The following is a 115,343-nucleotide window of genomic DNA, read 5'->3' as shown; positions in this document are numbered from 1 at the left end:
GTATAAGCGTGTTTTTCATATAAAAAGAACGCATTTGCATATTAGGGAATATAAAAAGCATTGCATTGCTGTCTTTCATAGATTCACGATTCATTAAACCTGTTTGTGTTTCGTAATCGTTATCGGCAATTTCGATATCAAAAGAAGCAATTAAAGAGTCATTTACAGCTTTATATAAGCTTAACTCACCTTCTTTTTTGAATGTGATTTTGGTTGGTGTTATAATTTTTTTTTCTTCTTTACAAGAGCTTATTATTAGTAACAAAGAACTTATAGCCAAAAGGATTAATGATTTTGTAAAGTTATTGAGTTTCATAACTATTCAGATTTTGGCTTATAGAGAAACATGAAATATAAACCAATGATTATAAAAGGAATACTTAGTAATTGGCCATTGTTTAATACGTTACCAAAAAATGCAGCTAAATCTTCACCGCTTTGAGGTTCTTTAAAATATTCAACAATGAATCGAACAGTCCAAAGCATTACTAAAAACAACCCAAAAAGAAATCCTGTTTGTTCACGCTTCTTGGACTTCCAATAAGTTAACCAAAGAATTAAAAACACAAATACATACCCAAAGGCTTCATATAGTTGTCCAGGATGTCTTGCAAAATCTTCATTTAGCGCTTTAAATACAACACCAAAACTACTATCTGTTTTATAACCAACCATTTCAGAATTAAAGAAGTTTCCTATCCTTACGAAGATAGCACCAAGTGCTACAGGAACAACTACACGATCTAAAATCCAAATAACTGATTTTTTTAGTATTTTTTTATTGTACAAATACATAGATATAATCATACCAATAGCTGCGCCATGACTAGCTAAACCGCGAAAGCCTGTAAATTCAAATCCGCCAGCAAATTTAAATGGTAAAAAGATACTTAAAGGATCGTCTAGAATAAGCTCAGATTGATAAAAAACCACATGACCAACACGAGCACCAATCATGATTCCTAATACGGAATAAATAAATAAGGAATCTAATTTATCTTCGGTTTGATTTTCGTGTTTGTAGATTTTTTTCATGATATACCAACCTAAAATAAAGGCTGCCATCCACATCATGCTATAGTAATGAATCTTAAAATCACCAAAAATTGGAATACCTTCAGATTGCGGATCCCAAACGATTTGTAAAAAGTGCATATATAATCAAAGTTTGATACGTAAATATAATTAAATGAAATGGATTATTGAATCCTTTTATAAGTGTAGATATTATTTTTTATCAACCTTTTCTGGAACAGGGTCGTAACCACTTCCTCCCCAAGGCGACGAAGCGAAAAAGAAAATGTACGGTGTACATTTTTAGCGAACGTGCGAGCTGGCGCAAGGGCAATTTTTAGTTGTCATCCTTTTCTGGAACAGGGTCGTAACCACTTCCTCCCCAAGGATGACAACTAAAAATACGTTTTATTGCCAATTTACCGCCAAAAAGTAATCCATGTTTCTTTAGGGCTTCAACGGTGTAATGCGAGCAAGTTGGCTGATATCTACATGTGGCTGGTGTTAATGGAGATATTATCGTTTGATAAATTCTAACCAAAAAAATAAAAGGCGCAATAATAATTTTTTTAAGCATGATTAGTTAGTCGAAAACGTTGTTCCGTCTTTACCATCTTTAAGTTGAATTCCAATATCTGCTAATTCATCTCTAATTTTATCAGATAAAGCAAAATCTTTGTTTACTCTAGCTTCAGCTCTCATATTAATAAGTAACTCAACTGTGTCAGATAATTTGTCTGAACCATTTGTATTATTTTCTGAAACGTTTAGTAATCCAAGGATATCAAAAATAAATACATTTAAAGTTGATTTTAAGATGTCAAAATCTTTTTGAGAAATTGTTGCCTTTCCGTCTTTAACTTGATTAATAAATTTAACAGCACTAAATAATTCAGCAATTAAAATAGGTGTGTTAAAATCATCATTCATAGCATTATAGCAATTCTGCTTCCATGAAGAAATATCAAAATTGGTAGTGGTGTTAGATGCTTCTAATTTTGATAATGTATTTACAGCATCCATCAACTTATTAAATCCTTTTTCTGAGGCTTCTAGCGCTGCACTACTAAAATCTAGAATACTTCTATAGTGCGCCTGCATCATGAAAAACCTAGTAACACTTGGTGAAAAAGGTTTATTTAGTTTATCGTTTTCTCCAGTAAAAATTTCATTAGGTAAAATGTTATTTCCGGTAGATTTTGCCATTTTTTGACTGTTTAAAGTCAGCATATTTGCATGCATCCAAATGTTTACAGGACTCTTGTCATTACAAGCTTCAGCTTGAGCAATTTCACATTCGTGATGAGGGAATTTTAAATCCATACCGCCACCATGAATATCAAATTGTTCACCCAAATATTTTGTGCTCATTGCCGTACACTCTAAGTGCCAACCAGGGAAACCATCACTCCAAGGGGAGGGCCAACGCATAATGTGTTGAGGTTCGGCTTTTTTCCAAAGAGCAAAATCTTGTGGATTTTTCTTGTCAGATTGACCATCCAACGCTCTACTATTATGGATTAAATCTTCTAGATTACGACCACTTAATTTTCCGTAATTATGGGTTTCGTTAAATTTATGTACATCAAAATAAACCGAGCCATTAACTTCATAGGCTAAGCCTTTGTCAAGAATTTCTTTAATGATTTCAATTTGTTCAATGATGTGTCCAGTAGCTGTAGGTTCTATACTAGGAGGTAAAAAGTTGAATTTATTAAGCGTGTTATGAAAATCGACCGTGTACATTTGCACAACTTCCATAGGTTCTATTTGCTCTAAACGTGCTTTTTTTGCTATTCTGTCTTCTCCTTCGTCTGCATCGTTTTCTAAATGACCAGCATCAGTAATATTTCTAACGTAACGAACTTTATATCCTAAATGCTTGAAGTAACGAAAAATCATGTCAAACGACATAAACGTTCGTACATTACCCAAATGGACATTACTATAAACTGTTGGACCACAAACATACATACCTACATAGCCTTCATTTATAGATTTAAAAATTTCTTTTTTACTGGTTAATGAATTATATATTTTTAATTCTTGATTTTTATAAAGTTGCATGCTAATTAAATAGATTTTGGTTGATTTTGAGCACTTTTAAAACTGTGTATCTAATTTAATATAATCTAAGAATTCTCTTCTAGTTTTTTTGCTTTTAAATTTGCCTCCAAATTCACTAGTTACTGTACTGCTTTCTGTATCTCTAATTCCTCTAGAATTTACGCATAAATGTTTTGCGTCTATAACACAAGCTACATCTTTAGTGTTTAAAACTTTTTGGAGTTCTTCAACTATTTGTATGGTTAAACGCTCTTGCACTTGTGGCCTTTTCGAAAAATAATCTACAATACGATTCATTTTAGATAGACCTACAACTGTACCATTAGAAATATAGGCAACATGTGCTTTTCCAACTATTGGTAATAAATGGTGTTCGCAAGTTGAATACACAGTAATGTTCTTTTCAACAAGCATTTCGCCATATTTATATTTGTTATCAAAAGTAGAAGCATTGGGTTTATTCTTTGGGTCTAAACCACCAAATATTTCTTTAACGAACATTTTAGCGACACGATTTGGTGTTCCTTGTAAACTATCATCTGTTAGGTCCAGACCAAGGGTTTCCATAATGTGCCTAACATCATCTTTTATGATATCAATTTTTTCTTCTCTAGTCAATTTAAAAGCGTCTGCTCTTAATGGTGTATCTGAAGAGGTTCCAACATGATTATCTCCTAAAGAATCAAAATCTTCAATTTCTCTTTCTATTTTCATATATAATGCTATTTAAAAACAAATAAACAGGGCACAAAGGTAAGCATTTCCTGAATTTTAACAGTTGAATTAACAAAGTATTAATTTTGAACGATATATGTAATAATTTCAACGAACAGAACGTTTTATTTATCAAATATTGCTTACTTTTTCACCGCTATTACAATTGACGAGAAAATGCTTAAAACATTACTTTTTCTTAATACTTTATTTTTATTCTGTATCGCTGGGATAGCTAATGCACAATCTGTTTCTAATTATTCTGGTTCAAAAACGGTTATTTTTGACTCTAATGTTGATACTCCTTTAAATAGCATGGAAAAAGAAATGCTTACAGATATTTATGGTGAAACGCTCCAGAAAAATGTATTAGATAATCCACAACGCTTAAAAAGCATTAAGAATATTCTTAGAAATAGAGTTGAAATACTTAATTTGCCTAATTACCCAAAAGATTATAAATTACTATCTCAAGTACCTTTGTTTGATAAGTATAATACATCTTTAAAAAGAGAAAAATTTAAAAAAGCCAAATTTAATCCATTAAAATATAATTTCGATTTTTACGCAAAACAAGCACAAGTTTTTAGAGTAGACAACACCGATTATTATATTATAATTAAGTCCCAACATCAAAATTAACCTCCCTCATGATTAAAAAGTTACTTTTTCTATTTTTTGTTTTTTGTTCGTTATCAATGTTTGCACAAATGATATACATGACAGATGGAACTAGAAGTAATACATGTGCTGGAACATTTTATGATTCGGGAGGTGTTGGTAATTATAGAAATAACGAAACAATCACACATACTTTATGTCCAAATATTCTAGGAAGTCAAATTCAATTAGATTTTACTTCTTTTGACTTAGAGGCGAACGCTGATTTTATTACTATTTATAATGGACCAGACACAACCTATGATGTTATAGGTACTTTTAGCGCGACGAGTCCAGGATTGGTTACCGCTGCTTTAGCATCGGCACAACCTAATCCACTTGGATGCCTCACAATTGCTCAAAGTACTGATAGTGTTAATACATTTTCAGGCTGGGAAGCAACTATATCTTGTTTTCAGCCTTGCCAAAATATTGTAGCAAGTTTAGACTCTACGCTTCCAGCTGCTGACCCAGATGGTATTGTAAGGATATGTCAAGGGGATAACATAACATTTAATGGGAGTGGTGCGTTTTCGGTTAGTGGTGTAGGAGCATCTTATGAATTATTTATGGGAGATGGTGTTTCTCTTACAGGCCCTTTAATAGGTGATGCTTTTAGTACTAATTACACATTTAATGATGAGGGAATCTATGAAGTAAGTCTTGTTGTTACTGATGCAAGCCCTCAAGGGTGTACTAGTACAAATAAAGAATCTATTTTTGTATATGTGTCTTCGACACCGGATTTTACAGGTACACAAGCTGCCAATGATACTTTTTGTTTAGGGGAGTCCACAACTATTGAAGGTGTGGTAACTCCAGTTACTCAAATTGCGAATTGTGCTAATGGAGGAGAAGAAACAGCTCTTGGAGATATTCAAGGCGTTACCTTTACTTCAACTTTAGATTTAGATTGTTTTCAATCGCAAAACTTGACCAACATCGCGCAATTAGAAAGTATATGTATAGTTATGGAGCATACTTATATTGGCGACTTAGAGATAACTGCTATAAGTCCAAATGGACAAAGGGTAACTTTACATAATAGAACAGGAACATCATTACAACTTGGAAACCCTATTGTAACAGATGGTACAGGACCAGGACAAGGTTGGGAGTATTGTTTTTCAATGTCAGCTACTAACTTATTACCTGATGGCAACTTAGTTCAATCTGGAACACCAACAACTAGCCTTACAGTTGAGGCAGGAACTTATTTGCCTGTAGGAGATTTTAACGATTTTGTTGGAACACCAATAGATGGTCAATGGTCCTTAGAAATTATTGATTATCTAGCACAAGATGATGGTACTATTTTTAGTTGGGCATTAAATTTCGATGAGTCATTATTTGCTTCAAATTATACATTTACACCAAGTTATCCTACTCAGGGCTGGGATGCCGATTTATCAATTACAAATACTGTTGGGAATACTATAACAGTGCAACCTACAACATCTGGAACACATTGTTACACTTATAGGGTTATTGATGATTTTGGTTGCGAATATACTGAGCAGGTGTGTGTTGAAGTACTACCAGAAGTAATCCCATTATTGCCAACTCCAATAGATTTATGTGATGACAACATTAATGACGGGTTTACAGTTTTTGATTTAACTATAAAAGACTCAGAAATTACAGGGGGAAATCCCAATTGGTCTGTACAGTATTTTGAAACTAATGCTGATGCAATAAGTAACACTAGTCCAATAAATCCAGCAACATCTTACACAAATACGGTAGTTAATTCGCAAACAATTTATGTGCGTGTTACTGATAGTGCTACAAGTTGTTTTGGCTTTACAACACTAGACTTAAATGTATTGCCAAATCCAGATTCATTAGACGATGCACCAGATATAGAACTGTGTGATGATAATAACACAGGAGATAATCAAGAAATATTTGACTTAACTCTTAACGAAGCTTACATTTTAAATGGAGAAGTTGGGGTCACAGCAACTTATTACCAAAATGATACAGATGCCCAAAATGCCGTAAACGCAATTGGAACGCCGACAACATATACAAACACCTCTTCGCCACAAACTATTTATGTGAGAGTCACCAACGATGTCACGTCATGCTTTGTCGTCGTTGATTTTGATATTCTTGTTAATGAATTGCCAGATGCTACCACAGTTACCGATTATTTTATTTGTGAAGTTAATGCAGATGGTGTGGCTCAGTTTAATTTAGAATCTAAAACGACTGAAATTTTAAACGGTCAAAATCCAACAGATTTTGCAGTTACATATCATATTTCTCAAACTGATGCTAACACAGGAGCAAACCCATTAGCAAGTCCATATACCAATATATCTAATCCTCAAACCATTTATGCAAACATTAGAAATATAAACACAAATTGTTATGATGCGTCAATGAGCTTTAATATTGAAGAACTTAATACACCTTCAGCAAATGCAGATTTAGTTCCTATTGAATATACATTATGTGATGATTTTAATGCCAATGATGGATTTGCTCAATTTGATTTAACTACCCAAGATGCTTTTGTGTTGGATGGACAAGACCCATTAGTTAATGTAGTTAGCTATTATGCGTCGCAAACAGATGCTGATGCTGGAGTTAATGCATTAGGATCACCTTATGAAAACACTTCTAATCCACAAATTATTTATGCGCGAGTTGATGATACTTCTGCGATAAATGCCGTGTGTTATGCTACTACTGAGTTGACTTTAAATGTGAATTTATTGCCTGAATTCGCTTTAGATAATAACTATGTAATTTGTGTGAATACCAATGGTACAGAAATTATTGGGCCTCCATTAATAGATACAGGATTATCTGTTTTTGATTATACGTTTGAATGGCGTTTAAATAATGTTGTTATCTTAGGAGCTACAGATTCAAGTTATCTAGCTACACAATCTGGCGACTATAGTGTCACAGTAACTAATAATATAACTAGCTGTCAACTAGTAGAGAATACTACAGTTAGTGAAAGTACTCCTCCTCTTGTGACTGCAACAGTAACATCTTCAGCTTTTGCAAATAATCATATTATTGAAGTTGAAGCTTTAGGAGGAGGAGACTATGAATATAGCTTAGATAATGGGCCTTGGCAAGATAGTAATATCTTCGAAAATGTATCTTTAGGAGAGCATATAGTAATGGTTAGAGATAAAAATGGTTGTGGTTTTGCCAGCACATCAGTTACAGTTATTGATTATCCTAAGTTTTTTACACCAAATGGAGATGGCTATAACGACACTTGGAATATTTCTGGCATAAATTCACAGCCAAATGCACAAATATTCATTTTTGACAGATATGGCAAATTGTTAAAGCAAATAAGTCCAACAGGTGATGGTTGGAATGGTACATTTAATGGATATAATCTTCCATCGGCAGATTATTGGTTCACAGTAAAGTATATTGAGCCAAATAGTGGTGATAAGAAAGAATATAGTGCTCATTTTGCTTTAAAACGATAAAAAGAACTTTTACTTAAAAAATTTCTTATTTTCGAGACTTCAATTTTTTATTGAGTGTTCATGAGTAGGATAAAACATTTTACATTTCTTATTTTTTTAATAAGTGTTTTCGGAGTTTTTGCACAAGAACCTAACGATTGTGGTAACGCAACTGTAATTTGTGGCAGTATTAACTTTACCTATACACCAACTGGTCCAGGAAATGATGATTTTGCAACAAACCCGAATCCTCCTTGTTTACCAACTGGAAATGTTGAGAGTCAAAGTGTGTGGTTGGAAATAACTATAGATAATCCAGGGCTTTTAGAATTTGTAATAAAACCTAACAACGGTTTTGATGATTACGATTGGGCTATTTATGGACCAAATGCAACTTGTAATACTTTAGTTAATCCAGTACGTTGTTCTTCAACTCAGTTTATAGGAGATGGCTCAACTGGTTTGGGAAATGGAACAACCGACACATCTGAAGGCCCAGGTACTGGCGATGGATTTTTAGCACCATTACCAGTTAATAATGGTGAGCGTTATTTACTTTTTATTAATAATTGGTCTAGTACCTCATCAGGTTTTGATTTAGAGTTTGGTGGTACAGCCACATTTAATGAACCACCAACAATAGATGCGCCAACTGGAACAGCATTAGATATTGAACAATGTGATACCGATGGTGTGGATGATGGTATTTCAGAGTTTGATTTAACGGTGAATACGCCAATTATTGTTGGTACGCAAACTGGAGTAGATGTAAAATATTATATCACAGATAGTGATGCTCAAATAGATAATAATGCTATCTTAAATCCAGCCAATTATAATAATATTACAAGCCCACAAACTATACATGCTAGAATTACCAATATAGCTTCTGGGTGTTTTGAAACTACTGAGTTTGATATTGTAGTACTCCCAACTTTAAATATAGGTGTGCCAAATAATCTATATATATGTGACGATAATAATGATGGTTTTACGCAATTTGATTTAATGCAAAATGAAGCTTTAATCCGAAATGGAGAGCTAAATGCAAATGTAACATATCACTCAACCGAGAATGATGCCAATTTAGGGATTAATGATTTGTCTAATCTTTATACAAATGTTATAGCTTACACACAAGAAACAATTTGGACAAGATTAGAAAATACGATTACTGGTTGTTACAGTATTGCTTCTTTTACTATAGATGTTTTTGATACGCCAATATTAAATGCAATTCCTAATCAATTAATCTGTGATGATGATAATGATGGTCTTTGGGTTTTTAATTTTTCAACGTTAAACTCAACAGTTTTAGGAAGTCAATTGCCTACGGTTTTTTCTGTAAGTTATCATACGTCGCAAGTAGATGCTGACGCTAATTCTAACCCAATTACAAGTCCTTATACAAATCAAATTGCTTATCAAGACGAAACTATTTATGCTAGAATAGAAAACAATTTAAATACTAATTGCTATGAGACTGGGAATTTTATTATTGATGTATTCAATAGCCCTACGGCAACAGCTACTAATTTTGAATTGTGCGATAATCTTGATGATGGAAATGATACTAATGGTATTGTAACGTTTGATTTATCATTGAAAGAAGCTGAGATTTACGGAACTCAATCTGCTGCCGAATTTGAAATAAAATTTTATTACAGTCAAGCAGCAGCAGATACAGCAATTGCTGGAACAGAAATCACTAACCCAATTCAAAATACTAGCAATCCGCAAACAATTTTTGCAAGAATAGAAAATAGAGGCAACACAAATTGCTATGAAACGACAAGTTTTGATTTGATAGTTAACCCATTGCCTGTAGTTTCTCCAGTAGTTATTTTAACACAGTGTGATGATGATGCTGATGGATATACACCATTCAATTTAACAGAAGCAAATGTTTTAATATCTAATGATTCAGCTAACGAAGTATTTACGTATTATCTAACACAAGCAGAAGCTGATAATGATTTGCTTGCTGATCAAATTCCAAATTTTATCAATTACACGAACCCAACTGCTTTAAATAGTTCGGTTTATGCAAGAGTTGAAACAGTTAATGGTTGTTATAGAACTGCTAGAATTGATTTAGTGGTTGGAGCCACACAAATTCCGCCAGCATTTAATCTTACCTATTTTGTATGTGATGATAAATTAGTAGATAATGATAATACTAATGGAATAGCATCTTTCGATTTTGGTGATGCAACAGCACAAATAGAAGCGTTATTTCCAATTGGTCAAAACTTAACAATCACCTATTACACTAACGAAGCTGATGCTTTAGCTGAAACGAATCCAATTATAGATATTAGTAACCATAGAAATGAAACATTAGCATTCACTCAACAAATTTATGTTCGTGTCGATAATGATAATATCAATGCTTGTTTAGGGTTAGGGCAACATATTACTTTAAATGTAGACCCAGTACCAGATAATAATATTATCACTAATTATGAATTGTGTAGCGATAATGACCAAGCAGTTTTTGATTTAACTACAAAAGATTCTGAAGTCATTGGAACACAAACAACACCTGTTTTAATTAGTTATCACTTAAGCGAACAAGATGCTATTAATAATATTGCAATTGCTAATGCAGCTAATTATACTAATATCACAAACCCTCAAACAATTTATGTAAGAGCCCAATTTGATGATAACGCGAACGGTGTTGGTGATCCAGGAGAGTGTTATAGCACTACAGATATGAATTTTCAGTTAGTTGTAAATCATAATCCAACTATCTTCTTACCAGATAGTATAAGAATTTGTAGTAACCAAGTAGTGACTGATTACGATTTAACCGTTAGAGAAAGCCAAATTACGGATGGTGATAACTCTATTAGCTTAACGTATTACGAAACACAATTAGATTTAGATAATAACAACCCTATTGCAAATCCTACAGCCTATGCCAATACTTTCTTAAACAGAAATATTTTGGTGTTGGCCACAGGTGCAAATTTGTGTACATCTACTACAGTTTTATCGTTGCAAACGATAATTTATGATAATATAAATCAGAACCCAACTCCTATTGAAGAATGCGAAACAGATAATAATGGGTTTGACTATTTTGATATTACAAGAAGAGAAGTAGAAATTTTAAATGGGCTAAATGCAATAGATTTTAGTTTTACTTATTATGAGTTGGAAGCAGATGCAATTGCTGGAAATAACAATAATATTACAAATCTTGTAAACTTTGAAAATACAGTAGCTGTCACACAAATAATTTACGTGAGAGTGCAGCCAATAGCCAATGAATGTTTTATAGTTGTGCCTTTAACACTTATTGTAAACCCTGTTCCTGAAATTGGTATATATGATAAATATGTAATTTGTTTAGATAATACTGATGCGGTTATAAATCCAACATTAACCACATTTTTTCCAAACCCACCAATAGATACACAATTGAATCCACTTGAATATACATTTCAATGGTATAATGGTACTGAAGCGGAGGTGAATAGTAATCCAAATAGCGTTATTATAAATGGAGAAACTGGGCCAATGTATGTTCCAACCACAATTGGTTTTTATACAGTTGTAGCAACTAATATAGTTACTGGATGCAGAATTCCAGCAACGACTGAAGTTGTAGGCTCATATCCACCAGAACAAATAACCGTGAATTTAGTATCTGAAACTTTTTCTGTAAACAATATTATAGAAGTTGAAGTTATCGGAAATGGAGAATATCATTATAGATTAGATTTTGGACCATGGCAAAGTGAGCCAAGATTTGAAAACGTTACAGGAGGAGAACATACAATTTATGTGAGGGATTTATATAATTGTAACGAAATATCTCAAATACAAATCGTAATAGATTATCCACGGTATTTTACACCTAATGATGACGGTTATCATGATACATGGAATATAAAAGGCATGTCTTCTCAAGAAAATTCAACCATACATATATTTGACCGTTATGGTAAATTATTAAAGCAACTCAATCCTCTAGGTAATGGTTGGGATGGGACTTTTAATGGTGAAAAATTACCATCTAGTGATTATTGGTTTATTGTGGAGTTTCAAGAGCCCAATGATGGGGTGGTAAAGCAATTTAGAGCACATTTTACGCTAAAGAGGTAATAAAAAAAAGCGCAATGAAATATTTCATTGCGCTTTTGTATGTTAAAATAATTGTACTATAAATTCATGCTTAATGATAATGTAAAGTTTGAGTTTTCTCTATTGATTCTCGCTGCATTCGTTAACCCAACATTGTATAATTGGTAGTTAATATCTCTTTTAGAATTTTCGTAAGCTAAGTCTAGCTTTGTGCCTCCAAAATTGTAGCCTATTCCTAATGAATAGCCTTTTAAGTCACCGTAAAAAGAAGTGTCATTGTATGGACTTTGTTCCAATCGATAACCTCCTCTAAAGCTAAAATTGTCTTGTCTCAATTCACCTCCAATTCTATAAGTATTGGCTATTTTTAAATTGTTTGAAATATCAGTATTCTGAGATGCAAAATATGTGTCAGATTCTGGTTTAAATTTCGTGCTTCCATAATCCTTTCTAGAATAATCAAAGCTAATAAGTCCTTGTTGGTTAAATACTAAAGCAATACTTCCTGTTATTTTTGCTGGTGTTTGTAATTTGTAATCTGGATATATGTTTATAACTTTCGGATCTACAATAGCTGTAGTTGGTCCACCATCGTCTCTAACAGAAGCTACATATTGACTTGTTTCTTCACTTATGGTATACCAAGTTGGAGAATCATAAGTTAAACCAACTCTTACGTCATTTGAAAGTTTTGCAATACCACCTAATTGGAAAGAAAATCCATTACCAATAGTAGAAAGATTGTTTTCAAAATCCACTTCAGTAACTAAGGATCCAGTATTCGAATTTTCTTCAAATAAAAATGTAGAACGATCGTAATTAATAAAATGAGAATTTAGGTTTATGCCTAAATATAGATTGTCTTCATATTGTGCAGCAAGGTTAATTCCAAATTTTCCATTGTAACCAGTTGCAGCGTATGAATATTGTTGATTAAAAGATCCTGGAGCGATGTTCGAAAAATATAACGTATTATCGTCATCATCTGTATCTGGTTCTAAAATGTATGCTTCATAGCCCAAAAAAGCTTGCTGATTTCTAAAACCAAAAGAAGCCCCTAATTCACTATAGGCATCGTCAATAGATTCTCCTGGTAAAGCAATTATTTCATCCAAACGTAAACCTTGAGCATTTGCTAAAAAATAACTATCAATAGATGTTGTACTTGTTCCTGATGCAAAAAAATCATCATCAAAATTTTGAGTTTGATCATAGGCAAAGCCTAAAACAAACTTTCTCCAAGGGGAATTATTTCGACTGTTAAATACAAAAGCAGCTCCAGCTTGATTAAAAGCAAAATCGGAATTTGAGTTTGTATTTACACCATTAAAATAGTTTGTCTCATTATCAGAATTATAGCTTGAAATTGATAGAGACGTATGGCTATAACTAAAAATAGCTGAACCAGCAGGGTTAATACTCATAGCAGAAATATCTCCTCCTAAGGCGCCAAATGCACCACTCATAGCTTTAAATCTTGCTGTTCCTTCAACATTATCTGATGAGTATCTAACAGCATCAGTAATATCTTGAGCGTACATAGTAGACATAGATAGCATACCTATGAATAGTAATATTAACTTTTTCATACTTTTAATTTTTCTTTTTCAACCTTGTTTAATTGTTTCTTCTAGATGAATTACTTCTACTACTACTTCTAGTTGAACTATTGTTAGAAGACGACCTAGTGCTAGAACTAACATTATTAGATCTTCTAGAACTATTGTTATTAGATCTAGTTGAAGTGTTATTAGATCTAGTTGAAGACGATCTAGTTGTTGTTGATCTACTTGATCTAGTAGTATTCGATCTGGTTCCTACACGAGAACTTCTTGTTGGCCTTGATTGAGAATTCACACGCGAATTACTAGATCTAGTTGCATTAACTCTAGAGTTACTACTTCTAGTAGCATTGTTTCTTAAGTTAGTAGTTCTACTATTTATTGAGCTACGTCTGTTAGAACTAGTTATTCCATTACGTCTATTTGTGATTCCACTTACACCATTATTTGCGTAAACAGATCCTCTTCTGCTTGCGCTATATGCTAAAGTTCTTCTGTTATATATGTTTCCGTAATAGTAATTGTTGTAGCCATAATATGGGTAACCATAATAATAAGGATAACCGTAACCATACCAAGGTCTGCTCCACCCAACATAAAAAGGAGAATACCAATAGTCAGAATAACCATAATAGCCAAAGTTCCAATTGTTGTACCATCCATATCGCGGATACCAAAACGAATCATAAAGAGGAGTTCTATTATAGATATTAACGGTTATATTATCACTATAACCCCAACCAGCATAATTTTCTTGATTTAAAGAATCGTTTTCTACATTATAAGAGCCCTGATAAGAATCTATATCAGTAAAAATAACGCCTTCTGCATTCATGTTATCAAGTTCGTCTGCTTTTTCTTTAAAGTAGTTTTTATAATAGTTTGAGTTTTCAGAGACGTTAGATGTTTCAACATAATTAACTTCTTTGTCAACAATCACTTCAGGTTCTCCATAAATACCATCATTATCATAACTGGCATATTGGTAAGATCCACAGGAAGTTAGTCCTATTGTTAGGATTAACGCTCCAATTATGGATATTTTGGAATTTAAGTAGTTATATAATTTCATATCTCTTTAAATTAAATTGTTGAACATAACAAAAATAGTTAGTTTTGTCCAACTATTTTTTTATTTAACATAGTCACAATTTTTGTGCCAAATTAAAATATATGAGTAAAAATCTCACTAGTAGGAGCGAAGACTATTCAAAATGGTATAACGAACTGGTTGTTAAGGCTGATATGGCTGAAAACTCGGCAGTTAGAGGTTGTATGGTAATAAAACCTTATGGTTATGCTATTTGGGAGAAGATGCAAGCTGAATTGGATAGAATGTTTAAAGAAACTGGACATCAAAATGCATATTTTCCATTATTTGTGCCTAAAAGTTTGTTTGAAGCCGAAGAGAAAAATGCCGAAGGCTTTGCCAAAGAGTGTGCTATTGTAACTCATTACAGATTGCAAAACGATCCTGATAATGAAGGAAAACTAAGAGTTGATCCTGAAGCGAAACTTGAAGAAGAACTGATTGTAAGACCTACAAGTGAAGCAATTATTTGGAATACCTATAAAGGCTGGATTCAATCGTACAGAGATTTACCATTATTAATAAACCAATGGGCAAATGTTGTACGTTGGGAAATGCGTACACGTTTGTTTTTGCGTACTGCGGAGTTTTTATGGCAAGAAGGGCATACAGCTCATGCAACCAAAGAAGAAGCTTGGGAAGAAACAAAGCTAATAAATAATGTTTATGCCGACTTTGCTGAAAACTTTATGGCGATTCCTGTTATTCAAGGATTAAAAACTGAGAGCGAACGTTTTGCAGGAGCCGAGGAAACCATGTGTATAGAAGCACTAATGCAGGATGGAAAGGCGTTGCAAGCTGGAACATCACATTTTTTAGGTCAGAATTTTGCTAAAGCTTTTGATGTGAAATTCACAAATAAAGAAGGGAAACAAGACTATGTTTGGGCAACGTCCTGGGGAGTATCTACACGATTAATGGGAGCTTTAATTATGACTCATAGTGATGATAAAGGCTTGGTTTTACCTCCAAATTTAGCGCCAAATCAAGTAGTCATTGTACCTATTTATAGAAGTGATGAGCAATTAGATGAGGTATCTAAAGTAGCCAATAAAATAATAGCAGACTTAAGAGTAAAAGGTGTTTCTGTGAAATTTGATAACAGAACTACTTTTAGACCAGGAGCAAAATTTGCACAACACGAATTGCAAGGTGTGCCGTTACGTATAGCTATTGGTCCAAAAGATTTAGAAAATGGAACAGTAGAGTTGGCTAGAAGAGATACATTAACTAAAGAAGTAGTTTCTTTGGATGCACTTACTGAAACTGTTGAGAGTTTAATGAAAGAAATTCAAGATGCATTATTTAACAAGGCACTTAATTTTAGAAACTCTCATATTACTGAAGTAGATACGTTTGATGAGTTTAAAGAAGTTTTAGAGAATAAAACAGGGTTTATTTCTGCGCATTGGGATGGTACATCAGAAACTGAAAATAAAATTAAAGAACTAACAAAAGCGACTATTAGGTGTATTCCTATCGATAATGAAGTTGAAGCAGGTAAATGTGTGTACTCAGGAAACGCTTCTAAACAGCGAGTTTTATTTGCAAAAGCTTATTAATAATAAATTTTGCGAAAAAAATCATTAAGAAGTTGCAACATTTAAAAATAGTTGTATTTTTGCATCCGCAATGGAAACATTGTAAGTTATTTGAAAACAATTAGGAGTTTAAAAATTTAGAATTAAATTTGCAAACTCAAAATAAAATGGCCCGTTCGTCTATCGGCTAGGACGCCAGGTTTTCATCCTGGTAAGAGGGGTTCGATTCCCCTACGGGCTACAACGATTTAAAAAAAACAAAATGGCAAATCATAAGTCAGCGTTAAAAAGAATTAGAAGTAACGAAGCAAAACGCTTAAGAAATAAGTATCAGCATAAAACCACACGTAATGCTATTAAAAAATTACGTGATATGGAAAAGAAAAAAGATGCTGAAAAATTATTTCCTTCAGTTATTTCAATGATTGATAAATTAGCTAAGAAAAATATTATCCATGATAATAAAGCAGCTAATTTAAAGTCTGGACTTGCTAAGCACATTGCTGCTTTATAGTAAGTACGTTACAACTTTTATAAAATAAAAAAAGCTTCTCTTAAAGAGAGGCTTTTTTATTTGGCAATAAGCAAAGCCTTAGTTTTTAACTAAGGCTTTGCTTATTTATTATTGTTTGAAGCTTTTGAACTAACTATTCATTGAAATTAAAAACTCTTCATTATTTTTAGTTTGTTTGAAGCGATCGTTAATAAATTCCATAGCTTCTACAGGGTTCATATCTGCTAAGTATTTACGCATTACCCACATTCTTTGTATTGTAGCTTCGTCTAACAAAATATCATCACGACGCGTACTTGAAGATGTTAAATCAATAGCAGGGAAAATTCTTCTATTAGATATTTTTCTATCTAACTGTAATTCCATGTTGCCAGTTCCTTTAAATTCTTCAAAAATTACTTCGTCCATTTTAGATCCAGTTTCAGTTAATGCAGTAGCAATAATTGTTAAGGATCCTCCATTTTCTATATTACGAGCAGCACCAAAGAAACGTTTTGGCTTATGCAAAGCATTGGCGTCAACACCACCACTTAATATTTTACCAGAAGCAGGTTGAACGGTGTTATACGCTCTTGCTAAACGTGTAATAGAATCTAAAAGTATTACAACATCATAACCACATTCTACAAGTCTCTTAGCTTTTTCTAGTACGATGTTTGCAATTTTCACATGTTCGTTTGCTTCCTTATCAAATGTTGAAGCAATTACTTCGCCTCTAACATTACGTTGCATATCTGTTACCTCTTCTGGTCGTTCATCAATTAATAATATCATTTGATAAACTTCAGGATGATTTGCAGCAATTGCATTTGCTACATCTTTTAGTAGCATTGTTTTACCTGTTTTTGGTTGCGATACAATCATACCACGTTGTCCTTTTCCAATAGGTGAAAACAAATCCATAATTCTAGTAGAAATAGTACTTTGTTTTTCAGCTATATTGAATTTTTCCTGTGGGAAAAGCGGTGTAAGATGCTCAAAAGATACACGGTCTCTTACTACTTGGGGATCGAGTCCATTAATTTTTGTTACTTTAATTAGAGGGAAATATTTTTCGCCCTCTTTAGGTGGTCTTACATTTCCTAAAACGGTATCTCCCTTTTTTAAACCAAATAATCTTATTTGAGATTGCGATACATAAATATCATCTGGAGATGATAAGTAATTGTAATCTGATGAGCGTAAGAAACCATAACCATCTTGCATAACGTCTAGAACGCCTTCGCTTTCTATGATAGCGTCAAATTCAAAATCTGGTTCACGATAACGGTTACGATTGTCCTTGTTTCCGTTATTGCCTTGGTTACCTTTGTTTTGGTTGCCTTTATTTTGATTTCTATTTTGATTTCTATCTTTATCTTTTTGAGGACGATTTTGAGGCTCTCTTTTTTGTAAGTCGTTGTTTGTAGATTCTGGCTGTTTAGGTTCTCTTTTTTGAGAATCTTTATTTGAAGGCTCAGGTTTTTGAGGGATTACTTCCTTTTTTTGTTGATCTTTAGCAATATCTGGATTGTTTTCAGATTTTTCTTTAAAATCAATTGTTTTTTGAGAAGGCGCGTCATTATTTCTTTGTACACGCTCTCTCTTTTGTCGTTGAGGTCTCGGACGTTCTTTATCAGCTTTTTGAGGAGCTGGAGCCGAAGTTGGATTTGCAGCTTGATAATCTAAGATCTGATAAACCAAATCAAGTTTTTTTAATGAACGATACTTAGAGATGTTCAGGTTTTTAGCTATTTCCTGTAATTCAGGAAGCTTTTTTTCTTTTAATTGTGAAATTTCAAACATTGTTGAATTAATATAAATGGGTTTTTAAGAAATTAAATTGTTCCTATTTTCCTTTGGGAAATTGAGAGAATAATTTATATGTTTTTTTTGAAGATTTAAAGTCGTGCGGTACAGTATGTTGCACAATACTACTGCAATTATACAACTTTATTTTTAATAAATAGTATATGTTTTAAAAAGAACTATTATTTTTGTCTTTCAAATTTTATAAAGAATGCTTCAAAGAATTCAAACAATTTATCTTTTAGTTGCTGCTGGGATTTCGGCAGGATTAATTTTTGTGTTTGATTTGTGGACAACAAACGAAGGTATTTCTTTTTTTGCAAAAAATGAAATGTTGTACTTGGGTCTATTTTGTGGCTCAGCATTGTTATCTTTGAGTGCAATATTTATGTTTAAAAACAGGAAGTCTCAGTTTGTTATGGGGCGACTTAACATCATATTAAACTTTATTTTACTAGGATTATTTGTGTATCGATCACTAAATTTATCTGGAGAAACTACGGTTTCTGAGAAAGGTATTGGGATTCTTCTACCTATTTTTTCTATCGTATTTTTGGTTTTAGCCAATAAAGCCATAAAAAAGGATGAAGAACTTGTAAAATCTGTAGACCGATTAAGATAAACCTATCATCTTAGTAGTATTAGTGCGTGAAAGCTCAAAGTGAAAACTTTGGGCTTTCTTTTTATCGCTTAAATTCAATCACTTCTAAGTTTTGAATTTTTTTGTTATCAATTTCAAAACGTAGCATTGTTCTTACAGTATGAAATCCATGTTTGCCAATGGCACCTGGATTCATGTGTAAAAGATTTAATTTTTTATCAGGCATCACTTTTAGAATATGTGAGTGACCACATATAAATACATCTGGTGGATTAGATATTATCTCATTCTTTATTCTTGGGCTATATCTTTTTGGATAACCTCCAATATGTGTAATCCAAATATTTACGCTTTCACAAGTAAATCTATTGTTTTCAGGGAATTCAGCTCTAACCTCATGGCTGTCAATATTACCATAAACTGCTCGTAAAGGTTTTATTTTTTTTATTGTATCAGTAACTTGTATATCGCCAATATCTCCTGCGTGCCAAACTTCGTCAGCTTTTTTAACGTGTTTAATTATATCGTCTCCAATATAGCTGTGAGTGTCTGAGAGCAAAAGTATTTTCTTCATATATAAGTAATGACTATTAGCTTATTTAATTATAAAATGTTAATCATAAATCTAAAGTCGTAAATCTATTTATCTTTGTTTACTATTAACAAAAGTATCAAAATAGATTGAGGTATTTTATTGAACTTTCCTATAATGGAAAAGCTTACCATGGATGGCAAAATCAACCTAATGAAATTTCGGTTCAAGAAGTATTAGAGAAAGCGTTGTCTACTTTGCTAAGAGAGACTATTGCTATTGTTGGAGCTGGACGGACAGATGCAGGTGTACATGCTAAACAGATGTTTGCGCATTTTGATACCAATGTAGAGTTTTTAGCAGAAGATTTGATTTATAAATTGAATTCTTTTTTACCAAAGGATATAGCTATACATTCTGTTTTTCAGGTTTCTAGTGATGCACACGCACGGTTTAATGCCTTAAGTAGAAGTTATGTTTATAAAATTTCATTAACTAAAAATGTGTTTGATTATAATTATTCTTATAATTTTAATCTTCCGTTAGATGTTGATGTAATGAATAAGGCGTGTAAGGTGTTATTTGATTATGAAAACTTTAAATGTTTTTCAAAAAGTAATACTGATGTTAAAACATATAATTGCAACATTATGAATGCTGAATGGGTAAAAGAAAATGAAACGCTTATTTTTTCGATTACTGCAAATCGTTTTTTGCGAAATATGGTAAGAGCTATAGTTGGAACAATGATGGAAGTTGGCTTAGGAAAAATTAGTATTGAGCAATTTCACAATATTATAACATCGCAAGATAGATCAAAAGCTGGAGCGTCGGTTCCTGGACATGGTTTATATTTAACCAAAATTGATTACCCAAATCATATTTTAAAAGTAAATGACTAAAAAGAAAGAAAACGTTTTTGATACCAAGCTCTTCAAGAGGTTGTTGTTTTATATAAAGCCTTATCGCTGGGTATTTGTGGTCTCTTTAGTGACTGTTATAGGGTTAGCTGTGTTTGGTGCATTACGACCTAAAGTTTTGCAATTAGCAATTGATGAGAATATTACTAGTCAACAATTTGAAGGTTTTTTGCCTTATATAATTGCTATGTTGGTGCTTTTAATTTTAGAAGTTTCTAGTAATTTGTTATTTATTTATTATGCTGGTTGGCTTGGGCAATCGGTTGTTAGGGATATTAGGGTGAAGCTTTTTAAACACATTCTAGGGTTTAAAATGAAATATTATAACAATTCATCAGTAGGTGTTTTAATTACCAGAGCAGTGACGGATATGGAGCGTATCGCTGATATTTTTGGTCAAGGGCTTTTCATGATTTTTAGTGATATTCTAAAAATGCTATTCGTAGGTATTATGATGTCCTTAATGAATTGGCGTTTAAGTATTATAGTGTTTTGCACATTACCATTTGTTTTAATAGCAACAAAGATTTTTCAGAAATACATGAAAAAAGCCTTTGAAGAAGTTCGTAACGAAGTATCTAACCTAAATTCGTTTGTACAAGAACGTGTTACAGGAATGAAAATTTTACAACTGTTTGCACGTGAAGATATTGAATATAAAAATTTTAAAGCAATTAACGAACGCCATAAAAAAGGCTGGTTAAAAACGGTTTGGTATAACTCTATTTTCTTTCCAATAGCAGAATTATTGTCATCGCTTACTCTTGGATTGGTGGTTTGGTTTGGAGGTTTAAATGTGGTTTTAGAGCAAACAACGTCATTGGGAGATTTAACAGCATTTATAATGATGATTCCTATGATGTTTCGTCCATTAAACCAGATAGCCAATAAGTTTAATACACTTCAAATGGGAATGGTCGCTGCCGATCGAGTATTCAAGGTGTTGGATACCACTTCTAATATTGATGATTCAGGAGAAGTAATTGCATCACATTTTAAAGGAGATATTTCATTTAATAATGTTCATTTTTCTTATGTTGAAGACGAAGAAGTACTCAAAGGTATTTCGTTTGATGTGAAAGCTGGAGATATGGTTGCCATAGTTGGTGCTACTGGAGCTGGAAAGTCGACCATTATTAATTTATTGAATCGTTTTTATAAAATTGATTCAGGAGATATTTTAATAGATGATACCAATATCAAAGAAGTGACATTAAACTCACTTAGAAGACAAGTTGCTGTAGTACTACAAGATGTGTTTTTGTTTGCAGACACTATTTTGAACAATATAACTTTAAGAGACCCTAACATTACAGAAAAGCAAGTTCAAAAGGCTGCAAAGCAAATAGGCATTCACGATTTTATAATGAGCTTACCAAATGGCTATTATTATAATGTAAAAGAGCGTGGTGTGATGCTATCGTCTGGACAGCGTCAATTAATTTCTTTCTTAAGAGCGTATGTAACCAATCCGAGTATTTTAATATTAGATGAGGCCACGTCATCAGTAGATTCTTATTCTGAACAATTAATACAAGATGCTACTGATAAAATTACTGAAGGTAGAACCTCTATTGTTATTGCACACAGATTAGCAACAGTAAAAAAAGCTAACAATATTATAGTATTGGATGCAGGTGAAATTGTGGAACAAGGGACACATGCTGAGCTTTTAGAAAAGCAAGATGGTTATTATCGTAATTTATACGAAGTGCAGTTTTTGCAAGAGGAGATAGCTTAGGGAGCTTACTTTTGTTTTTTTGACGAAAAGTTAAGTCAAGTCTTCCTTAATTTTTTCAACAAGTTCTTCAGTGTTTTTATACATAATAAATTCGCCATTTTTAATATAAGAAATTTGTCCTGTTTCTTCGGAAACTACAATGGCAAGTGCGTCTGTTTTTTCAGTAATTCCTATGGCAGCACGATGTCTTAAGCCAAATCGTTCTGGGATGTTTTTTTCATTGTTAACTGGAAGAATAACGCGTGTTGCTTTAATAACATTCTCTGCTATAATTATAGCACCGTCATGTAAAGGACTGTTCTTAAAAAAAATACTTTCCAAAATGGGTTGGGTAACCTTAATATTCATTTCGTCTCCAGTAGCTAATAAAAAGTCAAGGTTATTGTTGCGTTCTAATACAATTAAAGCGCCTGTTTTTGAACTTCCCATTTTTACACAAGCAGCTACAACTGTTTCAGCTTCTGTATCATGGATAGCTTGGGTTCTTAAAAAATTTAGGCGTTTAGTTATACCACTTTTAGAACCAATGTTAGTGGAGCCAATCATTAATAGAAATTTTCTAATTTCTGGTTGAAACACTACAATTAAGGCAATAATACCTACACTCATAAACCCACCAAGAATCTTAGTAAGCATTTTCATTTGTAAAGCATCAACTAGTAAAAAAATAAGATATGTAATAACAATACCTACAAAAATATTGATAGCAACAGTTCCTTTAATTAGCTTGTAAACGTAGTATAGTAGTAGAGCTACTAAAATAATATCTATAACATCTAGAACAGTAAATTTTAATAAGTCGTCAAATATTTCCAAGCCTAGGTTGTATTTTAAATTTTAATAAATATAGTTAATTATAGATTATTTCTTGATTTAAAACTTCTAAGCCATTTGATTTAACTGAAAGCAACTTACTTTTAATACTAATATAATCTTGAAACGATAATTTAGAATTGAATGACAGTTTAATTGTAAGTTTTCCAGACTCCACTAATGTATCTATCAGCTTAAAAAAGCTGTTAAAATCATATTCTTCAATTTCTATATGATTTTCAAATTCACTTTTAATTTCAATTTGCCCTAGAGAGTTAAATTTTACTTCACCTAAATAATTTTCTGAAGAAAATTCAGGTTCAAGTTTATTAGTATGATTGATTTGAAAGTCAATATCAGTAAACTCAATAAAAGACAGGTTTTTTAACTCTATATTATTACAGGTAAAGTAGTTGTGAAAACTATGCTTTTCATCGCCTTGTCGCTTTTCTTGTAAGTACTGTAAGTGAGGCAAAATTTGTTTAAGTGTTAAGCGTTTATCGATATTTACAAGCCAATTGGTAGCACTAATCATATTTCTACGGTTAAATTCTATACTATCATTTTCTTCATCATAGAACATATAGACTGGTGACACATCTACAACTTCAGTAATATCTTTATTAGTAGTTTCTGGTAATTGTACTACACGCTTATTACATGAGCTTAATAAACAAAATGTAAAAAAGAGAGTTATTATTTTTTTCATTTATTTAATATTTGGTATGGGTCTTTGCTTGTCAAATGCCCATTATGGGCCTTCATTAATTAAGTTGATTTGTAAGTTTTACGCATTCCATGGCTTCTTTAACATCATGAACACGTAATATGTTTGCGCCTTTTAACAAAGCAATAGTATTTAACGATGTGGTGCCATTTAAAACTTCGTTTGGATTAGTGTCTAATATTTTATAAATCATAGATTTTCTACTCACACCAACAAGCATTGGTAATTCTACCATATTTAGTAATTCCAGATGATTTAAAAGAGAATAATTGTGTTCAAGTGTTTTAGAAAACCCAAAGCCAGGATCTATAATAATATCGTTTATTCTATGAGATCTCGCTTCGGCTACTCTTTCAGAAAAGTAATAAATAATCTCTTTAATCAAATCATTATAATCTGTGTATTGTTGCATGGTTTGTGGCGTTCCTTTCATATGCATCATCACATAAGGGACTCCCAGTTTACCGACGGTCTCTAGCATTTTTTTATCTAACTTTCCACCAGAAATATCATTTATAATAGCAGCACCTGTATTTATACACTCCTTTGCAATATTACTTCTAAAGGTGTCAATAGATAAATTAATACTTGGAAATTGTTTAATAAGTAATTCAACAATTGGAATGATTCGTTTCAATTCTTCAGCTTCACTTACATGATTAGCTTCTGGGCGTGAACTATAAGCTCCAACATCAATAAACGTAGCACCTTCGCTTAACATATTTTCAACTTGATTTAAAATGGAAGCATCATTTTTGTAGCGTCCTCCATCGTAAAAAGAATCAGGAGTTATATTTAAAATTCCCATGACCTTTGGTGTAGATAAATCAATAAGTGTTCCTTTACAATTAATGGTCATTCGTCGAGTATTCTGGTTTGTGAATTTGCTGTTTTAAAATAAACTTTGAATAGTTCTAAATTTAAGCGAAATTTACGCAAAATTCAATTGACTTTATGCAAAATACTTCAAAACAATATGACGAGGTGATATCTACTTGTAGAGAGCTGTTTGTGAACAAAATGAGCGATTATGGAAGTGCCTGGAGAATACTAAGATTACCTTCTTTAACTGACCAGATTTTTATAAAAGCGCAGCGCATAAGAGGATTGCAACAAAATGATGTACAAAAAGTAGATGAAGGAGAAGTAAGCGAGTTTATAGGAATAATTAATTATTGTATTATGGCTTTAATACAATTAGAAAAAGGTGTGGTTGAGCAACCAGACTTATCGGTAGATGAAGCTACTAAGCTATATGATGAGCAAGTAGCAATAACAAAACAGCTTATGCAAGATAAAAACCATGATTATGGTGAAGCTTGGAGAGATATGCGTGTGAGTTCGTTAACCGATTTAATTTTACAAAAACTATTGCGTGTAAAACAAATAGAAGATAACTCAGGAAAAACCATTGTAAGTGAAGGTATTGATGCTAATTATCAAGATATGATTAATTATGCCATTTTTGCTTTAATCCATATTAGAGAACAAGAATAATTTACAGACGAAAACCAAATAACTTATGAAAATTTTAGTTGCAATTTCAAGAATACTAGTTGGTGTTTTATTTATTATTTCAGGATTAATAAAACTAAATGACCCTTTAGGGTTTTCATATAAATTGCAAGAATATTTCAGTACAGATGTTTTAAATATCCCTTTTTTAGAGCCTTATGCTTTAGGTATTTCTGTAATTGTTGTAGTGTTTGAAGTCGTTCTTGGTGTGTTTTTGTTAATTGGCTATAAACCTAAATTTACTGTTTGGAGCTTGTTAGGAATGATTGTTTTCTTCACGTTCCTTACGTTCTATTCGGCATATTTTGATAAGGTTAAAGATTGTGGTTGTTTTGGAGATGCTTTAAAATTGACACCTTGGGAAAGTTTTACTAAAGATGTTATTTTACTGGTTTTTATTCTAGTACTGTTCTATGGCATGAAACATATAAAACCTATTTTCACAAAATTGCCAACAACCATTATTGCATTAGTGAGTTTTATTTGGTGTTTATGGTTTGGATATCATGTATTAATGCATTTGCCTACAGTAGATTTTAGAGCATACAAAATAGGTGATAACCTCATAGAAAATATGAGTACACCAGAAGATGCTCCAAAGGCTATTCAAGAATTTACATGGACGTTTAAAGTAAATGGAGAAGAAAAAGAATTTGTGACCAACGGTTCATATCCAACAGTAGATGGCGAATACGTAGGTGTAGAAACTAAAGTTATAAAAGAAGGTTATCAACCATCAATTTTAGATTTTTCTATTGAAACTGACGAAGGCGATATGACCCAAGAAATTTTAGCAGAAGAGAAGCTAGTAATAATAGTATCATATAGTTTGGATAGCGCTGAAAAAGATGGGCTAGCAGCGTTTATGGCTAAAGCTAAAGAAGCAGCAGATAAAGGTTACAAGGTTATAGGATTAACAGCTTCTGGAGCTGAAGCTAAAGAGCGCATAAAGGCAGATTATAATTTCGATTTCGAATTTTATTCATGTGATGAAAAAGCCTTAAAAACAGTAGTTCGCGCTAATCCAGGTATTTTAGAACTAAGCAAGGGAACTGTAAAACAAAAAGTACATTGGAACGATATTGATGATCTTAAACTTTAATATTTGATTAACTACTTTCTAAATAAAGCATTTTACGCATTACTTACATTATTTGGAGTTGTTACAGTTATTTTCTTTTTGTTTAATGTGCTTCCTGGTGACCCTGCTCAAATGATGTTGGGTCAAAATGAAGATAGTGAGCAACTAGCCATTGTAAAAGCAAAATATGGTTTTGATAAGCCAGTTGGAACACAATATTTATATTATTTAAATGATTTGTCGCCAATATCATTTCATTCAAATTCTGAAGACGATTACACATATTTAAGAGACAACAAATACTCAGCTAGTAAATTATTTACCATTGGAAATACTACCACAGTTTTAAAATTTCCGTATTTAAGAGAATCTTTTACTAAGCAAGGAAAAAAAGTAAGTCAAGTATTGGGTGAAACACTACCAAACACATTTGTTTTGGCAGTTTCGGCCATTATAATTGCGATGGTATTAGGATTAGTTTTAGGCGTTGTATCTGCACGTTTTAAAGATACTTGGTTAGATAAATTGATCCAAATTGTAAGTACGTTAGGTATGAGTGTGCCTTCATTTTTTAGTGCGATATTATTTGCATGGTTTTTTGGTTTCTTATTACATGAATATACCAATTTAGAAATGACAGGAAGTTTATATGAACTAGATGATTTTGGAGAAAAAAATACCATACAATGGAAAAATTTAATTCTTCCAGCCATTGTTTTGGGGATTCGTCCCTTGGCAGTGGTTATTCAATTAATGAGAAACTCTTTGCTTGAAGTATTAAATCAAGATTATATTCGTACAGCAAGATCAAAAGGATTGAGCGAATTACAAGTTATTAAAAACCATGCAATAAAAAATGCATTAAATCCTGTTGTGACCGCTATTTCAGGATGGTTTGCATCAATGCTAGCAGGTGCAGTATTTGTGGAGTATATTTTTGGTTGGAATGGTTTAGGAAAAGAAATAGTAAACTCTTTAAATACTTTAGATTTACCAGTAATAATGGGATCGGTGTTAATCATTGCTCTCATGTTTATTATCATAAATATTTTTGTAGATATTATATACACCTGGTTAGATCCAAAAGTTAAATTACAGTAATAGAAACATAAGAAAATGAGAAAGCAAATTGTAGCAGGAAACTGGAAAATGAATAATGACTTATCAGAAACGGAATTGCTCATTACTAACTTAAAAAAACAAAATAAAACATCTACAGCTGAGGTCATGATTGCACCATCTTTTGTGAATCTATATCATGCTTTTGAAGCTTTAAGAATCCATGATATTGAGGTGGTTGCTCAAAACATGCATTTTGCCGAAAGCGGTGCTTTTACAGGCGAAGTAAGTGCAAGTATGCTTAAAAGTGTTGGTGTAAAAACAGTCATTTTAGGTCATAGTGAACGTCGTGCATATTTTAACGAAACAGACGAGGATTTAGCTAAAAAGGTAGATGCTGCTTTAAGTAATAATATGAATGTAATTTTTTGTTTTGGAGAAGAATTAACCGATAGAAAATCTGGTAATCACGAAGCTGTTGTTGAAAACCAAATTAAAAATGCTTTGTTTCATTTATCAAATGATACTTGGAGCAATATAGTTTTAGCGTACGAGCCTGTTTGGGCTATTGGCACAGGTGAAACTGCTAGCCCAGAGCAAGCACAAGATATGCATGCTTTTATTAGAAAAACAGTATCAAATAAATACGGTGATTCAATTGCGAATGATGTTCCTATTCTTTACGGAGGAAGTGTAAAGCCTAACAATGCCAAAGAGATTTTTTCTAAGCAAGATGTTGATGGAGGTTTAATAGGTGGTGCATCACTTAATGCCGAAGATTTCTACAACATTGTAAACGCTTTTTAGAAATATGTCAAACACAATTTATATTGGTTATTATTTTATTGTAGAGCCTTTAGTTCCAGCGGTAGAAATTCTTATTGCAGAACTTGGATATGCAGGATTTGAAAGTTTCGTAGAAACAGAAAATGGCGTCACAGCCTATATTCAAAAAGAAGAATGGAGTAGTGATATTTTGGATGATGTCCAAATTCTAAAGTCCGACGAATTTAAAATCAGTTACACATTTGATCAGATAGAACAAACCAATTGGAATGAAGAGTGGGAAAAGAATTTTCAACCAATAGTTGTTGATGATGTTTGTACAGTGAGAGCACCTTTTCATAATGTGTCTAAGACGAAACACGACATTATAATCGAGCCAAAAATGAGTTTTGGCACAGGACATCATGAAACTACACATATGATGATTCAACATATTTTAAATAATGATTTCACAAACAAATCGGTGTTAGATATGGGTTGTGGTACAGGGGTTTTAGCAATTTTGGCCGAAATAAAAGGTGCTACAAGAATAGATGCAATAGATATTGATAATTGGTGTTATTTAAATAGTTTAGAGAATATCGAGCGAAATAATTGCAAACATATTTCGGTATATGAAGGTGATGCAAGTCTTTTAAAAGAAAAAGAGTATGATGTTATTATAGCAAACATTAACAGAAATATTTTATTAGCAGATATGTCAAAATATGTTACTTGTCTTAAAAAAGAAGGACTGTTATTTTTAAGCGGATTTTACAAAGATGATATCCCAATAATTAATAAGGAATCCTCTAAATATGGATTGAAACTTAAAGAAAAGTTAGAAAGAAATAACTGGGTTTCACTAAAATTTATAAATTAGTAAAAAATTACCCCATGAGTACAAAGGAAAAATTATTAGAAAAAGTTTCTATAAAGGAGGAAATTGTTAAACAAAACGAGATTGTTTTATTTAATGACGATGTTAATACTTTTGATCATGTAATAGATACACTTGTAGATGTTTGTGATCACTCAGCAGAACAAGCTGAACAATGTGCACTTATAGTACATTATAAAGGTAAATGTACAGTAAAAACAGGCGAGTATGACTATTTAGAACCGCGTTGTACTATGTTGCTAAAAGCAGGTTTAAGTGCTGAAATAGTTTAATTATTCATTCTACCAACTGCGCAACTTACAAAAGATTTTGCTTTTTTAGTTAGCGGATTATTTTCGCCAACAATTGGATATCCAAGTTTAGATAGGAGTACTTTGGCTTCGGTTAAATGAGTAGCTTCTTCATAATCAAAGCTAACAGTGTTATCATCATTATTAACTACAACATTGTTAATATGATCAATCGCACTCAGTCTCGTGGTAATAGTATTTGCACAACCACCGCATTTCAAGTTTTGTATTTCTAAGGTAGTTTTCATAATGTATATAGCTTTTGGTATCTACATACCAAGATACTGCCTGTAGTTATACTTTTATAAGAATTTTATAAAATAAATAAAACAACTAGATTTAAGTATTTTTTATGACTTTTTGTAAAATGATAAAAATAGTGATTGTATGTAATTGTCTTGTTAAATAAGACTTTTCAAAAGAATTGAAGCCTGTAATGAATATTTTCCAGTTTTATAGTTTTTTTTCTTTTCAAAATGGAGATTGATGATTTCACCATATTTTGTGTTTTGTTCAATTTTATGAATGAGGTTAATTATGTCATTATAATTTCCTTCTAATTGAAATTGATAAGTTTTTTCTGTATGATTATTATTGTTATATATGTGAGGTTCTAAAAACTCTATAATCTTTAGTTTATGGCTTTTTGAGTAGGAATTAATAGTTTGGAGTAGATTGTTTTGTATTGACTTCCCATTTAGTTTGTGCTTATTTAATATAGAATCATAGTGTCGTTTTTTTTGTGATAAAAGAGATAGTTGTTTTGGAGCAGTCTTTGTTAATTCATTTTGTATTTTTAAAGACTCGAGTTCTTTTTTCAATGTTAGGGTGTTAGAAATCGCCAATTTGTAGCATAAAATCAATGCAATTAAAACTCCAAAAACTAATATTCTATTTTTAGTTTTATAATTCATTTTTCATTTTAATAATAACTTTAAAGTTTGCCTTAGAATTTGTTATATCATTATAATCGCTGACGGTTATTGTGTTTATCCATTTTTTTCTTTCTAAGTCATTAATCCATTTTGTAAAATTATCACTGTGAATAGATTCTCCAGTTAAAAAAATAGATTCAGAATCAACTTCTATTAGTTTATTTTTTTGAATTTTTTTAGAAAGTGGGTGATAGTCAAGATTTGAAAATAATATAGTTTCTGGTATGCTTTTAATAATATCATTTATGAAGTATGAACTTTTAGAATTGCTAATGGCAAGTAAATCTTCAGTTATTTTTTGTATTTCATCTACCTCATTTGTTAGAGTTATAATTTTTTGTTGTAAAGTTTGATTACTATTACTAATTAAACTTAAACTATTCACTTTAGTATAATAGTTATTGTAAAATAGAAAGTTAATTAGAAGTACTACAAGGAAAAAAGCGATGGCACTACTAGAAAACAATTTAAAAAAGCGGATTTCTTTAAATCGATTAATTTGAAATTCTTTTAGTATGTTTAAATTGGAAGAGGTAATTTTTTGATTAACAATTGTTTGTAATGCTCCTGCAAGAGAAAGCAACTCTCTACTACTACTTTTTATACCATTAACATTGTATGTAATAGTTTTTTCTTCAGTAATTTTTTGTACGTTTTCTATTTTTGAATTTCTAGTAGAAATTATAGCGTTAGAGGTTAATATTTTATCACTTTCTATATGTTTTAAAATCGAAGAAATTATTGAGTTTCCAAGAAAAATATTTATAATATTTATGCTTAAAATAGCATATTCTTGGACTAAACCTTCAACATAACTCTTTCTACAAATTGAAATATATGAAACAGATTGCTGCCTCAAAATTTCATAATAAATATCATCAATTTTAATATTTGGAAAAGCTGAGTAAATTAACTTTATATCATCAAGATCATTATTAGCTATGCTTTTTGTTAGAACTTGGTCATTATTAATAATAAGCGAAACATGTTGCCCATTCTTTAGCTTTTTGGAAATAGCATCTACATTTTTTTCTTCAATATTTGAATGAATGTCAATTTCATTTTTATTCTTCTTGAGAATAAGACCATAGATAACATCGTTTCCATTTTGTGAACTATGTTCTAAGCTACAAAATAAATGTCCATAAAGGAAATGAGATACTACTTTTTTAATAGGTAACAATTGGTTTTATTAGAATGGTTAATTTTGATTTAGATGTTGAGCGTTTGCGTTTACTAAACAAGTATTTTATTAAAGGAATTTTTGCCAAAAATGGTACTCCAGAACCAGAATTACTTTTCATTTGCTCTTCTAACCCACCAAGAATTGCTATATCTTGGTCTTGCATACGTATAATTGAACTGAAATTACGGGATATAACATCTGGTGGCGCATCATCAGCAATTCTAGAGCCAAAACTAGATTGAACTACCGAAATGTCTAATATAACTTGACCGTCACCCGAGACAGATGGCTTAATGGTTAAGCCTAATTCTGCATCTATGGGTAGATAATTTGTGATTTCCGATGTTTGAGGGTTGTCAGATCCGTAAATGTTTCTTCGTGTCACAGCATAAAAGGACGTTTGTCCATTAGAAAAAGTAGCTCGGTGGCTATTAAGTGTTGATAATTTTGGAGTTGATCTAATTTTTAAATCACCGTTAGATTCCATCGCTTTTATAGTTGCGAAAAAATTTGGGCCTACTTTTCCTAAGTTAAAACCTGCAAAATTGTTAAAACTTCCAAGTAATTTATTTACTGTTGCTGCGCCTAGAGTTGCGTCTGTTTCAGGAAAAAGGGCTCCTTTAGTTGTAGAAGGTTCATTGCCAATTCCCCAACTTACTCCAGTTTCTATATCAGCAGTTTTCTTTGCTTCTATAATCCATACTTCAATTAAAATATTTGGTACGCGTTTATCTAGTTTTGAAATAAACTTCTTGAATCGCTCTACTGATGATGCAACTCCAGTTACATAAAAACTATTAAGTTCATAATCTACTTTTATGTCTAAATCTTTGGTTAACTCTTCAGGTATCACACTAAGTAGAGATTCATTATTATTAATGCCATGCCCAGCTCTAGTACTTAGGCTATTATTAGATTGTGTATTTCTATTATTACTATTATTGTTTCTCGAAGTATTTCCATTAAAGTTTTGTCCATAATCATCATTTATACCATTCAAATTATTTAACACTTTAGAAGAAATATTATTGGCTCCGTTCGAATTTGAAGGGTCTGCTAGTAATTCAACTGAACGATATTGAAGATGAATAACTTCTACAGTTCTGATACTTAATTGATCTTCGGTTCCGAAAAAATACAAATCACCTTCTTTTTTAAAATTAAAAAGAGGATTGCTCTTACTTTCAACTGGGTTGCTGTTTCTATTGGAATTTGTATTTGATTGATTTGTTCCAGTTATATTTTGTGATTCAAACATTTTCACCAATAATTCATCAAAAGAAATCTCTTTAGACTTAAGAGTCACAATTCCAGCTTTTTCTAAAGGAGTTGCTGTAAAAATATCAATATTTAAGTCACTACTTATTTCATGGATGACATTAGCAATTGGTTTTTTATTAAAGTCAACTTCTAGAAGTTTCTCCTCATAATTTAAAATTTTATATGAATTATCAATGCTTCTATCTTTAAAAGTGCCTTTTTTTTCAGCACTATCTTGAGTTAGATGATTTTCAAATCTCCAAAAACCATCTTTCGTTTTTTCTGTATATAAATTATTAGCAAGTGCCAATTTATACATGGCTACATCAAATTCAACATCTTTTATATAAGACGTTAAAGGTGTGTTTTCTAGTCCAGGAGCAAATACTAAGTTCTTTCCAGAAACATCTATAATACGTTTAAAAAGATCGTAAACTTTATCTTCTTTTGCGTCAATGGTAATAGTATTATTGTTTTGATTATAAGTTACAGGAATAATACGTTTTTCTATAGGTTTTTCAGGAATAGAAAATGGTTTTATTGCAATAATACTCCCAGTAAACTCCATAGTAAGATTATACTCTTTACATAAAAATAGTAAAAGATCAAAAACAGTTACTTCAGGAAAATTATTAATAACCATTAAGTTATTTAAATCTGAAGAAACATTAATATTGATTTTGTGAATTTCTGATACTGCCTTTAATAAATTTGGCAAAGTAATACTTGATACTTGAATCTTGGTTTTGTAGTTTTCAGTAAGTCCAGTATTTTCAATAGATAATAATTCTAATTTGTACCTCAAGTCTGAAATTCTCTTGTCATTATCTTGCGAATAAACAATGTTGAAAGTTAAAAAAAGCACCAAATAAAATAGTTTCTTCATAATTGTTTTTATTAGAATTGTAAAGTCAATCGACCAGTAATGAGTATACCTCTTCAACAGATGTTATGCCTTTTTGTATTAAATCGATAGCATTATCTTTTAAAGTCTTGATATTGTGTTCTCTTAAATAATTATCTATTTCTAGATCATTATTTTTAACATGAAATATGAGCGATTTTGTAATGGGTATAATTTCATAAATAGCTTTTCTTCCTTTATATCCAGTATGATGGCATTTATTGCAGCCTTGTGCGATAGTATGTCTTTTTAAATTAATAGGAGCATTAAAATTTTCAGGAAAAATTTCTTTATAAACTTTAGCTTCCTTTTTACAGTTTGTGCATAGAACTCTTACTAGCCTTTGAGCAACACTTGCATTTAAAGTGCTTGCTATTAAAAACGAAGGAATATTCATGTCTATTAGTCTAGAAACAGTAGCCCATGCTGAATTTGTATGTATAGTCGATAAAACTAAATGACCAGTTAATGCAGCTCTTATGGCCATATTGGCTGTTTTAACATCACGAATTTCACCAACCATTATTATATCTGGATCTTGTCTTAAAAAGGTTCTTAAAGTATTTGGAAAATCAAGTCCAATATTTTCTTTTAGCTGTACTTGATTTATACCATCTAGGGTATACTCAATAGGATCTTCAATAGTTAAAATGTTAGTTTTATTATCGTTAAGTAGTTTTAAAGTGGCATATAATGTTGTGGTTTTTCCAGAACCTGTTGGGCCAGATATAAGTACAATTCCATTAGGAGTTTTTATAGTTTCTTTATAGATTCGGAGCTCTTCGGTTGTAAATCCTAAATCTTCTAATGAAATATGGCTAGCATCCTTGCTTAAAATACGTAATACAATTTTTTCTCCATATAAAGTGGGTAAACTAGACACTCGTATATCAAATTCATCAAGGTTCATTTTAATAGTTATACGTCCATCTTGTGGTAGTCGTTTTTCTGAAATATCTAGACCAGCTTTAATTTTAAGTTTATTAACAATTATTGGATATTCATCAATTGATATAAGATAATATTCTTTTAATTTGCCGTCTAATCTAAACCTAACACGGCATCTGTTTTCATAAGGTTCAAAATGGATATCACTACTGCCAATATGTTTTGCAGTTAATAATAGATTCTGTAAAAAGTCAGAGCTGTAGTGTAAGTTTTTATTGGTGATCCCAGTGTTTTTTCTAAAATTCTTTGCTAGATAACTTTGGATATTTTCTACACTTTCAGGAAGTAATTTAATTTCTTTTCCAAGAACAATTTGTAATTCCTTTCTTAAATCTTCCGATGTATTGTGAGATTTAAAAACTAAAGTGCCATTATCATTTTTTGATGGAACAATGTTGTAGTGGTATGCCTGATCACTACTAATTAATTGCAAAAGAGATGTGGGTATGTCAAAAGAATGATCCATAATTAAATAAGGTATAAGGAATTGATAATTCCTACCCAGTCTGCCAAATAGGTAAGTCCAAAAAACAAACTCATGTACCCAGCCAATGGCACTGTGGACTCTTTTTTATTAATAACAATGTGAAGAATGAGTGAAAAAATAAGAGCACTAATAAAAATAATGATAAAAGAAACTGAAGCAAAGGTAAAAGACAATCCTAAAAATAATAATATGTCTCCAAGCCCAATAACCTTATGAAAAGGCAAGCTTAATTTATATTTGGCATACAAAAAAATAATAGTTAATAAGCAAGAAATAAAACAAAGGTTTATTATTACGGAAGTATAAAATACTACCTGTATGGATTTAGTATAATATATAATACCAAACAATAAAGTACAAACTGGAAATAGAAACCAATATACTTTACGTTCTTTAATATCTTGATAAAGAATCGTTAATAGACATAGTATTAATAAAATTTTAATTAGAATCATTAATCTTTTACAATTTGTTTTGGAGTTCCTATTTCATCAATTTCCCAAACATTATATATCCCATCACCATCAAAATCAGATACTGCTATGGCTCTCGCTTTAAAGTTGCTATTTGTAGCACTAATAATTTCATATGTATAATTGCTAGTGCCATTTTCTTTAACTGTTTTTGGTGCTTCAAAATCTAATTCATTTAATTCTATGGCATATTTAGAGTACATATATCTATAGGTAGTTTGCGAATTATAAATATATTTTAGTTGTGTTTGCGCTTCCATACTTTTAGTCTTGCTAATTAATGGCATTAAATTAGGTAAGGCTAATAATATTAAAATGCCAATTATTGCCAAGACTAATAATACTTCTTGTAAATTATATGCTGGCACTTTTAAATAGTGTGAGTTCAATTTCATTCTAATTATTTTTAAATAAAACCTTTTTCTATTGCTATTTCTAAAAGAACTTTATCTTCTTTATTTTCTATTTGAAAAATTTCTTTTAGGTTTCGTTTTCGCCTCTCAACTCCACTTTTAGAGAGTCTAATATAGTCTGGGATATCTTTTGTTTTAGTTCCTTTTGAAAGCAAGTATAATAACTGTCTGTCAATTTTATCAAGTACAACTTCATTAGACACATGTCGTCTTATCAATTTCAATACTCTATCACTATAATAAGGAGGGTTAGTTAATACTTTAGAAATTGCTTTCATTATGTCGTTAAAGCCAACTTCATTTTTAATTATAAATCCATCTGGATCTAAATTTTGTAAAATGTTGTTTAACCTATAGTTATCTTGATGAGATGTAAAAACAATTATTTTAACATCTGGGAAAGTGTTTTTTAACTCTATCCCTAAATCCTCACCAGATAAGAGTTCTTTACATTTTGAAGCAGGAATATTTATATCAAGTAATACTAAATCAAGAGGCGTACCTTTTACAGCCTTATTTATTTCTAATAATGCCGAATCACAATCCCTAGAGGATTGTATTTTAAAATCCAACTTTGAACTAATGTTACTTAAATGCCCAAAAATGTGTTCTAACGAGTTTATTATTAGTGGTTCGTCTTCCACTATCAATACATTAACTTTACTCATGTCAATTGTCAATTTTATGTTCTAGTTCTTAAGGAGGATCATAAAATTATTTTAGACCAAGGTAATGGTATCTTATTACATTTCGATAAGGTTTTAGCTTATAAATAATAAGGTTTTTGCTTAGTTATAAATATTTTTTTTGAATTAAAGCATACTAAGCTAAGGAATTAGCTCACTTTTAGTAAGGTAAATTTTCTTTTTTTCTAAGGTTTTAGCTCATCCGAGAATCATGATAATGTTCTAAGTTTATTAACTGAAAAGATGTTAAAATTTTAAGCACATTATCATGAAAGTATTATATAATCTAATTACTTGTTTTTGTCTTCTATTTGCTTTTTCTATATCAGGTCAAACTAATACGTTTCCAACAACTGGTAATGTTGGAATTGGAACCATAAATCCTAATCGAAAATTGGAAATCTTCAGTGGATTAGGAAGTTTAAATGAAGTGCAACTTAGACTAGGAACATCTTCTCAATATTTTTGGGACATAGGTAGAGATATGTCGAATGGGAATTTTAAAATAGTTGACTATTCGGGGAATGTTCATTTTAATATAAACCAAAGCAATGGAAATATAGGTATAGGGTCATTGACTCCAAGTCGAAAGTTAGAAGTCTTCAGTGGGTTAGGAAGCTTAAATGAAGTTCAGCTTAGGCTAGGAACGTCTTCTCAATATTTTTGGGACATAGGTAGAGATATGTCGAATGGGAATTTTAAAATAGTTGACTATTCAGGAAATGCTCATTTCAACATAAATCAAAACGATGGTAATGTAGGTATAGGCACAACTACTCCAACAGAAAAATTAGAAGTTAATGGTAACGGAGCCTCAATAAAATTAAGTACGCTTTCTAGTCCAAATAATTATTTTTTAAAGCTTACTTCTAATTATGATGCGAGTAATAGATTTACTTTTCAAGACGGTAATCAAGTTTTTCTTCAAAACAAAACTATAGCTGGCGTTGGAGAAGTAGATAATTCACATTTATTTTTAAGTAATTATTATGGAATTGGATTTGCTACTCATACAAGTGACCCTACGTCCAGTTCCTCTGTTAAATTATTTATTAGTGGTGCTTCTGGAAATAGTGGAAATGTTGGTATTGGAACTACAACACCTACAGATAAATTGGATGTTGTGGGAGATCTCAAGCTTAGAGGTTACAATGCAACTGATGATGGCCCCTTAAGCGCTTTAAAGTTTTTTAATAGATATTCATCTTCTAATAGTGTTTTAGCGCAAATTCAGGCAAGAAGAGGAGGTGGTAGTCACCAAAAGGGAGATTTAGCTTTTTATGTTAAAGATGGTACTAATTTAATTGAATCATTTAGAGCTATTTCTAATGGTAATGTTGGTATAGGAATAACTAACCCATTGGCATTAGTTGACATATCAAAAACTGTTGCTTCTAGTCAACCGATACTAAATTTAAATTATCCTTGGGATAAAAGCGATCTTGTTAAAATAAATAGAGGAAGTTCCAAAATGGTAACAATTGGTAATGGAGGAGGTACTTATACACATGGAACGATGGAAATGTTTGCCACTAATCAATCCAACATAAAAATATCAGCTTCACCTATTGTACCATCTTATTTTAACGCAGGTAAAGTTGGTATTGGTACAACAACACCAGACTCCAAACTAACTGTTAAAGGAAATATACACGCAGAAGAAGTAAAAGTGGATTTATCGGTTCCTGGACCTGATTATGTATTTGCAAATGATTATGAATTAACCTCGCTCGAACAACTACAACAATATATAAATACGAATAAGCATCTGCCTAATATTCCTTCAGCAAAAGAAATGGAAGCTAATGGTATTGAGTTAGGAGTGATGAATATGAAGTTATTGGAGAAAATTGAGGAGCTCACCCTTTATACATTAGAGCAGCAAAAACAATTAGAAGACAAAGATTCAAAAATAAGAATTTTAGATAAAAAACTGAATGCTCAAGAAGAGCGTCTAAAAAAAATAGAAGAATTTATTAAAAAACAATAAAGATGAAAAAGCAAATTTTACTGCTAGTAGCATTATGCTTATCAATGTATTCATTTTCACAAGTAATAAGTAATGAGGCTTTTAGTCTTTCAAATTCTTTTGGAGACTTACAAATGAGAAGGTATGTTGATGGAGATTTAGTTTTTAAACGCGCTCTAGTACCTAGTGCTACACTACTTAATATTAATTACGCTGGCGATTTTACATCAGGAGTAAAGATACATGGTTTAAAATTAGTTGTTGATGGTAATGTTGGTATTGGAACGGCTAACCCTGGAGCTTTATTTGATATTCACAGTACAAAAACCTATGATCACTGGCTGTCAAGAATGAACACTAATGGTAATAATTGGTCTGGGTTTTGGGAAACTAGCGATAATATTAGATTACTATTGCGTGATACTGATGGGAATATTGATGTCGATTTAAGACCAAATGGGTCATCATTTATAAATGGAGGAAATTTAGGTATTGGAATAACAAGTCCAACGGCTAAATTAGAGATTAATGATGATGCAGCAACTGGTAATGGATTAGTTATTGCAGGTGGAGGTTCTGGTGGTACACTTGCAGAATTTAAAAGAGACATTGGTGCCACAGGTTCTAGCCTTAAAATTCATGCCAGTAGTAATGATCCAACCCTAACCTTTACAAATAATACTACTAACATCTTTTCTATTGGAGTTGATGGAGGTAGCTATAAAATATCCGACAACGCAACTTTAGGAACAAATGATAGATTTGTTGTCAATTCTAATGGAAACATAGGTATAGGTGTCGAAACAGCCTCCTCAATATTAGATGTCAAAACCATAAATTATGGAAGTAATCAAGAAGGAGGTATTAACCTTTCTAGTTATTATAATAATATTAACCGTTGGACCACTCAAGTAGGTTTAAAGTCAACATCGGGAGGCTCACCGCGTTTTGCTATTACAACAAAACAAAGAGATGCTTCTAATGTAGAGTATGCTAATACGGAGGCTATTTCGATTCCTTTAAATTCTGGTAATGTTGGTATTGGTACCACTACTCCAGATTCTAAACTAACTGTTAAAGGAAATATACATGCAGAAGAGGTGAAAGTAGATTTGTCGGTTCCTGGACCTGATTATGTATTTAATGCAGATTATGATTTAACTTCTTTGGAAACTCTTCAAAATTATATAACGAAAAACAAGCATTTACCAAATATTCCATCAGCAAAAGAAATGGAAGCTAATGGTATTGAGTTAGGAGTTATGAATATGAAGTTACTGGAGAAAATTGAGGAACTCACTCTTTATACACTAGAGCAAGAAGAAAAATTAAAAAATCAAATGCAAATCAACAGTTCACTTAATAAGCGCTTAATAAGATTGGAGCAGCTGCTTTTAAACAAAGCAGAAACAACCAAAAAAGATTAAATCATATCAACGAATAAATAAGTATACAAATGAAAAAATTGACACTTCCATTATCGATTATAGCTTTAATAGTAAGCATTTTCACCATTTTAAAAACGCAATCATCCTCAGATTTGGTTTATGTAGATGTTAATAAGCTGCTCGATGGCTATAGCCGTACAAAAGTTGTAAAAGCCGCTTTCGAGGAAAAAGCAAAAACGCTTAATGCTAATGTTGATAGTTTAATGAACGATTGGCAAAAAGAAATAAAAACTTACGAAAAAGAACGCTCTAAAATGACAAAGAAAGAGCTGCAGCTTAAGCAAGAATTACTGGGCAATAAGCAACAGCAAATAAATAATTACCAACAGGCTATACAAAAGCAAATACAAGAGGAAGACAAAAAATCCACCCAAACGGTGATTAACGATATTAACGATTATATAAAAACTTACGGTAAAAAACATAAGTATAAAATAATTTTTGGTGCCAGTGGCGCTGGGAATATTATGTATGCCGAGGACGCTACAGATTTAACACAAAAAGTATTAGAAGGACTAAATGCAGAATTTGAAGGAAAATAATGTAAATAAATATGTCCGTTCGATTGACCTGCCTTGAGCACAGTCGAAAGATCGAGAACCAATATTAATAAAACATAAAATTTGAAAATACTAAATAACATATTACATGTCATTCCGACAGAGCGACGCAAGGAACGACGAGGAATCTCACTATTTATAGTTACGTTACTTCTTTTTAGCTGCAACAACAAAACATTTAATAGTAAAACAGAGCTCTTAGCACATCTTAATGAAGAAACCAATGGCTATACTCAGCACAAAACTGTAAACGGGGTAGACTACACCTTAATGTATCGCCCTACAGATTTGTTAGTACAACAAGAATTAGGAGATAGTCAAGATGCCGAACGCATAAAACAGTTACGAGACAAGTACAGCAAGTACCTCTATTTTAATTTAAGCATGAGTAAAAGCAACCAAGAATTATTAAGTGTAGCTCCCAAAAACAGAAATGAGTTTGGAGCTATGGTCAACCAATTGGCTTTTGGTATGGATACTAAAGTACACTTGTTTACCGAGACAAAAGACACCTTAGAGATGGTAGATTTTATTTACCCACGTATGTACGGGATGAGTAAAGCTACCACCATCATGTTTGTTTACCCCCGAGACGAAAAAACATTAAAACAAGAGTATATAAATTTTTCTATAGAAGATTTAGGGCTGTATACCGGAGAAGTAAAATTTAAAATCCCAACTGAGGTTTTAAAATATGAACCAACAATATCATTTAAATAACATAAAAATGAAGAAAACAAAATTTTCACATAAAGTTATTGCAGTGTTCTTGACACTTAATTTCTTAACAACAATTATTCCAATAAATCAGTTGTTTGCGAATAATAATGGACCAGGATCTCCAGAAGCTGCAGGTTTTGAGCCTGTAGATGCTACAGATATGGTGAATTTAACAACGGGAGATTTATCCTATGTGCTACCATTAATGTCTGTTGAGGGGTTTCCTGTAAACTTATCTTACCACGCGGGAATGACTATGGATATGGATGCTTCATGGGCTGGTTTAGGATGGTATTTGAATCCAGGAGCAATTAATAGATCTGTGACTAATACTCCTGATGATTGGAAAGCTGGTACAGGAATTAATTTTAATTCATTTTATAATGAAACTGATTATTATGGTGTTACTGTTGAAGTTGGGCTTCCAGGAGCTGCTTCGGTAGGTGTTGGATTAAATTGGGGAGGTGGTCAAGGATTGTCCGGTTCTGTCAATGCTAATTTAGGACTTGGAGCTGCAACAGGGGGAATGATAAAAGGAGGTGTTTCTGCGAGCGTAAGCACTACTGGGGATGCTTCATTAGGATATGGCTATGGCGTACAAATTGGTTCTTTTGGTGTAGGAGCTAGTGTTTCATATTCTTTAAAAAATCAATGGAGTTTATCTGGAAGTGCTGGTGTAAATGTTGGTGAAAATGGATTTGTTGGGAGCTCTTTGTCTTCAAATGGAAGTTTTTCTGTAGGAGGAGGAACAAAAGGGACTAAAGGAGATTCAGGAGGAGCTGGTATGAGTAGTGATAGCTTTTCACAAGGCGATGCTAGTATTGACACACAATCAACAGGTATTGCGGTTCCACTAATTGTTTTACCTATTACTATTGGTTTTAGAAAAACCAAGGTAAAAATCAATGTTAGAAAAGGATTTTTAAATCAAGAATGGGGTGCGTTATATGCAAATGATTATGATTATAGTCTTAACAATAATAGTGCATTAATTTATGATGTATATAATTATAACGAATTGTTTAAGGATTACGCAACACGCACAAATTCTATAGACACATATTCAACAAGACTGCCTCAGCCTGAAGAAGATTTTATAGGAGATTATTCAAAAGCTATTGAGAACATCAACTTTACCTTTATGGGTTATGATAGTTATAATGTAGCCGCTCAAGGCTTAATGGGGAATATGACGCCTCATGTTTTTCAAAATGCTACAATTTTTGGTAAGGGACAGCGTACTAAAAATGAGGGAGGAGATGATATTCACGTGTTTTGGCATCATGGTTTAAGTGGAAATGAGGTTAAGCGCCAATTAGGTAGATTGGACGAAACAAGTACTGCGTATAATAACAATGACTTCTATTTTAATTTTGACGGACAATTTACAAGTATTGAAAAAAATGATGCTAATGGTATTGTTTCAAATATTGATCTTTCAGATGATATCAATGATTTAATTTACGAAGGAAATCATTCTGGTACTTCAAACAGTTATAATAACTCATATTACGGGAGAGCCAAATCCCCTAATTATGTAGAAGTATTTACAAACGCGCAAATTGCCAACGGTCATGCAGCATTAAGGGGTTTAATTACACCTTCAACTATTCCAGATTTAGATAGAGTAAATACAGCAAAGTTTGATCCAGATGGTATTGGAGCTTATATGATAACATCACCTGATGGTAAAACCTACCATTTTTCTTTACCTGTATATCATTTTGAGCAAGTGCAGAGAGGACAAATAAACAAACAAGAAAACAGTTCTTTTAATATTCAAAATGTTACGGAAAAGAGACAGTATTCTCGATATGCTACACATTGGTTATTAACAGCAGTAACAGGATCAGATTATGTAGATAGACCAGACCCAGACACCAATAATTCACTAAAGTCATTTAATAAGGAAGACTATGGATATTGGGTAGAGTTAGAGTATGGAAAATGGAGCGATGGTTATGTATGGAGAACGCCTTATCAAGATCGTGTATATCAATATAATACAAATATTAAAGGTGATATTGAAAAGGGAGATAAAGGAGGTTACTCTTTTGGAAGAAAACAACTGTACTATTTAGATAAAATAAATACTAAAAACAAAACAGCTCTTTTTGTTAAAGATATACGATTTGATGCTATTGGGAAAAATTTAAAATTTCAATACAACAATGCAACAAATATGATTAATAATGTTTTTACTAACGGTTCTTTAACAACTACTAATAATGATAAGTACTTAGGTAACACAGGGCATGGTTCTAATCAAAATAGTCTTAAATATACAAATCCATATATTGATGTTAGAGAGTATAAACTAAGAAGTGATGGTAGAAGAGGTGTAGAATATGATAGAGAATATTCCTTAAAACTATCTAAAATTGTATTGGTAGATGGAGATGTGGGTAAAAACCTTTCTAAAAACACAGTAGGAAGCCTTGGAACACTATTATCCCCTGTAGGTTATGTGCCTAATGATACTTGCATTCCTAATTGGGAATCTGATGACTTTGTTGTTTTATATGGTAGTAATTACACTTATCCAATACACAATGAACAGGATGTGCTAGATGTTAATGACGTATCTCAATCTTTTATAGATAACAATGCTTTAAAAGTTGTAGAGTTAAAACATTCTTATGAATTGGCAAAAAGCTCTCCTTCATCTATGGATATAAACATAGCTAACAATCCTAATAGTAATTATGGAAGGTTGACTTTAGAATCTGTACAAATAAAAGGAAAAGGAGGTACAGAGTATATGCCAGCAACATCATTTAATTATTATTTAGAAGATATGCCTAATATATCATTAGAAGAGAATTTTATTAGCGATTCACCAGACGAAGATGACATTAGAGATTACGTAAACGTTAAAAAAAATTCTGTCGATAGTTGGGGTTATTTACAAGGCGAAGCAATTGAAAATGGTATAACGCATAATAAAATAAAAGCTTGGAGTTTAAAAGAAATTACCATGCCTACAGGTGCTAAAATAGAAATTGACTATGAAGAAGATGAGTATTGGATGGAAGCGTTTGCAAGAAGATATTGGTATAATGAGTTTTTAAGTTTTAAATTATATGAAAACTCAGGTCAAAGTACTTATGGAATTGAAATAGGTAAAGATCCTGATATGGATTTGACTGATGATTTTAATTTCAATGATTATTTTCATCTTGGTCAGAAGACCTCTTTGGATTTATGGATTTCTAGAATTGATGCCGATTTTTCAGGAATTCTTAATTGTATTAGAAGAAGAGGGCATATAGATATTTTACCTGAGAATGCATTGGATGTCAATGTAACTAATGTAAGTAATGATGTGTTATTCTTATCAATTCCTAAAAATCAAGCAATACTCACAGGTAGTCACACAAGTAAAGTCTTCAATAAAATGTTTACAAGATGTAATCATGTTGTTTGCCAGAACGATAAAGTTAGAGGAGAACAGGCAGATGGAGGTGGTTTAAATTGTGAGTACGACCATCATGTATTGCAATATAGACTATTAGCTAACAAAATTCCCGAAAATGAAAATGGTGGAGGTTTAAGAGTAAGTGAGTTAAGAACCAAAGATATAGGTAATACATATAAAGTTACTTATGATTATAATCATCCAACAGAAAACAGAAGTTCAGGTATAACATCTTATGCTCCAGTAGACGGATTGAAATACGTGCCATATCAGTCTGAGATTCCAGCTCCTGGAGTGATGTATGAGTATGTAACCATGAAAGAAACTTCTAATACAGGAGATTATTATTCTAAAACACGATATAGACATCATGTATTAAAACCAGTATTTAACATTTTTAACCCTAATATAGAAATGGAGGCTTTAGATGCTAATGCTCCTGGAGAAGATAATATTTTTTGGGCCAATGTTCAAGAGGATTATGGAGGGTTAAATGGTGTTAATTCGAGAGATGTTGAGGCTAAAAAAATTGACATTAACATTAATTCCGCACTAATAGGGCAATTAAAATCTATTGAGAATTTAAACAGTGAAGGACATGTCATGTTTAAAACAGAAAACGAATACATCAATGGCACAAGGTTAGTAAGTCAAGAACCAAATAAAGGTTATGTTAAAGAAACTTTTAACTCTATGAAAACGGTGTTTAAAACAAACAATGATGGAACAGTTATAAATGATGAAAAAAGGCTTTTGAGTATTTCTTCAAAAACAGAGTATAACAACATGCTTAAAAAAACTATCACTACCGGTGGAGGTCAAAAATCTTCAATAGAATATTCAGATGTAGATCCTTGGTTAAGTAGTTTTAGAAAGAGTGAGACTACAATGGCAGATGGTACTAAAATGCAAGATATTAGAATTCCCGCATATACCGAATACGCCGACATGGGATCAAAAGTAACTAACCCTAGTAACAAAAACATGCTTACCCAAGAAGCTATGAATATTTCAAGTGTATTGGTTGGCGGGCAATGGAAAACTACCAATGCATATATAAGCACATGGAATGATACTTGGAATCATGTAACCAATAACGGGCAAACAAATACTATTGGAGGTCTATGGCGTAAACACCAAAGCTTTGTTTGGAAAGATGCAGTAGATACTGATGGGACTTATGGACAATTAGTGGATGCTAATGATTTTAATTGGGGTATTGGAGCAACACAAACCAATACAGAGTGGCAAAAAGTATCAGAAATTACTAAATATAATTTATGGTCTTCACCAGTAGAGAGTGTGGATATTAATGGAAATTTTGCTGCATCCAAAATGGCAGATAATTTTAGTAAAGTCACTGCTAGCGGTAATGCTCGATATACCGAAATGTATTATAGCGGTGCAGAGTATGTAGATAATGGTAATATGTTTGAAGGCGAAGTGCTAGGAGCAAATTATCGTACATCAGAATATGCGCATACGGGTAATTGGAGTGTTAAAAATATTAGTACATCAGATAAGGTTTTTGAAATCAACAAACCTGTAAGCACAAGTACAACAACTAATACGTTAAGACCAGGAAAATACAAAGTTTCTTTTTGGGTAAAAAATAGAGTAACAGGAAGTCCTGGGGTTCAGTTAACAGTTAATGGAAGTACTGTCGAAGCAACAGAAGGCATGTTAGGTGTAGATACAAATGCGGGCAATTGGCAGCAATACATTTATTACATTACTATACCTACATCTGCTACTAATTTAAACTTAGATGTAAAAGCAACGAATAGCACAGGAAATTATTTTGATGATTTTAGAATGCATCCTATTGCATCAAGTATGAATAGTTATGTCTATAATCAAGAAACAGATGAGTTGATTGCGGTTTTAGGTGCCAATAATCTGGCTACTGTTTATTGTTATGATTTGGCTGGCAGATTATGCACAGTGTATACTGAAATTGTAGGAAAGGATAACGGTGGGTTTAAAAAAATTAGTAAAAACATCTATAATTATAAAGGAATGACTTCTAACGATAGTTGTGATTGCTTAAACCTTGAAACACCAATCAATCCATATTAACAGATAAGATAAACCACATTATAATGAAACATATATATATATACATTTTGTTTTTGGTAAGTTTAAGCGTTCTAAACGCTCAGGAAAACCCACCAACAACTGTTGATGATATGAACTGGATTAGTAATATTAGTTATGATTTTAACGGTAACACGGTTGCAAAAGGGATTAGCTTTTTTAATACTTTAGGAAAATCAACACAAAGCCAGTCATGGGATATAATAACCGATTCCATTTGGGCCTCACAAACACTTTATGATTACCAGGGGAGACCTGCTTTTCAATCCCTAAGCGCTCCTACGGGATCGGTATTTGGTTACTTAAGTAGCTTTATTAATAACACTAGTGGCTCGCCCTATACTAGAGCAGATTTTGATGATTCAGGAACATTATTAGCACCAAACGCTGTGGGTAGTCAGCCAAATACCTTGGGGTGGTATTATAGTAATAGTAATACTAGCGAACCTTATCAAGACATTACATCTCATCCATTTTCGCGTACGGTTTATAGTAAGTTAAATCCTGGAGCAGTTTTAAAAACTTTAGGAGGTAATAAAGTAAATATTGGCGGTGTAAATCAGTGGGCTAATGGATATACTTTTAGTATGCCAGCAGCACAGGAAATGTATTATGCTTTTGGGAAAGATTATTTTCCCGATGGAGAAACAATTTTATATCCAACGAGTGCTTCGGTTAATGCAGCAGCAGGAGTTTATGAATGCTCAGTTAAATCTTGTAGCACAAATGTAATTTCTAATAATATTATTGTTGATGTCCCAGAAGGCTTTAATTTAATACAAGGTAAAGTATATCAATTTCATATAAACGGAGTAACAAGTTATTATACATTAATGAGTGCAATGGAAACGGTTGACCCTTATAATGAAGAAGGCGAAAACCCGATGGCACCACCTCCACCACCTAACAGTATTATACTTGCCCCAGCATATGATACCTGTCCTGTTGGACCAATATATAATCTAAAAGTTACCAAATCGGTTTCTAGAGATGTACATGGTGTTGAAACTGTAGTTTTTGTAGATAGCGATGGTAATACTTTAGCAGCTGCGCGTAGTGGTAATGAAGATAATCCGACACAAAAAAAGTATAACGTTATGTCTCCAATTGGAGAGCAAGGCTTTGTAGATATTCATATCCCTGTGGGCTGCGGTGGAGCAATTACATTTAAGGGGAATACTAGTGCTACTTTTAATGTTTTTGATTTAATTACAGAAGCAAAACTAAATACATCACCAATTACTTCAAGTAACTATACTTTAAATCCTGGAATGTATCGCGTAGCAGAAGTTACATCATATCACAAAAACCCCTTACCTTTTGTAATCATAAACGGTTCCACAATAGATTTAATAGATAATACTAATCAAGTAGGTGTTAGTTATGATGTAAATTATTACGATTACAGCTTAAACTTTTACGACAAAGCAGGAAGGCTTACACAAAGTGTACAGCCTCAAGGTTTTGATGATGCTTTAACATTAAGTACTTCTGTACGAAACCATGATATGTCAAGTACATTTGCTTATAATACACTTGGGCAATTATTAAGCACAACAAGCCCAGATGAAGGGGCTGCCAATTTTAAATACCGTAAAGATGGACAAATACGTTTTTCGCAAAATGTATTACAAGCAACAAATAACGAATTTTCATATACTAATTATGACGATTTAGGACGCCCTATAGAAAGTGGCGTATTGTCTAGCAATAGTTTTGCTACGGCAGACCCAGATAGTGCAGTTTTACCTGCTGGAACAAAAAAAGAACAGCATTTTACTATATATGACAGTCATGATATTCCAGCAGGGGTAACACCACCCTCAAAAACACTCGATCAGGCACTAACCGATATGGGCTTAACTACATTAGAAAAGCAACAATATATTGCTAAGTTTTTAGCGAGTAATGTTGCAATAACCTATACCAAATCACCAGAAACAACAACTACTTGGTATAGTTACGATATATATGGACGCGTAAAATGGATAGTACAGTACATTAATGGTTTAGGTACAAAAACTATAGATTATGAGTACGACTTCGCCAAAGGGCATGTTACCAAGGTGATATATCAAAAATATAATGCTAATGAATTATTTATTCATAGATACAATTATAATTCTGCAGGACAATTAACAAGTGTTGCTACCTCAACAGATAACACAGCGTTTATTTTACAAGAAAGTTATACTTATTATGAAAACGGAGCACTTAAGCGTAAAGAGCTCTTAAAAGATGCAATACAAGGTACCGATTATGTGTATAACTTAAATGGCCAGTTAAAAGCCATTAACCACCCTAGTTTAAGCCCAACTCAAGACCCAGGAGGAGATACCGATGATGCCTTTGGGATGCTTATAGACTACCATCAAAACGATTATGCACGTACACAAAGAAGCAATATTACTACCACTCCTTTTGGTACAGACCAATTTAATGGTAATATTAAAACGACACGATGGAATACACATAGTAATGCATTAACAGCACCTAGCGAAAATGCATACAATTACGAGTACAATAAAAATAATTGGTTACAAGCAGCCGACTATGGCGAAAATATTATTGGTAATACTACAAATACTAATTTGCAAGCCAATATAAGCTCCACCGCAGTAACTGCAAGTGGCAATATTCTTGCTCTTGAAGCCACTAATAGCATAACATTATCTCCTGGGTTTCATGCCCAAACAGGAAGTGGTGTCACGGCCAAAATATATACCCTTAGTAGTTTTGATACTCAAAATACGGGCGATTACGATGTTACTTCTATTACTTACGATGCTAATGGGAATATAAAAACCCTAAACCGTAATAAAAATACTGAAAGTGGCAGTAACGCTATGGATGAGTTTACCTATGATTACATAACAGGTAAAAACCAACTAGATTATGTCCAAGACGCCGTAACAGGGACTACCAATGCTGATGATTTAAAAACACAAGCCACAGGTAATTATGTGTATAATAGCATTGGGCAACTTATTGAAGATCATGAAGAAGCTGTTGCTGACCCTACAAACATTGTTAGGTATATCTATAACACGAGCGGCTTGGTAACCGAAGTATCTAAAAAAAATGTACCTTTGGTAAAGTTCTTTTATAACGATAAAGGACACCGTGTAAAAAAGGAAATTTACACTGCAGGTTCATTGACAAATACAGATTATTACGTACGTGATGCCGCAGGAAGTGTGATGGCTATTTATAATGGCAACACGCTTAAAGAACAACCTATTTATGGAAGTAGTCGTATAGGGGTGTATAATAGACAAGACAGTAGTACGGCTTATCAACTTACTGACCATTTAGGCAATGTCAGGGCGGTAATTAGTAAAGATAGTAATAACAATATGCTTATGTTGAGTTATACCGATTATTACCCCGGCGGGATGGCGATGCCCGGTAGGAATGTTGTCGGAGATTATAGATATGACTATCAAGGACAAGAAAAAGATAGAGAGACTGGAAAGAATGCGTTTACACTTCGCTTATACGATGCTCGTATTAATAGATGGATAGCACCTGACCCTTACGGAGAGTTTTTTAGCCCATATCTTGCAATGGGTAACAATTGGTTAAATAGAATAGACCCTACGGGAGGAATGACCGATTGCCCTGACTGTCCAGACCCACCAATAGCTACAATACTTTTAGATGAAGTTGTTATTACAGCATCAAGAGGTGATACTTGGATTAAAGGAGCTGCACCTGTTGCCGTAGGGTTAGAACACGCTTCTTGGGTAAGAAACAACTTTTACGTACCTAATGATAGATTTTATTTTGAAGGATTTAAGCGTGGTGAACTGTCTCAAATGGAATATGCTTTAAAGCGTTATGATTTACAAGGGGAAGCAAGAAGCAGAATGACAAGGTCTGGTCAAGCAGTTTCAGAGCTTGCTAAATCGAGACGAGCTCAAATGCAAACCGCACACGATTTTGCTACAGGAAAGAAAGAAATCAGAGTTGAAGGGAAAGGCAATACTAATACAAGGAACTTTGGGGTTAAAGGAACACTACTGAAGGGAGCTTCAAGAGCGACTATTGTTTATGGTGTTTATTCAACAGTTGAACATATTCACAGTGCTGAAGATAAAGGTTTGGCAATAAGTCAAGAAGCAGGTGGATGGGCAGGTGCTTGGGGAGGAGCTAAAGCAGGTGCGTTAATAGGGTCAGCTTTTGGACCAGTTGGTACACTTGTTGGCGGTCTTATAGGTGGAGCTGTAGGTTATGCGGCTGGCTATTCAGCAGGTGGCGCCATTTACAGAGAATTTGATTAGTTAAATTATGAGTGTAGTATTGGAATTAAATAAAGACAAATGGTTTAAAAAATTGCATCATTTTGTTTCAAACGAAGCAAAGAATATAGCAATAAAAAAAGCCTATTATTTAAAGTCTGTTAACGAAAAAGGTGATACTTTTTCAAAACTTAAAAGAATAATAGAAGATAAATCTTATTTAAAGTTAGCTTTATTAAAAGAAGATAGTCCGTATGATTTTAGAAGGCTTGATGATGAAGGAGTTGTCGAAGCAGTTCAATCATTTTATGAATTATATTTTTTTATAAGTAAGACAAACAATTATTATTTTGCTGTCATTGAGGAAAATAATTTTTTTAGAGATAAACCTATAAATGAGTTGAAATATTTAATCAAAGTAGAAAGTTTTAACTACAAATTATTTTTGTTCAACCGTAAAAGAATAGATGAATAAAATATGAAATACATAACAATTTTATTTTTAATGATGAGCCTTACTGGTTGCTCACAAGAGAAATTACAGGAATATAAGAGTGAGAAAGGAGGATTTGCATTTTCCTATAATGACTTATGGGAAAAACAGCTTATGAATGGTCATACAGTTTTTTTAACCAAAGGAGATAAGGAAGATAAAACTAACTTTAGAAACAATTTGAATGTAATTGTTCAAGACTTATCACAGAACCCTATGAGTTTAGAAGATTATCACAATCTTACATTACAGCAAATGCAACAGGCTCTTGGGAAAAATACAGTTACAAGTGACAAAGGTGTTACAATAGGAGGTGTTAACGCTAAAGAGCTTTTTTACACAATCCCAAAAGACATAAGTAAAGGGAATTTTTTAGACCTTAAATTGAAACAGGCTTATTTAATTAAAAACAATAAGGCTTATTTAATCACTTATACAGCAAAGACCAAAGACTTCGAGAAGTATTTACAATCAGCTAATACCTTTTTTGAAACTTTTAAGTTACTGAATTAAGCATACGCTTTTTTAGCATTAAAATCACGAATAAGAGCATCTATAGTAATATATATATGCTCTTTTTCTTTTGGTGTAAGTTTAGAGACCCAGCTCTTCGAAGTCTATGACTTCGGAGCATAGTAATAAGAAGAAGTAAAAGCAATAATTAATAAGAAGCTACATTTTATAAGGTGTAGCTTTTGCTTTTATTATGTTTATATGCGAAGTTTTAAACCCAGCTCTTCGAAGTCTATGACTTCGGAGCATAGTAATAAGAAGAAGTAAAAGCAATAGTTAATAAGAAGCTACATTTTTATATTAGGTGTAGCTTTTGCTTTTATTATGTTTATATGCGAAGTTTAAAACTTCGTAAAGCAATAAAAGTAGCACAGCATTTTTTTTATATATTTAAAAGCTATGGAAACAGATGGCTATAAAATACGAGATCAATCTAAAGTACACTACGTAACATTTACTGTAGTAGATTGGATAGACATTTTTACAAGAAAAGTTTATAAAGACATTATTATAGAAAACTTAAACTACTGTATTAAGGAAAAAGGGATGGTTGTTTTTGGATATGTAATAATGAGTAATCATGTGCATTTAATAATTCAAAGTAGGGATAACGATTTATCAGGTTTGATAAGAGACTTTAAAAAATTTACAGCAAAAGCGATTATAAATCAAATTAAAACAGGAAAAGAAAGCAGACGCGAATGGATGTTAGCACAGTTTTCAAAAGCAACCGAAACACATAACAGAAATAAAACATATCAATTTTGGAGATACGGTAATCATCCAGAAGAAATTTATAGTACTAAGTTTTTATGGTCTAAGTTAGATTATATTCATTTAAATCCAGTAAGAGCAGGACTTGTAGAGAAAGCATCACATTATGTATATTCTAGTGCTGCAAATTATGTTTTAGGGCATGGTGTGTTAGATGTAACAATCGTTGACAATCCTGTTATAAATGTGCATGTAGATAATGCTTTTTGGAAAAGCATTGTTTGGTAGTTTTATGATGCGAAGTTATAAACTTCGCATAGCTTGGCTTGTAATATTCACGGTAGTGCATTTTTATTACTGAATGTCAGTTCGAGTGATTTTCAATAGAAAATTGTATCGAGAACAGGTTTTAGATCTAAAATTTGATTCTTGATAGTGCGAAGTTGCAAACTTCGTATAGCTTATTAAATTCAATAATGAGCATTCATAAAGTTACATTTAAAATTAATGTAAAATGCTCTGCGAAGTCTATGACTTCGTAGTATTTAATATTAAGTAATAAAACAAGCAAAAACCTTACTTTTTCTAAGCTAAAACCTTAGCAATTTCTAAGCAAATAGCAATACATTTATTCTTTATAATAGTTTGGAATAAATGAGTAAGCATATTTTTAAATGGTTGGTAGTTTTAAGTTGCATTACAGGTTGTAAAACCATAAGTGTGCAACAAGAATTTCAAAAAACCACACAAGTACAGCAAACACTAGGAAGTATTGGTAATACTAACGGTACCATAATAAGCAGCGCTTTTGCTGGTACGGCAGTTCCCGTTTATAAAAAGCCAATAAAGGTAATAGCGACTTCTATTCCTTTTACAAAACACGCCTATAAAGCCTTTTTAAAGGCAAAGATTTATCAATCAGCAAATATTAAAATTACATATGTTGATTCCCTAACGGTAAAACCAACATTTGTGCAATTACAATTAGCAGATAAAGTAGCTCTAATAGAAGCATTAAATAGCAAAGACAATATAGGAGTAAAGGATTATTTAGGGCATCATGAGGCTGCTGCTTTAGTAACCAATATTTCTATAGCGTTAAACAAGCAAGAACAGGAACTACTAACCAAGGCAAATACAGTGCAGTTGATACAAGATGCCTTGGGAAATTATGTGTTGCAATGTTACCTAGATGATAAACAAAGCACCTTGCAATTTAATCAAGGAGTCGTGTTTGCTTATAAGGCGGTTAACAGTTGTTGGCAAGAGAATAGCAAACAGCAACTAACCATAGTCGATCTAATAACACAAGGACGCGATTGCCCTAGAAAAACCTATAAGTCTAGACATAATGCAAAAAAACGGGTAGATTATTTTAAACTATAACTAATGAAAAAGACAGTAATATTAATAATGATGCTCGTTGGGTTTATAGCCTGTGATGATATATTAGAGGTAGAAAATATCTCCAGTGCTGCCGTAGTAATTTTAGCCCCAGCTAATGATGTAGTAATAGATACTACGGCAGTTACTTTTACATGGGAAGCTTTGGAAGGAGCAGAGCGTTATCAATTACAAATTGCTAAGCCAACTTTTGAAGACGCACAACAAATAGTAAAAGATACCACGATTACAAATACTAACGTGTTAGTAATATTAGAAAATGGTGATTTCCAATGGCGTGTAAAAGGAATTAATTCTGCTTATCAATCGAAATTCACCATAAATAGTTTTACAATTAACGAATAATATAATGATATCATGAAAAAAAATATTTTAACAATAGTCGCATTACTTTTAGGTTATGTAGCAATGTACAGTCAAACACAAACACAAAATTTGAATATGGGTTTGTATCAGTTACAATTTCCAAGTGCCAATGGAGGCAGTAATAGAATCCAAAGTTATGGTGGCACATTTCCAGGGACATGGCTGTTTAAATCTAGATTTGATGATATTTATATTGATGCGGGAGAAAATGCAAGTAATAAATACAGAATTCTATTTTTAACAGGAGGAATTGAAAGAGCCCGAATAAATTCTGATGGAAATTTTGGTATTGGAACAACAAATCCATCAAAAAAGCTAGAAATAAAAGGGGGTGATGGTGTTGGAATTAGACTATTTAATGAAGTTGCAAATACTTGGGATATCTTAAATACTCAATATGGTAAGCTTGATTTTGTAAGAGGAGGAGTGAATACATTTATGCGTATAGATCAGTTTGGCAATGTTGGTATAGGTACCACTAATCCAGGAAAAAAATTAGAAGTAAATGGAGATATACTTTTGCAAAATAGTAGTGGTATTAAACAAATATATACATGGAGTGGATCTGATGAAAATTGGCGAATAGGAATGAATGACAATCCTGGATTTAATAGAAGTTTGGTGACATCTCACACACAGTTTATAGCTTACGGACTTAATAATAATCAAGGATTTGCAGTTGGACGTAATGGTGAAGATTCAAGTTTTGAGATTGGAGGTACAAATCACACGGCATTTTTTAGAGGTAATGTTGGTATAGGGACAACAACTCCTGGTTCTTGGAAGCTAGCTGTAAATGGTAATATTCGTGCAAAAGAAGTGAAAGTAGAAACAGGTTGGAGCGATTTTGTGTTTGATAATGATTATGATTTACCAACATTAAAGGAAGTGGAACAACATATTAAAGCTAAAGGGCATTTAAAAGATATTCCAAGTGCTAAAGAAGTTGCTGAAAATGGTATTATGTTAGGTGAAATGGACTCTAAATTACTTCAAAAAATAGAAGAGTTAACACTTTATACTATCAATCAAGAAAAACGTATTAGTAATTTGGAAGCTACTAACAAGAAGTTAATAAAAATACTTGAAAAATTGGTTGACGGTAAAAGTGAAGAATAAGAACAAAACATATCTACTTTTAACAATTGTATTTGGCGTTTGGGGAATCATAGGTTATAAAATTTGGTCTGGGTTTAAACCAGACTTACCAAAGATGTCTTCAAACGATTTTGGAGCTACCTTTAAGCCAAAGCAAATGGTAAGTATTGATACATTTTCGATTCAAATGGTTAACAGAGATCCTTTTTTAGGTACTTTAACGATACCAAAGAAGAGAAGAGTAGCTCCTAAAACTAAAAAGAAACCACCCATAGTTTGGCCACCTATAATTTATCAAGGAATCATTACCAATCAAAATTCTAAGCAACAATTATTTGTAATAACTATTAACGGAGAACAACAGTTATTAACTAAAGGGCAAGTCTTTAATGAAATAAAGTTAGTTGAGGGAATAGCTAAACATATTATTGTAAGCTATAAAAAAGAACAAAAAAAGATAATAGTGCAAGAATGAGACTAGGAAAGTTAAAAGCTGGAGCGTTGCAACTCACTATATTTATTGGGGTAGTAATAGCGTTATTGTTAGCGTCTTTTATTTTGCTTGTACATACCCATAAGCGTTTCAATATAGAATCTAACATTACTATTAATGTTGTTAAGAATACCTACAGAGGAATTAAATATACTTTAAACAATGAAGTTCCTTTAAATGAGGAGGTTTTTGTTAGTGATGACGATTTTGAAGAAATATTTGTTGAAAGAGATTTTTGGGGTGTTTTTGAGAAAATAACCTCCACATCCACTATTAAAAATAAAACCATTACCCAAATTGCTTTAATTGGGACTAAGCAAGATGAAAATAATAGAACAGCACTTTATTTAAAAGATAATAATAAACCTTTGGTTGTTGTTGGAAATTCAAAAATTCAAGGGGTTGCTTTTTTGCCAAAACAAGGAGTAAGAGCTGGCAACATATCTGGTACATCTTATTATGGAACACAACTTATTTATGGAAGTACTTGGTTGAGTCATGATTTGCCTAAGATTTCTCGAGAAATTATAGAAAATATTGAATCGCTAATTAGATTATCGAGTGAATTTCCAACTGAAAGTTATATCGACCAAAATATGATGTTGGAGTTCAAACACTCTTTTCACGAATCTAAAAAGGTGTTGTATGATCTTGAAGAGATTAATTTATCAAATATTGCATTGACAGGTCATATTATTGTTAAATCTAAAAAAAGAATTATAGTAAATGCAAGCTCTCAATTAAAGGATGTGTTATTAATTGCACCAGAAATTAGTATAGAAGATAATGTTAAAGGTAGGTTTCAGGCTATAGCTTCAAAAAAAATCACCGTTGGTAATAATTGCCAATTAGAGTACCCTACAGCTTTGGTTTTAAGAGATAAGACAATGTCAGGTAAGAGTAGTGATAATAATGAGGACACATTAATACATATTGGTTCACAAAGTGTTGTTAGTGGAATAATCCTGTATAATGGAGACGAAAAACAGAATAACTTTAAACCTCAAGTGTTTATTGATGAAAATACGATCGTAAAAGGAGAAATATATTGCAACCAAAATTTAGATATAAGAGGTGATATTGAAGGGACTGTTTATGCAAATAATTTTATTGCAGCACAGTCAGGATCCATCTATCAAAATCATATTTATAATGCAAGCATAGAGGTTGATAAACTACCATTTAAATATGTAGGATTGCTGTTTGTTAACTCAAATAAAGAAGTCATGCAATGGTTATATTAAAAAAAATACGAGCCTCGACTTTAATGGAAACATTAGTAGCTACAGTATTAATTGTAATTATATTTATGATTACCAGTGCCATTTTAAATAATATATTTTCAAGTAGCATAAAGAATAGCACTATAGAGATTGATGCTCATTTAAACGAATTGGAATATTTGTATAAAAACGATAAGCTTAAGTTGCCTTACGAAAACGATTTTAACAAATGGAATGTGACATTGGAGGAGGAAAAACAACAAGGACACGCTTATATAGTTATTTATGCTACTAACAAACAAACTAAGAAGCAACTTACAAGAACAATTGAATAGAGAACTAAAAATACAGGCATTTACACTTAGCGAAATGAGCGCGGTTTTAGTGATTACAAGTATTGTAGTAGGTATTGCTTTTTCAGTATTGTCATTGGTACAAACTCACATGCATTCCATTCAAAATAACTTAGAAAACATCAATGAAATTAATAGGTTAAATCAATCTATATGGATTGATTTTAATAAGTATTCTAAAATTACCTATAGCAGTAAAAATGGAATATTGGCTTTTGTGTCTGAACTAGATTCAATTACTTATAAGTTTACTCAGAAAGGAATCATCAAAAAGGAAGATACATTTTATCTTCAAGTCTTTAAAAAACAGTTTTATTTTGATGGTAGCTTAGTGAAAGAAGGTCTTGTTGATGCAATTAAAATAGAAACATCTAAAGGATACCAAGGTAAAAATCTATTTATTTTTAATAACAATGATGCTTCATTATTTATGAACTAATGGCTTTTCAACTAGACAATACCGTAGCCCAAGATAAGAACAAAGAAGCTAAAACCGAAAAGGAATCTTTTCTTAAAAAAGAAATCACTTTATTTCAAAACCCTTTTTCGAATAAAGTAAAAGAGCAGTTTTATACAGAGTTAAGTGTATTGCTTAATGCTGGAGTTAATTTAAAAATGAGTTTGGAGCTTATTGAAGATTCACAAAAGAAAAAATTAAGAAAATCTATTATTAAAAAGCTTTCTGAAAGTATTATTTCTGGGCAAAGTCTATCTGAAGCTTTTCAAGAAAGTGAGCAATTTACCGATTATGAATTTCACTCTATAAAAATTGGAGAAGAAACAGGAACATTGGCACAAGTTACTACCCAACTTGGAGAGTTTTATGCCAGAAAGAATGAGCAAAAAAAACAATTAGTAAGTGCGCTTACCTATCCGGTTATTATTTTAAGTACAGCAGTATTAGTGGTTATATTTATGCTAAATTATGTGGTGCCAATGTTTGAAGATATGTTTAGGCAACAGCAAGTTGATTTGCCACAAATTACTAAATATATAATAAGTGCATCTAACTTTTTAGAACAAAAGGGTTGGATGATATTATTACTCTGTTTTTCACCTTTTGTTACTAGATTATTTTTAAAAAACAATAAACGTTATAAGCAGTATAAACATATTATTATGAGTAAACTTCCATTTATAGGAGGCTTTATAAAAACTGTTTATCTATCGCAATTTACTCAAGCGGTAGCATTGTTGACTGTTTCAAAAGTGCCTATTGTAAATAGTATTCAACTTGTAAAGCAAATGATTGATTTTTACCCTTTACAAAAAGCTTTAAATAGTACTGAAAAAGATATTTTAAGTGGGAAGTCGCTTAGTGTAGGATTGAGTAAACACAAGCTATTTGATGCAAAAATGATAGCTTTGATAAAAGTGGCTGAAGAAACTAATCAAACCGAATATATTTTCGAAAAACTTAACTTACAATACAACACACAAGTCCAACAACAATCTAAAATGTTGTCAACTCTTATGGAACCCTTTATTATCTTATTTGTAGGTGTAATTGTTGGTGTTATCCTTGTGGCCATGTATTTACCAATGTTTAAATTGAGCAGTGTTATAGGATAAACTCATTAGTCTCAAGAAAGATAGTGGCATAAAATAAAAAAATCCTAAAAAATTGAAAAAACAATTAATTAGGATTTTCTTGTGACCTCGGGAGGATTCAAACCTCCAACCTCTTGAGCCGTAATCAAGTGCACTATTCAGTTATGCTACGAGGCCATTTTTGTGGGTGCAAATATATTTTATTTTGTTACAATGACAAAATTAACTCTAAATTAATTACATTTCACTTATGAATACAATTGAAGATTTTATTAGAGATATTCCTGATTTTCCAAAACCAGGTATTTTATTTAAAGATATTGCACCTTTACTACAAAACCATAAAGGTGTAAGTTTATGTTTAGATGAATTGTTACTATTAGTTGGCAATAAAAAAATTGATAAAGTTATAGGTATAGAATCTCGTGGATTTTTCTTTGCTACTTTGTTAGCGCAAAAACTTAATGCTGGCTTTATACCTGTTAGAAAACCTGGAAAACTGCCTTTTAAAACTTTATCACAATCTTATGCTTTAGAGTATGGAAAAGATGCAGTCGAAATCCATGTTGATGCTATAGAAAAAGGAGAGCGAATCCTTATTCATGATGATGTGTTAGCTACTGGAGGAACAGCTGAAGCTGTTTGTAAGCTGGTTGAAAGACTAGGAGGCGATATTGTACAATGTAATTTTATAATGCAACTTAACTTCTTAAACGGAAAAGATAAGTTAAAAGGGTACGACGTAAAATCTGTCCTAGAGTATTAATCTAGTGCTCTAATTGTAACAAAAGCTCTCCAGCCAATTATGGCAAGCTGTAATTTACTTGCCGTTGTAATATCTAATTGCCTTTTAGTAAAACTAGGTAATATGGATTTATTTACTTTCGCTAATATTTTAAAAAGCTGCTTTTTCATATTTATTTCCTATGCAAATGGGCGTCTTATTTTGTTGCTAACAATGCAAAAATAATGAAACTTATTCTAGTACTTTTTTTTTGGACCTTATTAAGTTAGTCAGTAGATAATTATGATGATGATTGCTATTATAAATTTTACTAAGGAAATCATAAGTTTTTTTGTTTTGATGATTGATAAAAATATATTCAGTTCTGTAATTATTTTTGAATATATAGGTTTAGAAATCTTACCACCAAATAGATTGCCTAAAAATGATACAATTAACTTTATATTGTTAAGTATAAAAATAATATAAGTTATAAATTTTTGCTTGTTTCCTTGAAACAAGTTTTATTATGTAACTATAATTATGGATTATTGTTTTAAAATGGAATAACTTAAGAGGCTTTTTAGATGTTTTTTAAAATGTCAAGGGGATAAAATTAATAAATAACTGTTTTTTACCGTTTTCATCTTTATGGCTGTAATTTAAATAAAAAAAGACGCTCACTAGTGAACGTCTTTTTTTAACCAACTAAGTCTTAATAAAAGAGATTAATCTTTTTCCTTTTTTAATGTAATTTCAACAACACCGTCTTTTCCTTTTTTACCATATTTTTTTTTGGCAGATTTTCCTTTTAATACAGAAATAGATGCTATTGTATCTGGATCCATATCTTTTAGTTTTTTGTTTTTAGCGACTTTCCCATCAATCACTAATAATGGATCTTTGTCATTATCACTTATAAAAAACATGGTGCCTCCGCTTTTTCCTATTTTGGTTATAGTTTTATCTTCATCGTCATTTTTATTAATCCAAATAGTACTACTGCCTTTCGCTGAGGATTTTATTTTAAAGATTTTGTTATCATCTGATTTGAAAGTTAGATTATTCTTTCCGTTTAAAAGGATATTTTCTTTAATTGTATTACCGTCTTTGTCTTTTCTAATTAGTATAGATTTACCATCTTCATTTTCAATGATTTCGATTAGTTCATTATCATCTTCTGAGTCTATAAACAAACCATTGCTTTTGCCTTTAACTATAACATTTCTCTTCCCATTAGTAACAATATTACTTCTTCCTTTAACTACTACATTGCCTTTAAACTTATAAACGTTTCCATCTGCATTAACTGTGTCTGCACGAATTATATCGTAAACTTCACCTTCATCACTAGAAAAAGTAAAAGTATTTTTGTTTTTACGCTCCTTTTTTATCTCATGGATTTTATGCCCTTTTTTAATAATGATTTTGTCATCATCTTCTATTATTTCATGATTATCACTATCATCATGTTCTTCATGACTGTTAAAGACAAAAACATTATCACTTTTATCAGATTTTCCAATAGTTATTGTGCCATCTTTATGTGTAAACGAATAATCTTTATCATGAATCAAACTACTAGTGTTTCCTATAGAAATGGAATTGCTTTTAGCATTGTAAGTTATTTTTATTGTCTTGATAGCTGAGTCATTGCTAATTGAAAAGTTTGCATTTGAGTTGTCAGACTTTGCATCAATTTTTAAGGCGATTATTTCGTTGTCACTATTACGCTTTACGTTTTTTATTTTAAGAGTAATTCCTTGAGCTTTTAATTTGTTTATAACATCGTCTAATTGAGAATCAGTAAATGTGCTTTCAATAAGATAAGCGACAATATCTTGTTTTAAAACAGTATTTGGTTTTATAATGTTGTTGTTTGTAATTGCCTTTTTTGTTGTAGCTACTGGCTTATGATCTGTCTCTAATGTTTCTACATCTACATTTGTTATTGACATAGCGTCAACACTTTCAGTGATGTTGGAAATTTCTCCATTATTGGATTCTGCTTCAATATAAATTTCTTTAGTATTGAAACTCATTAAAAATAGAGCCAAAGCAGGCAGAATTAATAAAAATTTTAATTGATTTTTCTTTTTTGATCTGTTTTTGTGTAACATGACAATTCGTTTTTTGATTAATGAATTATAAAAATTATTGGTTAATGCCATTTGATAATTTGGCACACTTGTCTTGAGTAATAAATGCTGATAGCTTTTTTTGCAATTGGTAGTTGCTTGTGCATTTTTATCTGCAATAAACTCTAAATTTTGTCTAAGATCTTTTTTGTATAACCAAACTAATGGGTTAAACCAGAGTATAATACTTGTTAATTCTACCAATAAAATATCTATTGAGTGCAATTGTTTTGCATGTATTTTTTCGTGAGTAATGATATGCTCTAACTCAGTTTCACTAAATTGATTTGGATTAAAAACAATCCAGTTAAAAAAGGAAAAAGGAGATATTATGTTTTTAGTGATGACATATATATATGATGCAACACGTTGTTTTGTGCTTTTTAAAAGTAATGCGATTAACGATCCAAATTGAAATAAAAATTTGAACAGGAAAAACAAGACACCTATAATGTATACAAATACTAAAATGTTAGTTGTGTTTATTGAATTGTCTATAATTGCTGGTTGAGGTATTGTATTAGCAAAATCTATAGCACTTTTATATATTATTGGTTCTATTACTATATATTTTGGTATTGTAATTAATGGTATTATAAAAGCTGTTACTAATCCGAATAATAAAAAAGAACGAATAGATTCAAAAAAGGTTTCTCGATTTAAAAACAACTTGTAGCATACATAAAACAATACCAGAATGGCGCTGACTTTTATTAAGTATTCCATGATTATTTATTGTTTTCTATGAGGTTAATAATCTCTTTTAATTCTTCAACACTAATTTTTTCTTCTTTTGCAAAAAAGGATACCACGTTTTTATATGAGCTGTTAAAATAATTATCTATCGCTGCATTAAAAAAGCGTTTTCTATAGTCTTCCTTTTTTATTATTGGAAAATATTGATGGGTCTTTCCATAAGCTGTGTAACCTACATAGCCTTTGTCTTCTAAGTTTCTAACAATGGTAGATAATGTATTGTAGTGAGGTTTATCCTCTGTTATTTCTGCAAGTATATCCTTTACAAAAGCCTTTTCTAGCTTCCATAAAATATGCATGATTTCTTCTTCTTTATTTGTTAGTTTTTGCATTATCTAAAATTTTATGTTCTATGATACTTCAAACATATAACTATTTTTATAGTTATACAACTGCAAATATAGTTATTTAACGAAAAATTTAGTTTTTATTGTGATTTTTTAAGAAAAGTAATTGAAAATCATACTAAGAAAGAAATCTTATTATCTTCGCAAAAAATATATTTAATGAGCTTTGTTTGGGTTATTTTAGGATTTATTCTGCTAGTTATAGGAGGTGAGTTTTTAGTTAGAGCTTCCGTAGCACTTTCTTTTAAATTAAGTATTTCAAAGTTTGTTATTGGTATGACAGTAGTGTCATTTGCAACGTCTGCACCAGAATTATTAGTGAGTCTTAATGCGGCATTATCTGGTTCTCCAGCTATCGCTATTAATAATGTAGTAGGATCTAATATTGCTAATATTGGTTTGGTGTTAGGTATTACAGCTGTAGTTGGAAGTATATCTGTAGACAAGACATTTTATAAACTTAATTGGCCAGTAATGATGTTGTTTTCAATGGCATTGTATTACTTTTTATATAATGATAGTCAATTGGTGTTTCTTGAAGGTCTAGCGTTATTTGTAGCTTTAATAGCTTTTTTATACATATTAATACGACGTGCAAAAAAAGACACTATAGAAGAAGTTGATGAAACCTTAGCTATAGTGTCCTATTTTAAAATTATATTATGGCTCATTATTGGTGGTTTTGCCCTTTATTTTGGATCTGAATGGTTGGTTAAAGGAGCTATTGATTTAGCTGAAATATTAGGCGTGAGCGAAGCTGTGATTTCAGTGTCAGTAATAGCAATAGGGACGAGTGTACCAGAACTAGCAGCATCGGTAATTGCTGCTGCAAAACAAGAAAAGGCTATTTCCTTAGGGAACTTAATTGGCTCCAATATTTTTAATATTGGTTCTGTATTAGGGCTTACTTCTATGATTAAAACCATTCCAGTTACCGAATCTCAAATTTTGACCAGAGATATTTTTTGGATGATTGCTTTTTCAGCCGTTTTAATTCCGCTAATACTTATTCCTAAACAGCATCAGATAAGTAGATCAAATGGTTTTGTTCTTATTTTAGGCTATGGGATCTTCATATTTTTAGTATTTACCCAATAGATTTATAGGTTATTAACTGTATTTTGTCGAATTGTTTATAATTAACCCTATATTTCTTAGGGTTAAAAGTTAATTATTGAGCTTTTTTTATAAATTTGCCCTTTGATTTTATATAAATACTAAAATAATTAAAATGTCAACGCTAAGATTTCACGCAGTAAAAGAAACACTTACTAGAAAACCTCTAAAAATTGAAGAAAAAGAACGTCGCTCTTCAATTTTTGGTAATAATGTATTTAACGAAGCAACTATGCGACAGTATTTAACCAAAGAGGCTTATAAAAGTGTTATGGATGCTGTGCAGAATGGTTCTAAAATTGGGAGAGGAGTAGCTGATCACATTTCAACGGGAATGAAAGAATGGGCTATTTCTAAAGGAGTGACGCATTATACACACTGGTTCCAGCCTTTAACAGGTGCAACAGCAGAAAAGCATGATGCCTTTTTTGAAACTATTGGTGGTGGTTTAGCTATTGAAAAATTTGGTGGCGGACAATTAGTACAACAAGAGCCTGATGCCTCTTCGTTTCCAAATGGAGGAATTAGAAATACGTTTGAAGCTCGTGGTTATACTGCTTGGGATCCAACATCGCCAGCATTTATTTATGAAACAACTTTATGCATTCCAACAGTTTTTGTTTCTTATACAGGCGAGGCACTTGATTATAAGACACCTTTATTAAGGGCATTACAAGCTGTAGATCATGCTGCTGTAGATGTAGCAAAGTATTTTGATAAAAATGTAAAAAAGGTAAATGCTTCTTTAGGTTGGGAACAAGAGTATTTTTTAATAGATAGTGCTTTAGTTGCAGCAAGACCAGATATCACTTTAACAGGAAGAACACTATTAGGGCATTCTCCAGCTAAGGGCCAGCAATTGGATGATCATTATTTTGGAACTATTCCAAATCGTGCAATGTCTTTTATGCGTGATCTTGAAACTGAGTGTATGTTATTAGGGATACCTGTAAAAACAAGGCATAACGAAGTTGCTCCAAACCAGTTTGAGTTAGCACCTATTTATGATGAAGCCAATTTAGCAGTAGACCACAATTCATTATTAATGGATGTGATGGATAAGATTGCTGGTAGACATAATTTTAAAGTATTATTTCATGAGAAACCATTTGCAGGCGTTAATGGTTCTGGGAAGCACAATAACTGGAGTTTAAGTACAAATACAGGAATTAATTTATTAAGTCCAGGAAAAACGCCAATGAGTAATTTGCAATTCCTAACATTTTTTATAAACTCAATTAAAGCAGTTCATGAGTATGAAGAATTGCTTAGAGCTTCTATCGCTAGTGCTAGTAACGACCATCGTTTAGGTGCGAATGAAGCGCCTCCAGCAATTATTTCGGTATTTATTGGTGAACAATTAACTAAAGTACTTCACGATCTTGAAGGTGTTACTAAAGGGAAATTATCACCAGAAGAAAAAACAGATTTAAAACTAAATGTGGTTGGTAAAATACCTGAAATTCTATTAGATAATACAGATAGAAACAGAACATCCCCTTTTGCATTCACAGGAAATAAATTTGAGTTTAGAGCGGTAGGTTCTACAGCAAACTGTGCTAATCCAATGACTGTTCTAAATTCTATCATGGCAAAACAACTTATAGATTTTAAATCTGAAGTTGATGCTTTGATTGAAAACAAAGACATGAAAAAAGACGATGCAATTTTTAATGTATTACGTGAATATATTAAAACATCTAAAAACATACTTTTTGAAGGAAACGGTTATGGAGATGAGTGGCAAAAAGAAGCGAAAAGGCGTGGTTTAAGTAATAATAAAACAACTCCAGCTGCTTTAAAAGCAAGAGTAGCTAAGAAAACAATTAGTTTGTTCGAAGATTTAGGAGTTATGAATAAAACTGAAATTGAAGCACGTTACGAAATAGAAGTTGAAGAATATACATTAAGAATACAAATTGAAGGCAGAGTTTTAGGTGATATTGCTAGAAATCACGTAGTGCCAACTGCAGTTAAATATCAAAATGTTTTAATAGAAAATGTAAGAGGACTTAAAGATATTTATGGCAATGACTTTAAAAAATATGCTAAAGAGCAACTTGAGTTGATTCAAGAAATTTCTGGACATATAGAAGCTATAAACTCTGGTGTTACTAAAATGACAAATGAACGAAAAAAAGCAAATACCATAGAAGACTCAGAAAAGAAAGCAGATGTATATTGTAATAAAGTGAAACCATTTTTTGATGAGATTCGTTATCATTGTGATAAACTAGAACTATTAATAGATGATGAGCTTTGGCCATTAACAAAATATAGAGAAATGCTCTTTACAAACTAGATTGAACTTTAAATAAAAGCCTCATTTATGAGGCTTTTTTATTACATTTTATTCAAAAATTTTTAAAAAATGTCTACGTATAACTACGTACTTTTTTAAATAATATTCAGCATTAATAAGTATTTCAGCTAATTATTTTACAATTTATCGATTTTAACAGACTATTCCTACGTTTTCGTCTTTAGTGCTTAAAAAGAGTGGCTTATTTTCATTAAATTTGTATTGCTATTAATCTATTATTATTCAAAATGAAGAAGTTACTACTAAGTGTTGCGGCACTTATGGTCGCAACCCTCTTGTTCTCTCAAGATGACACTGTTGATGCGAAAGAGAAAGTTTCTCAAGACAATTCTGTTGTGTTAATTGATGATGGAAACCTATCATCATAAATCTTGTTTTTAATTAAGAGTGTTTAAAAGCTTTAACTAGTACACTATTTAGTGTTAGTTAAAGCTTTTTTGTTTTATAAAAGTTCTAATTGCTTCTATTAGGTGATATATCTAACCTTTTACTATATTGCAATGCCCTTATTAATCTATGTTTGAATAGATCTATTTTTAATAGAGATCATTTTTAGTGATTAATAGAACTAATTTATATAGCATTTTTTGTGTCATTTTTTCTCTGTTTTTTATACAAAAAACTTATTCTCAAGAAGAAATAAAAAGAAGTACCATCGAAACCTTTAATAGGTCTTATGGTGTTGAAGTACGCGGTAAAAATACATTTTCAATAGCTGCAGGAACAGTAGTTACTAATGGAGATTATGCAGATGCACTTTACGAGGTATATATGCATATAGGATATAAGCGATTTTTAGGGCCTTATGCTAATATTAATATTGGCTATAATAAATATAATGTAGCTTTTAAAGATGTATTAAATGAAGGTTTTATGTCTTTTGATGCTAATTTAGAAATTGTCCCATTTCCTAAAAATATTTTTTCACCATTTATTTTTGCAGGAGGAGGATTAAATGCTTCTAATTACTTTGAAGAAACCGATTCTAAAATTCAAGGAGGAGCAGGTTTTGAAATATTAGTATCACCTTTAGTAGGGATAAAATTATTTGCTGAGTATAACATGACATTTACCGATGAATTAGATGGAAGAATATATGGAATTTCTGATGATGCATTTTGGAGAGCAGCTTTTGGGTTAAACATTTATTTTGGAAGAAGAGGAAGAAAAAGAAACATTAAGAGAAATGAGCCTACAGTGATTAATTCTAATCCAATAATTCACTCGAAAAACTAAATACTTTATTATTTTTGCAGCATCTAAAAAACACCTTTTCAAGAATGAGTAACGAGGTTAGTAAAAGATATGCACAAAGAGGCGTTTCCGCTTCAAAAGAAGATGTGCATAACGCTATTAAAAATATTGACAAAGGATTATTTCCTAAGGCATTCTGTAAAATTGTTCCAGATTATCTTACCAACGACAATGACTATTGCTTAATTATGCATGCAGATGGTGCAGGAACAAAAAGTTCATTAGCATATATGTACTGGAAGGAAACAGGCGATATTTCAGTTTGGAAAGGTATAGCTCAAGATGCTTTAATAATGAATATTGACGATCTTTTATGTGTTGGAGCAACCAATAATATTATGTTGTCTTCAACCATAGGAAGAAATAAAAACCTTATTCCAGGTGAGGTTCTTTCAGCAATAATTAACGGTACCGAAGAATTGATTGACGAATTAAAAGGGTTTGGTGTAACGATACACTCAACTGGAGGAGAGACAGCAGATGTTGGTGATTTGGTAAGAACGATTATTGTTGATTCAACAGTCACAGCTAGAATGAAACGAAAAGACATTATTGATAATGCCAATATTAAGGAAGGAGATGTTATTGTTGGTTTAGAAAGTTTTGGTCAAGCTACTTACGAGAAATCATATAACGGAGGTATGGGAAGTAACGGTTTAACGTCTGCTAGACACGATGTGTTTCATAAGTATTTAGCTAAAAAATATCCTGAAAGTTTTGATGCTTCAGTTCCAGAAGATTTGGTTTACTCTGGACAAACTAAATTGACGGATAAAGTTGAAAATTCGCCTATTGATGCTGGGAAATTAGTATTATCTCCAACAAGAACTTATGCGCCAATTATTAAATCAATTCTCTCAAAGTATAAAAGAGATGAGGTGCATGGAATGATTCATTGTAGTGGAGGAGCACAGACAAAAATTCTTCATTTTATAGATAACCTGCATATTGTAAAAGATAATATGTTTTCTATTCCACCTTTGTTTAAATTAATACAAGAACAATCTAAAACAGATTGGAAGGAAATGTATCAAGTATTCAATTGTGGTCATCGTATGGAATTATATGTTTCTCCAGAAATAGCAAATGATATTATTAAAATCTCAAAATCTTTCAATGTTGATGCTCAGGTAATTGGAAGGGTAGAAGCAAGCGATTCTAAAAGGCTTACAATAAAAAGTGAATTTGGCGTTTTTAGTTATAGTTAATAATTATTTTAAATGATGGCAAAAAAATTCAAGTATCAATTATCAATTTTTACAGCACTTCTAAGTGCATATTTCTTAGGAGCTCAAAACTTAGATTTAACGTTGTATCCTGAAGACTTTGTAACCTCGCATTGGAAAGAAGTAAATACAGCCAGTTTAGATATAAGTGAAGTCGCTTTTGTTAATTGGAATTCGGGAGGTTCTAATTCAATTTCTGGTTTAATAGGGTTTGAAGCTCAAAGAAATTATAAAAAGGACCATTTACTTTGGGAAAACAGGGCAGTAATACGTTATGGAGTTAATAAGCAACAGAGCCAAAGTTTGAGAAAAACTGATGATATTTTTGAATTGAAATCACGTTTTGGTTTTAGAAAGGATATAAAATCTAATTGGTATTATTCGGCAAATTTTAGCTTTGCAACACAGTTTACTAATGGGTATAATTACTCAAATAGTGATGAAAAGCCTATTTCACAATTCATGGCACCTGCATATATGTTTTTAGGTGTAGGAACCGTTTATGGTGAGCATATTGAAGAATTTTCGGCATATATGTCACCATTAACATTAAAATCTACATTTGTCCTTGACCAAGACTTGGCAGACGCAGGTTCTTTTGGTGTTACTCCAGCAGTTTATGATGACTTAGGGAATAGATTGTCAAAAGGAGAAAATTCTAGAGAGGAAGTTGGGATATTAGTTACAAGTGCTTATGAGAATGCACTTATGGAAAATATTTCTGTTAGAACTCTAGTTAGCTTATATACCGATTATTTAAATGATTTTGGTAATGTTGATATCGATTGGGAGTTAAACTTTAAATTTAAAGTAAATGACCATGTTCGAGCTACAATGGGATCACATATAAAATATGATAATGATGTGAAAACTGCAATTGAAGATGAAGATATGCCAGAAGAAATAGTCGTTAAAGGAGCCAAAGTACAGTGGAAACAGCTTTTAGGAGTTGGTGTGTCAGTCGATTTTTAAAGCTTCAGGAAAAACCATAGCGTCAAAATCCCAAAGTATTGGTAGTAAGAAATAGGTGATTATTGCTATTATAATAATAGAAATAATATTCATCCAGATACCAACTCTTATCATATCTGGAATTTTCAAATAACCAGAACCAAACACAATAGCATTTGGTGGTGTTGCTACTGGTAACATAAAAGCACAAGAAGCTGCAACAGTTATACCAACCATAAGCGTAAATGGATGCACATCTAGGACAAGCGCAATAGGAGCTATTATTGGTAATAACATAGCAGTGGTAGCAAGATTAGACGTAATCTCAGTTAAGAAGTTAACAGCAAATATTAAAACAAATAATAATGCAAATAATGGTAAGTTTTCAAATTGCGTAATTTGTAAACCAATCCATTCGGCTAAACCAGTTGTTTTAAAGCCTTCGGCCAAAGCTAGTCCACCACCAAACAATAATAAAATCCCCCAAGGTAATTTTACAGCACTTTGCCAATCAATTATTTTCTTTTCAGTTTTATTCTTGGTTGGTAGTATAAATAAGATGGTGGCACTTATCATAGCTATTATGGTATCATCTATTGCTGGAATTAGCTTTGAAACTAAAAATGAACGCGTCATCCATAAAAATGCAGTAACACAAAAAACAATCAGTACTGTTTTTTCTTCATAACTAATCTTCCCTAGACTTTTTAATAGTCTTTTTATTTCTGCTTTTCCACCTGGAAAATCTTTTTGAGTGAATTTAAAAGCAATGGTCGTTATATATTTCCAGCAAATAAATAGAAGTATTATAGAAATTGGTAAACCGTAAATAATCCATTTAGAAAAGGTCATTTCAATGTTATATTGTTCTTCTAAAATACCAGCAAAAATCAAATTTGGAGGTGTTCCAATAAGTGTTGCAATGCCTCCAATAGAAGCGCTATATGCAATAGATAACATCAAAGCTTTACCAAAAATAGCGTTTTCGTCTTCTTTAGTTTTAGGATTGTCTTTGAGCTGTAAAATAATTGCCATACCAATGGGTAGCATCATTACTGTTGTAGCTGTGTTGGATATCCACATACTTAAAAATGCAGTTGCTAACATAAACCCAAGTATAATACGGCTAACACTTGTGCCAATAACATTTATAACTGTGAGTGCAATACGTTTATGTAAATTCCATTTTTCTATGGCTATGGCAAGTATAAACCCACCTATGTAAAGAAACACATATTTATGTCCAAAAGCAGCAGTAGTAATGCTTAATTCCATTACTCCAGTTATAGGAAATAAAATAATTGGAAGCATAGCAGTGACAGCAATTGGTACGACCTCAAAAATCCACCAAACTGCTACCCAAAGTGTAGTTGCTAAAACTGCGATTCCTTCAGGTGATAATCCTTTAGGTTTAAAAAAAAGAAGTGTAATAGTAAATAATAAAGGACCTAGAATTAGTCCAAATTGTTTTAAGGTTTTGTTTCGCATCGTTTATAACTGGTAATGCAAAATACAATTTTCTTCATTAAGAGTTATGCCAAACTTCCTTCACTTAAATATTTATAATCTTCAAGCTCGTTTAGTTTGTCAATTTTTTTTGAACAACCATTTTTTAATAGATAAATCTCATCCGAAGTTTCTATAATATGTGAATACATATGGTCTGTTATAATAATTGCTTTATGCTCTTTTTCGGTGTTTATTAGTTGTTTAATTTCTTCAATTTGTAAAGGAGCAATATGAGAAAAAGGTTCATCTAACATTACAATTTTGCTGTCGCTTTTTAAAACCAAATAGATTTCTACAATACGTTGTTCTCCTCCAGAGAGTTTATTTGTTTTGGTTTTTGCATACTTTGAAAACGCAGGAAATTTTGATATAAAATCTTCCCAATTCACATAAAACAATTTAAAAACTGTACTAAGCTTTAAGTTTGGTAAAAAAGTATGTTGCGGTAAGTATTTGATTAGCTTTGTTTGGTAAAGAGGTCTTAAAAAGGGTTTTTTGTCTATTCGAATTAGTTTGTATTTTGGTTGAATATTTCCAAATATAATATTGAGAAGTGATGTTTTGCCGCAGCCATTACTCCCAAGAATGCCAACAACTTTCCCAGTTTCGGCTTTTAGGTAAATACCACTTAATACACGTTTAGAATTATAGTTAAGCTCTACATTATCTATTTCAAGAATCATATAAACTCCTTAATAAGGAGTAGAAAGGTAGTGGTTATTAAAATATCAACAAAAAATAAGACTGAAAATAACTTAAGGCTAGAGATGCCAAGGTTTTTATAAAAAATAAGCTTTCGTTTTGCCGAAGTTTCATTTACAAGGTACCAAAGAAAAAAAGTTAAGAGTAATTTCGTGACTATGGCAGCAAAAACATTAGGATTAACAATAGTAATAATTATGTTAATTAAAAAAGACCATAAAACATACGATCTATAAAAAGCCATTATGGACATTAATTGTTGCATATACACAAATAAACGATTATTGTAAGTAAATATTTCGTTGAAAGATGGAAGTTTTTCATTCATTGAAAATTCATAAATTATCGTATTTTTGCGACACAATTCACACAAGCAAATGCTAGAAAAAATTCAGATAGTAAAACAACGTTTTGATGAGGTAAGTGATTTAATTATTCAGCCAGATATTATCACAGACCAAAAGCGTTATATACAATTAAATAAAGAGTATAAAGACCTTAAAAAGATTGTAGATAAAGGCGAAATCTATAAATCTTTAACAGATAATATTGCTGAAGCTGAGGATATTATAGCAGAGGGTAGTGATGCAGAAATGGTTGAAATGGCAAAAATGCAATTAGAAGAGGCTAAAGCAGAACTTCCAGATTTAGAAGATGAAATTAGGTTCTTATTAATACCAAAAGATCCAGATGATGCGAAGAATGTGGTTGTTGAGGTAAGAGCCGGAACAGGAGGAGATGAGGCTAGTATTTTTGCTGGTGATTTGTATAGAATGTACTCAAAATATTGTAGTGATAAAGGTTGGAAAGTAGATGTAGTAAGTTTAAGTGATGGAACTTCAGGAGGTTATAAGGAAATAATTTTTGAAGTATCTGGCGAAGATGTATATGGAACATTGAAATTTGAAGCTGGTGTGCATCGTGTACAGCGAGTACCTCAAACTGAAACACAAGGTCGAGTTCATACGTCTGCAGCAACAGTTATGGTGCTTCCAGAGGCAGAAGAATTTGATGTAGAATTAGATATGGCAGATGTTAGAATTGAACGTACTACGTCAACAGGTCCAGGAGGTCAATCGGTTAACACTACCTATTCGGCTATTAAGCTGCATCATGAGCCAACAGGAATGATTGTGAGTTGTCAAGACCAAAAATCCTCTCATAAAAACCTTGAGAAAGCTTTAAAAGTTTTGCGTTCTAGATTATATGAAATTGAGTTAGCAAAGAAGCAAGCAGCAGATTCCGAAAAACGTAAAAGTATGGTGTCTTCGGGGGATAGAAGTGCTAAAATTAGAACCTATAACTATCCGCAAGGTAGAGTTACTGATCACAGAATTGGATTGACTTTATATGATTTATCCAATATCATTAATGGCGATATACAAAAAATAATAGACGAATTAATGCTAGCTGAAAATACTGAGATGTTAAAAGCTAGTGATGATGTGATTTAGAGAGTTAGGTATTGGGTTTTTGGTATTAGGCATTAGGGAATTATTCTTAATATAAACTTGAATGAGAAATTTTAGACATTTAGAAGTTTGGAAAGATTCTATAATTTTAGTTAAAACTATTTACAAACTAGTTGATGCTCTTCCAGATTTCGAAAAATTTGGTTTAAAATCTCAAATAAGCAGATGTGTGGTTTCAATACCAGCAAATATAGCTGAAGGTTGTGCTAAAGATTCTCAAAAAGATTTTGTAAGATTTCTTCAAATTAGTTTGGGTTCAGCCTTTGAATTAGAAACTCATTTAATTATTTGTGTTGAATTATCATATCTTCCTGAAGATGAAAAAATAATTAAAGAAATACAAAAACTTCAAAAGAGAATCAATGCTCTCATAAAATACTCAAAGACCAACTACTAAGACCTAAAGCCTATGACCCAAGACCAATTAGTAAACCAAATCAAAAAAAAGAAATCCTTTCTATGCATAGGGTTAGATGTCGATTTAAATAAAATTCCAAAACACTTATTAAAAGAAGAAGACTCAATCTTCACTTTTAATAAAGCCATTATTGATGCGACACATCATCTATGTGTAGCTTATAAACCAAACACTGCGTTTTATGAAGCTTATGGTATTAAAGGATGGCAAGCACTAGAAAAAACAATAAATTATATTAATAAAAATTATCCAGAAATTTTCACCATTGCTGATGCAAAACGTGGAGATATTGGAAACACTAGTACCATGTATGCAAAAGCTTTTTTTGAAGATTTAGCGTTTGATAGTGTTACTGTAGCACCATATATGGGAAAAGATTCGGTAGAACCGTTTTTAGCATTTAAAGATAAGCATACCATTTTGTTGGCGTTAACATCTAATCAAGGAGCTTTCGATTTTCAAACAAAAACTGTTGATGGAACTGAATTATACAAACAAGTTTTAGAAACCTCAAAGTCTTGGCAAAATTCTGAGAATTTAATGTACGTAGTTGGTGCCACAAAAGCTGAGTTTTTAGCAGACATTAGAAAGATTATTCCAAATAGTTTTTTATTAGTTCCTGGAGTTGGAGCTCAAGGAGGAAATCTACAAGAGGTTTGTAAATATGGGATGAGTAAAGATGTTGGGTTATTAATTAATTCGTCTAGAGGAATAATTTATGCATCTAATGAAAATGATTTCGCAAGGGCCGCAGCTATAAAGGCAAAAGAATTACAGCAACAAATGGCAGAACTTATTTAAATTACAGTTTCAGTTTGTTCTCTCGATAGATATTTTAACCTATTGAGCTTATTTAAAAGTTTTAAAGCATCGTATTCTGAAATATCACTCAAAGCAGAATCTGTTTCTCTTAAATTATAAGCGTGTTCAATTAATTGCTTATAACGATTTTTAAGCTTCTTTTGATATTTTTTAAGAATATTGCTTCTATTCATGATGCTAATAATCAATTAACTAAATATACATTATTTTCTTTAAAAGTAAAAGGCTTGTTTTCGATTTTCTAATAAAAAAGAAACCGATTCCTGTTATAGAAATCGGTTTCTTACAAATAAAAAACTAACTAACTAATTTATAAGTGAAGACAACTTTATTTAGATGACTTGTGGCAAAGTTGTATAATTTATACTGTTCTAATGTTATGTTAATGCTACTATAGTTTTAAGAATCAATTAATATATTTATATACTTATACAAAAAAGAAGAAATAAAAATTAATTAAAAGAATGATAAATGATTTTCAGTAATAAGAATAAAATAGTTTTTACACTTTCGGTATTTTGTCTAATAGTTTTTAACTCTAAAGTATTTAGTCAATCACTCGTAACAATACCAAGCACTGTTGAGTTACCACTTGAATCAAAAATAAATAAGTTTAGTTATAATTTACATATTGCTTTACCGTTCGATTACGAAAAATCTAAACAGTCTTATCCCGTTATATATGTATTAGATGCAAATAACGATTTTCCGCTTGTTACAAGTATTTCAAGACGGCTTCAAGCTGAAGAAGAACTCAAAGACCTTATAATAGTTGGGATTAGTTATAAGGACTCAGCTTATATTAATAGAAGAGCAGACTATACACCGTCTTCTTTAGAAGCATGGGGGAATTCAGGAGGAGCTTCTAAGTTTATATCTGTTATTCAAGATGAAGTTTTCCCAATAATAGAAACTAAATTTCGAGTAGAAAAAGATTCCAGAACGCTTTTTGGGCATTCACTTGGAGGTTTGTTAGGGTCTTATCTTCTTGTAAATGGACAGGAGTTGTTTAACAACTATATTATTTCAAGCCCTTCAATGTGGTGGGATGATTATTATGTTTTGAAAAATGGAAGTTCATCTTCTATTTCAAGTAAAGTTTTTTTATCTGTTGGTGCTCTCGAAAGGCCACATATGCTAGAATCGTGTAATAAGCTGTCTTCTTTTATTGATGAAAACATAAAATCAGCCTCAAAAAAGGTTGTTATATTAGATGGAGAAAATCATGCTTCAGCAAAGATAAGAGCCTATACAGATGGGTTAAAATGGTTGTTTAAATAAATAATACTAACTAGTTATGTATTTTGATGAAATTCTGTCAATTCGAGTAAATTTCATGAGTGAAATGAGTGAAATTTGTATCGAGAATAAGAATTTAGCATATAAATTAGTTCTCGATAAGATTTTTTTATCAAAAAATCACTCGAACTGACATAATGGATACTGTTTTAACTCAAAATACATAACTAGTTAGTATTAATTAAAATATTCTATAATGAAAAATATTATTTATGTTTTATTGCTTCTTTCAATTGGAATGAATGCGCAAAACTCAAATTGCAACTGTTGTACTGAAAAACATTCGGAATTTGATTTCTGGGTTGGTAGTTGGATAGTTACAAATCCAAATGGAAGTGCGGCTGGAACTAATGTTATTGAAAAAGTTCAAGACAATTGTGTATTACGTGAAAATTGGACTAGTGCTACAGCAGGTTTTACAGGAACAAGTAATAATTTTTACAATGCTGCAAAACAGCAATGGGAACAGATTTGGATTGATAACCAAGGAGGAAGCTTACACTTAAAAGGTAATAGAGTAGGTAATCAAATGATTTTAAAAACCGATGTTGCCAAAAACCAAAACGGAGAACCCTTTTACCATCGTGTAACTTGGACTAAAAATGATGATGGCTCAGTAAGGCAATATTGGGAAACTATTACTAACGATAAAGATATTACGGTAGCTTTTGATGGGTTGTATAAAAGGGCTAAGTAATTTCTAATTTATTCTAAAGTTTAGAATATAATAAAACCGGTAATTTTCGAAAGAAGTTCCAGTAATACTTTTACCAGCAGGTACAAGAGTTATAGTGTTCGTTTTTAAATCAATGATTTTTCCATTTAATGTACCGTTTTGAAGTCTTGTGTATACACATTTATCTTCTTTGTTATATTCCCAAGTGCCAATCATATTATTTCCACTTAAAGAGTAGAGAATATATGTTTTATCTTTTCTAAACTCATAATCGTTTTCTGGAGATTTTGATAATCCATTTATTTTTTCACCATTAGCAGTTCCGTAGTCTAATTTCCATCTTTGGAAAAACTCCTTTGGCAACTCGGAATTGTTATGTGTATTAACCTTTTTTTGAGAAGAGCAAGAGATTAATAAAAAACATAATAGAAAAATACTTGTGGTAACTCTTTTCATAATAAACTGATTTTTTTAATCCTGCAATGCAAATACACGCTTCAATAAATCAGTTGTTCTTGATGATACTTTGTTTCTAATTTCTTTTTCTTCAACTGCAATCATCGTGTAGACACCTTTAAGAGCTTCTCCAGTTACATAATCGGTTAAATCAGGGTTCACATTATTGGTGAATGGAATGCTATTATATTTATTAATTAAATTCTCCCAAATTTGGTCTGCACCAACTTTACTAAAAGAGTTTTTGATAACTGGGTTAAACTTATCATACAAAGCAGTTTCTGTTTTGTTTGTTAAATATTGTGTAGCTGCATTGTCTGCACCAAGTAATATGTTTTTGGCATCAGCAAACGTAATCTCTTTAACAGCGTTTACAAAAATAGGTGTCGCTTCTTTTACAGCGTCTTCAGCAGCTCTATTAAGTATTTTCAGGCCTTCATCAGCCAAATTTGCTAAGCCTATATCACGTAGCGCTTTATCTACTTTTTGTAATTCTTCTGGAAGTAAAATCTTTACTAATTCGTTTTTGAAAAAGCCATCTTCAGCAGTCAGTTTACTTACTTGTTTGTCAATTCCAAAGTCAAGAGCTTGACGTAAACCAGAAGCAATTTCAGCATTTCCTAAACCACCTTGAGGCATTTGGTTGACGACTTGTTGGAGCTCTGCACAAGCAGTGACGTTTAAAATTAAGATTAGGGCAATTATTCGTTTCAACATAGTTTAAGGTTTTCTATCTTTAACAAAGATAAATTTTACAGATGAGAACTATTCAAATTTTATGCCTAATATGTTTTTTGGGATTATTCAATTGTAATTCTAAGCAAGAAACTAAAACGATAACAAAAGAAATTGTTCAGTTTAGAAAACCAAGTCAATATATTACAGTGCTTGGTATTGCTCAAGATGCAGGCTATCCCCATATTAATTGTGACAACGATTGTTGCAAATCATTTTATGATGGAGATGAACCTAAAAAACTAGTGTCGTGTTTAGGTGTAGTAGATTTAAAAGATAAAAAAAAATACATTTTTGATGCTACTCCAGACTTTACAGAGCAAACTCAAATACTCAAAACCAATCATCTAAATAATGGAAACATTATTGATGGTGTGTTTTTAACGCATGCACATATTGGACATTATACAGGGTTAATGTACCTAGGGTTTGAAGCGTTAGGAGCAAACAAAGTATCTGTATATGCTATGCCAAGAATGAAAGAGTATTTAGAAACAAGTGGACCTTGGAGTCAATTGTTGACGTATAATAATATTGATATTAAGCTATTACAAAATGACTCAGTTGTATCATTAAATAGTAATTTAAAGGTCACGCCTATTTTAGTACCACATCGTGATGAATACTCTGAAACTGTAGGTTATCGAATTGAAGGGCAAAACAAGAAAGCATTATTTATTCCAGATATTGATAAGTGGGAAAAATGGGAGCGTAATATTATTGAAGAAGTAAAAAAAGTTGATTATGCGTTTCTAGATGCATCCTTTTTTAGAGATGGCGAGTTGAAACGAGATATGAGTAAGATTCCGCATCCATTTACCACAGAAACAACTACATTGTTTGAAAATGAGGATCTAGCAACTAAAAATAAAGTTTATTTCATTCATTTTAATCACTCAAATCCAACAATAAAAGATTCACATCGTTTGAAGGATAGTATTCAAAACCTCGGATTTAGATTTGCTAAACAAGGTGATGTCTATGGTTTATAGAAACTTATATTATTCTTAATAAACGCAATAAATTTTTCAATATTCCGTAAATTTGCAACGTAAAAAATAGATAACAATACGAATGCAACAAATAGCACCATATAAACCAAAACATAAAGTACGAATAGTAACTGCGGCCTCATTATTTGATGGTCATGATGCGTCCATAAATATAATGCGACGCATTATTCAAGCCACAGGAGTTGAAGTAATCCATTTAGGTCATGATAGAAGTGTAGAAGAAGTAGTTAATACTGCTATTCAAGAAGATGCTAATGCTATTGCATTAACGTCGTACCAAGGAGGACATAACGAGTACTTTAAGTATATGTATGACTTGCTAAAAGAGCGAGGGGCGGAACACATCAAGATTTTTGGAGGAGGGGGAGGAGTAATTTTACCATCGGAAATTAAAGAGTTGATGGATTATGGTATTACTCGTATTTACTCACCTGATGATGGAAGGGAACTTGGGTTACAAGGAATGATTAATGATTTGGTTCAACAATCTGATTTTGCTATTGGAGACCAATTAAATGGAGAGGTTGATATTCTTGAGGAGAAAAATCCTAAAGCCATTGCAAGGGTTATTTCTTCAGCTGAAAATTTTCCTGAAGTTGCTAAAAAGTCACTTGAAAAAATTCATAAAAAGAACGAAAATTCTAAAACTCCAGTTTTAGGAATAACAGGAACTGGAGGCGCAGGTAAATCATCATTAGTCGACGAATTAGTACGACGTTTTTTAATCGATTTTCCAGAGAAAACGGTTGGCTTAATTTCGGTTGACCCTTCAAAACGTAAAACTGGAGGTGCGCTTTTAGGAGATAGAATACGTATGAATGCTATTAACTCTCCAAGAGTATATATGCGTAGTTTGGCAACACGTCAATCTAATTTAGCATTATCAAAACATGTTAATGAAGCAGTTGAGGTATTAAAAGCTGCTGAATACGATTTGATTATTTTGGAAACTTCAGGTATTGGACAATCGGATACTGAAATTATTGAGCACTCTGATGTGTCGTTATATGTAATGACGCCTGAATTTGGTGCAGCTACGCAGTTGGAAAAAATAGATATGCTCGATTTTGCTGATTTGGTAGCAATAAATAAGTTTGATAAACGTGGTTCACTTGATGCCTTGCGTGATGTGAAAAAACAATACATGCGTAACAATAACCTTTGGGATGTACATCAAGATGATTTACCAGTTTTTGGCACCATTGCGTCCCAATTCAACGACCCAGGAATGAATACGTTGTATAAAGCTGTGATGGATAAACTGGTTGAAAAGACAGATACTAATTTAAAATCAACATTTCATATTTCTGATGAAATGAGTGAGAAGATATTTGTTATTCCGCCATCAAGAACACGTTACTTATCTGAAATTGCTGAGAGTAATCGTGCCTATGATAACAAAGCTAAAGAACAAGTTGAAGTGGCTCAAAAGCTTTATGGAATTTATAAAACTATATGTTCAGTCACTAATGTCACCTTGAGCGCAGTCGAAAGGTCATTCATTGGAAAACTAGGATTAGAACAAGATGAGATCCTGAATCAAGTTCAGGATGACAGTTCTAAAGAGTTTTTAGGGTTGCTTTTCAAAGAATTTGACCGAGTAAAATTAAATTTAGATCCTTATAATTGGGAAATCATTACTGTTTGGGACGATAAAGTGAATAAATACAAAAATCCTATCTATGTGTTTAAAGTAAGAGGGAAAGAAATAAAAATAGAAACACACACAGAATCGTTGTCACACACTCAAATACCTAAAGTGGCTTTGCCGAAGTATCAAGCTTGGGGAGATATTTTAAATTGGTGTTTGCAAGAAAATGTGCCTGGAGAATTTCCATATGCTTCTGGGTTATACCCTTTTAAAAGAACTGGTGAAGATCCAGCACGTATGTTTGCTGGTGAAGGAGGCCCAGAACGAACCAATAGACGTTTTCATTATGTGAGTGCAGGTTTACCAGCTAAACGTCTGTCTACTGCTTTTGATAGTGTGACGCTTTATGGAAATGATCCAGATTTGCGTCCAGATATTTATGGAAAAATTGGAAATGCAGGCGTGTCTATCTGTTGTTTAGATGATGCTAAAAAATTGTATTCTGGTTTCAATTTAGCAGATGTGATGACTTCTGTGAGTATGACCATTAATGGTCCTGCACCTATGTTACTAGGCTTTTTCATGAATGCTGCCATTGACCAACAATGTGAGATTTACATAAAAGAAAATGGTTTAGAAAAAGACGTAGAAGCAAAAATTACTAAAATTTATAAAGGCAAAACACGACCATCTTATAATGGTGATTTACCAGAAGGTAACAATGGTTTAGGTTTAATGCTGTTAGGTGTTACAGGAGATCAAGTATTACCAACAGATGTTTATACTGACATAAAAAAGAATACGATTGCTCAAGTTAGAGGAACAGTACAAGCAGATATTTTAAAAGAAGACCAAGCGCAAAACACATGTATTTTCTCTACAGAATTTGCATTGCGTTTAATGGGAGATGTACAAGAATATTTCATTGAAAATAATATACGTAATTTCTATAGTGTTTCAATTTCTGGATATCATATTGCTGAAGCTGGAGCGAATCCAATTACGCAATTGGCTCTAACATTATCCAACGGATTTACATATGTAGAGTACTACTTGTCAAGAGGAATGGATATCAACAAGTTTGGTCCAAATTTATCCTTTTTCTTCTCAAATGGAATCGATCCAGAATATGCTGTTATTGGTCGTGTAGCTCGAAAAATTTGGGCAAAGGCCATGAAGCATAAATATGGCGCTAATGCTAGAGCACAAATGTTGAAATACCATATTCAAACGTCTGGTCGTAGTTTACATGCTCAAGAAATTGATTTTAATGATATACGTACAACGTTGCAAGCATTGTATGCTATTTACGACAATTGTAACTCATTACACACCAATGCGTATGATGAAGCTATTACCACACCAACTGAAGAATCTGTTCGTAGAGCGATGGCAATACAGTTAATCATTAACAAAGAATTAGGTTTAAATAAAAACGAAAATCCAATTCAAGGCTCCTTTATAATTGAAGAACTAACTGATTTGGTTGAAGAAGCTGTTCTTTTGGAATTTGACAGAATTACAGAAAGAGGAGGTGTTTTAGGAGCTATGGAAACTATGTATCAACGTAGTAAAATACAAGAAGAGAGTTTGTATTATGAAACCTTAAAACATAATGGCGATTTTCCAATTATTGGAGTAAATACGTTTTTAAGCTCAAAAGGATCTCCAACGGTGTTACCAGCAGAGGTCATTCGCGCAACAGAAGAAGAAAAGCAATTTCAAATACAAACATTAGAGAATCTTCATAAAGCAAATAACACTGAAGAGTTATTAAAAAACCTTCAGCAAAAAGCGATTCATAATGAAAATATTTTTGAAGCTTTGATGGACGTTTGTAAAGTATGTTCACTTGGTCAAATTACCAGCGCGTTGTTTGAAGTAGGAGGACAGTATAGAAGAAACATGTAAGCAGGATTTCATTTTATGAAAAGCTTGAGTATTTAAAAAGCATGAATATTACTTACTCTGAACTTGCTTCGGAATCTTATTAAAAAGTTATTATAAAATGCATCTTTTTTAAAGATGCATCGTCTTATAGATGTAATATAAAAACAATAATCATGAAAAATAAAGAATGTACTTGTACTTGCGATAGTTGTGCAAATGGGCAATGTAAAAATTGTACCTGCGAATCTTGTAACTGTAGTGGTTGTAATTGTTAAATCTTAATTTTATATGAGCATTGTAACTAAAGTTGCAGTGCTCATTTTACTATCATGAATACAAATCAAGTTTGGGAAACATATCACCAAGACATTAAACAATTTCTTTTATCAAGAATAAAAAATGATGAAGCAGTTAATGATGTTTTGCAGGATACATTTATTAAAATTCATACAAAGTTAGAGTCACTTCAAAATCATGAAAAACTAAAATCTTGGGTTTTTACTATTGCTAGAAACACCATGTTAGACTATTTCAGAACAAGTAAAAATGATACCGAATTTCAGGAATATAACGTACAAACTGAAGAGAACCCTAAAGTTCATGATGAAAAAGATTGTCTATATGGTATCATTAAACAACTTCCAAAAAAGTATCGTGACCCTTTATTTCTAGCTGATATTAAAGGTAAGAAGCAAGCTGAGGTTGCAAATCAATTAAAATTACCAATACCTACTGCTAAATCTAGAATTCAACGAGCAAGAAAGTTAATAGCGCAAGGTTATATGGAATGCTGCGATTTTAAAATGAATCAACAAGGACATTTGGTGGGAGAAATAAAAGACAAAGAAGATTGTAAAATTTGTAGTTAACTTATAACGTTAACATCCAATTACGTTGTAGCTTTCTAAACATTTTTAGCTCTTTTCTAAGAATAGGAAGAAAATCTTTACCATTACTATTACATTGTTCTAAACGTTTACAGTTATTATATAGCATTTTTGATAAACGTTCAACTCTATCTGCATGTTTTTGTTTTCTATCTCTATAATATTCAACTTCTGCCTTAATAATTTCTGGACCTAATAATTCAGATTGCTGTACAATATCACCCGAAAAATAGACATGTTCGTCTTCTGTACCATCAGTTTTTAAATTAGATAAATCATAATTCAAATAATGAGATATTTTTCGTGTTAACGAAAAGATTTCCAGCGCCTTAGTATAGATAGGCGAATTAGATAAATGTGATGGAGTAGTATAAATCATTTTCTTAGCAATCATTCAAAATTACTCCTAAAACTAAATATGTTGTATTTAAAAATTGAATTAAAATATCGATTTTACTTTAAATATTAATATATTTACTTTTTAAACTTTAAAATATGAAGTTAGATTCACTTAATTGGAGTATACTAAAATGTATACAAGAAAATTCAAGGCAATCTAATACAGATATTGCTAAAAAAGTGGGTATATCATCGCCTGCAGTTGCCGAACGTATTAGAAAAATGGAGGATGCAGGTGTAATTAATGGTTATTACGCAAAATTGTCATATAAAGAAACGGGCTACCAATTAAAAGCAATTATCACTTTAAGAGCTTTTATGGGACGCTTAAAACCATTTTTAGAAAAGGTGAAATCGTTTGAAGAAGTCATTAATTGTTTCCGTATAACTGGTAACGAAAATATTGTTCTAGAAGTTGTGTTACGAAATCAACAACATCTAGAACAATTTATAGATCAGCTAATAACTTACGGTGAAACAAAAACGCAGATTGTATTATCAGATGTAATAGAAAACAATCCAATAAAAAGACCAATCTAGTTTTTAACACCAGGTTGTTTTAGTGTCCAATTTGTTTTTGCTTTTTCAGCATCAACCATAGCTTTTACATCAGCTAATAAACGTTTTGCGTCATAAATAATACCGTCTTTAATAGTGTATTTTACACCGCCAACTCTAACAACTTCATTATCTTCAGTAAGTTTAATGGCTCCAGTTCCATAAAGAACTTTTAAGTTTACTAATGGATTTTCTTCAATAATTACAAAATCGGCAAGTTTACCAATTTGTACAGAACCAATTTTATCGTCCCAACCCAAAGCTTCAGCACCATTTAAAGTTGCTGCTCTTATCACTTCTAAAGGATGAAAACCAGCCTCACGTAATAATTCCAGTTCACGAGGATAAGCAAAACCATACAACTGATAAATAAAACCAGAATCTGTACCAACAGTTACACGTCCACCTCTATTTTTATATTCGTTTACAAAGGTCATCCATAATTGGTAGTTCTTTTTCCACTCAATTTCTTGTTCGGTTCCCCAATAATGCCAATAACTACCATGGCTAATTTTACTAGGCTCGTAAAACTTCCAAAGCGATGGTAAAGTGTAAGTTTCATGCCATTCTGCACGACGAGCACGTTGCAAATCTCTACTTGCTTCGTAAATATTAAAGGTTGGATCAAGCGTAAAATCTAACTCTAAAAGCTCATTCATTACATTATTCCAATGCTCAGAGTAAGGCTCAGCTGCTTGTTGCCACAACTTACCAGCTTCTTCAAAACGGTGTTGTTCGTTTTGATAATTGTAGTCTAACGGATAGTTTTGAACTGTTCTATCATTAAACAAAGCTTCAGGTAAACCATACCAATGCTCCATAGAGGTCATTCCTGCTCTAGCAGAATGTAGTACATTCCATCTTGCAACACTTAATTGTGCGTGATGAGCAGTCGATCTTAGCCCTAATTTTTTATTTTCATCTAAAGCGGCTTCCATAATATCTGGTTCTGCACCAAAAAACTTAATGCCATCAGCACCATTTTTTGCATTTTGTCTTACCCAAGCTCTTGCCATTTCTGGTGTACTAATAGGTTTATCACTTCCTGAGCCAAAACCTGTATACTCAAAAATCCTAGGAGCTACAATTTCGTTGGCAGCACTTTGGCGTTTTAATTCAATAGCATTACGTCCACTAGGTTGTTTAATGGTTGTAATACCGTGAGCCATCCAAAGTTTAAACACATATTCAGGATTAGCGCCTTGCGCACCACCACCAATATGACCGTGCATATCAACAAAACCAGGGAGCAAATACATACCATTCGCATCTAACTCTTTTCCACCGCTTTTAAGCTTAGGCCTTCTACTTTCATTAATTTCAACCCCAGGATATCCAACAATTTGCATGTTTACAATTTTGTTGTTTTCAACAACTATGTCCATTGGACCTCTTGGTGGCGAACCATCACCATTAATAAGCATAACCCCTCTAATGATGAGTTGTGAAAAAGGACCTTCGCCTTTGTAATTGTCTTGAGAAAAGGCTTGTAATCCCAAAGAAAATATTAATAAAATAACTATTTTTTTCATCGTATGAGTTTTTTAATTTCTTTCTGTTGGAACAGATATTCTATTCCCAAGGAATAATGCATTTAAAAATAATTTATTGGTGCCATACCAAGCACCTCTAAAGTTAGGGTTGTCAGCAAACATAATAACTCTTCCTCGTCCTATCGGGCTTACTATTAACGAAGCTGATGGTTTTAAATAGGTGTTTAAGTTAGTGTTAGAAATATACCCATCTATATGTGGATTCTCGGTATATTTAGCAACAGTGCTATATTGGCTTTTACTTGGAGCGATAAATACATTATTGTTTTTATATACTGGTAATGACGAAGAACGATAACCAAACCCTAATGGATGAGTTAAATCTAAGTCTACTTCAAATATAGAACCACCTAAACGTTCTCTACCCATATTTTCGCCTGCATCTACATAAGGTTTTCTTTCAACTGCTTTTGGAGTTTCATCCTTTTTTGGTTTAGGCTTTTTAGTAAGTTGCTCTTTAACTAATTTCTTATCAATTACCCACTTTGAAGCACTAGCAATTGTTACAATAGTATTCCCTTTAGAAGCCCAGTTTTTTAATTTTTGGCGTTGTATAGAGTCTAATTCGCTGTAACTTCCAGACACCATTACTAAGGTGTTATATTTGTCTAGATTTGCGCCTCTAAAACTCCTCATTTGAATTTTTGTAATTGGCATATGTATACGAGTATCTAGTAAGTGCCAAACTTCGCCAGCTTCTGTAGAACTTACGCCATCACCAATAAGCATTGCAGCTTTAGGTTTTTTTAGTGCTCTAAAATTGTTGCTCCCTAAATCTATTCCTGTTAAGCTATAACCACTATCTGTGGTGTACATTGGTACATTATATTTTGATTGTGCATCAGAAATAATTTTATAAACTTCTTGACTAGATTTTTTTTGTTTACTTACAGGTACTAGAAGTGTACCATAATTGAAACTTTTATTTCCGTTTGAGGTCTTTATTGAAAATGGCTTAAATGCTGAAGCTACTGTTAATCCTTTAGATTGCATATAATATAAAGCTGCAGGCGCATTGTAGTCATCATAATCTATAATGTAAGCGTAATCAGCTGGTTGTACTTTAGCAACAGTTACTGTGTTGTTTTCTGGAGTTACTTCTACGCCTAAATTAGCGCTTTTTAATCCACGATATTTCATGTTGTAAAAATTAGCAACACTCCAAGCTGAAGCATCATAAAAGACACTATCTCTATACTTATTGTAAGTCTCAAACATGGTTTGTACCATTCTATGCTGTGGTTGTTTTAATGGTACTGTATACTTGTCTCCGTTTTTATAGACTTTTATTTTATGTTTCAATAAATAATCAACAAATGCTTTGTTTCTATTCATATCATAGGCATCACCAAACTCATATGCTGAGAATCCTGTTGGTGCTTTTTTAGTCATTGCAGATTTAAAGAACTTTTGTTGGTATTCTCTCAAATATGCTTTGTTTTCAACAGCTGCTTTTATAGTCGCAATTCCAGAAACATATTGATTTCTAATAGTGAAAGCAAACGTCATTTTTCCATAATCGGTATCTTGCACATGACCTCTAGAACTTGCTTGTTCAAATAGCAATGCTAATCCACCTTGTAAATCTGGATAAGAACTTCCATAACCTGGATAGGTGCCATCAAAAGACTCTTTCGTGTAGTAAAAAGATCCTATTTTATCTAAGGCACTAGCAAAATAAGGAGCGAACATGTTATTTAAATCTTCATAATTTTCTTTTGGCATAATTGGATCTTGAGAGCCAATAGGTTTCATAGGTTCAAAAAAGTGATTGCTATTTGTTCCCATTTCATGAAAATCGGTCACTACGTTTGGATACCATTGGTGATACCAACTAAGCTTTCCTTGACTTTCAGGATTTACAGCTAATAACCAATCTCTGTTTAAATCGAACCAATAATGATTGGTTCTACCTCTAGGCCATGCTTCATTATGTTCAGCATCTGTACCATCTGATACTAAAGATTTTGCTTGAAATTGGTTTGCCCATTGTGTATGTCTATCTCTTCCATCAGGATTAATTGTTGGGTCAATAAAAATGACAGAATTATTTAAGTAATTGGTAATTTCAGGATTATTTGAAGCCACTAAAGTATAAGCAGTAAGTAAAGCAGCTTCAGAACTTGAAGGCTCATTGCCATGAACGTTATAACCTAACTGAATAAACACAGGAACATCATTATAATTTGTTGGCGACTGATTAGGGTCAACAAATTTTAAGTGTTCAGATTTTATTGATTCTAAGTTGTTAAGGTTTTCAGGAGTAGAAACATGTAATATAACTAGCTTACGTCTTTCATGCGTGTATCCATAAACTTCTATTTTGGCACGATTGGATACTTCGGCTAGTTTGTAGAAATAAGCAACAATTTGATCGTGTCTCGTATGTTGTTTTCCAATTGGATAACCCAAAAATTCTTCAGGTGTTGGGATTGAAGCATCAAAAGGTGCTTTATCCTTAAAAAAGTAATCTTGTGCAGTTGCAGAATTTACCATAAGCACAGAAAAGGCTATGGCAAAAACGAATTTTGTTAGTTTCATTTGGTTGGTTTTAAGAAAATACAACCTAAAAATAACTATTAATTGTTGTTTTAGAATTAAATGAATAATTTTTAACATTTTTAATAATGATAAGAGAAATTGTTAAACCTATTTAAGGTGTCTTTTAAGTTAGACTTCCTTGATTTGGAATATTATTTTTTTATAACAAGGTGAGGTACATTTTTAACATCCCAATCAATTACTAATCCGCTTGCAAGTTGTTGCGTAACCTCTTTACCATAAAGGAATTCACATAAATATAAGGCAGCTTCAAAACTTTTTGCACCTCCTGCAGAGGTAATATATTTTTCATCATGCACAAAGAGTACATCTTTACGAATATCTAAACTTGGAAACATATCACGCATTTTATCAATATCACTTGGGAAAGTGGTTGAGATAACATTGTCAAGCAATCCTGCTTTTGCTAATACAAAAGCACCATCGCAATGTGAGGTAACAAATTTTGCTTCTTTATCAATTTGCTTTACAAAGTTTATCATAGCTTCATCTTCAAGGTCTTTCCCTAAATGATTTTCAGCACTTGGCACAACCAATATATCAATCAATGGTAATTCATCTGTCAAGTAATTAAAATCTGGAAGAATTCGCATACCTTCAAAAGTTGTTATAGCGTCATTGGTGTTTGCTACTGTAAATACATTCATAGCTTTAATGCCTTCTCGAAAAATGGTGTGTTGAAAAATATCGAAGGGCGCTGTGAGTTCGGTGTTAAATGTGCCATCCATAATTAAGAAAGCCACATTGTATCTGTTGGGTTCTAGTTTTGGAGGAGTCTTTGTAATTGATCTATACTCTTCAATTCTTTCTTCCCACATTTTCATTTGCTCTTCCTTTCTTTTTTCACTTGAGTTGCAGCTTACAATAAAGCTTAGGATTATGATATATAAAATATTTTTCATTTGAATATTTTTTATTGCATCTCGATACGATTTTCTTCAAAAATCACTCGATGTGACATTTTTATATTTTGTCTGTTCGAGTGAAATTGCAAAGCAATTTAGTATCGAGAACTAGTTAATTCTCCAAGGTGGATTTTTTCTGTTTTTACCAGCATGATATAAAATAATATGGTTGCTATCAGGGTCGCTTAAATGTGCTTCACGCCATAGCCAAGATTTATCTTCTGGATCGCTTATAAAGGTAATTCCTTTTTGTTTTAAATTTAAAACTAACTCATCTAAATTTTCATCTTCAAAATAGATTGTGACGCCATTTCCTTTGGGCAATTTATCTACTTTATGAATTGAAAATGTTGTATCACCATCAGCACATTCGAAACGCACATAACGTGGTAAAGCATTGACAATAAGATTTAAACCTAAGGTTTTATAAAATGATGTTGCTTTTTCAACATCTAAAGATGGAAGGGTTATTTGGTTTAAATTCATTACAGTTTACTTGTTTTTAATGATTGTTTTAATATGAAAAATAGAAACACACAAAGAGCTGCTATTAGTGAAATTATATGCCACGTATTGTCAAATCCAACATTATCTACCATTCGCATTCCTAAATTATGGCCGAATATATGCGCAGTTGAAAATGCAATACTATAAAGTGCCATATATTCACCTTGATTGCCCTTTTTAGCGCGTTGCATTGCAAAGGTATTTGAGAATGGAAAGGCAATCATTTCTCCAACAGTCATTAATATCATCCCAATTACTAAAATACCAATCCATGAAGTCATGTTTAGAACCACAAAACTTAGTCCTGTTAGTATGGCTCCAAAGAGCATTAGTCCGCTAATAGTAAATCTGCTATTCTCTAGCCATTTAATTAAGGGCATTTCTAATATAAAAATCAAAAAACCATTCATTCCAAGAAGTAATCCAATATCGATTTTAGTTAACTCGTGAACATCTTTATAATATAATGGCATGGTCGAGAAGTACTGTATAAATATTAAAGCAAAAAGTAGCATTCCTCCTAAAAATATAATGAATGGAATATCTTTATATGCAGAATCTGGATTTTCAACCTTAATTTCGTCAAGAGTTTTAGATTTCTTTGGGTTTAAAACATTTAGTAATACAATGGTTGCCAGAAGGCAAGTGATTCCGTCCACCCAAAATAATCCAGCATAGCTTACTGTGGAAATAATAATACCACCTATGGCTGGACCAGCTGAAAAACCAAGATTTATAGCTAATCTAATTAGCGTTACACTTCTCGTTTTATTTTCTGGTCTGCTATAGGCACTTAAGGCTACGTACATTGCAGGTCGAAACATATCTGCCACAACCATAACGACAAAAATTCCAATACAAAAAGAAACAAAAGTTGTTAAGAATTGCAAACAAATAAACATGATGCCTGTTAAGAATAAACTATATACCATTACTTTATAATACCCAATTTTGTCTGTTAATTTTCCTCCTAACCAAGCACCTGCGACTGAACCTAAGCCAAATGCGGTCATAACCCAACCTACATTTTTAAGTGTGAAATTTAAATCTTCTGTTAGGTATAAAGAGAGAAATGGAATAACCATGGTTCCTGCTCTATTTATTAATGTAATTAATGATAACCACCAAACTTCTTTAGAGAGCCCTCTAAAAGTATTTAAGTAATTGTTGAATAGTGTTTTCATAATTTTGATTGGTATATAAAAGTAAAAAGTCCGACTGTGAAGTCGGACTTTTATATATTGTAATATCTTATATTTATATCATCGTAATATATATAACGTCCGACCACTAAGTTTATAAGTGGTTTTTTGAATACAAATATTTACGATGATTCTCATTTTTGTTTTTTAGTTATTCAAAACTATGTAAAATATTCTTAAGTTGTATTTTTACAGTAGAAAAATTACTCATGAAAAAAATTAGTTGGTTGTTTTTAATAATAGTAACAATTGGTTGTTCTCAACAAAAGAAACCTATACTTGGAGAAACCGAGTTTCAAAAAGAGCAAAATGCATTGTTTAAAGATGCTTCAACATCGCCATTAAAGGATAGGGACAGAGAAAATTTTGAGAGTTTAGATTTTTTTAAGTACGATTCAACACTTTTAGTTATAGCAGATTTGAAAAGAACACCTGACACCGAATTTTTTAATATGAAAACTACCACAGACCGCGTGTCGAAAGAGCGCATTTATGGTGTGCTTACTTTCAATATTAATAATGAAGTGTATAATTTGAATGTCTATCAAGGTGAAGAAAACATGCAAACTGAAGGTTATGAAGATTATCTATTTCTACCTTTTTTAGATGCTACTAATGGAGAAAGTACTTATGGAGGAGGACGTTATATTGATTTAAGAATTCCTGAAGGCGATAGTATGGAAATCGATTTTAATTCGGCATATAACCCTTATTGTGTTTATAATGAAAAGTATTCTTGTCCAATAGTGCCACGAGTCAATTATTTGCCAATAAAAATTGAAGCTGGAGTGAAAAATTATAAGAAAGACTAAAAGCTTTTTACTAGAAATAGTCCTAAAAATACAGCTAGAAAACCAACTACAAAACTGCCAATAGTATAAAAAGCAAAACTAGTAAAATCACCTGCTTTTAAAAACACATGATTCTCATAAGCAAAGGTTGAAAATGTGGTAAAACCACCACAAAAGCCAGTGGCTAGAAGTAGTGTTTGATTTGATGATAAAGCATCATTTTTAGCAGCTAATCCAAGAATAATTCCAATGAGTAAACTTCCTAAAATGTTTGCTGTGAAAGTTCCCCAAGGTATTCCAGTATCTGTTGGATTTAAGTACTTTCCTAAAAGATAACGTAGTGAACTTCCAAATCCACCACCAATAAATACGAGTAAAAGTTGTTTCATCTATTCTTTAATAGGAATATAAATTTCGGTTATCCAATCTGCAGGATTGGGAAAATTACCTGGATCATTAGTGTATATTTCAAAAGGCTTAATATTAGATTGTTCTATGTTATTGTCAGTAAGATATTTCATCGTTTCTTCCCAAGCTTTTGATAAATTCGTATAATTTCCTTTTAAAGTAGTTTTAACTACTTTGGTTTTAGGAATGTAACCACAAAGTACACCACTACTATCATCAGTAATAGTTATTTTTTCACTTACAGGAATACCATTACTCATAATAACTGTTCCGTCATCCATATTCATGTCTTGGTAAACAGTTAGTGGCATACCATTCATTTGTATATCTTTTTTAGCCATAAACATATGAATACTACCATATTGTTCTCCCATAATAGCACTAATATTCTCATTAGTAGCATTGGTGGTTTTATATAGATAAAACCCTCCTCCATATTCTTTTATACCTTGAATAGTAACTTCAAATTTGCTCATACTATCTATTATTAAGCTATCCAATTTTTCTAAGCCACGTTCGTAATCTGGACCAACCATTTTGTCCATGCCACCACTTATAGCTGCAAAGAATTTTAATAAAAAAGGAACCTCGTCTGCTTTCATTCCCCAGGTCACTTTTGTGCCTTCATCTACTTTATCAAATTTCCAATAAACATTAGATGGTGGAAAATCGTCAAATTGCATTTCTTGAGAAATAGAGTCGAAAGGACTAACTGCTAAAGTTTTCATATTTCCTGGACCATCTTCACCAATCCAAGAATATGAACCTCCAACACCACTTGTTTGTTCAGGATAAGATATTTGTAAATTAGGTTCTTTTTCTACCCAAGGAGACCAACTTTCCCAATTTTTAAAATCGTTTATTTGGTTAAATAATAGTTCAGCAGGTGCTTTTATAACTCTTGACCTTTGTATGTCATATGAATTTGGTTGAACGGCAATGTATCCGCAAGAACCAATTATGAATATCAATAAAATGATAATGATGACTTTTGCAGTTTTCATGATTCTTACTTTAGTGGTTTATGTAAAGATACTGATTTTTAAAAAATGTAAATAACCTAAAAAGCAAATCAATCAGTGAAAACAAATTTAATAGCCACAATGAATAATAAAAAAGCAATGAATGCTAATAAAACCCAGGAACTTCCTTTAAAGTATCGCTTATGTATTTTGATATCTTTTCGGTAAGCATAAATAAGAACGATGATAAATGCGATTGCAAATAATATTCCGAAAATGATTTGTCCTTGGCTGAACATATTTTTATATTTTTATGCGAAATTAATTGAATAATATGAAGAATAAAATTGAAGCGGTAAAAGATTTTCATAAAGCTTTTAAAATTGGTTATTTAGAAACACCAAAGGCAGATCTTGGACAAGATAAAAACATGTTGCGTTACAAGTTGATGCGTGAAGAAAATGAAGAATATTTTGATGCAGCGAATGATAATGATTTAGTTGAAGTGGCTGATGCTTTGGGTGATATGCTTTATATTCTTTGTGGAACCATTATAGAACATGGATTGCAATATAAAATAGAAGAGGTCTTTAACGAAATTCAGCGTAGCAATATGAGTAAGTTAGGTGAGGATGGAGAACCGATTTATAGAGAAGATGGTAAAGTGCTAAAAGGACCAAATTACTTTAAACCAAATATTAAAGAGATATTAGGTGAATAAAAAAAGAGAAGCAATTGCTTCTCTTTTTTTTAAACCTTAACTCTCCAGCCAAATGTATCTTCAGCCTTATTGGTTTGTATATTCGTAATTCGTTTTTTTAGTTTACTTGCATAAGGGTTTTCAAGTTCTGGCAACGAATAGTCTTTGTTTTTATAGCCAAATCCAGAAATAGGAGAAATAACAGCTGCTGTTCCTGCTCCAAACATTTCTTTTAAGCTTCCATTATTTGCTGCTTCAATAACTTCGCTCACAGTTATTTTTCTTACTTCAACATCAATACCTTCATCTTTAGCAATCTTAATAATACTTTTTCTAGTAACACCATCTAAAATTCGGTCACTTGTTGGACTTGTAATTAAAGTATCATTAATTCTCACAAAAATGTTCATGGCACCAGCTTCTTCAATATACTCATGTGTATTGTCATCTGTCCAAATAACTTGGTTGTAACCTTTTTTTACTGCTAATTGTGTTGGGTAAAATTGTCCAGCATAATTTCCAGCTGCTTTTGCATAACCAACACCACCATTTGCCGAACGAGAATATTGCTCTTCTATTAGTACAGTTACTTTTCCTGAAAAATATGCTCCAGAAGGCGCACAGGCAATTATAAAGGTATATTCATCCGATGGAGACGCATGAAACCCTTTTCCAGAGGCAAACATAAAAGGTCTAATATATAAAGAACTTCCATCCTGCGTTGGTATCCAGTCTTTGTCAACTTGCAATAAGGTTTTTAAACCATCCATAAAATAGGATTCAGGTAATTCAGGCATAGCTAAACGTTTTGCCGAAATGTTTAATCGCTTACAGTTTTCATCAGGTCTAAATAAAAAGACATCATTGTTAACATCTTTGTATGCTTTCATACCTTCAAAAATGGCTTGACCATAATGAAATACTTTGGTTGAAGGGTCTAAAGTAAGTGGTTGGTATGGTACTACTTTTGGCGTATTCCAACTACCATTTTTATAAGTACACAATAACATGTGATCTGAAAACACACTACCAAAACTTAAATTTTCAAAATCTACATCATTGATTTTGGATTTTTCAACTTTAATTACCTCTATGTTATTCTTAGATTGGTTTAGCATTTTTTATCTGTTTAAGGCGCAAAATTAAGCAAATTCAATCTTATAAAAAACACATAATCCACTTAAATATAGTATATTTGGTATTCTTTAAAAGCTATACAAAAAACCTACGATTATGAAAAAATATTTTGCACTATTATTGTTGATTTCTTTAGTGTTTTCTTGTAAAAATGAGAAATCTTCAGAAACCATGACTACAGAGACCCAAGAGATTGCTTATGCGTCTTTTGGTGATGAAATAAAAGCAGATAATGCTTTAACTATTCAACAAATGGCTGAAAAGTATAAGACACTAAAAGTTGGTGACACAATTCAAGCTAAAGTAGCTGCGTCTATTAACGAAGTGTGTTCTAAAAAAGGGTGTTGGATGAAGTTAGATCTTGGTAATGACGAAGAAATTAGAGTGACTTTTAAAGATTATGGTTTCTTTATGCCTTTAAATGCTGAAGGCGATGTTATTATTAACGGTAAAGCTTTTATAACTGAAACCTCTGTTGAGGATTTACGTCATTATGCTGAAGATGCAGGAAAAAGCAAAGAAGAAATAGAAGCTATTACTGAGTCAGAAAGAACTATGGCTTTCGAAGCAGATGGTGTTTTATTGAAGCAATAGATATGCGTTTTAAAAACCTAATTTACCTTTTTGTTTTAGTAGTTTTTGGATGTAAAAACACTTCTGAAGAACCAGAAAAAAAGAAAGAATTGGTAATGGTTGAAACGTCTGAAATGGCGCAACTCATGAACGAGATGTATGCCTATAATGAAAGCATCAAACAACAAATTATTGATGGTAGTTTCGATAATAGTTTCCCAGAAAAGTTTACCAATATTCATTCTGCAGTATTAACAAGCCCTAGTGATAGAGATTCAAATTTCGAATCGTTTTCTAAACTTTTTTTAGAAGCTCAAAAAGCTGTTTTTGAAGCTCCTAAAGAAGATTTAACAACGAGTTATAATAACGCTATTAATGCTTGTATTTCTTGTCACCAAGTAAAGTGTATAGGGCCAATACCAAGAATTAAGAAGTTATTAATAAAGTAAATTGGAACGTAAAATAATCACAACTGGAGATGGCTCTAAAACCATTCAGATTGAAGGTTGGGATGAACAATACCATTCTAAACATGGTGCTATAAATGAAGCAAAACACGTTTTTATTAAAAGTGGTTTGCTTCATTTTTATCATTTGCACCCTAAAGCAACTAATATTTCTATTTTAGAGATTGGTTTTGGAACAGGACTTAATGCGTTTCTTACTGCTTTAGAAGCAGAACGGTTAAACATACATATTAATTACGTTGGTGTTGAAGCATATCCTGTTTCTGATACTGAAATTTCGCAATTAAATTATCCGCAACAATTGGATGGAAATCGAAAGAATTTGTTCGATAAACTCCATTCAACCAAATGGGAAATAGTAAACACTATAAATAATTCTTTTCAGTTAACTAAACGAAAACAGTTCTTTTCGGATATTAAAGATCTTGCTCAATTCGACGTTATTTATTTTGATGCTTTTGGTGCTCGTGTACAACCTGAACTTTGGACAAAAGATATTTTTAAATTAATGTACAATGCCATAAAAACTAAAGGCGTATTGGTTACCTATGCTGCTATTGGTACTGCAAAAAGAGCTATGAAGTCACTTGGTTTTACTGTTGAACGCCTTCAAGGACCTCCTGGAAAGCGTCACATGTTAAGAGCAACCAAATAAATTGCTAAATGTCTCATAGAGACTGTTAAACCTAACTTAATTACAATCTTGATGCGCCTGTTAATGCTTAAATTTGTACTATGAAGCGGATTCTAATTACAGGAGCAACGGGGTTGGTTGGACAAGAAATTGTCAAGCAATGCCATGTAAAAAATATTGCAGTTAGCTATCTATCAACAAGTAAAGATAAGCTTAAAAATGAGCCTAATTATAAAGGGTTTTATTGGAATCCTGAGGCTAATGAGATAGATGTAGCTTGTTTTGAAGATGTTGAGGTTGTTATAAACCTTGCTGGAGCATCTATTGCACAACGTTGGACAGCAGCTTACAAAAAAGAGATTTTAGATAGTCGTTTACAATCGCTAAACCTATTGTATAAAACCATTCAAGAACATAATATTCCTATTGCTCAATTGGTATCTGCAAGTGCTATTGGTGTGTATCCAGACTCTAATACCAACTACTACGAAGAAGCTTATAATGAATTTGGAACAGGCTTTTTAGCAGAGGTTTCAATGCAATGGGAAACTGCTGCGCTACAATTTAAACAACTAAATATTGATGTTTCTTTAATTAGAATTGGAATCGTTTTGTCTAAAAATGGTGGTGCATTACCTAAATTAGTCACACCTATTAAAAACTTTGTTGGAACCGCTTTAGGAAAAGGTAACCAATGGCAATCATGGATTCATATTGAAGACCTTGCTCAACTATTTTTATATGTTATTGCTAACAAACTAGAAGGTGTGTTTAATGGTGTGGCTCCAAACCCTGTACAGCAACGCGAAATGGTAAAAACTATTGGAAAGACTATAAATAGACCAATACTATTACCTAAAGTTCCAAGCTTTATACTAAAACTATTATTAGGAGAAATGAGTGCAGTGGTATTAGAGAGCCAACGAGTGAGCTCACAAAAAGTTGAAAATTTTGGCTTTCAATTTAAATATCACCATTTACAACCTGCGTTGGAGGATTTGCTATAATATTTTGAGGTTCGTTTAACGTCCACTGTGTATGGCGTAGTGAGGCGCGCCTCACGGAGAGCCATAAATGCGCCTCATTCGCTATACACGCTGATGTGTGTAGTTTCGTGAGGAGTTCTCGTAGACTCGAATAAATATACAATTAATTTGGCGAGGTGCAATTAACAGTGGACGATGGTATGTAATTAGTAGAAAGGAAGCGTTTGCAAAACGCGATTCTACGTGCCGCAGGCAATTACATACCATTGTAATTCCTGATATGCAACGTTTTAATGTTTTATATCAGACGTTAAACGAAGTTAGTGGTTTTTTCTTACAAAGGCAATAATTTAAATGTCTTATACTCCAAATAGTTTATCATCTTAATTATTATCAAAATTTTCAACAAATTGCACAAGTTCTTCCCAGCTTTTACCTGATTCTTGTTCAAAAATAATGCGTACCATACCTGCGTAATTATTTTCATGATGTCCTAGTTCAATAAGTTCTGTGGCTGCTTCAATCTCATCCTCACTACCAGCCTCTGAAATCGCAAATTTTATCATATAACGATAGGCGCTTTTAGCAGTTCTATTTCTAAATTGCACTAAACTAGGACGATGTAAACCACAGGTTATTATGGTGCTTAAACCAACCTCACTACCATTAAATGGTTTGATGAGTCCAGTATCTGTAAACTCAAAATGCTTGGAAAAATCTGTATGATCAAACGGATTTAGAAGGAGAGGTGTTTCGTTATCACTTTTTTTAGGCGATCTAAATGGGTAATCTGTTAAGTCTGGACCTGTATTTTTTGGTCTTTCATTTGAAATAGGAAATAAGGCTCTTTTCCATGGTTGATTGCATAACTTACATGAAAGTAGATAATTATCCCAATGATAGGCTAACCACCAATACCCTCTTTTACAGGCATTTTTAAAGCGCCTTTGACGTACGTTTTGTGCATCTTCCTGTTCTTCACCTTCGGATTTAATTTCTTGAATTACAGACTTTGGACGATAATGTTCAACATCACCATAATCATTCATATACGACTCACAATAGCCACATTTGCGATATTGACTTTCATTAAAAAAGGGCTTATATTTTCCCCAAAAACTGTCATTAAAGTCAATTTTTTTAGGATCTGAAGCTAGTTGATTCTCAACTTTTTTTAATTCCTCTTTAGCTTTGGTTTGAAAACCCCAAGGTCTTTTTGGTCTTATTAGAGCTAACATTGACTAGTGTTTTAATTTTCGTTCTAATTTTTCCTGTATTTTTTTCTGCATCAGACTTTTGTCAAAAGCCTCGTCGGTGTCTTCCAAGACACTATCCATAGTCTTTACGAAACTTTTAAAAAGTCCTTGACCACCAACATACTTCATTCGATCCTCCAATTGACTCTCAATATCTTTTATTTCTGCTTTGTTAGTATTTTTATTCTCCAGCATGAGAGAATTGTGTTTGTTGATAATATTAAGTGTGCTTTCGTCAAGTGTGGTTTCCATCTTAAACCAATTGCCAAGAAGTAAATCTTCGATAGGCATTCCAGGTGGAATATCTCTTTGGTTAATAACGATGTCATTGGTTTCTTCATCTTTATTCATTACCCAAACTTCACCAGGTCGAGCACTCCTCAAGCATAAAGGGTCGTGTGTACTAATAATAAACATTGTTCTTGGGAATAATGCACGTAATAGAGATACAACTCTAATTTTCCATGTTGGATGTAAATGGTTGCCAATTTCGTCAATAATAACAATGCCTTCAGCATTATAAGTACTGCTCCAATGTACAGAAAAAGAACGCATGATATATAAGGCATAGGCAATCACAGATCTATAACCATCGCATAGGCTATTAATAGACTCAGGTCCATTACCAATATTAATGGTAAGCTTACCATTTTTACGGTTTAATAAACGCTCTTTACCAATTAATTCTGTTGGAATCATGAGCATTTCAATGATGGTTTTAGCAGCTTCGTTAAACTGATCGGTATCTACCAGTTCGGTATTGCCTAACCAAGGTTGAATATCTGGATAAATCACATCATGTCTAAAAAGGCTCATTATTCGAGATGGGTCACTATTAAAAGTTACAGATTCTTCTTTTTCTGGAAGTCTCCTAATGGATCCTATGCCAACCGTTGGCTTTACAAGAGTTGCTCTATTTGTCGTTATTTCTTTCTTAGTTATAACAACTTCAACAATATCATCATCATTAAACTTTACTCTTATAGTTGCTTTTCGTGCTCTGGAATTTCGACGAATAAGATTTGAAAGTTTACCAAGGTTAAGCTTATTAAGTTGTTCTTGACCTATCATGGCTAAAGCAATTGCTTGAAGTACCGTGCTTTTTCCAACACCATTTTCACCAATAAGTAAAATACTGTTTTCGCCTTTACCTTCAATAGGTGTATCAATTTTTAAAGTCATTTCATCAATACACTTAAAATTTTTGATTTCAATCCAATCTATAAATTTTAAAAATTTAGTTTTTGATTCAAGATCAGGGCTTTTGATAGACTGTTTATGAATTGAGGATTCGACTTCTAACTCGGTTATTCCTGTGAGAGTATTTAGAGAAGGAATATTATTTTCAAGGGCTTTTAAAAATTCTTTATTAAAGTCTGGGTATTCAGAAAAAATCAACTTTTTATTAGCGACATACCATTCAGCAATATATTGTCTAGATAGCCCAAGAAAAGCGCTTTTTTCATCTAATAAACCTAAAAGATCCTTAAGATGATTTGAATGATTACTAGTAAATGTGATATACGAAATTATAACTTTGATATAATTAATGAGTTCTTTTCTATTCTTTACTAAATCTTCCCTGTTAAGTCCAAAAAATTGAATGCTATATTCTGCCTTTTCATTTTGAGGAATAATACTACCATCTGCATCGTATTTAAAATTTAATGTTTCATGTGCTCGTGGGTCACAGGGATCAATTAGCATTGCTTCCTCTTTTTCGACATACTGTTTTAAAGCTTCGTAGTCAAGGTATGTTGAAACATTTGGAGGTAGAAGACGTTTCCCTTTTACGGGGAAGTAATTTGATTTATAACGATTACAAACTGTACAGCTTAAATAAAGATTAAACCATTTATAAGTTAGCCAATAATATCCATCATTGGCTCCTTTATTATCATCAACAACACTAGATTTTGGTCTGAAGTGATCTACATCTTTTCGTTCAATTCGGGATTCACAATAACAGCATTTACCATTAAATAATTGTTCAAGATCAGGTCTTAGCTTTTGTAAAATGTTATGATTGGCTTTATATCGAGCTTGCTTATATTTTCCTGTGTTCTCAAGGCGATTTCGAATTTCTAAATCAAACCGATTGCTACTAGATTCTAAAAGTAAATAGGGTATTGGTATTTTGTTTCTGTCTACGTAAATCATGCTGTCTTGTTTTAATTGCGGGATAAATAATTATGCGTGTTCTCTCTAGCTATAAGATTAAAATCTTCTTGACTTAAATAGGAGGTTATTTGGGTATATAAATCTTTGTCTGAGTTATGATTGCGAACAACATAAAAATCGGTGCCAAATAAAATTCGACTTCTCAGTTTATTTTTTCCTGTTAAGTGTTTTGCTTTTTTATTATCTAAAGGTTCGGCCAAATATTTTAGATGTTCTTTATGGTAATTCTCACCTTTTTCTAGAGAAGTTTTCAGTAAAGGATAAATAGATGGCTTGCTTATAATATAACTGATATCGGCATACATATTCTCATAGTTAATTAGTAGACTACAGATAAGAGAATACCAATCGGTTTCATCCCAAAGTGTATTGAGTTTATACCATGAAAATTCTTTGCTAGAATTTTTCATGAAGTTTATGGCTTCTTTTGGTTCACGAATCAAGCGTTGGCTATACGTGTGGCGATCAGATTCCATATATTTTGCCCATTCTTCTTCGCCTCCAAAATGAGCCAAACATATTTTTAGATTGGATAAATTATATGCTAAAGTGCCATCAGTCTCGGAATAACCAAAAAGCTTTTTTAAGTCATGTTTTGGATTGCTATCACGAATTATTGTTGCTAAGAATTGCTCTTCTACAAGGCATAAATAATTTAATGGATGCGTAAAATTAAATTGAAAATCTACATTTTTAACTTGTGGCAAAAGCATTGGTTCATAAACATCTTTACTATATTCTTGTTGGAAAACTGGATGATAATTCCATGATTTCTTTTTAGATCCACGATAATAAATTGTTCCCATAACACAATGCGTCATTATAGGGATATTGTTTTCTGATGCATAACGCCAGATGGGTAATAAATATGGATCAAAAGGATAATAGCCTAGTGCAGGATAAATTTTAAATCCGCTAAAATTACGATTCTCCATGTAAGTTTTAATAAAACAATCTTTAAGTTTCATTCTGTTACCTACTATTTCATAGTCAAAAAAGCCTTTGCCCTCTTCTTCAACACGGCGTGGATCAATAAAAACAAATGGGTAGTAAGATTTTTTTAGTTTTTTATCTTTTGGTTTTTTAGCAAATTGCCATATTTCACGCATTTGGTATTTATAAATATCCTGATAATCGTATTCTGTCCACTTATTATCATAAGGATTTCCCTCTTCAATTTCTTTATTTAAAATATTTGCCTCTTTAGTTTTAAGAATTTCTTTAGTCATTTTACTCTTACCAGCACCCATATATTCCATATCCATTGGTAAAATAACGATACCAGAATCTGGAGGTAACTGATGTAATACACGCTGAGCTATTTTTCTTTGTGTTCCGTAAAAAGTAAAGCGTCCTAATAAGAAATAGCGGTCTAAAAGATGCTTTAATTTTTTGCTAGACAATTTTTTAACGATTGGGAATAAACTTTTAAGCACTAGAAATACTGTTTTTCTACTTGGTTTAAAAAACCATAGAACAGCTGCAACCCATATTGCTTTTATGATTTTACTGAAATCAAAATATAAGTAGTATGAGTGTAGTGTATCCTTAAAGCTTGCTATTTTTTCTGAAGTTTTTTCGGCTAAAGGGAAAAAATGTGTGAGAAATTCTATCAAAAATAGAACAGCAATAACAGTAAGCCAAAAAACTATTATTTTATACGGAATGTTGAGGTATGGTCGGCTCGAAATAAAGAAACGTCTATTTACATTTTTTCGATTTTTGTGTTTTTCTTTGTAAATGGCTTTCCATAGAATATCTTTTTCATCTTCATCAGTACTATTACCAAATTGGTTTTTATACTTTTCTTTATAGTATTTTTTAAACTGATTAATAATCCATCCTGTATGTAAAAGATAGAAAAAAGGCCAAGGAACTATCGTTTTTGCTAAATATGGAGGTACAAAATTACCTGTAAAGACATGTGTATGAGCGTTGATTAGTTTTTTATCTTTATTAATATTAGACATAACTATTTTCTTAGAGTGTTACAATTTGACACTATGATCTCTACTAAAAAGTAAAATCATTGCATGTTTTTTTAGAAAATTATATGCTATTAAGAAGAATCTTAGAGGGAGCTAAGAAGTTTAAATATAATCATTTTATCTTAATGCATTTATGTATGTAAATACTAAATAAGGTTGTAAGCTGTTTTTTATGCTTAATAAGTTTTAGTTTTTATAATTTATCTAGAATGTTTTAACAGCTTTTTAGTTTTCATCAACAGAGTTCTCAACTCGCTCATTTACTAACAGTGAAGCCCCATGATGAACACCATTTTCAAAATATAGGCTTCTTGATTGTATTAATTCCAATGTCTTACCATGTCTTTACTAAATAAGCTTTTTCTAAACTCTTTAGGCTTTTTATTATTTAATAATTTCAGGTCTCCTTTTTCTTTAATTAATTCTTGAAAATGGTTTTCTCGTTGATCGTATTGTGTTTTGTTTAAGTAAGTGGTTATCAATAGTATTTGAAAAGGAGCTTCATCACTTTTCGGTGTTTCTAGTAGCTGATAAGAGTGTATGTAGTTTTTTGTAATCGCTTTATCCCTAAGTGCTTTCCAGTTATTTCGAAAATAGAATAAAGCCTCTTCTTTGTTGTTGTTAACAACTTCAACAAACTCAATAGTGGTAATTTTGTCATTAACTTGTGCCTGAATAGATAGACCCAAGCTTAAAGCAGTAAATAAAAACAAGACTTTCATTATCAAACGGTTTAATGTTTAAATAATGAAAATACTATATAATTTTTTATGATAAGTGAAGCTTAAGATAGTTTTAACTATGTGTCAAAATTAGTTTTTGTGATAAATTAATTTTGGACCACCACATTCATACCAAGTATTACTAATTCTATTTTCAGATTCAAAAACAAATACTTCGTTTAGATTTTTAGAGCAATTGCCAATAATACTACTTTTTTCATTGTATTGAAACACTATATATTTTGTGCCATTTACTATCATATAGTTGTAAGTGCCATTTAATCTCCAAAAATTAGAATTGGACTGTCTAGTTCGTGAGAAAAGGCTATCATTTAGTAAAACCAATTGCTCATGTATATTTAAATGGTTATTAGTTTGAGAAGTAGTTATATTTTCGTTTATACTTACTAATTCCCAGCTTTCTGTGGTTTTGCTGTTTAATTCATTGGTGTCATTAATAGTGCAAGATTGAGCTATAATTAATAACCCAACTATTAAAATATTTTTTTTCATTTTTTAGTTATTTAGTAAAGCAAAGAAACAGCGTTATGAGCAATTTGAATTTAAGTTAAGGTTATTAGAAAATTAAAAAAGCCACTCAAATTTGAGTGGCTTTTTTAAAATTAAAGGTTTCTTAATATTAAGATTTCTTTGCGTTAACAACAATCTTTAATTCAATGTCATCGTTAATAAATTTGTCTCCTAAATTATCAAAAAACGATTTTGATCCATATTTTACATCCCATTTAGAGCGATCTATTGTAAATGTTTCGCTTGTTAATGTGAAAATATCATCTTTTTCGCTAAACGTGACAGGGAATGTTACGTTATTTTTCTTTTCTTTTAGAGTCAAATTTCCAGAAAGCATTGTTTTACCATCAACCTCTTCTAAACCAGTTACTTCAAAAGCAGCATTTGGATATTTTTCTACATCAAAAAAGTCAGCACTTTTTAAGTGACCTTCTAATCTTTCACTTCCATCATAATCTTTTAATGTAGTCATATTAATTATAAATGTTCCGCTTTCAATTTTACCGTTATTTACTGTAAATACTCCAGATTCTAATAGTATAGTTCCGTTATGTTGTCCAGTAGGCTTATATCCTGCCCACTCAATTAATGTGTTAGCTGGATTTGCCATATATTTTATTGAAGTAGCTTGAGCTTCAGTAGTCTCAGTTGCTTCGGTAGTTTTAGCTTCTTCAGCTTTGTTTTTACAGCTTACAAAAGCTATAGTTAACATTAAAATTGTAAAAATTTTTAAAACTGGTTTGTTCATAGTTGTTGTTTTTTATAGTGTTTGAGCAAAAATACTAATTCGATACATTAGAAAAGTTAAAAAGATGTGAAAATATTTTGTGACATTTTGACATTTTAATAATAATGGCAGTACTTTTGCCAACTGTATTAAGTATTGATTTTTTAAAACTTTAGTTGAAAAAACATGAGTAAGAAAAGTAAAAAAGAAGAAGTGATAGAAGAGCAAATAGATGTGCAGCAAGAGACACAGGTTGAGGAAGCGCCAAAACAAACTGCTGAAGAGCAGTTACAAGAAGAATTAAAATCTGAAAAAGACAAATTCTTACGCTTGTTTGCTGAGTTTGAAAACTATAAAAGACGTACTGCTAAAGAGCGTATAGAGCTATTTAAAACAGCAGGAGAAGATGTTATGGTGTCGATGTTACCTATACTTGATGATTTTGAACGCGCATTGTTACATATTGATGAAGACAAAGAAGCGGAAGAACTTAGGAAAGGTGTATTACTAATTTATCAAAAATTGCTAACTACTTTGGAACAAAAGGGGTTGTCGCAAATTAAAGTAAAAAAAGGTGATGTGTTTAATGCCGATAATCATGAAGCTGTTACTCAAATACCAGCTCCAAGTAAAGACCTTAAAGGTAAAATTATAGATGTAATTGAAAAAGGATATGCTTTAGGTGACAAAGTAATTCGTTTTCCAAAAGTGGTTATAGGACAATAAATATATGGCAAAGCAAGACTATTACGAAATATTAGGGCTAACTAAAGGAGCTACTGCTGCTGAAATAAAAAAAGCATATAGAAAGCAAGCTTTAAAATATCACCCTGACAAGAACCCAGATAATAAAGAGGCTGAAGAAAAATTCAAATTAGCTGCTGAAGCTTATGAAGTATTGAGTGATGCTGATAAAAAAGCACGTTACGATCAATTTGGTCATCAAGCCTTTGATGGAGCAGGTGGCTTTGGTGGTGGAGGTATGAATATGGACGATATTTTTAGTCAATTTGGAGATATTTTTGGAGGTGCTTTTGGAGGTGGTGGATTTTCAGGATTTGGAGGTCAAAGACAACGTGTTATAAAAGGAAGTAATTTACGTATTAGAGTGAAATTAACACTTGAAGAAATTGCTAATGGTGTTGAGAAAAAAGTAAAAGTAAAGCGAAAAAAACAAGCCAAAGGTACTACTTATAAAACCTGTCCAACCTGTCAAGGTTCTGGTCAAATTACTAGAGTTACAAATACTATTTTAGGAAGAATGCAAACTTCAGCACCATGTAATGTATGTGGAGGAGCTGGACAAACCATTGATAAAAAACCTGCTGGAGCAGATGCACAAGGTTTAATTATTGAAGAAGAAACAGTATCTATTAAAATTCCAGCTGGAGTTGTAGATGGTATGCAATTAAAGGTTTCAGGAAAAGGAAATGAAGCTCCTGGAAATGGAATTTCTGGTGATTTATTAGTTGCTATTTCTGAAGAGGATCATTCAACATTACAGCGAGAAGGTGATAACTTACATTACGATTTATATATAAGCTATCCAGATGCGGTTTTAGGAACTTCGAAAGAAATAGATACTGTTACTGGAAAAGTGAGAATTAAAGTAGAAGCGGGAGTTCAATCTGGAAAAATATTGCGTTTAAGAGGTAAAGGAATTCCTAGCATTAACGGTTATGGTAAAGGCGATTTATTAGTACATGTTAATGTTTGGACACCTAAAACACTAAGTAAACAGCAAAAAGAGTTTTTCGAAAATATGAGAGATGATGAGCATTTCGAGCCTAAACCTGAAAGCACAGATAGGTCATTTTTTGAAAAAGTTAAAGACATGTTTTCTTAATATAATATCAAGTTATTCTAAATTGTAATATATTTCTTTCTATTTAGAGTATTGCTTAAGATAATATCTCATTTTAAGAATTATTTAAGAAAAAACTGTATATTTGAATTACTACTAGTTTTAATTAGTAGTAATTTTTCTTTTTCATAGCAATTTTTCCCATCCTTAATTTTTTAAGGGTGGGTTTTGTTTTTATACAATTCTATTTTTAAAAAAAGGATAAGTTCTTGTAACATTTAATATCTTTACAAGACTTATTTTAAACACTAAATATATTTAAATGAATAACTTATTAGTGGCCAATTCGGTCTCTAAAAACTTTGGAAAATTTACAGCCTTAAATAATGTATCTATTGAGGTTCCAAAAGGAAGCATATTTGGTTTATTAGGGCCAAATGGAGCTGGAAAAACTACTTTAATTAGAGTTATCAACCAAATTACAATGCCAGATACAGGTAATGTTATGCTAGATGGGCAACCTTTACAATCGCATCATATTAAAGATATTGGATACTTGCCTGAAGAGCGTGGTTTATACAAATCTATGAAAGTTGGTGAGCAAGCTTTATATCTTGCTCAATTAAAGGGTATGAGCAAAAGCGAAGCAAAAAAACGTTTAAAATATTGGTTTGAAAAATTAGAAATTGGTGATTGGTGGAATAAGAAAATTCAGGAATTATCTAAAGGTATGGCACAAAAAATTCAGTTCGTAGTAACTGTTTTGCATCAACCAAAGTTATTGATTTTTGACGAACCCTTTTCAGGTTTTGACCCTATAAATGCTAATTTGATAAAAGATGAAATTCTTCAATTAAGAGAAGAAGGAGCAACTGTTATTTTTTCTACGCATCGTATGGAATCGGTTGAAGAATTATGCGACCATATTGCGTTAATTCATGAATCTAATAAAATATTGGATGGTAAGCTTCAAGATATTAAAAGGCAGTTTAAAACGAATACTTTTGAGGTTGGTCTTGTGACTAATAATGAAGCAGGTTTAACCAATTTAATAAAAGAAAAATTCGAGGTTTCAAAAGCGAGTTATAAATCATTAAACGACGATTTAAAATTAAAAATAAAGCTTAATGATAATGATACTTCTAATGACTTATTGAGGTTTTTAACTTCGAAAGCAGAAGTAAATCATTTTAATGAGTTGGTACCAACAGCAAGCGATATATTTATACAAACAGTTAAGAATAGTTAATTATGAACCATTTACCATTAATTATAAAACGAGAGTATTTAACTAAGGTTAGAAATAAATCGTTTATAATCATGACTATTTTAAGTCCAATAATCATGATTGCTCTTATTGCTGTTGTTGCATATTTATCACAGCTCAATAACAACAAGCAAAGAACCATTTCTATATTAGATGAGTCTGGGTTAGTTGAAAGTATATTTAAAAGTGCAGAGAATACAAATTATGTAATTTTAAATGAGGTTTCAATAGATGAGGCAAAAAAACAAGTTGAAGAAAAAGAGCAATATGGTTTGCTTCATATTTCTAAGGGTGAAAGTATAGATAATGTTCTTGAAGGGATAAAGTTTTACTCAAAAGACACACCTTCAATAACTTTAATGGAAAGCCTCGAAAATAAGCTTGAGAGAAAATTTACAGATTTAAAACTACAAGAACAAGGCGTAGATATTGAGAAATTAAAATCATCAGAAGCTAGAATAAGCATTGCTCAAGAAAGTTTTCTGGGAGAAAAAACTTCTAAAATTGATAATATTGTAAAACTCATTTTTGGAGGCTTAGCTGGATATATGTTGTTTATGTTTATCATCATTTATGGAAACATGATAATGAGAAGTGTTATTGAAGAGAAAACTAGCAGGATAATTGAGGTTATAATTTCTTCAGTAAAACCAGTACAATTAATGCTTGGAAAAATTATTGGGACCTCTTTAGCAGGAATTACTCAATTTATTATTTGGATTATTCTTGGAGGTGTTTTAATGACTGTTGTTTCAGCTATATTAGGAATAAACATGGCAGAAATGCAAGCACCGCAGCAAGAATTAATGCAACAGGCTATGGAAGCTCAAGGTGCAGATATGAAGATTCAAAGTTTAATGAGTGCCATTTATAATTTGCCACTAACCAATTTAGTGATTATGTTTTTGTTGTTCTTTGTTGGAGGCTATTTACTGTATAGCTCATTATATGCTGCAATTGGCGCAGCAGTAGATAATGAGACAGATACGCAACAATTTATGCTGCCAATTTTAATGCCTCTAATTTTAGCGGTTTATGTAGGGATTTTTACGGTTATTGAAGACCCTCATGGTACAGTATCAACGGTGTTTTCATTTATTCCGTTTACCTCACCAGTTGTAATGCTTATGCGTATTCCTTTTGGAGTCCCAATTTGGCAACAAGTAGTTTCGGTGTTATTATTAATTGGTACCTTTATGTTTACAGTTTGGTTTGCTGCCAAAATATATCGAGTTGGAATTTTAATGTATGGTAAAAAGCCTAGCTATAAAGAGCTCTACAAGTGGTTAAAATATTAGTGAATGGAGAAGATTATAAATTTTTTAAATTATGATTTTAAGTTTAGTGAAAATATACATATTTCGGTAAAAACAATTTTGGTTGTAATAGTTGTTTTTATTCTTACAGCTATTATATTAAAAGGAATAAAAAGGCTAGCAACTAGAAAGCTTCCTGAAGAAGACAAGCTAAAATTTACGTCTGTATTCTCATTTGCTAGATATTTTATATATCTAGTGGTAGTTTTTATTACCATGCAAAATATGGGTGTACAAATGTCTGCTATTTTAGCAGCTTCTGCAGCTCTTCTAGTTGGTATTGGTTTGGCACTACAAACTTTTTTTCAGGATATTATTTCTGGTATTTTTATTTTACTCGATCAATCGGTTCACGTTGGAGATATTATAGAAATAGATGGTAAAGTTGGTAGAGTAGCTGAAATTAAATTGAGAACGACAAGAGCTGTAACCATAGATAATAAAGTGCTGGTAATTCCAAATCACAAATATTTAACTTCAATACTTTATAATTGGACTGAAAATGGGACAAAAACAAGAGAAAGTGTGAGTGTTGGAGTTGCTTATGGAAGTGATGTAGAGTTAGTAAAAGAATTGTTGTTACAAGCAGCTAAAACGCATCCTAAAGTAATGAAACATCCGGCTCCTTTAGTATTATTTATGAATTTTGGTGACAGTTCATTAAACTTTAAACTTGTTTTTACATTAAATAATAGTTTTGAGGCAGTAATACCGCAAAGTGAAATCCGTTTTGAAATTAACAGACTATTTAAAGAACACAATATAACAATACCGTTTCCACAAAGAGACGTTCATTTATATAACAATTAAGAAAATAATATGCCACAAATACTAATAATAGAAGACGAAGCCGCAATTAGACGCGTTTTAACAAAAATATTAAGTGAAGAAAGTAATACATATAATGTCGAAGAGGCTGAAGATGGATTAATTGGTATTGAGAGAATAAAAAAAGAAGATTTCGATTTGGTACTCTGCGATATTAAGATGCCAAAAATGGATGGCGTGGAAGTTCTTGAAGCTATTAAAAAGATTAAACCAGAAATTCCTGTGGTGATGATTTCTGGTCATGGCGATTTAGATACTGCTGTAAATACTATGCGTTTAGGAGCTTTTGATTATATCTCGAAGCCACCAGATTTAAACCGCTTGTTAAATACCGTAAGAAATGCACTTGACAGAAAAGAACTAGTAGTTGAGAATAAACTTTTAAAGAGAAAAGTAAGTAAAAACTACGAAATGATTGGGGAGAGTGATGCTATTTCACAAATTAAAGAAATGATTGATAAGGTATCGCCTACTGACGCTCGTGTTTTAATTACTGGACCAAACGGAACAGGAAAAGAATTAGTGGCACATTGGTTACATCAAAAAAGTGAACGTTCAAAAGGGCCAATGATAGAAGTGAATTGTGCTGCTATACCTAGCGAACTTATAGAAAGTGAATTATTCGGACACGTTAAAGGTGCTTTTACAAGTGCAAATAAAGATAGAGCAGGAAAGTTTGAAGCTGCTAATGGAGGTACGATTTTTCTTGATGAAATTGGTGATATGAGTTTATCTGCTCAGGCTAAGGTTTTAAGAGCATTGCAAGAAAGTCGTATTCAACGAGTTGGAAGTGATAAAGACATTAAGGTAGATGTACGAATTGTTGCTGCAACTAACAAAGATCTTAGTAAGGAAATTGAAGAAGGTAAGTTTAGAGAAGATTTGTATCACAGATTAGCTGTTATTTTAATAAAAGTTCCAGCACTAAACGACAGGAGAGAGGATATTCCTTTACTTATTGAATATTTCTCTTCAAAAATTGCAAATGAACAAGGAATTTCTAAAAAATCTTTTTCTAAAAAGGCCATAAAACTACTTCAAGAATATGATTGGACAGGAAATATTAGAGAACTTAGAAACGTTATAGAAAGACTTATAATACTTGGTGGTACAGAAGTTAGTGAAGCAGATGTTAAAATGTTTGCTAGTAAATAAAAAGAAAGAGGTCTGAAACTAATTCATACTTTTTCCTCAGACCTCTTACAGACAACACTTAATCATTACAAGCGTTTAGTTTATCAAGGTAATTACTTGTCATATTTTTGAATATTGTTAAGTACTCTTTCTTAATTTCATTAAGGTTTTTAGATAGTAATGCCTCTTTTTTATAATTAATTTCAGGCATTTCTAGATCGCAATCGCAAACATTTAAAATACTATTAAAACTTTCTAAATTAGAGGTTAAAGCCAAATCATTTTTTGAGATGAGTTGTTCTTTTTTTAGTCTAAGTTCAGCAGCTTTTTTTTTAGCTAACTTTTCTTTTAACTCCGCTTCCTTTAAGTTTAATTCAATTTGCTGCTGCTTAAGTTTTAAACGATCATATTCTAATGCAGCTAGTGCTTCATCTTCCTGTGTTGGTTTTGTGCATATTTCTAACTCGTTAATGACTTTTTTTGCAATATCTCGAGCACGCTTTACATAAAAACGGCCATCTTCAAATGTTTTTGCATTTTCAACTTTGCTTAGTAATTCATGGGCATCAAAAGCATAATTATATGAAGTTTCACAACCACAATCATTTAGTATTTTTTTTGCACGACTAAAGGCTTCAGTTGAACGCTTTGAATAATCTTTTAAATGAGAAATGTTATTAGAATCATAAGCAGATTTCACATGAGAATAAGCGTAGATAGCATCTGAGTGAGCATCTTCACATTTATTTTGCGCATTGGTGCAAATAAAAGTAAGTGAGAATAGAAAAAATAAGTAGTTTTTTTTCATGGCATTTGGGTTAATACATTAAGTAGGTTGAAGCTAATGTAATAAAAAATAGCTATTAAACGTATTTTTTATGCATTTTATCGATAAAGTGTTGTGTTGTGATTACTTTAAAGTAAAACTGTAACTTATACCTGTTTGAATATCAGGGTTATTATTTACTTCAAAGTCTTGTTGTAGATAGAATGTTAAAGATGTTTTTTTAGTGATTGAATAAAGTAGTGACCAGTAGTTGTTATTTCTATATAAATTGGTTACACCATGTCCCCAAGATTTATGCGCATTAGGATGTCTTATTGGAATAGCATACTCTAATTCATCTCTTCTATTCAAGCTGGTTTGCAAATAATAGTCTAAGCCAATAGAATGTGTAGTATTTCCTTTTGAAATGATATTGTATTCAATAATACTTTCTAGGTTTCCTAGGTAATTATTAGTTCCAAAATCAATATTATTACTATTAAAGCTTACAAGTTCTTTTCTTAAAATCCCAGTTCCTAAACCTATTTGAAGATAATGATTATCATTAACATGAATAATCTTAATTGCATTAACCGATAAGCCTAAATCTAGCGAATTATTATATGAAGATAAGTTGTAACCCAAATGCGCTCCAAAATTCATTGAATATGTTTTAGAAACTAAACTGTTTGGATAATAGTAATATGAAGTTTCTAATCCACCGACAAACAAATCATTATTATTTAATTCTAATGTGTTTCCATTTCTATCTGTATACTTTATTAAAGCTTTATTGTAACCAAAGACTTCTCTATCAAATGGATCTGAGCCACCAGCTATTTTTTCATGAAAATTTTCAATAAATCTATCACTGGTTATAATAGAAAATGGAGCTTTCCCTTTAGATAACATAAATAATCTGAGACCAATATTAAGTTCTTGTTTGCCTCCTAAATTCAGGGATGTTTTAAGTCGTAACCCTTTAATTACTCCATCTATTTGTAATTCATAAGATTTTGTGTCAAGAGTTTCTTCATCAAAAAAATATTGTGCCTGATGCCATTCATGTTTCCTTACTTCGTTTCTAACTTCAATATTATTAGGTACGTAGGTTTTTATTTGAGTACCCCAAACATTCCCACTTTCCAAATTTATTTTTAATTGAGTTTTCTTTGTAGGATGAATTTTAAAATTACCTTGAATTCTAGAAAAAAAGACTCCAAAAGGATGTGTTGATAATACACTAGGTTTTGAAATACCATTTTTTAATGTAACGTGGGTAGAATATATTTCCTGGGAATATACAGTTGCACAAAGAATATGAAGCAGAAAAGTAATAAAAGTAATATTCTTCATGCAAGGATTTAGTAATCCATAAAACTACAAAATCTTCGCTATATTTAGAGAAAATAAATCTTATATGAAATCTATTGATATTAACGAGTTTAAAGTTTCGGAAAAAATAAATCTATCAAATATATCGACAACTGTTGATTTAGGAGAAGACAGTAAGATAATAGAAAAAGAGCTTAAAAGGGTTAGAAAAAAACTTGGGAAGTTACAAGATACAATGTATGCTCATGGTAAATATGCAGTGCTTATTTGTATTCAAGGCATGGATACTGCTGGTAAGGATAGTATGATTCGTGAGGTTTTTAAAGATTTTAATACACGAGGTATCATTGTTCATAGTTTTAAGGTGCCAACACCAAAAGAGTTATCTCACGACTATATCTGGAGGCATTATATTGCTTTACCTGAAAGAGGAAAATTTGGAATTTTTAATAGAACACATTATGAGAATGTACTGGTAACTAGAGTACACCCAGAGTACATACTTGGAGAAAATATTCCTTCAGTTAACTCTATTGATGATATTAATGACGATTTCTGGAACCAGCGTTTTGAGCAAATAAACAATTTTGAAAAGCATATAGCAGATAATGGTATTATTATCTTTAAGTTCTTTTTAAACCTATCAAAACAAGAACAAAAAAACAGGTTGCTTAGAAGGCTCAACAAACAAGAAAAAAATTGGAAATTTTCTCCAGGCGATTTAAAAGAACGTAAGCTTTGGGATAAATATAAAGAGTGTTATGAAGATGCAATAAATAGAACATCTAAGGCACATGCGCCTTGGTACACGATTCCAGCTGATGATAAACCGACAGCACGTTATATAGTTGCAAAAATATTATTAGAAACACTTAAAACTTATAAAGATATAAAAGAACCAGAATTGGATGACGATGTAAAAGCAAGCATAGATATTTACAAAGCACAATTAGAAAATGAGTGAAAATTTTAAACTTTTTAAATCAATAAAAGTCTTAATATTAAGATAGTGTCTTAATTAGGTGATTTTTGTTAAGACGTTAATTTTTACAGTTATTCTAAAAATCCAGCTTATGCTGGATTTTTTTTATGAACTCATTACCACTCAATAAGTCTATTAATAGTATATTTAAATAATAAAACAAACAATAAATGAAGCAAGTAATATTATTTTGTGCATTCCTAATTGGAGTAAATTCATATTCTCAGACAGACAAAGAAGTTATTAGAACTATTTATGATTCATCATTATCAAATGGTAAAAGCTATGAGTGGCTAGACCATTTATCAAATCAAATAGGAGGAAGATTATCTGGGTCACTAAATGCAGAAAGAGCAGTACAATGGACTAAAGAAGAATTAGACAAATTAGGATTGGATAAAGTTTGGTTGCAACCAGTAATGGTGCCAAAATGGGTTAGAGGAGCTGCTGAGTATGCATACATCGAAA

At 31.8% G+C, this 115,343-nt stretch carries 105 protein-coding genes and 2 tRNA genes (2 of these 107 cut by a window edge); 62 read left to right on the top strand and 45 right to left on the bottom strand.

Annotated features, from left to right (window positions below; genetic code table 11):
• The 5 genes from ABGB03_RS10790 to folE form a co-directional block, all read right to left on the bottom strand.
• Positions 1-316: the 5' portion of a DUF192 domain-containing protein gene (locus tag ABGB03_RS10790; RefSeq protein WP_347922525.1), read on the bottom strand. The gene continues 188 nt to the left of window position 1, outside the view; only the first 316 of its 504 coding nucleotides appear in the window; it begins with the start codon at positions 314-316; the stop codon falls past the left edge of the window.
• 2 nt (positions 317-318) lie between these two features.
• A complete protein-coding gene (lgt, locus tag ABGB03_RS10785) occupies positions 319-1,155 on the bottom strand; it encodes a prolipoprotein diacylglyceryl transferase (protein ID WP_347922524.1) in 837 nt (278 codons plus the stop codon).
• A gap of 196 nt (positions 1,156-1,351) precedes the next feature.
• Positions 1,352-1,591, bottom strand: coding sequence for a membrane protein insertion efficiency factor YidD (yidD, locus tag ABGB03_RS10780; RefSeq protein WP_347922523.1), 240 nt, complete (start codon positions 1,589-1,591; stop codon positions 1,352-1,354).
• Positions 1,592-1,593: 2 nt separating this feature from the next.
• On the bottom strand, positions 1,594-3,081 hold the full coding sequence (gene cysS / locus ABGB03_RS10775; protein ID WP_347922522.1) for a cysteine--tRNA ligase: 1,488 nt from the start codon (positions 3,079-3,081) through the stop codon (positions 1,594-1,596).
• A gap of 36 nt (positions 3,082-3,117) precedes the next feature.
• The gene (gene folE / locus ABGB03_RS10770) at positions 3,118-3,795 is read right to left on the bottom strand and encodes a GTP cyclohydrolase I FolE (RefSeq protein WP_347922521.1); all 678 of its coding nucleotides are present in this window, start codon (positions 3,793-3,795) and stop codon (positions 3,118-3,120) included.
• A gap of 177 nt (positions 3,796-3,972) precedes the next feature.
• Between folE and ABGB03_RS10765 the strand changes: the two genes are divergently transcribed.
• The 3 genes from ABGB03_RS10765 to ABGB03_RS10755 all read left to right on the top strand — a co-directional run bounded on the left by ABGB03_RS10765 (position 3,973) and on the right by ABGB03_RS10755 (position 12,017).
• On the top strand, positions 3,973-4,437 hold the full coding sequence (locus ABGB03_RS10765; RefSeq protein WP_347922520.1) for a hypothetical protein: 465 nt from the start codon (positions 3,973-3,975) through the stop codon (positions 4,435-4,437).
• A gap of 77 nt (positions 4,438-4,514) precedes the next feature.
• Complete coding sequence (locus ABGB03_RS10760) at positions 4,515-7,922, top strand: T9SS type B sorting domain-containing protein (RefSeq protein WP_347922519.1); 3,408 nt, start codon at positions 4,515-4,517, stop codon at positions 7,920-7,922.
• Positions 7,923-7,982: 60 nt separating this feature from the next.
• Complete coding sequence (locus ABGB03_RS10755; protein WP_347922518.1) at positions 7,983-12,017, top strand: T9SS type B sorting domain-containing protein; 4,035 nt, start codon at positions 7,983-7,985, stop codon at positions 12,015-12,017.
• A 56-nt stretch (positions 12,018-12,073) separates the two neighbouring features.
• On the opposite strand, the gene ABGB03_RS10750 is transcribed toward ABGB03_RS10755, so the two are convergent.
• Both ABGB03_RS10750 and ABGB03_RS10745 read right to left on the bottom strand, forming a co-directional pair.
• The gene (locus tag ABGB03_RS10750; protein ID WP_347922517.1) at positions 12,074-13,585 is read right to left on the bottom strand and encodes a transporter; all 1,512 of its coding nucleotides are present in this window, start codon (positions 13,583-13,585) and stop codon (positions 12,074-12,076) included.
• Positions 13,586-13,613: 28 nt separating this feature from the next.
• The gene (locus ABGB03_RS10745) at positions 13,614-14,630 is read right to left on the bottom strand and encodes a hypothetical protein (RefSeq protein WP_347922516.1); all 1,017 of its coding nucleotides are present in this window, start codon (positions 14,628-14,630) and stop codon (positions 13,614-13,616) included.
• A gap of 101 nt (positions 14,631-14,731) precedes the next feature.
• Here ABGB03_RS10745 and proS point away from each other — a divergent pair, with 101 nt between their 5' ends.
• The 3 genes from proS to rpsT all read left to right on the top strand — a co-directional run bounded on the left by proS (position 14,732) and on the right by rpsT (position 16,703).
• Complete coding sequence (proS, locus tag ABGB03_RS10740) at positions 14,732-16,210, top strand: proline--tRNA ligase (protein ID WP_347922515.1); 1,479 nt, start codon at positions 14,732-14,734, stop codon at positions 16,208-16,210.
• A 148-nt stretch (positions 16,211-16,358) separates the two neighbouring features.
• Positions 16,359-16,430 (top strand) — tRNA-Glu (locus ABGB03_RS10735).
• A gap of 21 nt (positions 16,431-16,451) precedes the next feature.
• On the top strand, positions 16,452-16,703 hold the full coding sequence (rpsT, locus tag ABGB03_RS10730) for a 30S ribosomal protein S20 (protein ID WP_347922514.1): 252 nt from the start codon (positions 16,452-16,454) through the stop codon (positions 16,701-16,703).
• A 129-nt stretch (positions 16,704-16,832) separates the two neighbouring features.
• Here the strand turns inward: rpsT and rho are convergent, their stop codons facing one another.
• A complete protein-coding gene (rho, locus tag ABGB03_RS10725) occupies positions 16,833-18,488 on the bottom strand; it encodes a transcription termination factor Rho (protein WP_347922513.1) in 1,656 nt (551 codons plus the stop codon).
• A gap of 214 nt (positions 18,489-18,702) precedes the next feature.
• Between rho and ABGB03_RS10720 the strand changes: the two genes are divergently transcribed.
• The gene (locus ABGB03_RS10720) at positions 18,703-19,113 is read left to right on the top strand and encodes a DUF4293 domain-containing protein (RefSeq protein WP_347922512.1); all 411 of its coding nucleotides are present in this window, start codon (positions 18,703-18,705) and stop codon (positions 19,111-19,113) included.
• A gap of 61 nt (positions 19,114-19,174) precedes the next feature.
• On the opposite strand, the gene ABGB03_RS10715 is transcribed toward ABGB03_RS10720, so the two are convergent.
• Positions 19,175-19,666 (bottom strand): metallophosphoesterase family protein, encoded by a 492-nt coding sequence (locus ABGB03_RS10715; RefSeq protein ID WP_347922511.1) that lies wholly within the window; start codon positions 19,664-19,666, stop codon positions 19,175-19,177.
• Between the two features lie 107 nt (positions 19,667-19,773).
• On the opposite strand from ABGB03_RS10715, the gene truA reads away from it, so the two are divergent.
• Positions 19,774-20,526 (top strand): tRNA pseudouridine(38-40) synthase TruA, encoded by a 753-nt coding sequence (gene truA / locus ABGB03_RS10710; RefSeq protein WP_347922510.1) that lies wholly within the window; start codon positions 19,774-19,776, stop codon positions 20,524-20,526.
• Complete coding sequence (locus ABGB03_RS10705) at positions 20,519-22,285, top strand: ABC transporter ATP-binding protein (protein ID WP_347922509.1); 1,767 nt, start codon at positions 20,519-20,521, stop codon at positions 22,283-22,285. The genes truA and ABGB03_RS10705 overlap by 8 nt, the downstream gene beginning before the upstream one ends.
• A 30-nt stretch (positions 22,286-22,315) precedes the next feature.
• Here the strand turns inward: ABGB03_RS10705 and ABGB03_RS10700 are convergent, their stop codons facing one another.
• The 3 genes from ABGB03_RS10700 to folP are packed head-to-tail and all read right to left on the bottom strand — an operon-like array spanning position 22,316 to position 24,684.
• Positions 22,316-23,101, bottom strand: a complete 786-nt coding sequence (locus ABGB03_RS10700) for a diadenylate cyclase (RefSeq protein ID WP_347922508.1) — start codon at positions 23,099-23,101, stop codon at positions 22,316-22,318.
• A 34-nt stretch (positions 23,102-23,135) separates the two neighbouring features.
• Positions 23,136-23,807 carry a hypothetical protein gene (locus tag ABGB03_RS10695; RefSeq protein WP_347922507.1) on the bottom strand — a complete coding sequence of 224 codons (672 nt, stop codon included), beginning with the start codon at positions 23,805-23,807 and terminating at the stop codon, positions 23,136-23,138.
• 55 nt (positions 23,808-23,862) lie between these two features.
• Entirely contained in the window at positions 23,863-24,684 is an 822-nt protein-coding gene (folP, locus tag ABGB03_RS10690) for a dihydropteroate synthase (protein ID WP_347922506.1), read from the bottom strand.
• Between the two features lie 95 nt (positions 24,685-24,779).
• On the opposite strand from folP, the gene ABGB03_RS10685 reads away from it, so the two are divergent.
• Genes ABGB03_RS10685 through ABGB03_RS10660 form a run of 6 tightly spaced genes read left to right on the top strand, consistent with a single transcriptional unit; the run spans position 24,780 to position 29,418 of the window.
• Positions 24,780-25,322 carry a DUF1599 domain-containing protein gene (locus ABGB03_RS10685; RefSeq protein WP_347922505.1) on the top strand — a complete coding sequence of 181 codons (543 nt, stop codon included), beginning with the start codon at positions 24,780-24,782 and terminating at the stop codon, positions 25,320-25,322.
• A gap of 25 nt (positions 25,323-25,347) precedes the next feature.
• A complete protein-coding gene (locus ABGB03_RS10680; protein ID WP_347922504.1) occupies positions 25,348-26,442 on the top strand; it encodes a BT_3928 family protein in 1,095 nt (364 codons plus the stop codon).
• 3 nt (positions 26,443-26,445) lie between these two features.
• Positions 26,446-27,522: an ABC transporter permease gene (locus ABGB03_RS10675; protein ID WP_347922503.1), complete on the top strand. Its 1,077-nt coding sequence runs from the start codon at positions 26,446-26,448 to the stop codon at positions 27,520-27,522.
• Between the two features lie 15 nt (positions 27,523-27,537).
• Positions 27,538-28,287: a triose-phosphate isomerase gene (gene tpiA, locus ABGB03_RS10670; protein ID WP_347922502.1), complete on the top strand. Its 750-nt coding sequence runs from the start codon at positions 27,538-27,540 to the stop codon at positions 28,285-28,287.
• A 4-nt stretch (positions 28,288-28,291) separates the two neighbouring features.
• Complete coding sequence (gene prmA, locus ABGB03_RS10665; protein WP_347922501.1) at positions 28,292-29,128, top strand: 50S ribosomal protein L11 methyltransferase; 837 nt, start codon at positions 28,292-28,294, stop codon at positions 29,126-29,128.
• A 14-nt stretch (positions 29,129-29,142) separates the two neighbouring features.
• Entirely contained in the window at positions 29,143-29,418 is a 276-nt protein-coding gene (locus ABGB03_RS10660; protein WP_347922500.1) for an ATP-dependent Clp protease adaptor ClpS, read from the top strand.
• Here the strand turns inward: ABGB03_RS10660 and ABGB03_RS10655 are convergent.
• The 7 genes from ABGB03_RS10655 to ABGB03_RS10625 form a co-directional block, all read right to left on the bottom strand.
• Positions 29,415-29,684, bottom strand: coding sequence for a heavy-metal-associated domain-containing protein (locus ABGB03_RS10655; protein WP_347922499.1), 270 nt, complete (start codon positions 29,682-29,684; stop codon positions 29,415-29,417). The genes ABGB03_RS10660 and ABGB03_RS10655 overlap by 4 nt on opposite strands.
• Positions 29,685-29,837: 153 nt before the next feature.
• Positions 29,838-30,257 carry a hypothetical protein gene (locus tag ABGB03_RS10650; protein WP_347922498.1) on the bottom strand — a complete coding sequence of 140 codons (420 nt, stop codon included), beginning with the start codon at positions 30,255-30,257 and terminating at the stop codon, positions 29,838-29,840.
• A gap of 82 nt (positions 30,258-30,339) precedes the next feature.
• Positions 30,340-31,554: a hypothetical protein gene (locus tag ABGB03_RS10645; RefSeq protein WP_347922497.1), complete on the bottom strand. Its 1,215-nt coding sequence runs from the start codon at positions 31,552-31,554 to the stop codon at positions 30,340-30,342.
• Positions 31,541-33,703, bottom strand: a complete 2,163-nt coding sequence (locus ABGB03_RS10640) for a hypothetical protein (RefSeq protein ID WP_347922496.1) — start codon at positions 33,701-33,703, stop codon at positions 31,541-31,543. Before ABGB03_RS10640 ends, ABGB03_RS10645 begins: the two co-directional genes overlap by 14 nt.
• A gap of 25 nt (positions 33,704-33,728) precedes the next feature.
• Positions 33,729-35,135, bottom strand: coding sequence for a GspE/PulE family protein (locus tag ABGB03_RS10635; RefSeq protein WP_347922495.1), 1,407 nt, complete (start codon positions 35,133-35,135; stop codon positions 33,729-33,731).
• 475 nt (positions 35,136-35,610) lie between these two features.
• Complete coding sequence (locus ABGB03_RS10630; protein WP_347922494.1) at positions 35,611-36,024, bottom strand: hypothetical protein; 414 nt, start codon at positions 36,022-36,024, stop codon at positions 35,611-35,613.
• A gap of 11 nt (positions 36,025-36,035) precedes the next feature.
• Positions 36,036-36,710, bottom strand: coding sequence for a response regulator (locus tag ABGB03_RS10625; RefSeq protein ID WP_347922493.1), 675 nt, complete (start codon positions 36,708-36,710; stop codon positions 36,036-36,038).
• Between the two features lie 286 nt (positions 36,711-36,996).
• Here ABGB03_RS10625 and ABGB03_RS10620 point away from each other — a divergent pair, with 286 nt between their 5' ends.
• The 17 genes from ABGB03_RS10620 (at position 36,997) to ABGB03_RS10540 (ending at position 59,410) form a co-directional block, all read left to right on the top strand.
• A complete protein-coding gene (locus ABGB03_RS10620; protein ID WP_347922492.1) occupies positions 36,997-38,718 on the top strand; it encodes a hypothetical protein in 1,722 nt (573 codons plus the stop codon).
• A 2-nt stretch (positions 38,719-38,720) separates the two neighbouring features.
• A complete protein-coding gene (locus ABGB03_RS10615) occupies positions 38,721-40,124 on the top strand; it encodes a hypothetical protein (RefSeq protein WP_347922491.1) in 1,404 nt (467 codons plus the stop codon).
• A gap of 29 nt (positions 40,125-40,153) precedes the next feature.
• Complete coding sequence (locus ABGB03_RS10610; protein ID WP_347922490.1) at positions 40,154-40,687, top strand: OmpH family outer membrane protein; 534 nt, start codon at positions 40,154-40,156, stop codon at positions 40,685-40,687.
• An 81-nt stretch (positions 40,688-40,768) separates the two neighbouring features.
• Positions 40,769-41,425 carry a hypothetical protein gene (locus tag ABGB03_RS10605; RefSeq protein ID WP_347922489.1) on the top strand — a complete coding sequence of 219 codons (657 nt, stop codon included), beginning with the start codon at positions 40,769-40,771 and terminating at the stop codon, positions 41,423-41,425.
• A gap of 7 nt (positions 41,426-41,432) precedes the next feature.
• Positions 41,433-46,922, top strand: a complete 5,490-nt coding sequence (locus tag ABGB03_RS10600) for a hypothetical protein (RefSeq protein ID WP_347922488.1) — start codon at positions 41,433-41,435, stop codon at positions 46,920-46,922.
• Positions 46,923-46,945: 23 nt separating this feature from the next.
• Positions 46,946-51,223 carry an RHS repeat-associated core domain-containing protein gene (locus ABGB03_RS10595; protein ID WP_347922487.1) on the top strand — a complete coding sequence of 1,426 codons (4,278 nt, stop codon included), beginning with the start codon at positions 46,946-46,948 and terminating at the stop codon, positions 51,221-51,223.
• 7 nt (positions 51,224-51,230) lie between these two features.
• Positions 51,231-51,656, top strand: a complete 426-nt coding sequence (locus tag ABGB03_RS10590; protein ID WP_347922486.1) for a hypothetical protein — start codon at positions 51,231-51,233, stop codon at positions 51,654-51,656.
• A gap of 3 nt (positions 51,657-51,659) precedes the next feature.
• Complete coding sequence (locus ABGB03_RS10585) at positions 51,660-52,187, top strand: PsbP-related protein (protein ID WP_347922485.1); 528 nt, start codon at positions 51,660-51,662, stop codon at positions 52,185-52,187.
• A gap of 399 nt (positions 52,188-52,586) precedes the next feature.
• The gene (locus tag ABGB03_RS10580) at positions 52,587-53,189 is read left to right on the top strand and encodes a transposase (protein WP_347922484.1); all 603 of its coding nucleotides are present in this window, start codon (positions 52,587-52,589) and stop codon (positions 53,187-53,189) included.
• Positions 53,190-53,555: 366 nt separating this feature from the next.
• A complete protein-coding gene (locus ABGB03_RS10575; protein WP_347922483.1) occupies positions 53,556-54,287 on the top strand; it encodes a hypothetical protein in 732 nt (243 codons plus the stop codon).
• 3 nt (positions 54,288-54,290) lie between these two features.
• Positions 54,291-54,650: a hypothetical protein gene (locus ABGB03_RS10570; protein ID WP_347922482.1), complete on the top strand. Its 360-nt coding sequence runs from the start codon at positions 54,291-54,293 to the stop codon at positions 54,648-54,650.
• 12 nt (positions 54,651-54,662) lie between these two features.
• Entirely contained in the window at positions 54,663-55,790 is a 1,128-nt protein-coding gene (locus ABGB03_RS10565; protein ID WP_347922481.1) for a hypothetical protein, read from the top strand.
• On the top strand, positions 55,780-56,244 hold the full coding sequence (locus ABGB03_RS10560; RefSeq protein ID WP_347922480.1) for a hypothetical protein: 465 nt from the start codon (positions 55,780-55,782) through the stop codon (positions 56,242-56,244). The genes ABGB03_RS10565 and ABGB03_RS10560 overlap by 11 nt, the downstream gene beginning before the upstream one ends.
• Positions 56,241-57,506 carry a hypothetical protein gene (locus ABGB03_RS10555; protein WP_347922479.1) on the top strand — a complete coding sequence of 422 codons (1,266 nt, stop codon included), beginning with the start codon at positions 56,241-56,243 and terminating at the stop codon, positions 57,504-57,506. The genes ABGB03_RS10560 and ABGB03_RS10555 overlap by 4 nt, the downstream gene beginning before the upstream one ends.
• Before the next feature lie 23 nt (positions 57,507-57,529).
• A complete protein-coding gene (locus ABGB03_RS10550) occupies positions 57,530-57,820 on the top strand; it encodes a hypothetical protein (protein WP_347922478.1) in 291 nt (96 codons plus the stop codon).
• Positions 57,771-58,277: a prepilin-type N-terminal cleavage/methylation domain-containing protein gene (locus ABGB03_RS10545; RefSeq protein ID WP_347922477.1), complete on the top strand. Its 507-nt coding sequence runs from the start codon at positions 57,771-57,773 to the stop codon at positions 58,275-58,277. The genes ABGB03_RS10550 and ABGB03_RS10545 overlap by 50 nt, the downstream gene beginning before the upstream one ends.
• Positions 58,277-59,410, top strand: coding sequence for a type II secretion system F family protein (locus ABGB03_RS10540; protein ID WP_347922476.1), 1,134 nt, complete (start codon positions 58,277-58,279; stop codon positions 59,408-59,410). The genes ABGB03_RS10545 and ABGB03_RS10540 overlap by 1 nt, the downstream gene beginning before the upstream one ends.
• 82 nt (positions 59,411-59,492) lie before the next feature.
• On the opposite strand, the gene ABGB03_RS10535 is transcribed toward ABGB03_RS10540, so the two are convergent.
• Positions 59,493-59,566 (bottom strand) — tRNA-Arg (locus ABGB03_RS10535).
• Between the two features lie 73 nt (positions 59,567-59,639).
• Between ABGB03_RS10535 and ABGB03_RS10530 the strand changes: the two genes are divergently transcribed.
• The gene (locus ABGB03_RS10530; RefSeq protein WP_347922475.1) at positions 59,640-60,155 is read left to right on the top strand and encodes an adenine phosphoribosyltransferase; all 516 of its coding nucleotides are present in this window, start codon (positions 59,640-59,642) and stop codon (positions 60,153-60,155) included.
• Here the strand turns inward: ABGB03_RS10530 and ABGB03_RS10525 are convergent.
• The 3 genes from ABGB03_RS10525 to ABGB03_RS10515 form a co-directional block, all read right to left on the bottom strand.
• A complete protein-coding gene (locus ABGB03_RS10525) occupies positions 60,152-60,304 on the bottom strand; it encodes an SsrA-binding protein (RefSeq protein WP_347922474.1) in 153 nt (50 codons plus the stop codon). The two genes, ABGB03_RS10530 and ABGB03_RS10525, sit on opposite strands and share 4 nt — an antisense overlap.
• A gap of 537 nt (positions 60,305-60,841) precedes the next feature.
• A complete protein-coding gene (locus ABGB03_RS10520) occupies positions 60,842-62,977 on the bottom strand; it encodes a M56 family metallopeptidase (RefSeq protein ID WP_347922473.1) in 2,136 nt (711 codons plus the stop codon).
• Between the two features lie 2 nt (positions 62,978-62,979).
• Positions 62,980-63,339 carry a BlaI/MecI/CopY family transcriptional regulator gene (locus tag ABGB03_RS10515; RefSeq protein ID WP_347922472.1) on the bottom strand — a complete coding sequence of 120 codons (360 nt, stop codon included), beginning with the start codon at positions 63,337-63,339 and terminating at the stop codon, positions 62,980-62,982.
• Between the two features lie 174 nt (positions 63,340-63,513).
• Here ABGB03_RS10515 and ABGB03_RS10510 point away from each other — a divergent pair, with 174 nt between their 5' ends.
• From ABGB03_RS10510 to ABGB03_RS10485, 6 genes are all read left to right on the top strand, one after another.
• Positions 63,514-64,452, top strand: coding sequence for a calcium/sodium antiporter (locus tag ABGB03_RS10510; RefSeq protein ID WP_347922471.1), 939 nt, complete (start codon positions 63,514-63,516; stop codon positions 64,450-64,452).
• Between the two features lie 133 nt (positions 64,453-64,585).
• A complete protein-coding gene (locus ABGB03_RS10505) occupies positions 64,586-66,772 on the top strand; it encodes a glutamine synthetase III (RefSeq protein WP_347922470.1) in 2,187 nt (728 codons plus the stop codon).
• Between the two features lie 248 nt (positions 66,773-67,020).
• Positions 67,021-67,161 (top strand): hypothetical protein, encoded by a 141-nt coding sequence (locus ABGB03_RS10500; RefSeq protein WP_167609453.1) that lies wholly within the window; start codon positions 67,021-67,023, stop codon positions 67,159-67,161.
• A gap of 187 nt (positions 67,162-67,348) precedes the next feature.
• Positions 67,349-68,029, top strand: coding sequence for a Curli production assembly/transport component CsgG (locus ABGB03_RS10495; protein WP_347922469.1), 681 nt, complete (start codon positions 67,349-67,351; stop codon positions 68,027-68,029).
• Positions 68,030-68,073: 44 nt separating this feature from the next.
• On the top strand, positions 68,074-69,255 hold the full coding sequence (locus ABGB03_RS10490) for an AIR synthase related protein (RefSeq protein ID WP_347922468.1): 1,182 nt from the start codon (positions 68,074-68,076) through the stop codon (positions 69,253-69,255).
• A gap of 12 nt (positions 69,256-69,267) precedes the next feature.
• A complete protein-coding gene (locus tag ABGB03_RS10485; RefSeq protein ID WP_347922467.1) occupies positions 69,268-70,245 on the top strand; it encodes a DUF3078 domain-containing protein in 978 nt (325 codons plus the stop codon).
• On the opposite strand, the gene ABGB03_RS10480 is transcribed toward ABGB03_RS10485, so the two are convergent.
• Together ABGB03_RS10480 and ABGB03_RS10475 are read right to left on the bottom strand one after the other, a co-directional pair.
• Positions 70,231-71,712: a DASS family sodium-coupled anion symporter gene (locus ABGB03_RS10480; RefSeq protein ID WP_347922466.1), complete on the bottom strand. Its 1,482-nt coding sequence runs from the start codon at positions 71,710-71,712 to the stop codon at positions 70,231-70,233. The two genes, ABGB03_RS10485 and ABGB03_RS10480, sit on opposite strands and share 15 nt — an antisense overlap.
• Positions 71,713-71,756: 44 nt before the next feature.
• The gene (locus ABGB03_RS10475; RefSeq protein WP_347922465.1) at positions 71,757-72,416 is read right to left on the bottom strand and encodes an ATP-binding cassette domain-containing protein; all 660 of its coding nucleotides are present in this window, start codon (positions 72,414-72,416) and stop codon (positions 71,757-71,759) included.
• Positions 72,417-72,812: 396 nt separating this feature from the next.
• Here ABGB03_RS10475 and prfA point away from each other — a divergent pair, with 396 nt between their 5' ends.
• The 3 genes from prfA to pyrF all read left to right on the top strand — a co-directional run bounded on the left by prfA (position 72,813) and on the right by pyrF (position 75,126).
• A complete protein-coding gene (gene prfA, locus ABGB03_RS10470; protein WP_347922464.1) occupies positions 72,813-73,889 on the top strand; it encodes a peptide chain release factor 1 in 1,077 nt (358 codons plus the stop codon).
• A 61-nt stretch (positions 73,890-73,950) separates the two neighbouring features.
• Positions 73,951-74,304: a four helix bundle protein gene (locus ABGB03_RS10465; protein ID WP_347922463.1), complete on the top strand. Its 354-nt coding sequence runs from the start codon at positions 73,951-73,953 to the stop codon at positions 74,302-74,304.
• A gap of 12 nt (positions 74,305-74,316) precedes the next feature.
• On the top strand, positions 74,317-75,126 hold the full coding sequence (pyrF, locus tag ABGB03_RS10460; RefSeq protein WP_347922462.1) for an orotidine-5'-phosphate decarboxylase: 810 nt from the start codon (positions 74,317-74,319) through the stop codon (positions 75,124-75,126).
• Here pyrF and ABGB03_RS10455 read toward each other — a convergent pair.
• A complete protein-coding gene (locus ABGB03_RS10455; protein WP_347922461.1) occupies positions 75,123-75,320 on the bottom strand; it encodes a Lacal_2735 family protein in 198 nt (65 codons plus the stop codon). The two genes, pyrF and ABGB03_RS10455, sit on opposite strands and share 4 nt — an antisense overlap.
• 298 nt (positions 75,321-75,618) lie before the next feature.
• Here ABGB03_RS10455 and ABGB03_RS10450 point away from each other — a divergent pair, with 298 nt between their 5' ends.
• Both ABGB03_RS10450 and ABGB03_RS10445 read left to right on the top strand, forming a co-directional pair.
• Positions 75,619-76,428, top strand: coding sequence for an alpha/beta hydrolase-fold protein (locus ABGB03_RS10450; protein WP_347922460.1), 810 nt, complete (start codon positions 75,619-75,621; stop codon positions 76,426-76,428).
• A 214-nt stretch (positions 76,429-76,642) separates the two neighbouring features.
• Entirely contained in the window at positions 76,643-77,143 is a 501-nt protein-coding gene (locus tag ABGB03_RS10445; RefSeq protein ID WP_347922459.1) for a hypothetical protein, read from the top strand.
• Positions 77,144-77,146: 3 nt separating this feature from the next.
• Here ABGB03_RS10445 and ABGB03_RS10440 read toward each other — a convergent pair whose 3' ends face one another.
• Positions 77,147-77,578 carry a hypothetical protein gene (locus ABGB03_RS10440; protein WP_347922458.1) on the bottom strand — a complete coding sequence of 144 codons (432 nt, stop codon included), beginning with the start codon at positions 77,576-77,578 and terminating at the stop codon, positions 77,147-77,149.
• Between the two features lie 15 nt (positions 77,579-77,593).
• Positions 77,594-78,295, bottom strand: a complete 702-nt coding sequence (locus ABGB03_RS10435; RefSeq protein ID WP_347922457.1) for a DUF4197 domain-containing protein — start codon at positions 78,293-78,295, stop codon at positions 77,594-77,596.
• A gap of 41 nt (positions 78,296-78,336) precedes the next feature.
• On the opposite strand from ABGB03_RS10435, the gene ABGB03_RS10430 reads away from it, so the two are divergent.
• From ABGB03_RS10430 to ABGB03_RS10420, 3 genes are all read left to right on the top strand, one after another.
• Positions 78,337-79,305: an MBL fold metallo-hydrolase gene (locus ABGB03_RS10430; protein ID WP_347922456.1), complete on the top strand. Its 969-nt coding sequence runs from the start codon at positions 78,337-78,339 to the stop codon at positions 79,303-79,305.
• A gap of 82 nt (positions 79,306-79,387) precedes the next feature.
• Positions 79,388-82,828 carry a methylmalonyl-CoA mutase family protein gene (locus ABGB03_RS10425; protein WP_347922455.1) on the top strand — a complete coding sequence of 1,147 codons (3,441 nt, stop codon included), beginning with the start codon at positions 79,388-79,390 and terminating at the stop codon, positions 82,826-82,828.
• 308 nt (positions 82,829-83,136) lie between these two features.
• Complete coding sequence (locus ABGB03_RS10420) at positions 83,137-83,676, top strand: sigma-70 family RNA polymerase sigma factor (RefSeq protein WP_347922454.1); 540 nt, start codon at positions 83,137-83,139, stop codon at positions 83,674-83,676.
• A 1-nt stretch (position 83,677) separates the two neighbouring features.
• On the opposite strand, the gene ABGB03_RS10415 is transcribed toward ABGB03_RS10420, so the two are convergent.
• Positions 83,678-84,088: a hypothetical protein gene (locus ABGB03_RS10415; protein WP_347922453.1), complete on the bottom strand. Its 411-nt coding sequence runs from the start codon at positions 84,086-84,088 to the stop codon at positions 83,678-83,680.
• Between the two features lie 101 nt (positions 84,089-84,189).
• Here ABGB03_RS10415 and ABGB03_RS10410 point away from each other — a divergent pair, with 101 nt between their 5' ends.
• On the top strand, positions 84,190-84,633 hold the full coding sequence (locus ABGB03_RS10410) for an Lrp/AsnC family transcriptional regulator (RefSeq protein WP_347922452.1): 444 nt from the start codon (positions 84,190-84,192) through the stop codon (positions 84,631-84,633).
• On the opposite strand, the gene ABGB03_RS10405 is transcribed toward ABGB03_RS10410, so the two are convergent.
• The 5 genes from ABGB03_RS10405 to ABGB03_RS10385 form a co-directional block, all read right to left on the bottom strand.
• Positions 84,630-86,183, bottom strand: a complete 1,554-nt coding sequence (locus ABGB03_RS10405; RefSeq protein ID WP_347922451.1) for an amidohydrolase family protein — start codon at positions 86,181-86,183, stop codon at positions 84,630-84,632. The two genes, ABGB03_RS10410 and ABGB03_RS10405, sit on opposite strands and share 4 nt — an antisense overlap.
• 12 nt (positions 86,184-86,195) lie before the next feature.
• The gene (locus ABGB03_RS10400) at positions 86,196-88,745 is read right to left on the bottom strand and encodes a M14 family zinc carboxypeptidase (RefSeq protein ID WP_347922450.1); all 2,550 of its coding nucleotides are present in this window, start codon (positions 88,743-88,745) and stop codon (positions 86,196-86,198) included.
• A 152-nt stretch (positions 88,746-88,897) separates the two neighbouring features.
• The gene (locus tag ABGB03_RS10395; protein WP_347922449.1) at positions 88,898-89,668 is read right to left on the bottom strand and encodes a DJ-1/PfpI family protein; all 771 of its coding nucleotides are present in this window, start codon (positions 89,666-89,668) and stop codon (positions 88,898-88,900) included.
• Positions 89,669-89,779: 111 nt separating this feature from the next.
• Positions 89,780-90,157: a VOC family protein gene (locus ABGB03_RS10390; protein ID WP_347922448.1), complete on the bottom strand. Its 378-nt coding sequence runs from the start codon at positions 90,155-90,157 to the stop codon at positions 89,780-89,782.
• Positions 90,157-91,362: an MFS transporter gene (locus ABGB03_RS10385; RefSeq protein WP_347922447.1), complete on the bottom strand. Its 1,206-nt coding sequence runs from the start codon at positions 91,360-91,362 to the stop codon at positions 90,157-90,159. Before ABGB03_RS10385 ends, ABGB03_RS10390 begins: the two co-directional genes overlap by 1 nt.
• A 227-nt stretch (positions 91,363-91,589) precedes the next feature.
• Between ABGB03_RS10385 and ABGB03_RS10380 the strand changes: the two genes are divergently transcribed.
• On the top strand, positions 91,590-92,192 hold the full coding sequence (locus ABGB03_RS10380) for a DUF1684 domain-containing protein (RefSeq protein ID WP_347922446.1): 603 nt from the start codon (positions 91,590-91,592) through the stop codon (positions 92,190-92,192).
• Here ABGB03_RS10380 and crcB read toward each other — a convergent pair.
• Together crcB and ABGB03_RS10370 are read right to left on the bottom strand one after the other, a co-directional pair.
• Positions 92,189-92,560 (bottom strand): fluoride efflux transporter CrcB, encoded by a 372-nt coding sequence (crcB, locus tag ABGB03_RS10375; protein ID WP_347922445.1) that lies wholly within the window; start codon positions 92,558-92,560, stop codon positions 92,189-92,191. The genes ABGB03_RS10380 and crcB overlap by 4 nt on opposite strands.
• Complete coding sequence (locus ABGB03_RS10370; RefSeq protein ID WP_347922444.1) at positions 92,561-93,583, bottom strand: SRPBCC family protein; 1,023 nt, start codon at positions 93,581-93,583, stop codon at positions 92,561-92,563.
• A 292-nt stretch (positions 93,584-93,875) separates the two neighbouring features.
• On the opposite strand from ABGB03_RS10370, the gene ABGB03_RS10365 reads away from it, so the two are divergent.
• On the top strand, positions 93,876-94,262 hold the full coding sequence (locus ABGB03_RS10365) for a nucleoside triphosphate pyrophosphohydrolase family protein (protein WP_347922443.1): 387 nt from the start codon (positions 93,876-93,878) through the stop codon (positions 94,260-94,262).
• Between the two features lie 29 nt (positions 94,263-94,291).
• On the opposite strand, the gene ABGB03_RS10360 is transcribed toward ABGB03_RS10365, so the two are convergent.
• Complete coding sequence (locus ABGB03_RS10360) at positions 94,292-95,359, bottom strand: branched-chain amino acid aminotransferase (RefSeq protein WP_347922442.1); 1,068 nt, start codon at positions 95,357-95,359, stop codon at positions 94,292-94,294.
• A 115-nt stretch (positions 95,360-95,474) separates the two neighbouring features.
• Between ABGB03_RS10360 and ABGB03_RS10355 the strand changes: the two genes are divergently transcribed.
• From ABGB03_RS10355 to ABGB03_RS10340, 4 genes are all read left to right on the top strand, one after another.
• Positions 95,475-95,972 carry a DUF4920 domain-containing protein gene (locus ABGB03_RS10355; protein ID WP_347922441.1) on the top strand — a complete coding sequence of 166 codons (498 nt, stop codon included), beginning with the start codon at positions 95,475-95,477 and terminating at the stop codon, positions 95,970-95,972.
• Between the two features lie 2 nt (positions 95,973-95,974).
• Positions 95,975-96,400, top strand: a complete 426-nt coding sequence (locus ABGB03_RS10350) for a hypothetical protein (protein WP_347922440.1) — start codon at positions 95,975-95,977, stop codon at positions 96,398-96,400.
• Position 96,401: 1 nt separating this feature from the next.
• Entirely contained in the window at positions 96,402-97,073 is a 672-nt protein-coding gene (mnmD, locus tag ABGB03_RS10345; RefSeq protein WP_347922439.1) for a tRNA (5-methylaminomethyl-2-thiouridine)(34)-methyltransferase MnmD, read from the top strand.
• A gap of 80 nt (positions 97,074-97,153) precedes the next feature.
• A complete protein-coding gene (locus ABGB03_RS10340; protein ID WP_347922438.1) occupies positions 97,154-98,059 on the top strand; it encodes a TIGR01777 family oxidoreductase in 906 nt (301 codons plus the stop codon).
• A 362-nt stretch (positions 98,060-98,421) separates the two neighbouring features.
• On the opposite strand, the gene ABGB03_RS10335 is transcribed toward ABGB03_RS10340, so the two are convergent.
• The 6 genes from ABGB03_RS10335 to ABGB03_RS10310 all read right to left on the bottom strand — a co-directional run bounded on the left by ABGB03_RS10335 (position 98,422) and on the right by ABGB03_RS10310 (position 105,464).
• Entirely contained in the window at positions 98,422-99,276 is an 855-nt protein-coding gene (locus ABGB03_RS10335; RefSeq protein WP_347922437.1) for a hypothetical protein, read from the bottom strand.
• A gap of 3 nt (positions 99,277-99,279) precedes the next feature.
• Positions 99,280-101,454, bottom strand: coding sequence for an AAA family ATPase (locus tag ABGB03_RS10330; protein ID WP_347922436.1), 2,175 nt, complete (start codon positions 101,452-101,454; stop codon positions 99,280-99,282).
• 11 nt (positions 101,455-101,465) lie between these two features.
• On the bottom strand, positions 101,466-103,445 hold the full coding sequence (locus ABGB03_RS10325; protein ID WP_347922435.1) for a hypothetical protein: 1,980 nt from the start codon (positions 103,443-103,445) through the stop codon (positions 101,466-101,468).
• 338 nt (positions 103,446-103,783) lie between these two features.
• On the bottom strand, positions 103,784-104,185 hold the full coding sequence (locus tag ABGB03_RS10320) for a hypothetical protein (RefSeq protein ID WP_347922434.1): 402 nt from the start codon (positions 104,183-104,185) through the stop codon (positions 103,784-103,786).
• Between the two features lie 90 nt (positions 104,186-104,275).
• On the bottom strand, positions 104,276-104,698 hold the full coding sequence (locus tag ABGB03_RS10315; protein WP_347922433.1) for a hypothetical protein: 423 nt from the start codon (positions 104,696-104,698) through the stop codon (positions 104,276-104,278).
• A gap of 127 nt (positions 104,699-104,825) precedes the next feature.
• On the bottom strand, positions 104,826-105,464 hold the full coding sequence (locus ABGB03_RS10310) for a YceI family protein (protein ID WP_347922432.1): 639 nt from the start codon (positions 105,462-105,464) through the stop codon (positions 104,826-104,828).
• Between the two features lie 165 nt (positions 105,465-105,629).
• On the opposite strand from ABGB03_RS10310, the gene ABGB03_RS10305 reads away from it, so the two are divergent.
• From ABGB03_RS10305 to ABGB03_RS10280, 6 genes are all read left to right on the top strand, one after another.
• Positions 105,630-106,169 carry a nucleotide exchange factor GrpE gene (locus tag ABGB03_RS10305; protein WP_347922431.1) on the top strand — a complete coding sequence of 180 codons (540 nt, stop codon included), beginning with the start codon at positions 105,630-105,632 and terminating at the stop codon, positions 106,167-106,169.
• A 4-nt stretch (positions 106,170-106,173) separates the two neighbouring features.
• Positions 106,174-107,289, top strand: a complete 1,116-nt coding sequence (gene dnaJ / locus ABGB03_RS10300; protein ID WP_347922430.1) for a molecular chaperone DnaJ — start codon at positions 106,174-106,176, stop codon at positions 107,287-107,289.
• Positions 107,290-107,569: 280 nt separating this feature from the next.
• Positions 107,570-108,496, top strand: a complete 927-nt coding sequence (locus tag ABGB03_RS10295; RefSeq protein WP_347922429.1) for an ABC transporter ATP-binding protein — start codon at positions 107,570-107,572, stop codon at positions 108,494-108,496.
• 2 nt (positions 108,497-108,498) lie between these two features.
• Positions 108,499-109,812 carry an ABC transporter permease gene (locus ABGB03_RS10290; protein WP_347922428.1) on the top strand — a complete coding sequence of 438 codons (1,314 nt, stop codon included), beginning with the start codon at positions 108,499-108,501 and terminating at the stop codon, positions 109,810-109,812.
• 3 nt (positions 109,813-109,815) lie between these two features.
• On the top strand, positions 109,816-110,640 hold the full coding sequence (locus ABGB03_RS10285; RefSeq protein WP_347922427.1) for a mechanosensitive ion channel domain-containing protein: 825 nt from the start codon (positions 109,816-109,818) through the stop codon (positions 110,638-110,640).
• Between the two features lie 9 nt (positions 110,641-110,649).
• Positions 110,650-111,813, top strand: coding sequence for a sigma-54 dependent transcriptional regulator (locus ABGB03_RS10280; RefSeq protein ID WP_347922426.1), 1,164 nt, complete (start codon positions 110,650-110,652; stop codon positions 111,811-111,813).
• Between the two features lie 58 nt (positions 111,814-111,871).
• On the opposite strand, the gene ABGB03_RS10275 is transcribed toward ABGB03_RS10280, so the two are convergent.
• Both ABGB03_RS10275 and ABGB03_RS10270 read right to left on the bottom strand, forming a co-directional pair.
• Entirely contained in the window at positions 111,872-112,600 is a 729-nt protein-coding gene (locus ABGB03_RS10275) for a hypothetical protein (protein WP_347922425.1), read from the bottom strand.
• 102 nt (positions 112,601-112,702) lie between these two features.
• Positions 112,703-113,914: a hypothetical protein gene (locus ABGB03_RS10270; protein ID WP_347922424.1), complete on the bottom strand. Its 1,212-nt coding sequence runs from the start codon at positions 113,912-113,914 to the stop codon at positions 112,703-112,705.
• 64 nt (positions 113,915-113,978) lie between these two features.
• Between ABGB03_RS10270 and ABGB03_RS10265 the strand changes: the two genes are divergently transcribed.
• Both ABGB03_RS10265 and ABGB03_RS10260 read left to right on the top strand, forming a co-directional pair.
• Complete coding sequence (locus ABGB03_RS10265; RefSeq protein WP_347922423.1) at positions 113,979-114,857, top strand: PPK2 family polyphosphate kinase; 879 nt, start codon at positions 113,979-113,981, stop codon at positions 114,855-114,857.
• Between the two features lie 188 nt (positions 114,858-115,045).
• On the top strand, positions 115,046-115,343 hold the beginning of the coding sequence (locus ABGB03_RS10260) for a M20/M25/M40 family metallo-hydrolase (protein WP_347922422.1). Its footprint extends 1,076 nt past the window's final position; 298 of the gene's 1,374 nt are visible here — the first part of the coding sequence; it begins with the start codon at positions 115,046-115,048; the stop codon falls past the right edge of the window.

This window comes from Pontimicrobium sp. SW4 (assembly GCF_039954625.1).
In the GTDB taxonomy this organism is placed as follows: domain Bacteria; phylum Bacteroidota; class Bacteroidia; order Flavobacteriales; family Flavobacteriaceae; genus Pontimicrobium.
The sequence above is the reverse complement of the archived record's forward strand: the minus strand, read 5'-3'. Positions and strand labels throughout refer to the sequence as shown.

Coding starts and splice junctions, on each gene's coding strand:
- lgt (WP_347922524.1), bottom strand. CDS start 1,155: ATGCACTTTTTACAAATCGTTTGGGATCCGCAATCTGAAGGTATTCCA.
- yidD (WP_347922523.1), bottom strand. CDS start 1,591: ATGCTTAAAAAAATTATTATTGCGCCTTTTATTTTTTTGGTTAGAATT.
- cysS (WP_347922522.1), bottom strand. CDS start 3,081: ATGCAACTTTATAAAAATCAAGAATTAAAAATATATAATTCATTAACC.
- folE (WP_347922521.1), bottom strand. CDS start 3,795: ATGAAAATAGAAAGAGAAATTGAAGATTTTGATTCTTTAGGAGATAAT.
- ABGB03_RS10765 (WP_347922520.1), top strand. CDS start 3,973: ATGCTTAAAACATTACTTTTTCTTAATACTTTATTTTTATTCTGTATC.
- ABGB03_RS10760 (WP_347922519.1), top strand. CDS start 4,515: ATGACAGATGGAACTAGAAGTAATACATGTGCTGGAACATTTTATGAT.
- ABGB03_RS10755 (WP_347922518.1), top strand. CDS start 7,983: ATGAGTAGGATAAAACATTTTACATTTCTTATTTTTTTAATAAGTGTT.
- ABGB03_RS10750 (WP_347922517.1), bottom strand. CDS start 13,585: ATGAAAAAGTTAATATTACTATTCATAGGTATGCTATCTATGTCTACT.
- ABGB03_RS10745 (WP_347922516.1), bottom strand. CDS start 14,630: ATGAAATTATATAACTACTTAAATTCCAAAATATCCATAATTGGAGCG.
- proS (WP_347922515.1), top strand. CDS start 14,732: ATGAGTAAAAATCTCACTAGTAGGAGCGAAGACTATTCAAAATGGTAT.
- rpsT (WP_347922514.1), top strand. CDS start 16,452: ATGGCAAATCATAAGTCAGCGTTAAAAAGAATTAGAAGTAACGAAGCA.
- rho (WP_347922513.1), bottom strand. CDS start 18,488: ATGTTTGAAATTTCACAATTAAAAGAAAAAAAGCTTCCTGAATTACAG.
- ABGB03_RS10720 (WP_347922512.1), top strand. CDS start 18,703: ATGCTTCAAAGAATTCAAACAATTTATCTTTTAGTTGCTGCTGGGATT.
- ABGB03_RS10715 (WP_347922511.1), bottom strand. CDS start 19,666: ATGAAGAAAATACTTTTGCTCTCAGACACTCACAGCTATATTGGAGAC.
- ABGB03_RS10705 (WP_347922509.1), top strand. CDS start 20,519: ATGACTAAAAAGAAAGAAAACGTTTTTGATACCAAGCTCTTCAAGAGG.
- ABGB03_RS10695 (WP_347922507.1), bottom strand. CDS start 23,807: ATGAAAAAAATAATAACTCTCTTTTTTACATTTTGTTTATTAAGCTCA.
- folP (WP_347922506.1), bottom strand. CDS start 24,684: ATGACCATTAATTGTAAAGGAACACTTATTGATTTATCTACACCAAAG.
- ABGB03_RS10685 (WP_347922505.1), top strand. CDS start 24,780: ATGCAAAATACTTCAAAACAATATGACGAGGTGATATCTACTTGTAGA.
- ABGB03_RS10680 (WP_347922504.1), top strand. CDS start 25,348: ATGAAAATTTTAGTTGCAATTTCAAGAATACTAGTTGGTGTTTTATTT.
- tpiA (WP_347922502.1), top strand. CDS start 27,538: ATGAGAAAGCAAATTGTAGCAGGAAACTGGAAAATGAATAATGACTTA.
- prmA (WP_347922501.1), top strand. CDS start 28,292: ATGTCAAACACAATTTATATTGGTTATTATTTTATTGTAGAGCCTTTA.
- ABGB03_RS10660 (WP_347922500.1), top strand. CDS start 29,143: ATGAGTACAAAGGAAAAATTATTAGAAAAAGTTTCTATAAAGGAGGAA.
- ABGB03_RS10655 (WP_347922499.1), bottom strand. CDS start 29,684: ATGAAAACTACCTTAGAAATACAAAACTTGAAATGCGGTGGTTGTGCA.
- ABGB03_RS10640 (WP_347922496.1), bottom strand. CDS start 33,703: ATGAAGAAACTATTTTATTTGGTGCTTTTTTTAACTTTCAACATTGTT.
- ABGB03_RS10635 (WP_347922495.1), bottom strand. CDS start 35,135: ATGGATCATTCTTTTGACATACCCACATCTCTTTTGCAATTAATTAGT.
- ABGB03_RS10630 (WP_347922494.1), bottom strand. CDS start 36,024: ATGAAATTGAACTCACACTATTTAAAAGTGCCAGCATATAATTTACAA.
- ABGB03_RS10625 (WP_347922493.1), bottom strand. CDS start 36,710: ATGAGTAAAGTTAATGTATTGATAGTGGAAGACGAACCACTAATAATA.
- ABGB03_RS10620 (WP_347922492.1), top strand. CDS start 36,997: ATGAAAGTATTATATAATCTAATTACTTGTTTTTGTCTTCTATTTGCT.
- ABGB03_RS10615 (WP_347922491.1), top strand. CDS start 38,721: ATGAAAAAGCAAATTTTACTGCTAGTAGCATTATGCTTATCAATGTAT.
- ABGB03_RS10610 (WP_347922490.1), top strand. CDS start 40,154: ATGAAAAAATTGACACTTCCATTATCGATTATAGCTTTAATAGTAAGC.
- ABGB03_RS10600 (WP_347922488.1), top strand. CDS start 41,433: ATGAAGAAAACAAAATTTTCACATAAAGTTATTGCAGTGTTCTTGACA.
- ABGB03_RS10595 (WP_347922487.1), top strand. CDS start 46,946: ATGAAACATATATATATATACATTTTGTTTTTGGTAAGTTTAAGCGTT.
- ABGB03_RS10590 (WP_347922486.1), top strand. CDS start 51,231: ATGAGTGTAGTATTGGAATTAAATAAAGACAAATGGTTTAAAAAATTG.
- ABGB03_RS10585 (WP_347922485.1), top strand. CDS start 51,660: ATGAAATACATAACAATTTTATTTTTAATGATGAGCCTTACTGGTTGC.
- ABGB03_RS10580 (WP_347922484.1), top strand. CDS start 52,587: ATGGAAACAGATGGCTATAAAATACGAGATCAATCTAAAGTACACTAC.
- ABGB03_RS10575 (WP_347922483.1), top strand. CDS start 53,556: ATGAGTAAGCATATTTTTAAATGGTTGGTAGTTTTAAGTTGCATTACA.
- ABGB03_RS10570 (WP_347922482.1), top strand. CDS start 54,291: ATGAAAAAGACAGTAATATTAATAATGATGCTCGTTGGGTTTATAGCC.
- ABGB03_RS10565 (WP_347922481.1), top strand. CDS start 54,663: ATGAAAAAAAATATTTTAACAATAGTCGCATTACTTTTAGGTTATGTA.
- ABGB03_RS10555 (WP_347922479.1), top strand. CDS start 56,241: ATGAGACTAGGAAAGTTAAAAGCTGGAGCGTTGCAACTCACTATATTT.
- ABGB03_RS10550 (WP_347922478.1), top strand. CDS start 57,530: ATGGAAACATTAGTAGCTACAGTATTAATTGTAATTATATTTATGATT.
- ABGB03_RS10545 (WP_347922477.1), top strand. CDS start 57,771: ATGCTACTAACAAACAAACTAAGAAGCAACTTACAAGAACAATTGAAT.
- ABGB03_RS10540 (WP_347922476.1), top strand. CDS start 58,277: ATGGCTTTTCAACTAGACAATACCGTAGCCCAAGATAAGAACAAAGAA.
- ABGB03_RS10530 (WP_347922475.1), top strand. CDS start 59,640: ATGAATACAATTGAAGATTTTATTAGAGATATTCCTGATTTTCCAAAA.
- ABGB03_RS10525 (WP_347922474.1), bottom strand. CDS start 60,304: ATGAAAAAGCAGCTTTTTAAAATATTAGCGAAAGTAAATAAATCCATA.
- ABGB03_RS10520 (WP_347922473.1), bottom strand. CDS start 62,977: ATGGAATACTTAATAAAAGTCAGCGCCATTCTGGTATTGTTTTATGTA.
- ABGB03_RS10515 (WP_347922472.1), bottom strand. CDS start 63,339: ATGCAAAAACTAACAAATAAAGAAGAAGAAATCATGCATATTTTATGG.
- ABGB03_RS10510 (WP_347922471.1), top strand. CDS start 63,514: ATGAGCTTTGTTTGGGTTATTTTAGGATTTATTCTGCTAGTTATAGGA.
- ABGB03_RS10505 (WP_347922470.1), top strand. CDS start 64,586: ATGTCAACGCTAAGATTTCACGCAGTAAAAGAAACACTTACTAGAAAA.
- ABGB03_RS10500 (WP_167609453.1), top strand. CDS start 67,021: ATGAAGAAGTTACTACTAAGTGTTGCGGCACTTATGGTCGCAACCCTC.
- ABGB03_RS10490 (WP_347922468.1), top strand. CDS start 68,074: ATGAGTAACGAGGTTAGTAAAAGATATGCACAAAGAGGCGTTTCCGCT.
- ABGB03_RS10485 (WP_347922467.1), top strand. CDS start 69,268: ATGATGGCAAAAAAATTCAAGTATCAATTATCAATTTTTACAGCACTT.
- ABGB03_RS10480 (WP_347922466.1), bottom strand. CDS start 71,712: ATGCGAAACAAAACCTTAAAACAATTTGGACTAATTCTAGGTCCTTTA.
- ABGB03_RS10475 (WP_347922465.1), bottom strand. CDS start 72,416: ATGATTCTTGAAATAGATAATGTAGAGCTTAACTATAATTCTAAACGT.
- prfA (WP_347922464.1), top strand. CDS start 72,813: ATGCTAGAAAAAATTCAGATAGTAAAACAACGTTTTGATGAGGTAAGT.
- ABGB03_RS10465 (WP_347922463.1), top strand. CDS start 73,951: ATGAGAAATTTTAGACATTTAGAAGTTTGGAAAGATTCTATAATTTTA.
- pyrF (WP_347922462.1), top strand. CDS start 74,317: ATGACCCAAGACCAATTAGTAAACCAAATCAAAAAAAAGAAATCCTTT.
- ABGB03_RS10455 (WP_347922461.1), bottom strand. CDS start 75,320: ATGAATAGAAGCAATATTCTTAAAAAATATCAAAAGAAGCTTAAAAAT.
- ABGB03_RS10450 (WP_347922460.1), top strand. CDS start 75,619: ATGATTTTCAGTAATAAGAATAAAATAGTTTTTACACTTTCGGTATTT.
- ABGB03_RS10445 (WP_347922459.1), top strand. CDS start 76,643: ATGAAAAATATTATTTATGTTTTATTGCTTCTTTCAATTGGAATGAAT.
- ABGB03_RS10440 (WP_347922458.1), bottom strand. CDS start 77,578: ATGAAAAGAGTTACCACAAGTATTTTTCTATTATGTTTTTTATTAATC.
- ABGB03_RS10435 (WP_347922457.1), bottom strand. CDS start 78,295: ATGTTGAAACGAATAATTGCCCTAATCTTAATTTTAAACGTCACTGCT.
- ABGB03_RS10430 (WP_347922456.1), top strand. CDS start 78,337: ATGAGAACTATTCAAATTTTATGCCTAATATGTTTTTTGGGATTATTC.
- ABGB03_RS10425 (WP_347922455.1), top strand. CDS start 79,388: ATGCAACAAATAGCACCATATAAACCAAAACATAAAGTACGAATAGTA.
- ABGB03_RS10420 (WP_347922454.1), top strand. CDS start 83,137: ATGAATACAAATCAAGTTTGGGAAACATATCACCAAGACATTAAACAA.
- ABGB03_RS10415 (WP_347922453.1), bottom strand. CDS start 84,088: ATGATTGCTAAGAAAATGATTTATACTACTCCATCACATTTATCTAAT.
- ABGB03_RS10410 (WP_347922452.1), top strand. CDS start 84,190: ATGAAGTTAGATTCACTTAATTGGAGTATACTAAAATGTATACAAGAA.
- ABGB03_RS10405 (WP_347922451.1), bottom strand. CDS start 86,183: ATGAAAAAAATAGTTATTTTATTAATATTTTCTTTGGGATTACAAGCC.
- ABGB03_RS10400 (WP_347922450.1), bottom strand. CDS start 88,745: ATGAAACTAACAAAATTCGTTTTTGCCATAGCCTTTTCTGTGCTTATG.
- ABGB03_RS10395 (WP_347922449.1), bottom strand. CDS start 89,668: ATGAAAAATATTTTATATATCATAATCCTAAGCTTTATTGTAAGCTGC.
- ABGB03_RS10390 (WP_347922448.1), bottom strand. CDS start 90,157: ATGAATTTAAACCAAATAACCCTTCCATCTTTAGATGTTGAAAAAGCA.
- ABGB03_RS10385 (WP_347922447.1), bottom strand. CDS start 91,362: ATGAAAACACTATTCAACAATTACTTAAATACTTTTAGAGGGCTCTCT.
- ABGB03_RS10380 (WP_347922446.1), top strand. CDS start 91,590: ATGAAAAAAATTAGTTGGTTGTTTTTAATAATAGTAACAATTGGTTGT.
- crcB (WP_347922445.1), bottom strand. CDS start 92,560: ATGAAACAACTTTTACTCGTATTTATTGGTGGTGGATTTGGAAGTTCA.
- ABGB03_RS10370 (WP_347922444.1), bottom strand. CDS start 93,583: ATGAAAACTGCAAAAGTCATCATTATCATTTTATTGATATTCATAATT.
- ABGB03_RS10365 (WP_347922443.1), top strand. CDS start 93,876: ATGAAGAATAAAATTGAAGCGGTAAAAGATTTTCATAAAGCTTTTAAA.
- ABGB03_RS10360 (WP_347922442.1), bottom strand. CDS start 95,359: ATGCTAAACCAATCTAAGAATAACATAGAGGTAATTAAAGTTGAAAAA.
- ABGB03_RS10355 (WP_347922441.1), top strand. CDS start 95,475: ATGAAAAAATATTTTGCACTATTATTGTTGATTTCTTTAGTGTTTTCT.
- ABGB03_RS10350 (WP_347922440.1), top strand. CDS start 95,975: ATGCGTTTTAAAAACCTAATTTACCTTTTTGTTTTAGTAGTTTTTGGA.
- ABGB03_RS10340 (WP_347922438.1), top strand. CDS start 97,154: ATGAAGCGGATTCTAATTACAGGAGCAACGGGGTTGGTTGGACAAGAA.
- ABGB03_RS10335 (WP_347922437.1), bottom strand. CDS start 99,276: ATGTTAGCTCTAATAAGACCAAAAAGACCTTGGGGTTTTCAAACCAAA.
- ABGB03_RS10330 (WP_347922436.1), bottom strand. CDS start 101,454: ATGATTTACGTAGACAGAAACAAAATACCAATACCCTATTTACTTTTA.
- ABGB03_RS10325 (WP_347922435.1), bottom strand. CDS start 103,445: ATGTCTAATATTAATAAAGATAAAAAACTAATCAACGCTCATACACAT.
- ABGB03_RS10320 (WP_347922434.1), bottom strand. CDS start 104,185: ATGAAAGTCTTGTTTTTATTTACTGCTTTAAGCTTGGGTCTATCTATT.
- ABGB03_RS10315 (WP_347922433.1), bottom strand. CDS start 104,698: ATGAAAAAAAATATTTTAATAGTTGGGTTATTAATTATAGCTCAATCT.
- ABGB03_RS10310 (WP_347922432.1), bottom strand. CDS start 105,464: ATGAACAAACCAGTTTTAAAAATTTTTACAATTTTAATGTTAACTATA.
- ABGB03_RS10305 (WP_347922431.1), top strand. CDS start 105,630: ATGAGTAAGAAAAGTAAAAAAGAAGAAGTGATAGAAGAGCAAATAGAT.
- dnaJ (WP_347922430.1), top strand. CDS start 106,174: ATGGCAAAGCAAGACTATTACGAAATATTAGGGCTAACTAAAGGAGCT.
- ABGB03_RS10295 (WP_347922429.1), top strand. CDS start 107,570: ATGAATAACTTATTAGTGGCCAATTCGGTCTCTAAAAACTTTGGAAAA.
- ABGB03_RS10290 (WP_347922428.1), top strand. CDS start 108,499: ATGAACCATTTACCATTAATTATAAAACGAGAGTATTTAACTAAGGTT.
- ABGB03_RS10285 (WP_347922427.1), top strand. CDS start 109,816: ATGGAGAAGATTATAAATTTTTTAAATTATGATTTTAAGTTTAGTGAA.
- ABGB03_RS10280 (WP_347922426.1), top strand. CDS start 110,650: ATGCCACAAATACTAATAATAGAAGACGAAGCCGCAATTAGACGCGTT.
- ABGB03_RS10275 (WP_347922425.1), bottom strand. CDS start 112,600: ATGAAAAAAAACTACTTATTTTTTCTATTCTCACTTACTTTTATTTGC.
- ABGB03_RS10270 (WP_347922424.1), bottom strand. CDS start 113,914: ATGAAGAATATTACTTTTATTACTTTTCTGCTTCATATTCTTTGTGCA.
- ABGB03_RS10265 (WP_347922423.1), top strand. CDS start 113,979: ATGAAATCTATTGATATTAACGAGTTTAAAGTTTCGGAAAAAATAAAT.